We start from the raw sequence: 115,343 nt of genomic DNA on the forward strand, positions 1-115,343 counted from the left end.
GAGCGCCAAGTCCTTTGCTGAAATCAGCAGGCTGGAAGGCAAGTTGCAGCTTAAAGAAGAGTTGATGGCCCGAGTGAACCAGGTGCTTTCGTCCGGCAGGGTGTCCAACGTGTTTTTCACCGAGTTTGTGGTGCAATAAAGAAAGAGAAGGCTGAAGCAGATGGGCGATATCTTATCTCAAGATGAAGTTGACAGCTTGCTCCAAGGCATTTCATCGGGTGAAATCGAAACCGAGCCGGAAGAGGAGGTGAGCGAGGACGGGGTCGCGCTATACGACTTCGCCAACCAGGACCGGGTCATCCGGGGGCGCATGCCCACCCTGGAAGTGGTGAACAAGCGCCTGGCCCGCATGTTCTCCACCAGCCTCTCCGCCACCATGCGCGGCGCGGCCGACATCTCCGTGCGGGACACCAACATGATCAAGTTTTCGGAATTTCAGAGCTCCATTCCGGTTCCCGCAAACATCCATATGTTTAAAATGGAGCCTTTGCGCGGCCACGCCCTTTTGGTCGTGGACACGCCCCTGGTGTTCCAGCTTATCGAGTATTATTTCGGCGGCACCCCCGGCGGCGCCCTCAAAGTGGAAGGCCGGGATTTCACCCGGATAGAAAACCAGATCATCCGCAAGGTGGTCGGGATATACCTGAAGGATTTCGAGGAGGCCTGGGCGCCTATTTATCCCATAAAACCCGTTTACGTCCGGTCGGAAATGAACCCGCAGTTCGCCGTGATCGGGCTTCCCATCGACCTCATGATCATCGTTCGCTTTCAGGTGGAATTGGAAACCACGGAAGGCGGCATGACCCTGGCTATCCCGTATTCCATGCTGGAGCCCATTCGGGACAAGTTGTACTCCGGCTTCCAAAGCGACAACCTGGAAGCGGACGCCAGTTGGAAGAAGCGCGTGGAAAGCCAGGTGCAGGAGGTGTTGGTGGAGATATGCGTGGAACTGGGCACGGCCGTTATCACGGCGGAAAGGCTCATGAGCCTGAGAAAAGGCGACGTGATTTCTTTGGAGCAATTTGCGGACGCGCCGCTGACAGCCAAAATCCAGGGGGTGCCCAAGATTGCAGGCAAGGCGGGAGTTGTCAAAGGCGCCAAGGCCATCGCCGTGGAAGGCAGAATCACCATGGATTGATTTCCCATACGGGGATCTCAGTCTTGTTCATAAAATTTTTGAGCATTGAAGGGAAAAGGCATGGAAGAGGAAGCATTGCAACAGGAAATGAACGAGAATCTGCCCGCGGAAAACATGACGGATGGTTTGCCCGCAGCCGGGGACGCGGATGTTGACGGCGACGGCGACCTGGATTTTATCCTGGACATCCCCTTGGACATCACCGTGGAGTTGGGAAGAACCTCCATGCGCATCAAGGACCTTTTGCAGTTAGGGCAGGGCGCCGTGGTGGAGTTGACCAAACTGGCGGGCGAGCCCATGGAGATTTTCGTCAACGGGAAATTGTTCGCCCGAGGCGAAGTGGTCGTGGTCAACGAGAAGTTCGGCGTAAGGCTCACGGATATTGTCAGCCCCCAGGAACGCATCAAGAGTCTGAGGTAAGAGGCCTTTCCAATGAATGAGGCAAGCGTCCCGAATTTTTGGATGGCAGGGCTTCAAATGGTCGCCATGCTTTCCATTGTGCTGGCAGCCCTGTTCGGCGCGGTGTTTTTAAGCAAACGCCTGTCCGGCAAAATCAAGGGAAAGGACGGCGTTTCCATAGACGTCCTGTGCGCCAGGCAAATGGGCCCCAAGAAGCAGGTGGTTTTATTGGAGGTGTTGGGACGAAAGATTTTAGTCGGCGTAGGCGCTGATTCCATCACGCGGCTTGCCGAATTTCCCGAACAGGGCAAGGCCTTCTCCGGAGTCCTGGATGAGCGCATGGCAGGGAATGATTTTCCGGAAAGCCTTGACAGCCTGCCGGACGCCCCGGACGAAAACGCCGTGCATGGAGCCGCTATTGGCGAAGAGGAACGAGTATGAAAGCCGGAAATAAAAAATGGATGCTTATTTTACCGGCCCTTGTTTGTTTGTTTTTTCTGCCCGAAATAACCGAGGCGGCGACTATCGCCGTACCCTCCGTGCAAATAGGCGTGGAAGAGGCGACAGGCCCGGAACAGGTTTCCGTGCTGCTGCAGATTGTGGCGCTGCTGACCGTTTTGACCCTGGCGCCCGCCATCCTCATGCTCATGACTTCTTTCACGCGTTTGGCCGTGGTTTTTTCCTTTCTGCGCCACGCCCTGGGCACCCAGCAAATGCCGCCCAACCAGGTAATGGTGGGTTTGGCCCTGTTTTTGACCGTATTCATTATGATGCCGGTCTGGAAGGACATCAACACAAACGCCCTCCAACCCTATTTGAATGAGGAGATCGGCGACCAGGAAGCCATCGAAAAAGCCGTCACCCCCATGCGGGAGTTCATGTTCAGGCACACGCGGGAAAAGGATCTGGCGCTTTTCGTCAAGATTTCCGGAGAGGCCAAGCCCAACAGCCCCGAAGACGTTACCATTTGGACCCTCATCCCGGCCTTTGTGATCAGCGAGCTGACCACGGCCTTTATGATCGGCTTTATTATTTACGTCCCGTTTTTAATTATCGACATGGTGGTCGCCAGCGTCCTGCTGTCCATGGGTATGATGATGCTGCCGCCAGTCATGATTTCCCTGCCGTTCAAGCTCATGCTCTTCGTCCTGGTGGACGGGTGGAGCCTGATAGTGGGGTCTTTGGTCCAGAGTTTTGCAGGAGGGTAGACGATGACGCCGGAATTTGTAATCAGTTTTGGACATGAAGCAATCAAGGTCACCCTGCTGGTATCCCTGCCTTTGCTGCTCCTGGGCCTGGTGGTCGGCCTTGCCGTCAGCATCTTCCAGGCCACCACCCAGATTCAGGAAATCACCCTGACCTTTGTGCCCAAGATTGTGGTGGTTTTGCTGGGCGCCATCTTTTTCGGTCCATGGATGCTGGAGAAGCTCATGGTCTTCACCCATATGTGCATCAGCCAGATTCCTAACTTTGTAAGATAAAAGGGGACTGCAATGAACTTCCCCTTTCTGGATATGAACGAGATTGCGGTGTTCGCTTTAATACTCATCCGCGTCAGCGTCATATTGTTCATGTTTCCCGTGTTCGGGTCCAACCTCATTCCCTTGCCGGTCAAGGCGGGGCTGTCCCTTTTACTGACTTTGTATCTGACGCCCATCGTCCAGGTGAATCCCCAGTCTTTTCCGGGCACGGTTTTGGAAGGGGGGCTGATGATCCTGTGCGAGGCGGTTATGGGCCTGACCCTTTCCCTTATCGTCAGTTTTTTCTTCGCAGCGGTCCAGGTGGGCGGGCAGCTGGTGGGCTACCAGATGGGATTCGCCATCGCAAACGTATTCGATCCGGTGTCCGGCGGACAGATGTCCATTTTATCCAATTTCGCCTTTTGGGTGACTTTGGTCCTCTTTATTGTGCTTAACGGCCACCACATTTTTATCCGGGCCCTGGCCCATAGTTTTGAAATCGTACCGGTCGGGCATTTATATGCGGGCAGAAGCATCATGCCCTCCATGATCAAATTGTCCACGGACATGTTCACCCTGGCCTTGCAGATAGCCGGGCCGGCCATTGTGGCCCTTCTTCTGGTCAATGCGGCTTTCGGCATTGTGGCCAAGGTCGTCCCCCAAATCAACATTCTCATTGTGGCCTTTCCCATCAACGTTGGGATGGGGCTCTTCTTTTTCGGGGTTTCGCTTCAACTCATCCTGGCTTCCATGAAAGCCCATCTGGATGAGTGGGAGCGTGTGCTTCATTCCATCATGACCGTATTTGGAGCATAAATCATGGCGGATTCCCCAAACGAAGACAAAACAGAACAGCCAACCCCGAAAAAACGGGACGACGCACGGAAAAAAGGCCAGGTGGCCAAAAGCCGGGACCTGTCCTCGGTCGTGGTTCTTATGGCCGGTCTGGGCATCATGTATATGTTCGGCCCGTACATGCATTATCATATCACCAGCCTGATGGAGAATATTTTCACCACGGACGTGTCCGCCTGGGGCGTGGAGGAAATCAACACCCTGGGCAGAGAGATGGTCAGGGAATTTCTTTTGATTCTGGCCCCCATGCTCGCCGGCGTTTTTGTGGTGGGCTTCGCCTCCGCCGCAGTTCAGGTGGGGTTCTACTTCTCCTGGGAAGCTGCGGCGCCCAAGTTTTCCAAGATCAATCCCATTTCAGGCTTCGGCCGCATGTTTTCCAAGCAAGCCCTGGTGGAACTGGCCAAATCCCTGGCCAAGCTGTTCATCGTGGGCTTCATTTCCTATTTAACCATTGAAGCCGAAATGGACAACCTCATCCTCCTGGGCCAGGTTGATGCGGCCAACACCCTGGCTTACGTCTTAAAAATCATTCTCAAACTATTTATCAGGGTGGGCATCATCATGGTTTTTGTGGCTGTTCTGGATTTCGCCTTTCAGAAATGGCACCACGAGCAGCAGCTGAAAATGACCAAACAGGAGGTTAAAGACGAATACAAGCAAACCGACGGAGATCCCATGGTCAAGGCCAGGATCCGCCGCATACAAATGGAAGCCGCCCGCCGCCGTATGATGGAGGAAGTCCCCAAAGCGGACGTGGTGGTCACCAACCCCACACACCTCGCCCTGGCCATAAAATACAACGCTCTCACCATGGGCGCCCCCCTCATTGTAGCCAAAGGCGCCGGGCCCATCGCACAAAAGATTAAAGAAGTAGCCCGGGAAAATGACGTTCCTATCGTCGAAAACAAAGAATTGGCACGGGCCTTGTATAAAGTAGTAGACATCGGCGATGAAGTTCCCGTCGCCCTGTACGAGGCAGTGGCGGAAGTTCTGGCCTATGTATACGGGCTTAAACAAAATCGGGCTCGATCCTTTTCTTAAAACACGCTGCCTCCGAACCATGGAACCCGGCTTTAAATAGTCGAAAATTTGACGCTTTCCCCAATGATTTCAGGTTAAGGCAAGGATTATGGCAAGGATGCTAGTATGGCGAACATGGCAATGGGAAATTTAAAGCAAAGCATTTTTTCGAACTCCAGCGATGCGGTGGTCATGCTGGGAGTGATAGCCATTCTCATGGTTATGATCATTCCCCTGCCGTCCTTTATACTGGACTTTCTGCTGGCCACCAACATCACCTTGTCGATTATCGTCATACTTATGGCAATGTATACAATCAGGCCATTGGACTTTGACATTTTTCCCACCTTATTGCTTGTAACCACCTTATTCAGGCTTTCCTTAAACGTGGCCTCCACCCGCTTGATTCTGCTTCACGGCAACGAAGGCGCTCTGGCCGCCGGAAAGGTCATCAAGTCCTTCGGCAGTTTTGTGGTGGGCGGCAATTATGTGGTGGGGCTGGTCGTCTTCGCCATATTGGTTTTGATTAACTTTGTGGTTATCACCAAAGGCGCCGGGCGCATCGCCGAAGTGGCGGCCCGTTTTACTTTGGACGCCATGCCCGGCAAGCAGATGGCCATTGACGCTGATCTGAACGCAGGGCTGATTGATGAGAGCCAGGCGCGAAAAAGGCGCGATGAAATCTCCCGGGAGGCGGAATTCCACGGGGCCATGGACGGCGCCAGCAAGTTTGTTCGCGGAGACGCCATTGCCGGCATCATCATCACCGTCATCAATATCATAGGCGGATTTGTCATCGGCGTGCTGCAGCAGGGCATGCCCATGGTGGTCGCCGCTCAAAACTACACCTTGTTGACCGTGGGAGATGGTCTGGTTTCCCAGATTCCCGCCCTCATCATATCCACCGCCGCAGGCATTCTGGTCAGCCGCTCCGCCTCCGAGAACAGCATGGGCGCTGATTTCGCCAGGCAGCTTTCGGCCCAGCCAAGAGCCATTTTCCTCGGCGCTTTCGTCATTTTTATGTTCGGCCTCATCCCCGGACTCCCTCACATCCCCTTTATTGTTCTGGGGCTTACGGTGAGCGGCATAGCCTGGTACGTCAGAAAAACCGCCGGAGAAGCGGCTATCGAGCGCCAGGAAGAGGAGATGGCCGAAGAGGAGCTTCCGGTGGAAAAAGGGCCGGAGCCCGTGGAGCATCTGCTTTCTTTGGATCCCATGGAACTGGAGGTGGGATACGGAATCATTCCCTTGGTGGATCGCGAGCAAAACGGCGAACTCCTGGAGCGCATCCGCTCCATCCGCAGGCAGTTTGCAACCGAAATGGGCATGGTGGTGCCGCCCATTCATATTCGGGACAATTTGAATCTCAAGCCTGCTGAATATCGCATTTTAATCAAAGGCGTGGAGTCCGGCCGTTTTGAACTCATGACAAACCATTTGCTGGCCATGGACCCCGGCGGGGTGCTCCACAAAGTGGACGGCGTCACCACCCGGGAGCCCGCCTTTGACCTGCCCGCCATCTGGGTGCTCAAGGATAAGGAAGACGAAGCCAAGTTCGCAGGATATACCGTGGTGGATAACGCGGCCGTGGTGGCTACGCACTTGACCGAATTGATCCGACGCCACGCCGACGACCTGTTGGGCCGCCAGGAGGTTCAAGCTCTGTTGGACAACCTGGGCAAGACGCATCCCAAGGCCGTGGAAGAGCTCATCCCCAACCAGATGAGCGTGGGCGGCATCCAAAAGGTGCTGCAAAACCTGCTGCGTGAAAACGTCTCTATAAGGGATATGCTCACCATCGTGGAGACCCTGGCCGACTACGCGCCCATGTCCAAGGATCCGGACCTGCTGACCGAATACGTCCGGCAGCGTCTGGCCAGGGCCATCGTCATGCCGTATCTGGGCGAGGATAGAACCCTGTCCGTCATCACTCTGGATCCGGAAGTGGAAGATACGTTGAACAGGAATATCCAGCATACGGAGCACGGATCTTATCTGTCCGTGGATCCCAAGATTGCGGGGCAGATCATGACGGCCGTGAGTTCGGAAATGGAGCGCGGCATGGCCATGGGCCTCCAGCCCATTGTATTGTGTTCGCCTGTCTTAAGGCGGCATTTCAGGAGGATGGTGGAGCAGTTTGCGCCGTCCCTTATGGTCATGAGTCACAGCGAAGTTGTGAATAAGGTTCAGTTCAAATCTGTCGGGAAGGTTAGTTTGACACATGCGCGTTAAAAGGTATCAGGCAAATTCTATCAAGGACGCCATGGCCCTGGTCAAAAAGGATTTGGGAGCAGACGCTTTGATCGTGTCCACCAAAAAGATTCCTGTGCAGGAGGGAGAATGGGGGCCTGGGGTGCGTCAGCGCTTTGAAGTGACCGCCATTCCTTCCCAAAAGGGGGAGCTCCAACACGCGGAAGAGCCCGCCGCGGAAGAGCCTTTGGTGGATCTCAGGCCCAGGCGCCCCGGCAAGCCGCTGGAGACGGCGCAAGGCTCCGTGGAGATGAACCGGCTGCGGGAGTTGTTTTCCCTGTTGGGGCATCGTGAGGATGCGCTGGGCATGCTTTTAGCCGATCCTGCGGCGACCCAGGTGTATGTGGCTCTGGTCCGGGCCGGAATATCCACCGTCCATGCCAGGGACTGGGTGGATCAGGCAAAAGCGGCTGCGCCCGGCTGCGACCCGGCCCGGCTTTTTAAGGCGGTCATGAATCTGGTCCTCAAACGGTTTAATTTTTCCAGGCCTTGCGAAATAAAGGAAGGCCAGGCGGTTTGCGCCTTTGTGGGGCCCACGGGAGTGGGAAAGACCACCACAATCGCTAAGTTGGCAGCAGAATTGCACCTGACAAGAAAGAAGAACGTGGGCTTGCTGTCCATTGACAATTACCGCATTGGAGCCGTGGAGCAGCTTAAGACGTACGCCTCCATCCTTGGACTGCCCTGTCTCCAGGCTTTTAATCAAAAAGATCTGCAATACGCCCTGAAGCGGCTGGCGGACAAGGATGTGGTCCTCATAGATACTGCGGGCCAAAGCCAGTACGACACCCAGCGCATGCGGGAGATGGAGGCTCTTTTTGACGGAGAACGCAGAATTGACATCCACCTGGTTTTATCCGCCGTCACCTGCGAGTCGGAGATGGAAGAGACGGCCAAGCGTTTCGGCGGCCTGGATTTCAGTTCCTATGTGTTCACCAAGACTGATGAAACCAAAAAGCGCGGCGCCATTGTGAACCAGGTATTAAAAAGACCCATGCCGGTTTCCTTCATCAGTACAGGGCAAAGGGTTCCTGAAGACTTTTTCAGAGCCGACCGGGAAACCATGAAGAATCTGTTGTTCTCGGATTTACAAGGGTCATTTGAAGATTATTCGGCGGCAGGCGAGCCGAATGCCATGGGGTTATCAGTATGACGCAGTCCATTAACAGCGCAGGAGTTCAGAAGGGCCGGGTGGTGAAAATGCGCGGCCTGGACGAAAAAACACCGGATCAGGCCGACGGCCTGAGGCGCATGGTGAAGGACCAAATGAACGGTTTGCAGGAAGAAATCGTTGAGAAGCCCGGAGTCGCTGGACAGGGCTTTCCCAGGGTGGTGGCGGTCACAAGCGGCAAAGGGGGCGTGGGTAAAACCAATATTGTGGGCAACCTCGCCATCGCCCTTTCCCGGATGGGCAAGCGGGTTTTGATTCTGGACGGCGACCTGGGTTTGGCCAATATAGACATCATTTACGGCCTGCACCCGGAGTTCACCATAAAACATGTGCTGACCGGGGAGAAGGATCTTAAAGACGTCATTGTCAAAGGCCCGGAAGGCGTTTCCGTCATCCCGGCCAGTTCAGGCCTGGCGGATCTGGTGCATCTGACCCAGGGGGAAAAATTGAACCTGCTTTCCGAATTCGACGGGTTGGAAGAGGATTACGACATATTCCTCATCGACACCGGCGCGGGAATTTCCTCCAACATCGTTTATTTCAACGCCGCAGCCAGGGAAAGGATCGTCATCGCCACTCCCGAGCCCACATCCATCACCGATGCATATGCACTGATGAAGGTCATGTTCACCCGGCATGGAACCCGCACCTTTAAACTATTGGTGAACATGGTGAACAACGAGGCAGAGGCGGATTTGGTCTTCAAAAGCTTAAGCAACGCTTTGCTGCGGTTTTTACAGGATATTTCCCTGGAATACATGGGATGCATCAAACGGGACGACCATGTACCCAAATCGGTGAAAAAGCAGGCCCCGCTGCTGACCTTGTACCCTAAAAGCATGGCTGGCAAAGGCATTAACGAATTAGCGGAACGGTTTTTATCCAAGGGCGAAGACAGCTCAGCAGACGGAAACATCAAATTTTTCTTTAGACGGCTGGTAGCCCCAAAATAGGAAATAATGAATTTTATGCAAACCTGGATGACACCTCAAGGGCGTGCCATGAAAAATGCAGCACATGTACCGAGAGAAAAATCTAAAGAACGAGCCCGGCGTGATGAATTGATCACTAAATACGCCTATCTGGCTAAATTATGCGCTCATCGCCTGGCTATGCGGCTGCCCCCCAGCGTGAATGTGGACGACCTCATCAGCGCGGGCATCATGGGGCTGTTGGACGCCATCGATAAATATGACGAAGGCCGTGGAGTAAAATTCAGGACCTACGCCGAATTTCGTATTCGAGGCGCCATGCTGGATGAATTGCGCGCCATGGATTGGGTCCCTCGTTCCGTAAGAAAAAAGGTTCAGGAAATCGAACAGGCCGTTAACAGGGTGGAAAAAAGGGAAAGCCGGCCAGCGGACGCCGAGGAAATCGCCGAAGAACTTGGCGTGGACATGGATACATACCAGAATATGCTGTCCAAGGCGGGCGGCATTGAACTGGTCAGCCTGGACGAACCCCTTTGGAGCAACGACAACACCAAGGACGGCCGCAGGACCCATGTGGATCTTCTGGAGGATAACGCCAACCCCGACCGGGATCTGATGGACTCGGAATTCAAGAAAATCCTGGCCCAGTCCATATCCAGCCTGACTCCCAAGGAGCAGCAGATCCTGTCTCTGTACTATCAGGACGAGCTAACCCTCAAGGAAGTCGGCGAGGTGATGGGCCTGACCGAGTCCCGCATCTGCCAGATTCACACACAATGCATGATCAAGCTGAGAAGCAAGCTTAAAACGCAGGAAGCAAGGATTTAATAATCATGGATGATCAAGACGACGCCACTATGCCCGACACCGTGATTTTGGGCGGCAGCGCAAAAAGCAAGAAACCTGCCGAAGAACCCTGGGGAGGATCGGGGGACGACGCCCCGGGAGACGCCTGGGGCGGTGGAAACGAACTCGATTCCGGCGCGGGAACCGAGTGGGGCGGCGGAACCGGCGTTGAGCCGGACTTAGACAACTCGTGGGGCCATGAAGATGAAACGGACCAGGCGTTTGTTCCTGATCCCGCCATGTTTGAAGGCATGGGGGATGAGGAGGAAGCTCCTGAAAAATCCAGGTTCTCCTTTAAAAGGAAATGGATTATGATCCCGGCAGCCGCAGTTATCGTGCTGGCGGTAGGCGTGGTGAGTTTTTTCATGATCAGCGGCGCCCTGGATTCGACGGATGACAAGGCCCAGGCCACAGAAGAAAAAGCGCCTCAAGCCGCGCCGGCGCAGGCTCCGGCCCAGGCCCCGGTTGAGGCGCCAATCGCCTCGGGTCCCACCGTGGACAGGTACGGCGGAGTGCGCAACGTGCGGCTGGAATTGGAGCCTTTTGTCATCCCATATGAGGATGCTTCAAAAAAAACATATTTATTTCTAAGGGTTGCACTAGAAATTGACGAAAAAGAAACATACGCCCTGCTTGAGGCTAACAGGCCGCTCCTCAGGGGGGTCATATACGATACGGTCCTGGAGGAAATGGATCGCGTGGGAGACAAGGAAGCCTTTAGCGGATCCCTGCAAAATCTGTTGGCGGCCAAGTTGAAATCCGTGTTCTCGACAATGGGGATTCAAAAGGTGATTTTTTCCAATCAGTACTCGGTGTAATTTCCGGTATGCGCGCAATCCCTCATCCGGCAGGCACAAGGAGGCGAAATGGATATCAGATTTCGGCCAGAGCCCCCCGACGCCGTTAAAGGGGTGACGCCGGTTAAGGATCAGGGCGCTGATCGCGAAAAATGGAAGAAGAGGCGGGCTAACCCGGAAGAAAAGGACGACTCCCGCGACTCTCCGGAAAACGATGAGCGGACCGCTCCCAGAAAACCGGTCAAGGATAATGCCGGCGGCATTGTGGATGTTGTAATATAGGCGGAAAGATATTGGATCTTATGCTGCAAAACTTTCCTTTGGAATTTTGGATTATCAGCCAGGTGGTCATGGACGCGGCCCTGATCCTGGTGGTGTTTCTTGTTTGGAGGCGTTTTTCAAAAGGCCCTGAAGTCCCCAAAGAAGCCGCTCTCATGGCCGTCTCCCGGGTCCTGGAGCCTGTTTTGGAGGAATCGCGCAAGCTGGCCGAAGCATTTGACGGCCAACTTACCGAAAAACGAGCTATTATCAATAAGATCAACCACGATCTGGACGCCCGCATTATTAGTTTGAATCTCTTGCTAAAGCGCGCCGAAGCCCTGCAGGGCGAACAAAACCCTTCAAGGAAAGGCGGACAACAGGTTCAGTCCGACCATGTGGTGGATCTGCAGCAAAAGGTAGTCGCCCTGGACGCCAAAGGCCTGCCCCCCAATGAAATCGCCTCCCGGCTGCAAATGCCCCTTGGCGAGGTGGACATGGTCATCAGCCTCAAGCGTAAATTTGAAAAAATGAGCGGGGCCTAAAGCAATGGGGTCAAATCTACGTTTGACGTTTGAGACTTTAGGAAATGGATTCACCGGACGAATCGGGTGCGTTTCTGACGGGTTTGAAGTCCTCCCGCGTTTTTGTCCACAAAAAGCGCAAAGCCGGACTTCGTAAACCGACCTGCAAACGCCCTCATGGAATCGTAGGCTGGTTGAGCTTGCGAAATCTAAAAAATAAAAGGGTTATGCAACTATTAGAGACGTGGAAAACCGCAACCAATTTTTAACCGAGATTCGCCATGGCCATCCCCATTGACCCGGGCAATATCCGCCGCTTCGGCCCGGACCTCCTGCAATTGGCGGACCCCAAGGCGAAAATCGCCTTCAACCCCAAAGACGTCCTTTCCGCCAAAGTCTTAAAGAGTTTAAACCCCGGCCAGTTCCTGCTGTCCGTGCGAGGCAACCAGATAATCGCCCAATCCAACGCCGACCTCATCCCCGGAAAAGTCTATCTGATGGAAGTCAAAAGCGTGGACCCCATGCCTGTTCTGGCCCTGGCCAAAGAGGTTCAGGCCGAAAGCCAGGGCAGGGCGCTCGCCAAGCTGGTGGATGGATTGCGGCAATCTCCTTTCAAGGACTTGATGGGGCTGCTGGATTTGAAAGGGGAGGGCGCTGCGGCAAAGGCGCCCCCCTCCGCCAAAGAGGAGTTGCAGGCCCTGAGCAACCTTCTAAGCCGTCTGACCCTTGGGGGCGGCAAGCCGTTCACGGCGGATGCTGTCAGGAATTTTGTGCAGAATTCCGGCATGATGTGGGAAAGCAAGCTGGGCGCTCAGGCCGCCTCGGCCAATCCATTCCAGTCGCCCCAGGCTTTGTTGGATAACGATTTGAAAGCCCTGGTCATGCAGCTTTTATCCCGTCCTGAAATGCAAAACACGCCCCAGGCCGAAAGGCTGGCGGCCTTTATGGATAATCTGCAAGGCCTTCAGCTTGCCAATGTCACCGCCATGGAGGAGAACGGGCGTTTTTTCCTGTCCGTGCCCTTTTTGCAGGGCGGGGAGTATCGGTTTGTGCAGTTTATGGCTGACTTATCCAGGGAGTCCGGCGGTGAGGATGGAAATGGCAAAGATCGCCTGATAACCGCTTCCTTATGCCTGGATTTGTCCGCCTTGGGACCGATTCGGGCCGATGCAGCCCTGCTTGGCAGATTTTTGCGCGCCGGTTTCAGCGTTTCTTCTCAGGAAAACGCGGATTTTTTAATAGCCAGGGCTCATGAACTGGAAAGCAGGCTTGCCAGCCATGGATTTCAACTCATGGATCTGACCTTTCATGTGGAGGAACAGTCATTTTTAGAAAATATCTCCCTGGCCGACGAATTGTTTTCCGAACCTCCAAACGGGCTGGATTTTGTGATTTAAGGCGTTGACCATGAAAAAATCCCTAAAAAAGGCCGTTGCCCTGAAATATAACGCCCTCGCGGACAACGCTCCCCGCGTCACCGCCACGGGCAAAGGGATTATTGCCGAAAAAATCATCGACCTCGCCCGCAAGCACGGGGTGCCGGTTCAGGAAGACCCGGACCTTGTGGAGGTTTTGGCCCGTCTGGACCTGAACGAGGAAATTCCGGCCGAACTCTATGTGGTGGTGGCGGAGCTTCTTTCCTTCGTTTACAAAGCCAATCAGGCAAAAATGGACCGCTAGGCATTTTTTTCCTGGATTTGGCATGCACTTTTTACCTTTTTTACCCGGTTTTTCCTTCCTTTCAAAAAAGTATAATCTTTTAAATATAATAAAATCAGATGTTTAAATTCATGGCTTCCGATTTTTTCCACTTGGCGCCCGGGTTGCAATTTCACCGGTCAACCCGACTCAGGGCAAACCAAGGAGGAAGCATGAACATAGGAACCATATACGCAACCAAGGGCTTTTATAATGAGTACGAACGGTTTGAGGTTATTTCCAATAACCTGGCCAACGTCTCGACTCCTGGATTCAAGCGCGACATATTCGCCCTGGATAAAAACTCCAATCCCTACACCAAGACCGATATGTCCGAAGGGCCTGTGCAGCACACGGGAAATGAGTTGGACTTTTCCATCCAGGGCGAGGGTTTCTTTGAAATGCAGGGCGAGAACGGGCTTCGCTACACTCGCCAGGGGCGTTTTTTGCTGAACGCGGACAAAGAAATCGTCAATGCGGCCGGCGACAAGCTCCTGAGCGACCGGGGCGACCCCATAGTGGTGGACGGCGGCGACCTGTCCTTAGCTCCTGACGGAACCCTCATGGTGGACGGCAAGGAACTGGAAACCATCGCCGTGGTCAATTTTGAAAACCCCAAAATGCTCTCCAAAGAAGGCGCTGCTTATTACGTTTCGGAAGGCGGCGCAGGCGAGCGCCTGGAGCGTCCTGAAGGCACGATAGTGAACCAGGGCTACCTGGAGCAATCCAATGTGATTGTTCCCCAGGAAATGGTCAAGATGATGGAGTCGTTAAGAACCTACGAGACCTTTCAAAAATATATGAATACAGCCAGTGAAATGAATACCAAAGCCGTCAGCGAAGTAGGCACGCTGAGGTAAAAAGGGAGGCAATTGCCATGTTACGAGGATTATGGACAGCAGCAACCGGGATGGAGGCTCAACAGCTTAATATTGATGTTGTTTCCAATAACCTGGCCAACATCAACACCACCGCGTTCAAACGCAGCAGGCCTGACTTTCAGGATCTCATGTACCAGACCCTGCGGGTGGCCGGAGCAACCACCACGGGCGGTACGCAGCTTCCCACGGGCCTCCAGGTCGGCATGGGCTCCAAGCCCACGGGCGTGCAAAAGATTTTCGTCCAGGGCGACTACAGCCAGACCGGCAACGAACTGGACTGGGCCATTGAAGGGAACGGCTTTTTTAAGGTTTTGGCCAATAACGAAGAAGTTTACACCCGCGCCGGCGGATTCAAGATCGATTCCGAAGGTTACATCACCACGGCCGCCGGTGAAAGGCTGCAGCCGGAATTCGCGGTGCCTACGGATGCGGTTCTCATTTCCGTGGATTCCGGCGGCAAGCTCACGGCTTTCGGCCCGGCCAACGAGGAAGTGGCTACCTACGACATCACGCTTTACGACTTCGCCAACCCGGCTGGCCTCTATTCCATGGGCCGCAACCTTTACAAGACCACCGAGGCTTCCGGCGAGGAAGTGGAAGGAACGCCCGGCGACGAAGGCTTCGGGACCATCAGCCAGGGTTACCTGGAAATGTCCAACGTGAACGTGGTCGAAGAAATGGTGACCATGATCGTGGCCCAACGCGCCTATGAAGCCAACTCCAAGGCTATCCAGACGGCTGACAGCATGCTGCAGATAGCCAACAACGTGAAGAGGTAATAACCCATGAGACGCCTTTCCGCCCATAAACTCGCCGTTATGTTAATCAGCCTGGCCGTATTCTCAGCCTTGGCGGCCGGCGCTGCAATCGCCAAGGCGCCTGAAATTCGTGTGCCGTCCGAGGCCTGGGTGCAGGAAGACAGCGTCTTTTTGGGAGACGTGGCCGTGATTTCCGGGCTGGACTCTCTTTCCCACGAAATTAAGGAAGTCTACCTGGGAAGGGCGCCTGCTCCGGGCAAACGCCGCTCCCTCCGGGGCGCCATGATCCAGGCCAAGCTGGACCGGCTGGACCTGCCCGAGAACGCCGTGATCGAAATTCCCTCCAGGGTGAAGGTGCACCGTTCCTTCCAGGAAGTGGACGACCAGGATTTTGAAGACATGCTGATCGATTATCTTAACGACAAACTGCCCGTAGGCCATTTTGAAGTCAGCCGGTTTCAGGTGCGCGGCAACGGAGCCGTAGCCGAAGGAATGCTGGACGTGGTTTTGGAAGACAGCCGCAATGATGAGGACTACGGCCAGATCAGCCTGAAGGGAATCATCAGCGTGGATGGAAAAATGGAGCGCAGGGTAAGCATCGCCGCCTGGGTGGACTATGAAGCTCCGGTCGTCGTAGCGGCCCGCAAGTTGGACCGCATGGACGTGCTCACTGCCGGAGATGTGACCGTGGAAATGCGGAACCTTTCCCGCCTGCCCGACGGCGTCGTCACCGATCCCAAAGAGGTAAGAGGCATGCGGCTGCGTCAGGACATGGATGCCGGCGAGCACATGCTTTCCAGAATGCTTGAAAAGCCGCCCCTGGTTGAACGCGGCGAGGATGTGACCATCATGGCGGAAAACGGCGTTCTTTCCATCACGGCCATAGGCTTGGCCAAAGAGTCCGGCGGTCTGGGCGACGCCATAGAAGTGGAAAACAAGATGAGCGAAAAAATAATCACCTGCCGGGTCACTGGTCCGGCCCAGGTGGAAGTCACGTTTTAGGCGGGAGGATGTAACATGATCATGCGTTTAGGAATCATCATTTTGGCAATCGTTCTGGCGCTCTCCATGGGATGCGCCGCCCAAAGGCAGGATACTCTCGCCAGCCCTGCGCCCTCCGCGGCAACCGCTCCGCAGCACATGCTGGAGCAGCCGGCGACGGTCACCTATACCGCGCCTCGTCCGGCCGAAGGCTCCTTGTGGGTCGACCCGGGCGGAAGCCAGTTTTTTGGAGACAGGCGGGCAAGGCAGGTCGGCGACCTGGTGACTATCAGGATTACGGAAACCCCCACGGCCTCACTGACCGCCAAGACCACCACCACCCGCGATTCCAGCGTCAGCGCCGACGTGACGGACCTGGCAGGTTATATGACCTGGCTGGAAGCCGCCAATAAGAATTTGAAGGGCGACAGCCTGTTGAGCGCCGGTTACAAACCCAGCTTCACAGGGCAGGGAACCAACGACCGCAGCGGCAGCGTAACCGCTTATGTGTCCGGCCGCGTTGTGGGGGTCATGGCCAACGGCAACCTCCAGATTTCCGGCTCCCGGGCCATCAAGGTGAATAACGAAACTCAATACATGACCATTTCGGGCATCGTTCGCCCCGAAGATATCGATCCCAGCAACGTGGTCCAGTCCACCTACATCGCCGACGCCCGCATTGAGTACTACGGCAAAGGCGTGATTGCAGACAAACAAATTCCCGGATGGGGAACCCGCGTCCTGGATCATGTGTGGCCGTTCTAAGGAAGATTGGAGGCAAGGATATGTCTAAAGTCAGGAAAATAGCGCGTTTGGTTTTACTTGCCGCAGCAGCCTTTACCTTGGCGGCTTCCACCGCCCAGGCCGCCCGGATCAAGGAACTGGCCAGCATCAAGGGCGTCCGCACCAACCAGTTGATCGGCTACGGCCTCGTAGTTGGATTGAACGGCACCGGCGACAAGTCGGGCACGGAATTCACCCTCCAGGGCCTGGTCAATATGATGGAGCACATGGGCGTGCATGTAAGCAAGGATGACGTCAAGGTCAAGAACGTGGCGGCGGTCATGGTGACGGCTGACATTCCTCCCTTCGCCAGGATCGGCAGCCAGGTGGACGTGGTCATATCCTCCGTGGGCGACGCCAAAAGCCTGGTGGGCGGGACTTTGCTGCTCACCCCTCTCCGCGGCGTGGATCGCAACGTTTACGCTCTGGCCCAGGGCCCTCTTTCCGTGGGCGGCTACTCCGTAGGCGGCGCGGCCGGCGGCGGAGCGGTCAAAAATCATCCTACGGTGGGCCGGATAGTGGGCGGCGCCTCCATTGAAAGGGAGATCCCCATGCAGCTGCAGGGCAGAAACGAATTGACCCTGGCCTTGAACGACGCCGACTTCACCACCGCAATCAGAATGAGGGACGCCATCAATAACGGAATGGGCATGCCTGTCGCTTACGCAGCCGATTCCGGCACGGTGATTATAGACATCCCTCAGAATTACCGGAACAAAGTGGTCTCCATGGTGGCCATGGTGGAAAACCTGGACATCATGCCCGACGCCGTGGCCAAGGTGATCGTAAACGAGAAGACCGGAACCGTGGTGGTGGGCGAGAAAGTCCGCATTTCCACGGTGGCTGTGGCTCACGGCAACCTGAGCATTCAGATTACGGAAAGCGCCCAGGTTTCCCAGCCCGCTTCTTTCAGCCCCAATCCTCCGGCCGACGCTCAGACCGAACAGCTTGATCTGGAAGACGGCGCTGTTGCCGCCCCGGGCGGTCAGACCGTGGTCACCGCCGATTCCCAGGTGGTTGTGGCTGAAGAAAACAAGCAGCTCATGGTGGTTCCGGCGGGAGCGACCATAGGCGATCTGGTCCGGGCCCTTAACGCCATTGGCGTCACCCCCCGGGATCTCATCACCATCTTTCAAATGATTAAAGCCGCCGGCGCCCTGCAGGGCGAACTGGTGATCTTATAAGGAGTCCGGCCATGCAGATCAATTCCGCAACTTCCGCCATACTGACCCAGGAAATGAAAACCCAGGCCGAAGACGCCAAGCTGCGTAAGGCGTGCAGCGATTTCGAATCGCTGTTTATATACAATCTGTTGAAAAACGGACGCCAGTCCCTGCCCCAGGGCGGTTTGCTGGGCCATTCCAACGAAAGCAAAATCATGACCTCCATGCTGGATCAAACCCTGGCGGAAAAATGCTCCGAGGGCAACGGTCTGGGAATAGGGGAGATGTTGTATCGCCAGTTGAACGCCCCCCAGGCGGCGAAAGGCGGGAATCTGGAAGCTGTTCTTTAGGGATTTGTGATCCCATCCGATAAGAATATAAGATCGTGCAAAGATCTAAGGAGGGCCTGAGTATGGAAGATATCATCAGGGCGCTGGAAGACATATTGAAAAATGACATGGAACGCCACGACGAGCTGATCTGCTGCCTGGAATTGGAACGCCGGGCTTTGGTGGAAGCCAATGTGGATGTCATCATGAAAATGGCCTGCAGAAAGCAGGCGCTGGCCCAGGCCATCATGGAATCCATTCCCCATGTGGACGTGCTGTGGCAGAAAGTTTTTCCCGGCAAAAAGACCAAAGTATCCATCCGGCACATCGACAAAGTGGTCAGCGGCGGGGATCCCGGCATCTTCAGGACTATCAGGCAGTCCTTGGTGGAGTTGAACCATCTTAAAGACAAGGTGCGTGAGATGACCAGCGCCAACCGGGCCATCGCCGAAGATTGCCTGATGTTTGTCCGGGATCTTTTCTCCTCCATTATGGTGGGCGATTCCGCCGATCCTCCAACCTACGGCAGAAGAGGGGAGGTCTATAGAAGGGCCGACTCCAATCTGCTTATGCATCAGGAGGTGTAGCCATGCCGGGAATCAGGTCCGCATTGGATATTGCGGTCGGCGCCATGGCGACCCATCAGTACGGCATGGACGTCGTCAGCCATAACGTGGCAAACGTCAACACCGAAGGCTATACGCTCCAGACCGTCATCAATAAAAGCAAAGTGCCCCAGGCCTCGGGCGGGTTCATGTTCGGCCGCGGCGTGGAAACCTACGAAATCCGCCAGCTGGTGGATGAAACCGTGGAGAAAAGGCTTTTGGAGTACAGGTCCAGCCTGGCTTCCGCCGAGGAAATCGAAACCTTCGGCAAAGTATTGGACGGCCTGTTTAATGAAGTGGAAGGCAACGGCCTGGGAACCATGCTTTCGGACTTCTTCAATTCCTGGGAGGACCTTTCCCTGAACTCCGCGGGCACGGCGGAGCGCTCCGTCCTGTATGAACAGGCTTTGGGCCTGGCTCAATACATAGACGAACTGGACGCCGCTCTTATCGGCGAAGAGGAGAACCTGGGAATCAGCCTTCAATCCGGCGTGGAAGCGGTGAACACCCTGACCTCCCAGATTGCGGACCTGAACCAGCAGATTGTGGCGGCCTCCCAGAACACCAACCCCAACGACCTCCTGGACCAGCGCAACTATCTCATGTCGGAGCTGGCTCAGTACATTGACGTGCAGACCTTTGCCCAGGATGACGGATCCTTGACGGTTTTGGGGCCAAGGGGCGTCACTTTAGTGATTGGCTCCGACCAATTCGACATCAATTTGCACCAGGGAGACATTATCTACGGCAAGGGAACGGACAAAGAGCTCACCATCACGGATTATGTGGAAGAAGGCCGAATGGGCGGCTGGCTGGAAATGCGGGATACGGTCATATCCGAACTCAGGGCCAACTTGAACGAAGTCTCCAAAGAAATGATCTGGGCGGTAAACACCATACATTCCCAGGGCATAGGCCTGACAGGGCTGACCTCCACCACCGGATCGTACACGGCGGCGGCCACCAATCAGCCTGTAAACTCGGCGGCGGCCGATTTGTTTTTCGGGGACCGGATTACGGACGGCGCTTTTACTTTTTGGGTTTACGACGCTTCCGGGAACGTGGTCAATCCCGGTGGCACAAATATTGCTATTACAGCTAATACCACGACCATGGACGACATTGCCACGGCTCTGGGCGCCGTCGATCTTAACGTGACGGCCTCCTCCGTAGGCGGGCGGCTAAGCATTACGGCGGGTTCGGGGTATACTTTCGGCTTTACCGAGGACACATCCAATGTCCTGGCGGCTTTGGGCGTCAACACCTTCTTCACCGGAGAAGGCAGCGGCACCATGGGGATTCACGAAACCATAGCCGCCGACAGAAACATGATTGCAGCGGGAAAGGCCGATGCAGCCACGGGAGAAATTTCCTCCGGGAACAATGAAACCTCCCTGGCCATAGGCGAGCTGAAATACACCAACCTGTCCATTAAGGAATGGCAGTCCAACCGGATCGGGAGCGACACCTCCACCACGGTCAATGCGACCATAGAAGGGTACTACGCCTCCATGATCAGCGCGCTGGGCTCCAGCCTCAATTCGGCGGAGCGGAACAGGGAATTCGCCGAATCCATGGTTCAGAACCTGGAAACCGTGCGAGGCAGCATTTCCGGAGTGTCGCTGGATGAGGAAATGACCAAGCTCATTGAGTTGCAGCAATCCTATGCGGCGGCGGCCAAGCTTATCACGACCATGGACGAAATTTTCCAGACCCTTATGACTATTAAGAGCTAAGGGCGGAAACAGGGAGCAGTATTATGAGAGTCCCTAACAGCGTCATTTCAAGCAACGTCACTTTCGGCCTGGGCCGCCTGACTACGGCCATGGACCGGGCGAATCTGACCATAGCCAGCCAAAGGCAGATCCTGACCATGGCGGACGACCCGTCCGCTTTGCTTCAGGTCATGAACCTCCGGTCCGACATGAGCTATGTGGATCAGTTGAACCGGAACATCGAAATGGGCCGGACATGGCTGACCGCTTCGGAAAGCGCTCTGACAAACGTTGAAGACCTGATTACCGAAGTCAAACTGTTGACTGTTCAGATGGGGTCGGACAACGTGGGCGCTGACGAAAGGCAAGCCGCGGCCGAAGCGGTTCAGGGATTTTTGGAAACCGCCGTGACCTTGGGAAATTCCACGGTGGGCGACCGCTACATCTTTGCAGGGTCCCAAAACGATTCTCCGGCCTTTACCCTGGCCGGAACCGCGGTCACTTATGAAGGCGATTCCAACCCCTTCGCCGTGCGCATCAGCCGGGAATCTTCGGTAACGGTCGGAGGCGACGGCGGCGCCATATTCGGAGACCTTTTCACCACTCTGGCGGACTTGAAAACCGCCCTGGAAAACAATGACGGCGCAGCTATCCGGGATCAGATCACCAACCTGGATTCCGCCTATGATCGCATTGACGGAAACATTTCCAGAATCGGCGGACGCGGGGTCCGCCTGGACGCCCGGACAAGCATTTTGGCCGACGTGCAGTTGGCGGATACGGAGAGGCTCTCCAGCCTGGAGGACGTGGATTACGCCGAGGCGGCCATAGAGCTTGCAGCCGTGGAAACCGCATACCAGGCGGCGTTGTCGGCAGCCTCAAAAGTTTTGAATGTTTCCCTGGTTAATTACCTGTAATAAAAGCGCCATGCCACGGAGGGCTAAATGCTCGTTCTGACAAGGAAGTCCGGCCAAAGAATAAGTATTGGAGACGACATAGTTTTACATGTTCTCGAAATCAAGGGAACCCAGGTGCGCATAGGCGTCGACGCGCCAAGAGGCGTGGGCGTGCACCGATTCGAGGTGTACCAGCGCATACAGGCGGAAAATCAGTCCGCCGCCTCCATGGATCAGGATGTTCTGTCGGGTGCGGCGGGACTTTTTGAACAACTGAATCTCAAGAAAACCAAGTGAGCGGGAATATGGTCCAGCCTCAGGAATCTGCAATCACGGACGGACGGGATATGACGGTGAAAATTGAAACCACACGTTTTGGAACTTTGGAAGTCACGGAAGACAAGATTATATCCATGCCCTCCGGTATGATCGGATTCGGAGAGTATAAACGCTTTATAATCGTCCAGCACAATGCGGATTCTCCGTTCTTTTGGTATCAGGCCGTGGATGAACCCGGCCTGGCCTTTGTGCTCACCAACCCCAACTATTTCATGCCCGAGTACCAGGCGCCGCCTTCGGTGGTGAAAAGGGAAACCGGATGGGAAGGCGACCTTGCCGATAGCGAGGACCTGGAGCTTTACGTCACGGTCCGCATCCCCCCCGACGATCCGGAAAACATGACCGCAAACCTCATCGGGCCCATCGTGGTGAACAACAAAACCATGGAAGCGGTCCAGTTGGTCATTGCCAAAAGCAAATACAGCCACCGTCATAAAATTTTAAAAAAGGAATAGCCCACTACCTGTTTTTGGGCTCGAATAAAAGGCACTCCCGGCCGGTCTCACGTTTGACCTTCAGCCAGGGGCTTTGCCTGGACTTGAAGCCCATGGCGCGGCAGCCGTAGGGGAACGCCTTCTCCCAGGTAAGATAATGGTGCTTGCATTTGATGCAGGGGGAAGACTTTGTTTGCTGGTTTGTTTTCAAATCAACGCCTGCTTCCTTGAAGACAAAATATCTTTTACATGACTAAATACAGTAGAGGAACTCGCATCGGCAACCTAAATTGCACGAGTTGTTCCAAAAGGCGTGAACATGCGAAAAGATTCTTGACCAGCGCGAAAATGATCTATAGGCTTAATTTGACTCAAATAAAAGTTCATTATTTCTTTGGGAGAAACCAATGCATATGTCAACAATGGTCAAAATCATGACGAAAACCTGCTTCGTCGTTGCGCTCGCATTCATTTTGGCGGGCTGCAGTTGGTTTGACTGGTTGAAGCAAGACAACGCCGATCCCAGAATGGAGGACGCCCATAGAAAGCTGGACGCCATATCCACCAACACGGATATCGCGGAGCAGCAGCTCCATTCCGTGAACAAACGCCTGTCCGCCATTGAGCAGCGCCTGCTCAACATGGAAGGCCAGATGGGCAACATGTCCATCATGATGGAATCCATCTCCCTGGCGCCGTCGGAAATTCAGCAGCAGGCGGGCTATTCCCAGGACGCTGTAGACGATTACATGACCGCCCCCGAAATGCAGAAGCCTTCGGCCCCGGCTCCTGAGCCGCCTAAAACCGCGTCCTCCTCATTGATATCTCCCGAGGATCAATACGCCGGCGCTTATCTGCACTACCAAAACCGCGAACAGGATAAGGCGATCCAGGCCTTCAAGGCCTTTTTGACCGACAACCCCAACCATGATCTGGCGGACAACGCCCAATACTGGATCGGCGAGGCCTATTACGACCAGAAAATGTATCCCGAGGCCATTGACGCCTTTAAACAGGTCGTTAAAAAATATCCCGACCAAAACAAAGCGCCCGCCGCCTTGTTGAAAATCGGCTACTCCTATCTTGCCGTGGACAACCCGGAGCAGGCTTCCAAGTTCCTGCGCCAGGTGGTCACCGACTATCCTTTCTCCGACCTGGTGAACAAGGCGCAGGACAAATTGGCGGACCTGCAGCCCGCCAAGCCCGTTTCCGACGCTTTCCCCGGCAGCGGGTCCTGAGGAAACGGATCCAATGGATTTCCAGGCGCTCATGGGGCCAGATTGCGCCAAATCGCCGCAATGGGAATCCAAAGCCGTCCGTCCTTCGTCCCAATCCAATCCCCCCTTTTTTTCTTCTCCTTGACAAATATGCTAGTCAATGGCATGTTCAGTTTTCGTTAAATCATGGACGTTTTTAGCTTAACATGCTTAAATTTTTGTGAATACTTATTGAAAAATAGCTAGTATTGCTAGTTTGTTTGTGCAATATCCGCTATTTTCGGCCGCCGCCTCTTTCTTGACATTTAAATACCAAACAGTATATTCTTGGACGGAAGCAATAAGGCTTTGCAAATAACCAAACAGGATGAGAATTGATTCTCATGGCAACCCAGGAACTTACCAAGGCGGAAAGAACCCGCAGATTCATCATAGAAACCGCTGCGCCCATCTTCAATAAAAAGGGCTTCGCCGGCACGTCCCTCTCGGACGTCACCGAGGCCGCCGGGCTGACCAAAGGCAGCATCTACGGGAATTTCAAGAACAAAGATGAACTGGCCATGCAGGTTTTCGATTACAACGTGAACCTGGTGGAGCAGGCCTTCATCGATCAGATGGCGGGGGCTAAAACCAGCATTGAAAAGCTCATGGGCTATCCCCTGGCGTATCGCAAGTTGTTCAATACTTTCATGGATAACGGCGGCTGCCCCTTGATCAACACCCTGGTGGAAGCGGACGACACCCACGAAAAGCTCTTGAAAAAGGCCCTGGACATCATCGCGCACTGGAAAGAAACCATTGCGGGCATCGTGGAGAAGGGAATAGTTCGGGGGGAAATTCGCCGCGGCGTAAATCCCGAGCGCATCGCCGAGCTTTTGATCACCCTGTTTGAAGGGGGCGGCATTCTCTCCAAAGCAGCGGGCGACCGATCCTACTTCCTGACCTCCCTGGACCACGTGGAGAGCATCATTCAATCCCTGGACGTTAATTACATAGCCTGATTTTCCGGTCGTTCGGCCAAAGCACTTTATTGGCCGTTATTCCTTCCTATTTTCGATTGTTGTCATCAGGAGCGGTTTGTCATGAGTATCATGTTTGAAACCACGCGTATTGGAAGTCTGGAGCTTAATAACCGGTTTGTGCGGTCGGCCACCTGGGAGGGCATGGCGGAAAAAGACGGCGCCATGACGCCCAGGCTCAGCCAATGGAACGAAGACCTGGCCAAGGGAGGAGTGGGGCTCATCATTGCCAGCCACGCGTATGTCAGCCCCGAAGGCCAGGCCACGCCGCTTCAGACGGGCATATATAAGGACGAGCTGATTCCCGGTCTTAGGGAAATGGTTGACCGGGTGCATAGTCACGGCGGAATTATCGTGCAGCAGTTGGCCCATGGCGGACGTTACGCCCAGGAGTCCATGACCGGCCGTCCCGCGCTTATGGTTTCGGAATGGGACGGCATGGACAAGATGCCCGGCAAGGTCATGACCAAAGACGACATAGCCGGATTGGCGGAAAAATTCGGCCGGGCGGCGGCCAGGGCCAAAAAGGCGGGATTTGACGGCGTGCAGATTCACTCCGGGCACGGCTATTTGCTCAGCCAGTTTCTTTCCCCGGCCATGAACCAGCGTACGGATGAGTACGGCGGCCCCATTGAAAATCGATGCCGCATCCATCTGGAGATTTACAGGGCCATACGACAGGCTGTAGGATCCGACTATCCTGTATTGATTAAATTAAATTGCGCCGACTTTATAGAAGACGGGCTGGAATCCAAGGATTCCCTGGTCGTTGCCCAGGCCCTGGAAAAGGAAGGCCTGGACGCCTTGGAGCTGACCGGCGGCATCCTTTCCAGCCGCACATTGTCGCCCTCCCGGGCCAACATCAACTCCCAGGACAAGGAAGCCTATTTCAGGGAAGAGGCCTGGATGTTCAAGCAAAACTTAGGCATTCCCCTGATCCTGGTGGGCGGCATGCGTTCTTTTGACCTGGCCGAGCAACTGGTCAGCCAGGGAAGCGCCGACTATGTTTCCATGTCCCGGCCTTTTATCCGGGAGCCGGATCTTGTAAATCGCTGGAAGTCGGGAGACAGAGCGCCCGCCAAGTGTATTTCGGATAATTTATGCTTCAAACCCGGCCGCGCCGGAGAAGGCATCCGCTGCGTGACCGCCGAAAGGGAATAGCGGGAGGTTGGTATGATTTTCAGGTTGAAAATACTTATAATCCTGGGCGCCGCCGTCTGGCTGGTCCAAGGTTGCAGCTCCGCCAAACCTGTGTTATATCCCAACGCCCACTACAACCAGGTGGGCAAGGCTCGGGCCCAGGCGGACATTAACGAATGCATGCGTCTGGCCAGGGAGCACGGCGTGTCCAGCACGTCCAAAAGCAAAGAAGTGGCCCGGGAAACCGCCACGGGAACCGCCGTCGGTGCGGCCGTGGGCGGCGCCGTGGGCTCCATGAGCGGAGAATTCGGCCGAGGCGCCGCCATTGGCGCTTTGGGAGGCGGAGCGGGAAGTATGACAAGAAGCGTTTTTAGGTCCAACAATCCCGATCCGGCCTTTAAAAATTTTGTGGATCGCTGTTTGCGGGAAAAAGGGTACGAACCCGTGGGCTGGCAATAGCAGCCTCTTGCAGGATTTCGCGTGATTTGAAAGGAATGCGGCAATTTGATTATGGACAATGCCGGGCTCTTTGTGTAAATAGTTTTCCTGACCGAAAATGAAAGACAACGGAAATATGATCAGACGCAGCCCCCAGTATTCTCTTTTCAGCCTATGGACGGGCTAATAACTCACAAGGAGGACGCATGGCCCTCATCATCAAACTGACCCAAAAATCCACAAAGCACATGATCATTCACCTCGGCGGTTCTTTGGACACGGTCACCGCTTCCCAACTGGACAAAAAAGTGGATGAGGTTCTGTCCGGATCTCCCGCCCACCTCACCTTTGACATGGAAAACCTGGAATACATGAGCAGCGCCGGCGTGAGGGTTATTTTAAAAGCGTCCAAAGGGTTGGAAAAAAACAAGGGCAAAACCACCTTCGTCAATCTCCAGCCTCAAATTAAAAAGGTGTTTGAAATCATTCGCGCAATGCCGGACATGAGCATTTTTTCCAGCATCGCCGAATTGGACGACTATTTGGATTCCATGCAGAAACGCGTCCTTGGACATGAGGATTAGCCGAGGCTTACGCAGCTCCGGCCTTTAACCGAAAAGGATTATTAGGCGGGCGGGCCCGAAAAAAAGGCCTGGCCCATAGCCGTATTTTACACCCATCAATCAGGAGTAGTTTGAATGAACGTTCCAGCAAGGTTCCTGTGCAGCATCATTGCAGTTTCCCTTTTATTCCTTCCCGCCTGCACGAAGACCAAAGTAGCATCCACCTGGAAAAAAGAAAATCTGCAAAGAGGCCCCATTAAAAGCGTCTTGGTCGTTGGCATGTGCACCGACCCGGACACCCGGGAGCTTTTTGAAAGCGTGTTCGCCCTGGAGGTGCTCAAGCATAAAGTAGGGGCCATAACCGGATATGAGACTTTTCCCTCAAATACCTGCCCCACGCCGGAGGCTATCAAGGAAAAATGCAAATCCCTGAATGTGGACAGCGTTCTCCTGGTTCGGGCCATTTCTCAGGAAGAGGCGCCCGTGTATCAGCCGCCTCCCACCTTTGAAACCGCCCTGGAGCCCGTGCCTTTTGACGGCTACCTGACCAAGTCCTCCGCCATGGGAATCCAGACCGGGGCCTATAGACGGCAAATGCTGATCCGGCTGCAAACCAGGGTGTTCGACGTAGCCACGGAAAAGCAAATCTGGTCCGCCAAAACCAATACGATCAATCCGAAATCCACCTACGGACTGGTGGAGGAGCTCAGCGAGAAGATTATCTCAGCCCTCAAAAAGGACGGCCTCATCGCCAAATAAACGGCGTCAATCCCAAGGATAATTAAAATGCCCCTGAAGCCTGTTTTTTCTATGGTTTCAGGGGTATATTTTATCCTGCAGCAAGCCCCCCGGCGCCTGTTCTGTTTTTGGGCAGCCCCGGCACAGCAGTACCGTGCCGGAGTCGCGAAGCGAAGGAAGGGGCGACCCGAAATGCTTGTCAAAACGGAAAACATCTTGCAGCCGAAAGGTTTTTGTCGAGGCTGCCTTTTTGAGGGTTAGGGGAAAGATATCCCACCCTCCCAAACTGATAGAATTTCATTTCTCCTTGGCCGCACCTTTTGTCCTGTCGGACCCAAGCAAAAACAGCCTTGCCTGGGTCATCCTGAAAAGCGGATAGCCCTTGCCGGTATGACGGGCTGCAAGGGTGGATGAGGGTTTTGGGAAATCCATTTGTTGGGTTTCGCACACATGTTTTTGGCTTTAACCATTACTCCGGCTATAAATGGACAGCCTCCGAAGGGCGGATTTTGGAAGCTCTACCCAACCTACATCGCGACATGGTGAGATGTAGGTTGGGTAGAGCGCTGAAACAGAGCGTTGCATTGGTAAAATTACGGCTTGCCTGAACGCATAATTTGGCCTGAATCGCAGCAGCGAAACCCAACAAAGAGAGATTTCAGGGAGGATACTGATTTCAACAGCCTTCGCCAGCGGCTTTTTTCAGTCATGCAGAAAACGGTTCATGTGCCTGAAATCCTGCAGCCGCCGTCAGCATACTCAATCACGACCGATACAAAATATCCACGGAATTTCTTACGTATTGTTCGTCGGAAAGGCCTTCCACGGCCTCTTGGGGAAAGGAAACGATTTCCTTAAGATGCTCTGCAATGGCGTGAAAAAGCTCCAGCCGGGCCTGGGGATCCAGTTCGTCCCGGCGCATGAGGGCGGCAAGGGCGACGCCGGCGGTTTCCTGGGAGGCGCGCTGCCTGAGCCTGGCCGCGATATGAGGGTATTCCGCCAGGGAGTTGAACTTGTCCTCCATGATTTGATCCAGGTCCGGCTCCTTGAATTTGGGCATGCGGATGACCACGGTGTTGGCGGCGATATCCCCCAACCGCTGGGACTTGGGGGAGACCAGACAAAAAATGCCGCCCAGCATGTAATACAGAGGCAACATGTCCGCGAATCGCAATAGGTTTCGCATGATTATCTGATAGGGCGTAAGGTGGAAGCCGTTTTCGTCCATGACCCGCATTCCCAGAACGCGTTTGCCGATGGTCTGTCCTCTCCAGGCCCATTCCAGGACCATGGCGTAGGCAATGTTAATCACAAAAGACGCGATGGTGAACATGGCGAAGGTGAAGTCCACGCCCAAGGGCAGCAGCAGGGGGGTGAGCAGGTATAGGATGGATAAGACGACCTGAACGGCCATAGTGTCGATAAAAAGCGCCAGAAATCGGGTGACGGGCGAGGCCAGCAGCAAGGGGAAGACAATGCCTTCGGGCGTTCTGATGGTCAGGGATTGGGTTTGCAGGTCGCTCATGTGGATTGCACCCCGGCCAGGGAGGGCTGAGATTCTTCATTGGTCTTTTTGGCGCTTTTGCCCGACTTGAACAAAAAGAAGAAAAGCAAAACCATTTGCACGCTTCCAAAGGAGATTTTCAGCCAATAGGGCAGCACCGGCTCGTGGTATTGGGACAAATAGGACTCGATGATTCCCGCCCAAACCAGGATGATGGCCAGCCCGCCGGCAAGATGGATGATGTCCGGGCCGATGTTTTTCAGCCGCTGCTTTAAGCCATGGGGGTCGTTCCGGCCTATCAAGGCCTGGGCGATCACCAACCCCGCTTGTCCGGCCAGGAGGACGGACGGAATTTCCACGGACCCGTGGGGCAGGAGCCAGCCCAATAAAAATTGAGTCTCTCCCGCTGCAACATAGTCCGCGGCCACGGCCCCCAGGATGATGCCGTTGTAGAAAAGCAGGATGATGGTTCCTATGCCCCAGGTCAGGCCCAGGGCCAGCACCCGGAACGAAACAGATATATTGTTCACCATCAAATGGCTGGAGAACATGGCCTTGTGGCCCTGCATATGATCTTCTTCGGCCGCCTCCTCTTCTGCCACGCGTTCGTTAGGGCTTTGCATCAAATGGGAAAACGGCACGATGACCTCTTTGGCGTTCGGGTCCAGTAATATGGCGAAGCCGCCGAACGCGGACCCCACCGCTGTGACGATCAAGGCCGCCCAAAACGCGGCGATGTGCTTTCTGAAGGTCCTGGGAAAGGTATGAAAAAACCATTTAATGGGGGTGAACCTGCGGCCTTTTTGCCGGGTTTCGTAGATTTCGGCGTAGGCGCGCGCCACCAGGGCCTCCAGATAGGTTCTGACGCTTCGTTCGGACGAAAAGGTGGCGATGCGGGCCAGGTCCGCCGAGGCCCTTTGATACAAGGTATGGAAATCCCGCACTTCATCCATGGAAAAGCGCCGCTCCGGATTTCGTTCCAGCATGTCGAGATATTTTTCCAGGCGCGTCCATGCCGGCCGTTGCTCCTTGATGAATTTTTGCAGGTCAATAATCACAATCCAGGCCTTTCATATCAATTGGCGCTGTTTGATTTTAAGATATTGAGTAACCAGTTGGGCGCACATTTTTTCGTTATCCAGTTCGTAGTAGCTCACCCCTTTGGCGCCCAGCTCCTTTTGTAACTGCCGGGTGCGCTCCCAAAGCATGTGCCCGGCCATGCCTTTGAATACGTCGTCCACGGTCTGGGCTTTGGAGGACGAAAACAAGGGGTGGACGCCCGGCATTTTGGGGGTGTTCACCACCATCAGGTGGCGCTGGCTCACCACGTTCATCTGCTTCACAAAATCGTTGGACAAAATCGAGTCGTCCAGGTTGGTCAGGAATAATAGCAAAGCCCGCCGCCGCAAATTGGAGCCGATAAAGGTGAACAACTCCGCAAAATCCGGGGTGACGATCCGGGGCTCCAGGGTGTACAGGGCGTCCCGGCATGCGTCGAACTGGACCTTGCCGCTCCTGGCTCTTACAAAGGAGTCCACCTTGTCCGAATAGGTGATCAGGCCGAACATATCGCCCATACGCTGGGTGGCCAGCCCCATGACCAAAGAGGCGGCTACAAATCGCTCCATAATGGTCGATTCGGAAGGATCAGGCTCGTTTTCATCCAGCTTTGCGGCCTTGATGCGGCCGGGAGGCAAGAAATGGCTTAACGCCCGGGCCGACAGCCGCGAAGTATCCACCACCACGTACACCTCCTGGGTGCGTTCGATCTGATAGACCTTGGTGACAGGGCGGCCCCGTTTGGCCGTCGCTTTCCAATGGATATCCCCGTAAGGATCGCCGGGGACGTAATCCCTCAATTGATCGAAATCGCGGCCTTTGCCGATTTGCCTTTGGGTGTGCTGGCCCAGGCTGGTGCGCAGAAACAGGCTGGCCAGCCCGTCTTTTTCCTTTAACAGGTTGGGAAACACGCAAACCAGGGAGGAGGCGGAGCGTTTGGCCCGGGTCATCCAAAACCCCATGGGGGAAAGGGTTTCCAGATACACGGCGTCCAGTTTATGCCTGCCGGTCCGGTTGGACGCCGCCGCCCAGTTGACCAACGAGGACTTAACGCCTTTGTGAAGGTCCACTTCCAATAAAGGGTGTTTGGGAGTCACATGTTGGGGAAAGTCAATGCCCAAACGCAGATGCAGCCCCCGCTCCCTTTGGTCGGTAATGGTCAACGGAACCTGGATTTCCCTCCCGGCGGAAGCCCGCACCAGTTCGGGCAGGCTGACGTCCACGTCCGGCAGCACCTTGCGGGCGGATAGGGCGTCCACGCATGCGACGGCGGCGAACAGGCCCATGATCCCGAATGCAGGCATGGAGGCATGGGGCAGCAGTCCGGCGAGGATCGCACAAGGTATGATGGTGAGGCCGAACCATATGACTAATTTTTTAGAAGGAGCAATCATTCATTGTCCTGCGTAATCGGTTGTTTTCGCCTACCTGGGCACTGCCACATCCTGGAGAATGCGCTCTATCACCTCGTCCACGGTCAGGCCCTCCAGTTCAAATTCCGGCCTCAGCACCAGACGATGGGCCAGGACCGGAACCGCGGTGGCTTTGATGTCGTCGGGCGTCACAAAGTCCCGATCCTCCATGGCGGCGTTGGCCCTGGAAGCCAGCAAAAGCCCCTGGGTTCCCCGGGGGCTGGAGCCCACCAGCACGGCCTTATGGGACCGGGTTTTTCTGACAATATCCACGGCGTAGTTGATCAATTCCTCCTTGATCACAATATCGTTCAGGCATTTGGCAAGTTCCGTAAGATTTTCCGGCGAGGCGACCATGTTCACCGAGTCCTCGGACAGGGTTTTTTCCGGCGCGTGGTCTTCCACCATTCTTTTGGCCAGCATCAATTCCTCTTCCTTTAAAGGCGGCTCCATGATGATTTTAAGCATGAACCGGTCCTTTTGAGCCTCGGGAAGAGGGTAGGTGCCCTCGAATTCAATGGGGTTCTGGGTGGCGAACACCGTGAAATTCTTGTCCAGGGGATAGGTCTTGCGATCAATGCTTACTTCCCGCTCCTGCATGGCCTGAAGCAGGGCGGACTGGGTTTTGGCCGGCGCCCGGTTGATCTCGTCGGCCAGGCAAAAGGTGGTGAACACGGGGCCTTTCACCAATGAAAAGACGTTCTTGCTCATATTGAACATATGGGTGCCTGTGATGTCCGCGGGCATGAGGTCCGGGGTGAACTGGATTCGTGAAAAATCGCATCCCAGGACCTTTGCCAGGGTTCTTACCAGCAGGGTTTTTCCCAGGCCGGGGACTCCTTCGATAAGCGCATGCTGGCGGGTGAAAATGGCGATCAGGCACATTTTAACCACGTGCTCCTGGCCGATAATCACCTTGGCGACTTCCTCCCGGGCCTTGGCCAGCGTCTCCTGTAATGCGTGAATGTCTGCGTTCATGGGCTCCTCAATTGTTTGTTATCGTTCCCGGGCGAGAATATCCACAGCCCGGTTATATGCTTCCACAACTTCCTTTATATTGGCTTTGCCGGGGCTCAGCACGGCCAGTTGAACCTTTTCCTGAAGCTCCTTGGGAAGGTCCTTGTCGTTTTTCGCCGAATTCTCCCAAAGCAAAAAGCAATGCCTTAAAACCTCTTCGTTGGTTATGTTGCGCCTTAACAGGCTGGCCATGGCTTCGGCATAGCCCCGGGAACTGATATGCTCTCCGTTGGCTCCTTTGGAAGGCCCCTCGCTTTTACGGGGAACAAGCGGCGCCGCATTGTGCCACACGTATAACAGCGCCCAGATCAGCAGCGCCAGCCCGGCTCCGGCCAATCCGTATTTTCTGGCCAGGGTGGAGATTCCCTCCTGCTTGGCGATTCCCAGGTGCCATTCGTCAAACACCACCCGGTCATAAGATTTGAACAGCCACACCAAAAGCTCCGTGGATGGTTTTTCGGCCAGGGATTCGTTGCTTAAAAAATAGGAGTCGGTGCAAAAAACCAAGGAGCCCCGGCCGAAATCACGCTCCACCATAACCGGCTTGTCCTGGTAGGTGTAGATCACCTTCCACTTAGGGGAAATGTCCTCGAAAAACCAGGCGCTGTACCAGCTGACATTGGGAGGCAGGCCGGAGTCGGCGTATTCCAGGCTAAGGATCGCCTGGCTATCTCCAAAAACGAAATCCGGGTTTTGATTCATGGACAAGCCCCAGTTTTCCTGGCCTGAGGCAATGTCATGCAAATTCAAGTAATCCCGGATTTTCTCCACCCGCCGGCTGATCTCCTTGTTCCCGGCGTTTTCCATAGAGTCTTCCTCGAAGTCTTCTTCCGAGGCGTCTTTCACCGCAGCCTCTTCCTGGGAATTATCGTCGCCGGCGGCTTGTTCCATATTGGATGACTCGTCTTCTTCAGAGCTTTCAATAACCGTCTTTTCTTCCTTCGCCGGGGGAGCGGTCTCCTCATCAATGAACTCAGGGTCCAGAGGCTCAATTTCAAGATCTTTGCTGTCGGACAATGCCTTGTCTTCCTGTTGCGGATTTTGTGGAACCGGCCCGGCAGGCGCGTTTTCAGCCTCAGTTTTCTCCTCAACCCGCTCCTTGCTCTCCTTGCTCTCCTTGCTCTCCTTGGACTGCTCCAACTCCTCCTCGTCTTCAATGGGCGCCCACTTGCCGATAATGGAAAAAGTAACGACCACCCGGTCCCCCTTCATGGCCAGGGCGCCCAGTTTTTCGGCGATGCGTTTGCGGCCCATCAGCATCCCCTTGGAAGGAGCGCCGGAGACCAAAAACACCGCGGGCGGGTCTTCCTGCATTCGGTCAAAGGAGTAGTAGTTCCGCTCCACGTTCACGCTTTTCAAATTCACGAGGCTGTCGTGCAGGCCCCGCGTACCAAGGGGATCGCTGCGCAGGGAGGAATAGGGAGGATACAGGTTTCCCTTTTCGAAATTCAGGGCGAAAATATGCATGACGGCCGCCGCGGCCATCAGAAGCAGGGCAGGAACAATGATGATCGCCGCTTTAGAAATTCTTGGCAATGGTCATGATCCTTTCCTGGGAGCTTGCAAAATTTCCCACAATGTCCCGGTCCACGGGGTACAGGCCGTACCAGTGCTTTTCAAAAATCTTGACGGCTCCGCCGAACAACTCCAGCAATTCCTTTTTGTCCCTGGCTTTGCGATGGAGTTCGGTATTATATTCCCGGTTGGATTTATACTTGGCGATGGATATCATGTCCGCCTGGGCCAGTTGGGCCAGGGCCGCCAGATAATAAGCCCGCAGCGCTTCAAGATGCGCTCCTTGAGCCATCAGGTCTCTGGCCATGTCCAGCCACGCGTTGGTGGAAAGGCGGTCCGCCGTGATTTCCTCGTCCATGATATCCAGTTCGGGCAAAGGCTCCGCCTCTTCGGCATGGCTTTCCAGGGCTCTGTTTTTTTGCCGCAATGTTTTGACAAACCATAGGATCAGTCCAACCAAGGCTATAATCAACAAAACCCAGAGAACTATTTTTAATGCGTTCAGCCAGTCAATGTTCGAGTCGTATTGTTTTCTTTCTCTGGGCTTCGGGTCCATTTTCGGCAGCAAATTCTCTATCCATTTCCAAAAAGCTCTGACCCCATCCACGATGCTTTCCATGGCGATTTTCAGCTTTTCCAGGACCCATTTTGCGGCCTTGGCTAAAAAGCCCTGCTCTTGTTCCGGCTCCGGAGCTAACTCTTTGGGAAGCCGCCACGAGAAAACAGGCTGCTCCATGACGTCGTGGATGGATTTTTCCAGTTGGGGCTGGTCGATGGTTTGCCGGGGGGCGCCGGCTTCTTCCGCCATGGCCCGGCCGCCGCTGAACAGGCATAGGGCGCAAAGCGCCGCAACCGCCAAAGCGGTTTTGGCGTGCTTAAGCCTGCGCAGCCTGGCTTTGATGTCGTCGCCCGTGGAAAGAGAAGCGCCGTAATAGCACCGCAAGGCGTACATGGCTTTGATAAAAGGATCGAAGCAAATGTAGGTCAGCCCCAGGACGGCCGACATGTAGGCGGCGTTAAACACGGTAGAGTAGACGCATAGAATGTATTGAGATTCAACCCCTATGAGAATTTTGGCCATGGAAGGCAGAAAGATCAAAAAAAAGAAAAGATTCAGCCAGATGGTGAAGGAAAAAACGCTTAGGACGAATAGGGCCGCATGGTTTTGCCCCGGCCAGAGCATGGCCTGGGTCCAGGCTTGCCGCCAGGCGCTTTTCAACCCGATCGGCTTGTTAAAATCAATGCACAAGGCGTTTTGGAAAAACGCGATGGTCCAGCCTATGGGGAGAGCTATCATCGCGGCTATGGGCAGGGCGATGAAACCCATGGCGTGTATGAACGCCTGGCTGGGAAGCGCCCTTAAAATCTTTTTGAGTCCGGGCGGCTCCTGATCGTAGAGCCCGGCAAGGATGGATTGCACAAAAATCAGGTGGCAGGTTTTCATCCAGAGGAAAAGCACGGTCAAGGCAAAGGAATAAGGAACCAAATGCTGCTTTGCAAAAGGACTCGCCCCCATGTCGCTGATGAAAAAAAGCAGGGCTATGATAAACGGAACGGTCCCGATCAGATAGGGAAGGGCGAGGCTTAATCCTCCTTGCCGAAGCAATTGCACGGACTCTTCCACCAGATCCAAGGCCGGCTTTTCATCCGCCGTTTTTTTGCGTCCGCGCATCATTCCAGGTCTTCCTTTAGCGCCTTCCAAATGGTTCCGTCATGAAAATCCGATGGAATTTCCGCCATGACCTTTCCAAAATAATGGAAACTTCCCCAAATAATCAACAAGGCGATAAAAACCTGCAAGGCCGTCAGGCCGATGGATTTCGTCCGTTGATAAACGCGCTTGATTAACCCGGCGCCTTCTTTTTCGGACTGGTTTTGTTTAAGAATATTCTCCAGGCACCGGGAGCATATAACCCGCCCTTCGTGTTCAGTGATGCACTCCCTGCAGAAATACCTTTGGCACTCCGGGCAACGGGCCGCCGCCTCCCGGTCTTGGTGCAGCAGGCATCTTTCCTGGGAAATAGACGGCATCAGGAATCCTCGCCGGCCGCAACGGGCATATCGGTAGAAGGCTGTGAGTTTTCGCCGGTTTTTTCGGAATGGGAACCCTGCATATTAGCTAAAACCAAGCCGGTAACGCCTAAGAAAGAGCATCCAATGATGTGAAATATGGATAAGGCAAATAGTAATGAATTTTCCTTTGGAGACATTTCAGCCATGGTTTTAAGTATAAGCCAATGGTTGTTGCCTATGTCTGGATTTTGAATAATTACAGCCATAAAAGTTATATAGCCCGCTCCAAATGCGATGAGCGCAAAGCCGCCGGAGATCCAGGTTAAAGTTCTTAACCCTGAAGAGACGGCGCCGCCTCCCTGCCTGACCAGAGCCATGATGACCAAGGCCCCAATGGCCAAAAAGATCAGTCCTCCGCAAAACTCCATAAGTAGGCTGCTAAACAAAAACTCCAAGCCCGTCATACCGGCCGAAATTATAAAAAGGGCATACAACGGCTTATGGAACTGGCGGCGGGGCGGGGCGGTCTGTTGTGTAGGCGCCGGAGCGCCTTTGCCGGGCGTCTTATTTTGCGCTTTGCGGTCGGCTTCAAACAAGCCCCCGTGATCGATCGTAGGACGGCCCGATGCGTCGCCCAGAGTTTCGGGGGCAAAATTCCCTCCCTGGGCCTGCTCTATCAGAGGACGCAACTGCGCCAAAATCTTTTTGGCGCGCCGCCTGGAATTGACGCTTTTAAGCAATTCCACCCCGGAATCAGTCTGAATCCAAAACTTGCAGGAGCCCTTTGAAAAAATGGAACGAGCCAGGAGGAAGGAAAAAACCGCCAGCGGCACTATAAAGCCGGCTGTTTCAACTCCTCCGGAAACCGTCCACCAGCCAAAAAGAAGGACGAGGAGTGAATAAGAAGCCATCCAGGCGTAACCCGCAACTGTATTTTGAATAAAAATCGCCTGAATGTCCCTAAAAAAGAAACGCCTGTAAGACTCTTCATAGAACAGGGTGGTGTTGACGCAGAGCAGATGGTCATTGGCCATCCATAAATAGGAGGGGGCGAAAATGTTTCTTCCTCCCCCCGGCATCTTTTTAAACGGCTTGTTTATTTTCATTTGTTATCAATCCAGGTAAAGAGCGGGCTTTACTCGAAGACGTTGAACATTGCGTAAAATATAAAAATAGTCAGCGCAATCTGGCTGATAGCCATGAGAAAGGCGATAATGAACCTGACTCTGGTGTTTCCTGTGATCGAGCGCGGCGCATTCCAGAATTTGATGACAATAAACATGGTGATCAAGGCGAAAAAGCCCGAAAAAAAACTGGTTATATAGGAAACCACGGCGATCAACAGCGCCAGCTTGTCCCATCGCATGCGCTTAAGGTCCAGGGACTCGATGCTTCCTTTTTCCTTGCCTGTTTCAAGGCATTGGGGGCACATATGGGCGCCGTTGATATCCAGGTCGCACAAAGCGCAAATAAAGCGGCCGCAGCTGTCGCAAACCGTGGTTGCTTTTTTTCCCGGATGAAAAAAGCAGCCGGCCTGATCATCCACCAGAGCCTCGGAACGCTGGATTTCCTCTTTGGGAGCCGTCAGCGCCGGGAACACCTCCACCCGGAATTTTTTTTCACATAAGGGGCAGGGCTCAAACCCGCCGGTATTAAACGCGGCGGGCTTAAGCTGCGCCTGGCATGAAGGGCAGTTGACCATTCAATCTCTCCCTATCTGCTTTTGATGACGCGGGTGCTGCAGATGCGGTCGTGAAGGGTTCTTTTTTCAGAATCAAACCCGGCCATGATGTACCCGATCGCCAGGATCATACCGCTAAGCCATTCAGCGAAAACCCGCCCAAAGGCCCGCAAGTAAGACACTTTGCTTCCGTCTTCAACAATTACCTTGAGGCCGCAGGCCATTTTTCCCGGAGTGGCGGCGTATTTGCCATGGAAAAAGGTCAGGTATGCGGCATTGAAGCCAATGGAAATCAAATTGATTAAAAGACTGTATGCCATCACCATGGAAGGATCCTCCACATTGGACATGAGCATGCCCATGGGGATAAGAACCGCGTATTGCACAATACTAATGATGATCGTATCAATGATTTTAGCGCCGGCCCGAATCCAGAACCCGCCGTACTGATAATCTCCGCCTGTCCAGGAGCCTTCTTTGAGCTTCTGCAAAAACATCGGCTTGCAGTCTTCGCAAATGTGGGAATCGCCGTGCCTGATCACTTCATCCTCGGGAAACACGCGCCGGCATTCCGAGCACCGGACCTGCCCCTCGGGAAGCACCTCTACTTCATCCTGAGACGCCGCGGCCTGGGGCGCGGTGAGGACGCCGTACTCCTGCCAGTTTTCCATGCCTGCGCGCCAGACCAATGTATCCGAACGAATGACGCCCGTTTTCACCAATTCACGGAACTCCTCGTCGCCAATGGGGCCGGTCTGCGTTTTATCCTGATAGTAGTACCAGTCCATGTTCTCTCCTGAAATCAAGTTGTAAGCGGGTTGGATGGATTGCCGCGCAAATCAATGCGCGGGGATTCTATACCATGAAGTACTCTCTTTGTCACGCCGGACCTTGGTACAAGTGGCATTTTATGGTATTCGCCCCTTGGACGGCCGCGGGCGGATCTTTCTTCCCGCAAATATCCATGACATGAGGGCAGCGGGTGTGAAAGCGGCAGCCTTTGGGCGGATTGGCAGGGGAGGGCGGATCTCCTTGCAAAACAATGCGTTGTTTTTTTTTCTTGCCCGGCCTGGGGGCTGCGGAAACCAGGGCCTGGGTGTAGGGATGGAGGGGGTTGGATACAACGTCTTTGGTGGGGCCGATCTCCACGATCACGCCAAGGTACATCACGGCCGTTCTGTGGGAAATATGCCTGACCACTGCAAGATCATGCGATATAAATAAGTATGACAAGCCGAATTTTTTCCGCAGGTCCATGAGCAGATGGATGACCTGGGCTTGCACCGAAACGTCCAGGGCGCTCACCGCCTCGTCGCAGACAATGAATTCGGGCTTCATGGAGATGGCCCGGGCCACGCTGATGCGCTGGCGCTGTCCGCCGGAGAACTCGTGGGGATACCGGTAAATGGCGTCCGGGTCCATGCGCACTTCCTGCATGAGGAGGCGGGCGGCCTCCTCCCGGGATGAGCCGTTAAGGAGTTTGTGCTCCACAAGCCCTTCGGTGAGGATGTCCATGACCGTCATGCGCGGATTCAAGGAGGCGAACGGGTCCTGGAAGATCATTTGCATGCGTTTCCGCCAGGACTTGTCCCGTTTGGAGATCTGCAGGGGCTCCCCGTTAAAATGAATGGCGCCTTCCTTGTATTTTTCCAGGCCGATGAGCGTTCTGCCCAACGTGGTTTTGCCGCACCCGGATTCCCCCACAAGGCCCAGGGTTTCGCCTTTATCCACATGAAAGGACACCCCGTCAACAGCCTTTACGTATCCGGCTGTGCGGTTGAGTATCCCCTTATGGATAGGAAACCAGGTTTTGAGCTCCTCCACCTTTAAAAGGGGAGTATGAGGGCTTTTTTCGGGCATTATTTCATCCATTTTTCCGCAAAAAAGCACGCGGCCTTTTTATTCGGGGCCAGGGTGCGCAACTCCGGCGACTCCTTTTTACATGGTTCTTCCGCATGAGGGCACCGGTCGTGAAAACGGCACCCGGGCGGATAATTCAGCGGCGAGGGCACTTGCCCTTTTATTGTGGATAACTCCTCCTGGTCTTCATCCAAAACCGGCACGGACCGCATGAGAGCCCGGGTGTACGGATGCAGGGGATTTTCGAATAAATCCCGGATTTCCGCCTCTTCCACAATCCGTCCTGCGTACATGACCAATACCCGGTCGCACATTTCCCAAATGACGCCCAGATCGTGGGAAATCAGCATTACCGAGGTTTTTTCGTCCCGCATCTGGCGCATGAGGTCGAAAATCTGGGCCGCGATGGTCACGTCCAGAGCTGTGGTGGGCTCGTCCGCAATGATCAGGGAGGGGCCGTTAATCATGGCCATGGCGATCATCACCCGTTGCTGCATGCCCCCGGAAAGCTGAAAGGGATAGGCCTTCAGCATTCTGTCCGGTTCGGGAATTCCCACCTTGGACAGCCAGTCCCGGCCTTTATTCAAAGCCTCCTGCTTAGGCATGGGGTAGTGCAGCATCACGGCTTCGGCCAGTTGGTCTCCGATTCGATGCAGCGGCGACAAACAGGCGCCCGGCTCCTGAAAGATCATGCTGATTTCCTTGCCGCGAATCCTGCGCAAGGATTCATGGGGCATGGCGATCAGGTCCTGGCCCTGGAACACGGCCTTGCCCGCACTGATTCGTCCGGGAGGGGAGGGGATCAGGGATAACAGGCTCATGGCGGTGACCGACTTGCCGCAGCCCGATTCGCCCACAACTCCCAACACCTCGTTCGGCCTGACCGAAAAGGACACGCGGTCCACGGCCCGCAGCGTCCCTTCGTCCGTGACGAATTCCACGCAAAGGCCGTTTATGTCCAATAAGGCATCCGTCATCGCAACCTGCTGAATTGTTTGGGATCAAACGCGTTTCTCACGCCTTCTCCAATAAATACGCCCAGCAGCATGACTACAAAAAGCGCCGCCGACGGATACAAAATCAGCCACCACGCCCATCGGTAGGTCTGAGCCTGAGCCAGCAGTTCGCCCCAGCTCGGCGTGGGGGGAGGCAGGCCGAAGCCCAGGTAGTCCAGGGCGGCCAGGGAGCCGATGGCGCCCACAAGGAAAAAGGGAAAAAAGGTGATGATGGGCACCAGGCCATTGGGCAGGATATGGCGGACCATGATTTTATAATCCGGCACGCCCATGCAACTGGCGGATTCCACAAAGGCCTGCCGCCTCAGCCGTAAAAACTCGGCCCGCATATAATAGGAAATGCCGATCCAGTTGAATATGGCGTAACAAACCAGCAGCAGGAGAAAGCTCCTGCCGTACACTGACCCTAACAGTATCATCACGTACAAAAACGGAATGGCGCTCCAGATTTCGGTAATGCGCTGGCCGGTAATGTCCACCAGACCGCCGTAATATCCCTGGATGGCGCCGGCCGCCGTTCCCAGGCCCATGCTGACGATAACCAGGATCAGGCCGAAGCTGAGGGATGTGCGCAGTCCGTATAAAATCCGCGCCAGCACGTCCCGGCCTGCTCCGTCTATCCCCATGAGGTGGCTTTTGACCGGCGGGTAGGGGAACCGCACTTCGTCCTTGGCGAATCCGGCCCGCAAGCGCATGCCCTCGTGTTCAAAGAAGAACGGCTCGGCGTATCCCGCGAACATGCCCTCCACTTTTTCGGTAATGCGTTTTTGCAAGTCCTGGGGCAGGGAGTCCCAAAAATGGCGGTCTCCGCCGTCTATTTCCAGGGATTTTACAAAAGACAGGTTTTTGGATAGGGCGGCGCTTCCCAAATCGTCCCGGAACGTCAGCCTGACCAGCCGGGGCGGCGCGGCTTTCGCCTTAAAGGCGGGAATGGAGATTTCCACCCCGTTGCCTTTGGCGTCCTTGACCCTGGCCTGATACCGGGGCGAATCTTCGCCCCCAAACCGGCTTTTAACCGCCTGGGCGGCGTCATTCGGCAGGCTGATCAAATCCGGAAGATAAGCGCGCCTTAAACTACGGTCCTCTTTGCCTAAAAAGCTCCCAACTTGATTGCTGCGGATAATCTCCAACTTGGGATTTACGTCCACCGCGCCCACTCTGGGCGTTTGCGTGATGGAAACCATGACGTGATCCGAGGTCATAATGCTTTGGGGATCCGCGCTTTTATAAGGGCCGTTTGGGACAGGAGGGAATATCATGAAGTTGGAGGAATCCTCCTTGAAGGAAGGCGTTTGGGCGATTTTTTTGTAGTCCGGCCTGGTTTTAAGGCCTCCGGGAATGAAGGTCTTTTCCGGGTAGTAGAAAAACACGGGAAAGTGGGATTTGCCTTCGTAACGCACGTACAAGGGCTTGTCATTGCACAACAATTCGGAGCCCAGGCTCAGGACGTACAGCCCGATCAAAATCCACAACGACCACCATGCAAGGCGCATTTTCCGAAACCGGGCGAGCCTCTTGCGGGTGATGGGGGATATGAAATTCCGGGCTTTTATCATGATTGAAAATTAATCCTGGGATCGATGAGTACGTAACAGAGATCGGAAAGAATGTTGCCCAACAGCCCCAAAATGGAGGTGATGGAAAGAATCCCCATGAACACGGGATAATCCCGGCCCACAATGGCTTCCAGGCTTAAGCGGCCCATGCCGGGAATCTCGAAAATCTGTTCGATGATGACCGAACCGGCGAACATAACCGTCAAGATGCCGCCGAAGCCGGTTGCGATGGGAATGAGCGAGTTCCTGAACGCATGGCCCCAGATGGCCCGGCCCGTGCTTCCGCCTTTGGCCAGGACCGTGCGTACGTAATCCCTGCCCACCTGCTCCATGAGGGAGTTTTTCATGAGCAGGGTCAACACCGCGAAATTGCCCACCACATAGCAAAGCACGGGCAAAAACATATGCATGAACAGGTCCTTGGCTTTTTCCAGGCCGGTCATTTGCGCAAAACCCAGGGAATGGAACCCGGCGATGGGAAAGATGTCCCACATGCCCGTGGTCGTGCCGCAAAACAGCATTTTAAGCACCATGCCCAAGGCCAGAGGCGGGATGGCGTAGCCAATAAACACGATGACGCTGGAAATCAGGTCGAACGGCCTGCCGTGGCGCAGGGCCTTCATGATGCCCAAAGGAATACAAACCACGTAGGAAAGCACAAAGCTGACAATGCCGAAGATGAGGGAAACGGGAAAGCGCTCCTTGATCAACTGCCAGGCGGTTTTGTTGGGAAAGGCGTAGGACTCCATGGTAAAGCCGATGCGGTCATGCACCAGCCAGGTCCAGTAGCGTTCATAAAAGGGCTTGTCGAACCCGTAATGCTTTTCCAGCGCCAGACGCTGCTCGGCCGATATGCTGCCGGCCAGCCCGCCGCCCTGGCCCACTTCCCCCGAGCCCATGCCCTTCATGGCCATCAACGCCTGCTCCACCGGCCCTCCGGGCACAAATTGCACCAGCAAAAAGACCAGCATGGTGATGGCGATGAACGTGGGAACCACCAGCAAAAGGCGGCGAATAAAATAATCGGTACGTTCCATGTATTATTAGCAGCGTCAGTTTTTCGGCTTGTCCATGACCGGATCTACAAAAACTTCGTCAAAGACCACGGACAGCGGCTTGGGAGGCAGCGGGAGCTTTTGCTCCATGGCGTCCTTCAAGTCGGCCGCGGAATAGGGATCCAGCCACCAATAGGATTCGGCTGTGGAATCGTCTCCGTATTTGGACAGAACCGTGTCCGGGGTTCCGAATTTATTCCAGTACAGCAAACGGGTGTAATCAATGTTCCACAATAGCACGTACGGGCATTGCTCGTATACAAGCTGGTCGATCCGCCGGCAGATTTCGTGGCGCTCCTCCACACTGAATATGGATTTTTGCTTTTCGATCAACTCGTCCACCTTGGTGTTTTTAAACCCGGTGATGTTGTTGCCGCTGGCGCGATCCGCCTCGCTGGAAGCCCACATGCCCTCCGGGTCCTTGAAAAGCGTGGCGCCCCAGGCCGCCCAGGTGATTTCGTAGTTGAAATCGTCCATATCCTTCATCCAGGCGGCCCAGTCCTTTTTGTCGATGACCATTTGGATGCCCACGTCCTTAAGGTCCTGCTCATAAATGGCCAGAAATCTTTCCGCCGTGGAATCCCGGGTCAGGAACTTGACCACCAGGGGCTTGCCGTTTTTCTCCAGAAATCCGGTTTTGGGGTTCACCTTCCAGCCGGAGTCAGCAAGGAGCTTGCGGGCTTTGTCCTTGTTGAAGTCGTAAGGCTGGTTGGGGCAGGGATTTTCCGGCGAGTACAGGTCCTCGAAATACGATTTGTGCAAAAAATACTGATTGTACATGAGGGTGGAGTTCATCTTCTCCCGGTCGATCAGATGGGCCATGGCCTTGCGCACGTTGACGTCGTCAAACGGAGGCCTGCGCATGTTCATGGCGAATCCCTGAAATCCGATGGGCCGGTAGTTCTGGATTTTTTGCTTTATAATCCAATTGTTGATGAATTGTTCGCCTTCGGTTTCCTTCACCCAGGTGCGGGCCGTGTTTACGCCGATTATGTCAATGAGCCCTTTTTTAAAGGCTTCAAAAGCGTTTTCGCTTTCTGCGTAAAAACGCAGCCGGATCGTATCGAAATTGTTCACGCCCTGCACGCTCACGGCGCCGTTATTCCACCAGTCGCGGCGGCGCTTGAGGGTCAGGGAAACGTTTTCCGTAAGCTCTCCGATTTCATAAGGACCTGAAACCACAGGCAGTTCAAAGTTGATCTTGTTGAAGTCCAGGTTTTCATAGGCGTGCTTGGGCAGAATGCTAAAACCGCTGACGGCAAGGAGGTTTTTCCAGTGCACTTCCTTGGCCGTAAAGCGGATGGCGTGGTCGTCTAAAACTTCCGGGGATTCAAACCGGGACAGGGAAACCTTGTGCACCCCGGTTTTATTGGCCGGATCCATAATGGCGTCAAAGGTCCATTTGACATCCTGGGCCGTGACAGGCTTGCCGTCGCTCCATTTGGCCCGTTTGTCGATCCAAAAGGTAAAGGTTTTTTTATCGTCCGAAATAGCCCATTTGGACGCCAAATGAGGCTCATACTCCAAGTTGCGGCTGCTCATGGAAAGCAGGCTTTCGTACAGCCCGGAAAAAACATGAGAGGCGATGGAACTGTTTTCCAGGTAATAATTCAGGCTTTTGGGCGAAGGCCCGATGTAAACGCACACCTCGCCGCCTTGCTCTGCGTAAGGGCTGGCCACCGGATCGGGAAGCTCCTTCCAATCCGGCTTGGGAAAGGTTTGATCGCAAAAAGCGGTTGAGGCGAGAAAGAACAGAGCCAGCAGCACCCGGAAACACGTTTTCATGCAGCCTCCGATATTTTTTGATTTTTGATTATTAAATTCCTTGCATGACTTCGATCATGGAAAAGACGCGGCCTTTTTCGCCAGCGGCGACTTTCTTGCTAAGGTAAACCACGGCGTCGGCCGTGCCTCCGCGATAAATGTCCCGGCCGTTTACATTATGGGTGAAGGAGAATTTCACGGTCTTGTCCGGCGAAACCAGCGTGTAGGTATGCCACCCGTGGCCGCCCAGATATTCCTCAGGCACTCCCAGGTCGTTTTTCTGCTGCTCGGGATCGCGGATTTGGACGATTTCATCCGTCTCAAAAGGCACGCCCATTTTATTGAAATAACTCACCATGGCCTTGGCCGTGCCGCTGGTGTCCGCCTTGCCCTGCTGATGGCTTTCCACCAGGGTCAGGGTGTAGCCTTCGAACAGGCCGGGGAAGGTTTTGGCCGCGTACTCCATCATGGCCTGGAATCCCACAATCTGCTTGGCCATATTGGGCGCGATGACAGCCGCGATGCCGGAATTTTCCACGGTTTGGATCAGAGCGGGCCTGTCGCCTCCAGTGGTGCCCATAACAAAGGGAATCCCGACTTTGCAGTAAAGCTCCGCGTTGGGATTTACGGCCGAAGGATGGCTGTAATCCACGATAATATAAGAGCCGTACTTCTCCAGGGCGGCTTTTAAGGCGTTTTCATGATCCTCGGGCAAAGCCAGGTTGACGGAGATTCCTTCCACTTCCACGGCCTTATCCGGGATCCCCGGGCCGGTGAGGGACGCATCCAGCAGTTGAAAACGATCGTCCCGGGCGATGCTGCTGGAAATAATCTTGCCCATGTTTCCGGGCAAGCCGTTGACCATGACATTTATTTTACTCATAATATTAACTCCAAAGGTTTCTGGTTGCCCCCTTCATACCAAAACCCGGCGGTCCGGGCAACCAGAGAGATAGAACATTCAATCTTTTTAAATCTCCGCTGGGTTCCCGACAACTACACGCAGGAATAACGGTTTCAGACGTCCGTTGCGATTTTACGCGCAGCGCCATTTTAAAGTTTTGATCAAACTTTTCAAAAGTTTGCCGCCGGAGGCATTTTTTTTTATTCTTTTTGTTTGTTTTTGGGCAACTCAAGGCTTTTTATGAGATGTTGCAGGTTTGGGGCTTGGGGAAACAGGCTAACGCGCTCTTTCAGGTTTTGCAATGCCAACGGGATGTTTTCTTCAAAGCCGGGCTTTTTCATGTTTTGGGAAAGGTGGGCGAAGGCGCCGAGCATTTGCATGTTCCGATGCAGGGCGCAGTATTGATACCGCTGTATAAAGGCCTGGCGATCCACGCTTCTGTATTGGGACAATTCCTTCAGGTACAGGTCGATCAGGCGGTCCTGCACGGATTGGGGCAGGGCGGCGTAAGGATCGATGAGCAAAGACGCCAGGTCGTATTGAGCCGGGCCGATTCTGCCTCCCTGGAAATCGATGAACCAGCATTGCCCGTTTTGGATCATGATGTTTCTGGACTGGAAGTCCCGGTGCAAAAATCCCGGCTGAGCGCCCTGGACGGTTTTCTTGGCAAGCAACTGAAGTTCATGGAGATAATCCTCAAATTGCGCCTGATGCTTTAAGTATCCGTTCACAAAGGCCTCAAAAAAATACCGGCTTTCCTTCTCCAGAATCAGGCCTTCGTCATAATACTCGGTCTGACAGGTCCAGGCCGGGTCGAAACCTTCATAAGCCCGGACGCTCATCCTGGCCAGATTTTTAACGGCCTGCTCGTACAAGGGCAGAGCCTTTTCAATTCCCTGCAATCCGACAGCCTCTTCCAGGCTCATGTCTCCCAGATCCTCGGCAAAGACAAGTCCTGCGAATCGGTCGTAGGCCAAAATTTCCGGGACCGGAGCGCCTGACTCATACAGATGCCTTCCGATGGCGTTGTAAGCGTCGGCCTCGTTCCAATCATGGTCTTCCGCCAAACCGTGATCCACGGCCACAATACTTTCGTTATTCAGGGTCAAGCGGCGCCATTGACGGGCGGAGCCGCCGCCGGCCAATCCCTCCACGTGCAGATCCCTGGCGTAAACGACGCCCTGGGACTTGGCAAAGACCTGCAGCGCACCCGTTTCCAGGGCGGCCCGGGAGAGCCCTTCAAAGGACCCCATGTCATGCCACCAGAGGTGCTCGGGCATCCACACGCCTATGCGCAGGCCAGCAGCCATCATTTCCTCGTAGGCCATGATGGAGGATTGAAACTCGCCTTTTTTGAGAAAGTCGAAAACAATCGGATCCACGACCTGAATTCCGGTGAAGGCCCAATAATCCGGCCCGGTTTCGCTTAAAAAACCGACTATTCTGTCTCCGGCGATGAGAACGTTATTGAACTGGGGATAATCATGAACCACCAGGGTGGCGGCGTTGACGGCGGCCCGTTCGTGCACATGGCATAACTCCTCCAGGTCCAGGTCGGTCAGAATGTCGCCGTTAACCACCAGGAATGGCGCGTCGCAGAAAACGTGCTCCAGGTTTTTGATGGCGCCGCCCGTGCCAAGGATTTCAGGTTCGTGATAACAGGTTACGGGGATGGAAAAGTTTTGGGACGCGATGAAATCCTGGATCCGACCCCCCAAATGATGGGTGTTGACGGCGATTTCCGTACATCCCGCCGCTTCCAGGCTGCGGATCATACGCAGTAGGGCGGGCGTTCCGGCGATGGGAATCAACGGTTTGGGCGTTTTTTCCGTGAGAGGCCTAAGCCTTTCGCCAAAGCCTGCGGCCAGGATCAGGGCTTTCATTACAGGACCTCGTTAGGGAAGAAATGAAAGATAGCGATTCAGCTTCCGGTTGTATTCCTCGATCTTTTCCACGTCCTCCTTGTCCTTGATTCCCTGGGCCGTGAAGAAGGAATAGGCGTTCTCAAAGGTGATCTTCGAGATGGCCTCCATGCAGGAAAGCTCGCCTTTTTTGTATTGGCTGAATCCCATGGCCGAAAACTTTTTCATCCTGTCCTTTTTGTCCAGGGCCTTGGCAGGCTGCAGGGACATGACCTTTAGCACCAGCAGGTAGGACTCGAAAAAGTTTTTCAGGAAGGAAGCGTAGATCCCCAGGATTTTCTTGCCTTCCTCGGTGACCGTATAGGTTTCCGGCAAAGTGGGGTGGGGGATGACGTAATGCTGGTCAATGGCGATTTTCAGGATTTTGCGGAGCTGCTGATCCAGAGGCGTGTCCAGGTCGTAATGGAATTCGTTTTTGAACAGGGTTTGCAGTTCTTCGTAAGGCTCCACAATCTGGGAAAGGTTGAAGGTCTCATCCTCGTCCGCAAGCACGCACAAGGAGGCCAGGGCGGCCGGGACAAAGAAGCTGATGCAGTTGTTTTTGTAATATTCAAGGTTTATGCGGCGTTTGTCCACAACTTTGTAGCGGGTTTCCTGCGGTTCGGAATCTTTTTCCCGTTCTTCTTCCTCGTTATTGTCCTTGTCGTCGTCTTCTTCAATGACTTTGATGAACTTGTCGTTTACAAAGGATTCCAAAGCGGATTTCACCGCGTATTTAGGATCCTCCAACGTGGATGACAATTCAGCGTCCTGGTTTCTCAAGAAAGAGATTAATAAGCCGACCCGTTCAAACAGTTCCGCTTCCGTAAAGCCGTCTGGAAAATCGGTTAGCACGGCCGCGGCGACCAGGGATTGGGGCGTGACCACGGTCTGGCGGTTGATTGCCATGATGATGCGGTGGCCCAGGTTCCTGCAGACCACGCCTTGTTCGGCGTTGTCCATTTTTTCAAAGGGTTTGTCGAACTGGGAAAGCACCGCTTGAATATGAATGGGCTCGTCAAAACGCACGAAAATGCTGCCGTAGCGCCGTTTCAGGACCTTTCTGGCCTTGACGAGCCCGCTCAGGCTTTCGGCTTTTTTCTGGCCGCCTTCCACTTCGTGGAGATATTCGCCTTCTTCGATCACCCGGTCGTAGCCGATATAAATCGGCATAAAATACAAGTTCTTGCATGCTCCGTTGCGGTATGCGGCAAGAAGAATGGAAAGCAGCCCGAACTTGGGCAGCACCAGTTTGCCCGTGCGGCTGCGCCCGCCTTCCAGGAAGAACTCGATGTTAAAGCCTTCTTCCAAAAGCCGGTGGATGTATTCCGCAAACACCCGGGAGTACAAGGCTGCGCCCTTGAATGTGCGCCGGATGAAGAAGGCGCCGCAATTCCTGAAGATCGTTCCCATGGGGAAAAAGGACAAGTTCTTACCGGCTGCGATCAAAGGGCAGGGCAGGTTGTTGACGAAAAGCAGATACGACAGAATCAGGTAATCGATATGGCTCTTGTGGCAGGGCACAAGCACTACCGGGCCTTTTTGGCTGGCCTTTCTGAACTTCCTGAGGCTTTCATTGTCCAGGTCCACGCCGTCGAACATGTTGTCCGTAAGCCAGCGCACGCATATCCGCAGGAAATTGATGTAGTTGGTATTATATTTAGCTGCAATTTCAGTCAGATACTTATCCACTTCCTTGTGGAAGTCTTGAACCTGCTTGCCTTGGGAGATGGCGCGGTCCTGGAGGTAACGCCTGAACTCCTCGTTGCGAAGCACGGTTTCCTTTAATTCCAACGGGGTTTTGAGAACCGGACCCAGGACCGAGCGCCTGTGCTGGTTAATTCTTTCAATGATCTTCTGGCGCAGAGCGTAGGACAGGTACTCGATGGTCCTGTTTTTATGTTTGGGCTTTTCTATGAATTTTTTCAGGTTGATGGGTTCGGACATTTCCACCAGCAGTTTGTCCGGGGTGCGGAACAAGGTGGATATCCGCTTGATGCGGCCGGGCTTTTCTTCCGTGCCGAATCCTGCGCCAAGCACGCCGTGTTTGGTTTTTTGAGGCTTGGTGCCGTATAAAAACAGATGGGGCGCAATATAAATAGGCCTCTCCAGGTCCATTTGCATGCGGAGAAGATAGGTCAGCGGATCGGGGCCTTGTTTGACATAACGCTTATAGAAACCTTTTTCGCTCACCATGCTGACCAAGGCGCTTTTGCCGGCGCATAACTGGCGGCGAAAATAGTGGCTTTTATAGGGATTATGGACGGCCCGGAAACGGAGCATGTGGTCTATATGGCCCAGGATAATGCGGAAAATGCGGAGGATGGGCTGTCCCAGGACAAAGCGCCTGTCAAAGGCGATTTCGGGAAAAGGCGCTTTCAGGTCGGAATATCGGTTGTGAAAGTACAAGGTCTCAAACAGGCTGCGGTATTTGGTGGCGAAGACCACGATGCCGTCCTTTTGCATTTGCCGGAGGGATTCCAGGTCGTCTTCATTGACCGTAATCCCGGTATAAAAGAGCCGGAGCATGAGCCGGGTCAGCCAGCCCCGTTTTTCGGGCAGATGGCACCAAAAATGGTCGTATGTGCCTTGGAGAAATCTATCCATCCAGCGTCTGAAAAAAGCCATAATTTTATTCAAAATCCGCATATGATGACCTCCGCGCGGGCAGACCGTGTCTGGTTTAGGAAAGGGCGAACGTAGCAAAGCCGTAGACCAAGGGCAACCTATTTTTCGTCTTTCATACCACTAAACCATAATACATTGACACTCGTTTTCAATTCATGTAATGATAAATAATCAATTATTTTGGATTACGCCAACCAAAGATCGGCTGATTGAAGTACACAACATCTTGCGGAGATTGGAAATTTGTCGAATACACCCGGTTCCTCGGCCCAGTTGGTCTGGGGCGTCACCCTGGCGCTCATGGGTATTGCGGTCTTTATCAGGGTGCCTCAGGTTGTGCCTGAACTGGTAAAAAAAATGAATATGGCTTCCGGCGAAGCCTTTATTAGTTTTTGCATGTACTTGGTTGGGGTCATCCTGCTGGGCGGCGGCGTAAAGAAGATTTACGCCCATTATTATCCCGGCGATGATAACGACTCCAACGGAGACCAACCCTAAGCCCATGGCCGTAACGATGCCATTAAACCTCAAACTGAACATACTCACCCTTTACAGACCTGATTGCAGGGTCGGATTACCGGAAGAGCTATGGCTGTCGTAGAAATCACCAAGAAGCCAACCAACGGACAAGAGGTCACCGCGCTGAAAGCCGCTCCCGAAGTCGGGGGCAAGCTCCAGGAAGTGACCAACAAAATCCACTCGGCTAAAAATCTGGACGAAATCCTCATTGACCTGAAAAATGACATCACCAGCATTTTCGAGGTGGACCGGGTCACCATATACGTGGTGGACGGGGTGCGCAGGGAACTGGTGTCCAGGTACAAGTCGGGGACCGATATCGGTGAAATCCGTGTACCCATTGCAAACATGAGCATCGCAGGGTACGCGGCCAGCAAGCAGAAGGTGGTCAATGTCAAGGACGTATATGACGAAGCCGAACTAAAATCCATTGATCCGGCTTTGCGTTTTGACTCGCGTTGGGACAAAAAGACCAAGTTCACGACCAAACAGGTTCTGGCCGTCCCCATCACGTTCAAATCCTTTTTGCTGGGCGCCATACAGCTTATCAATCGCAAGGACGGAAATCCCTTCAGCGTTCACGACGAGCAGGACGCGGCCTCCCTGGCCAAGACCCTGGGCATCGCCCTTTATAACCAACGGCGCATGGTCAAGGCGCGGCCCACCAAATTCGACTATTTGCTGAACAACAGCATCATCACCTCCAAGGAGTTGGAAAAGGCCATCGCACAGGCCAGATCCAACAAAGAGCCTGTGGAGGCCCTTTTGATCAGGGAATATAAAGTCCCCAAAAAGGACGTGGGCACCTCCCTTTCCAAGTTTTATAAGGTTCCCTACGAGGAGTTCACCGACACCGCCCCCATTCCGGGCGATCTTTTACGAGGCCTTAAAGTCCCGTTTATGAAAAACAACATCTGGGTGCCTTTAAGGGAGGACGACGGCCAGATTATCATCGCCATCGACAATCCTACGGACATCCAGCGCATAGACATTGTAAAAGGCCTGTTTCCTGGCCGGGATCTCGTCTTCCATGTGGCGTCCAGGGAAGATATCCTGGCTTATATCAAGCTCTTCACCACGGAAGAAAAAGAGCTTGGCTCCATCGACTCCATCCTGGAGCAGCTCCAGGCTGAAGAAGAAGAGATGGAAGAAGAAATGCAGGGTGTGGGCGAGGAGGACAGCGCGGTCGTCCAGCTCGTTAATAAGATCATCCTGGATTCCTACGCCAGAAACGCGTCGGATATTCATATCGAGCCGTACCCCGGCAAGCAGAATACCAAGGTCCGCATCCGGGTGGACGGCGCCTGTACGGTGTATCAGACCATTCCGTACCAATACCGGAACGCCGTGGTCTCCCGCATCAAAATTATGTCCGACCTGGACATTGCAGAACGCCGTAAACCCCAGGACGGTAAGATCAAATTCAAAAAGTACGGCGGCAAGGACATCGAACTCCGCGTCGCCACCATCCCGACCCAGGGCGGCATGGAAGACGTGGTCATGCGTATCCTGGCAGCCGGCGAGCCTATCCCGCTGCCCAAACTGGGGCTTTTGGAATGGAACTACAAAAACTTCGTGGACTGCGTCATTCAGCCCTACGGCATCATCTTTGTCTGTGGCCCCACAGGTTCGGGTAAAACGACCACGCTCCACTCGGCCCTGGGCTACATCAACAAGACGGAAACCAAAATCTGGACGGCGGAAGACCCCGTCGAAATCACCCAGGCCGGACTCCGGCAGGTTCAGGTGCAGGCCAAAATCGGCTTTGACTTCGCCGCGGCCATGCGCGCCTTTCTCCGCGCCGACCCGGACGTGATTATGGTCGGCGAAATGCGCGACAAGGAAACCACCAGCATCGGCATCGAGGCGTCCCTCACCGGTCACTTGGTTTTCTCCACACTCCATACCAACTCGGCGCCTGAATCCATCACCCGTCTTCTGGACATGGGCATGGACCCCTTTAACTTCGCCGACGCCATTTTGTGCATCCTGGCCCAACGCCTCGGCAGAACCCTGTGCAAAGACTGCAAGGAAGAGTACACCCCCTCGGAAGATGAATGGAACGAACTGGTCAGGGAATACGGCGACGGGGACACGGAGTATTTCTACACGAAAAATCCGGATCTCAAGTACAGCGACGAAATCAAAATCAACAAGGTCAAGGGGTGCGACCGCTGCCACAACACCGGATACCGCGGCCGTATGGGTCTCCATGAACTCCTTCTGGGCACGGACGAAATGAAAAAGCTCATCCAAATGCAGGCCAAAATGGAAGACCTGCGCGCACAGGCTATCAGCGATGGCATGACCACCCTGAAGCAGGACGGCATCATGAAGATCCTGGGCGGCAACCTGGATCTCATCCAGGTCCGCAAGGTATGCATCAAGTAGCCGCTTTTTTTTGATATATGTTTTTTCAACGGGCCTCCCAATTTCATGGGCGGCCCGTTTTTATATCCAGGGTTTTTGCCTTATTTGGCTTAAACAACTTTTTTTTGGGGGATGTTATGCCGCCTCAAACCGTTATAGTGCAGGAAGAAGGCCCTTTGGCCGTTGTTTCGTTCAACCGGCCCGACCATAAAAACGCCATGACCCTGGACGTACTCCGGGAGATGTACGAACTGGCCCGGAGTTTTGAGGTCCGGACGGACATCAACGCGATCATCGTCACCGGAGGGGATCATTTTTTTTCTGCAGGCATGGATTTATCCGATCCCGGCCTCATGGCCGTCTTTGATGCGCCCCTTTCCCAAAAACGGAAGCTCATGGAATACGGCCCCCGCATGTGTCAGGCCTGGGAGGATCTGGACCAGATCACCATCGCGGCCATGGAGGGATTTTGCGTGGGGGGCGGGGTGTCGCTCGCCAGTTCCCTGGATTTCCGGGTTATGGCCAAGTCCTCCTACATCCGGGTTCCCGAAATCGGCTTGGCCATGAACATGAGTTGGGCCACCATACCGCGTCTGGTTCACCTTGTAGGACCCGCCCGCACCAAGGAAATCGTGCTGTTCGGCGAGCGGATTAATTCCTTGAACGCCTATGAATGGGGATTCGCCCAGCGGCTTTGCGCCGACGGAGAGTCCATGCAGCACGCCCGGATTCTGGCGGACAAGGCTCTCGCCCTGCCGCCGGCGCCTTCGGCCATGACAAAGCAGACCGTCAATGCGGTGGCTCGCGCCCTGGACCGGTCCATCTCTCACATGGACGCGGACCAATTCGTCCTGACCATGATGTCCAAGGATTTTGAAGAGGCCATGCAGGCCTTCATGGAAAAACGCAAGCCGGAGTTTAAGGGGGAGTGAACTCTGTATACGCGCCAGTTTGTTTTTCCAGGCAAATCGTTTGACGCACTATTCTTTTGATTCCGGAGCGGGATTGATCGCTGCATCCCGGGGTGGACCTAAGACCTGGCTTCACTCAATGGGAATCATCACCCGGCTCATATCCCACGAATAAACAACCAAGATGGGTTTGCCGATTACGTCGCTTTCGTCCACAAGACCGAAATGGCGGCTGTCCCGGCTGTGACTGCGATTGTCGCCCAGGACAAAGAACTTTCCGTAAGGGATGTTCAGGGGGCCGAAGTTTTCCTTTTTCAGGCCTTTTTTGTCGGTGGGCATGGGCTCGGTATAGCTTCCGAATCCGTCCGGCTCTTTTTTCCCGTCAATAACAAGGTTCCTGAACCGGATTTCCAGTTTTTCCCCCGGCAGTCCAATAACCCGCTTGACCATAACCCGGCCGGGCTTTTTGGGGTTGTTGAACACCATGCAGTCCCACCTTTGGGGCGGGTACTTTTCAAAAGCATGCTCGTCCACCAGGATGACGTCCCCGCTTTCCAGGGTGGGGGACATGGAATTAGAGGGGATTTTATAGAGATTTAAGGATGCTGCAAGAGATATGACAGGAAGGAGCAAGACAGTGCAAACCGCCAGAAAACCCAGGCTGTATATAGTGTAGTAAATCCAGTGGTTATATTTTTTGGGGTAATACTCGAATCGTTTTCGAGCCCCAAGCCAGGCGTCAACCATCTGGTAGACGTAAAAGGCAGTGACCAGAGCCAAACCCCAGATCACGCCGCTCAATCCGTGCAGAACCCCGAAGCCGTAAAGCCCCGCCAGTCCAAAAGAAAAGCAGACAACCAGCAAGGCGCCGAACAACAATTCCCCGTTGTACATCTGCCCTAATCCGGGGATGTGCGCGGAAAGCAGTACGGCGTGAAAAGCGTTTCGAGGCTTGAGTTCTTTCATGTCCAGGCTCTGGGTTGATGGGGATGTTGCTCAAACAATCCAACAGGCTGCGGCAATCGATATAGTTTACTGCCTGGCTTTTTGAATCGCCGCTGCAAGGGCGCGGGACGCCTGCTCGATGTCCGGCTGGGAGCAAATGGCCGAAACCACAGCCAGGCCGTCGGCGCCCGCCCTGATTACGTCTGCGGCGTTGGACAGGTTGACGGAACCTATGGCGATCAGGGGCGTCTTGGTTATTCTGCGAATTTCGGCCAATCCCTCCAGGCCGATGGCCGGTGCGGCGTCGGGCTTGGTCTGGGTGGCGAAAATCGGCCCTACGCCCAGATAGTCGGCGTCCAAAAAGGCTGCTTCCTTCACCTGATCCATGTTTTCCACGGATAATCCGACAATGGCCTCCGGCCCCATAATGCGCCGGGCGTCCTTATAAGGCATGTCCGTCTGGCCGATGTGAAGGCCGGCGGCGCCCACCGCCAGAGCGATGTCCGCCCGGTCGTTGATGATGAGCGGCACTCCCTTGGCGTCCAGAAGGCTTTTGGCCGCCCTGGCCAATTCCACAAAGGTTCTGGAGTCGCATTCCTTTTCGCGAAGCTGCACAATCGTCGCCCCGCCGGCCGCGGCTTTTTCCATGACTTCCATCAGATCCCGACCCAGAGACAAGGGCCGGTCCGTCACTAAATACAAACTGTAATCAATATTCTTTTTCATAACCAGCCATATATCAATTTGACAAATAAAACTCAAAAGGTTTAAAAGGACATATTTATTCGGCGGTCTCCCGGCGATTAAATTTTATGTCTGTCGTCTCCTGTGTTTCCACAGGGGTTTTCCGAGAATATAACATATAACGAGTTGAAACGCTTACAAAGTCTTGACAAAGATTGACATTAGTGTATAACATTCCCGATGGCCGTGCAATTGTTCCGGTAACGCTAAAGTGGAAAAGGATTAATGGCTGCAAAATCAAGTAAATACACTGTATGCCTTCTTCCCCAGGATGGGTCGGCCCCCAAGCAGTTTACGCTTTCCAAATGGATGGTTTGGGTTTTTGTCGTGCTGATAACAGGCCTTATCGGCGCAGGCGCATATCTGGGCATGGACAACTACAAGCTCAGACTTGCCCAAGACAACTCCCTGGAACTTAAAAATACCATTGCCGCACAGGATAGGGAAATCGAACGGTTGAGAGTTCAGTTCGCCCAATCCGCCGAACGCATCAATAAATTCAACGAAACTTTGCTCAGTTTGCATGAGTTTGAAAAAAAAATCCGGCTGCTGGCCAATCTGGAAGACGCAGAAGACTCCAGTTCCTTCCTGGCTATCGGCGGCTCTTTTCCGGATGAACTGGATCCCTCTCTGCTGGAAGATGCAGAGCCTTCCAATGTGATCCGGGAAATGAACGCTCAGGTGAAGGATTTAAATTCCATCTCCGCGGCTACGGAGCACAGCCTGGGCGCTCTTATCGGGTATTTGGAAGACAAAAAAGACGTGCTCGCCTGTACGCCTTCCATTATGCCGCTTAAGGTCAAGAAAGACCAGCACTGGTACTTCTCTTCCCGCTTCGGCTATCGCACTTCGCCTTTCACGGGCCTTAAGGAATTCCACAAGGGCCTGGACCTTTGCGCATCCACGGGAACACCCATTATGTCCACCGCCAACGGCAAAGTCACTTTTAGCGGCAAGAAGAGCGGCTTTGGCAACGTGATTGTAATCGATCACGGCCACGGCATCTCCACCCGCTACGCCCATCTCAACAAGTTCAATGTAAAAAATGGCGACAAGGTGCAACGGGGCGAGATTGTGGGAGAAGTCGGCAATACGGGACGCAGCACTGGCCCCCACCTCCATTACGAGGTGCACCTGAACGGCGTACCCATGAATCCCCAAAGGTACATCCTCAACTAAATTTTTTCCCAATGGATCAAAATTGAAATGGCTTGAACAGGGAGAAGTCTATTCACTGAAATAGAACAGGCGTCTGCATAGCATTTCCTGCAGACGTCCGTTTTTAGGGGAGCGGAGGCGCTCGGGAGCGCCTCCGGGGGGGGATGCTGCTTGTTACATCATCAGTTGGGTTTTGAGCTTTTCCGCTATTTCCCGCCCAAGCTCTTCGGCCTTTTTCCAGGTTTCGGCCTGATCCTCCACCTTGCGGAATTTTTCAGGCGTTACGGTCAAGTCGTCGCCGTGAATCATGGGCAGGGCGCTCATCATGCAGGTTTCGCCATAGCCGCACACCATGCATTCCGGGTTTCCCACAATGTTCAACTTGCCCAAGACGGTCATGCCTTCCATTTCCAAAGCCCGGGCGATCTGTTCGCAGGCCTCGCTCATGCCGGGAACTCCCCGGCCGATGCCGGTTCCCACGGCCACGGCGAGCCTTCCCCGGTTAAACCCGTTTTGATGCCTGAACGAAAACAGGCGCTCCAAAAAGGCCTTGGCGAATCCATCCACGGCGCCGTAAGGAGAGTATCCGCCCACAACCACGGCGCCGGCCTTTTTCACTTTTTCCGCCAATGCGGGGAAATCGTCCTTCACTTTGCAAATATTGTCGTCTTTACAGCCCAGGCAGGCGACGCAAGGCTTGACATTCATCCTGCTCAGTTTAACAAACTCATACTCCAGCCCGCTGCTTTCCAAAACAGCCTTGATCAAACGGTCGGTATTGCTGTTTTTTATGGGGCTGCCGGAAACGCCCATGATTTGGGGATTCATGCTTTTTCTCCTTTCCCAAAAAGGTTCTTGTTACGGTGGGAGTATAAGAGAAACAGGGGAGGGGGGCGGTAGCAGAGGCTACACAGAATGCATTTTTAGCAATTAATAATTATTTTCTATTAATGATTGGTCAGGCGGATTCCAACAAAGGCAGAATGATCCGTTTGTCTTCGTGGATGATCTTCCCCCCGCTTTTCAGGGCTTTCATGGCCCGGGTGATGCTCACCCGGTGTGCGCCCGTCAAAAAGCTCAGGTCTTCGTGGGTCAGGGGAAACTGGATGACTATCCCTCGGGCGCTCTTGGCGCCGTGCTCCTGGGCCACGTTGGCCAATACCCGATACAACCGGTCTTCAATATTGGAGACGGCCAGGCTTCCCACCCGGCTGGTCAGCCGGGAAATCCGTTCGCTCAGGTTTTTGATGATCTGCAGGCCTACATGCGGGTGATCCAAAACCAGTTGTTCAAACTGGTCCCGGGTGAATCCGCAGGTGAAGGTGTCTTCCAGGCAATAGGCGCTTACGGGGTATTCCCCCTCTTCGGAGAACATGTTTTCGCCCACGAAGTCGCCGGCTTTCCGGATGTCCAGAGTCAGCTCAGTCCCGTCCTCCAGCACCTTGGTCAGCTTAACCCTGCCGCCTTTGATCAGGAACATTTCGTCCGTTGGGTCTCCCTGGAGAAAAAGGGCGTCGCCTTTTTCCAGCTTTTTCCGCATGGCGTTGACGGCCAGGGCCTTGACGTCCTTGGGGTTTAAATTTTGGAAAACCCAGAGATGCCCAATGCAAACAGGCGAAAGCTCAATGGAATCGCCGGCCATTTCGCGGCAAATACAACTCATGCGTTTTGTCCTTTCAAAATAGTTCATTCCTGTAGGCGACCATACTATAATCGCGCCAGGATGGATGTAGCAAATGCTACATTATTATAATTAACGAAAATTTGGAGCATTTTTCAATCTCGCCTTTGCCTCACTAAATTTTTGCAGGCCTGAAATCTGATGGGATTGCATGGATATTGCATACTGTTATTGGGGATGTCCGGATGTTCGGATGATAAATATTTATTTCTTTATCAAATGGTTATTGTTTGTGTTTCTTGTGTTGATACTCCGGGAACGTCTGGAGTTTTGTTCGATATATAGGAGCTTGGGTAATGAAAAGAATCCTGCTGGTTGAAGACAGCACCCTTTTTGGATCATCTGTGAAAGAAAGAATCGAGTCCAAATTCGATTGCGCCGTTTTTTGGACCAAGTCCTTGAAAGACACGGAGGCTCTTTTTGCTGAGCAAGAAGGGGATTTTGCCATCGGGATTATAGATTTTGTTTTACCCGACGCTCAAAACGGTGAAATCATTGATATGGTCATGGCTCATGGCGTTCCGGTCATCGTGTTTTCCGCTTTGTTTAACGATGAAGCCAGAAAGTTTATCTGGTCCCGCAAAGTGGTGGATTACCTCCTGAAAAAGCGCCCGGAAAGCGTCGATTATGTTTTAGCGCTGATCAAACATGTCATGGAGGCGGAAAACGTCAAAATTTTGATCGTGGAGGATTCCCGCTTATATCGGCGCTCCGTAAGGGAATTGCTTGAAGTTCGGAAATACCATGTTCTAAGCGCGGCAACAGGCAGTGAGGCGCTTGAAATTATTAGAAAAAACCCTGATATAAAAATGGTTATAACCGATTATTACATGAAGGAAATGGACGGCGTTGAGTTGACCAGTCAAATTCGGCAAACACACACCAGGGACGAGATGGCCATTATTGGGATTTCCAGCGATGAAGACGGCGTTGTTTCAGCTCAGTTCATAAAAAGCGGCGCTTCGGATTTTTTGAACAAACCATTTCTGGCGGAGGAGTTTTATTGCCGCGTAACTCAGAACCTGGATTTGCTGGATTATATTCAGGAAGTCAAAGATCTTTCCTCCAGGGATTTTCTCACCGGATTGTATAACAGACGATATTTTTTCGACCTGGGTAAAAAAATTCATGCTTCCGCATTGCGGGAAAAGACCAAAATCGCCGTCGCCACGGTTGATATAGATTATTTTAAGCGGGTTAACGACACCCACGGTCATGACGCGGGAGACGTGGTCATCCAGTCCGTCTCAAGTATTCTTGTAAATGCCTGCCGCGAAACAGACATTGTGTCCCGGTTCGGCGGCGAGGAGTTCTGCATTCTGGCCCCCAATATCACTCCGGCGGACAGCCTTAAGTTGTTTGAACGAGTCCGCCAAACTATTCAAGACTCCGTGATTCAGGTGCAAGGCGCGGACATAAGGGTTACTGCAAGCATAGGCGTGTGCAGCACCTTGCTCAAGACGCTTGACGAAATGATTGTCCGTTCGGATCAAATGTTGTATCGGGCCAAAAACCAAGGCCGTAATAAGGTTCAAATCACATGAGGTCAAGGAGCAAATCATATGACGCCGCCCTGGCGCTCCGCTGCGTCCTTGGGAACATTTTCTTGACAGGACCAAAGCCCCGCCCGTAAGTTAATTATCAGGAACACCCAAACATACGCCTTGTCCGGACTCCGCCTCCATTTAGCAAGAGCGCCCGCCGCTTCCTGCATTCCTTGCCGTGTTCCTCAGGCGCAACATGCCGTAAAATAAAGTTTTCGCCTTAATGGGCATATTTCCCCCAAAGCCGCTTTGGCGGCCATAGACGTGTGTTTACTTGTGTTCACCCCAACAAGAGGAGGACCGGCATGAGCGTTTACAAAATCATAGAACTGGTTGGCAGCAGCCCCACTTCCTGGGAGGACGCGGCCAAACTCGCCGTGGAAACCGCATCTCAATCCCTCAAAGATCTTCGGGTGGCTGAAGTAAAAGAGCTTGACTTGAAAATTGAAAATGGCAAAGTAACGGCTTATAGAGCCAAGGTTAGCGTTTCGTTCAAATACGAGAAATGACGCTCAGCACAGTAAACAGCGGGGCGTTTTAGCAGCCCGGTACCAAAAAAAACAGCCGGGGCCGGCGGCCTTGCCCGCCCCGGCTCGCCATGACGAAACCGGAGTCGTCCGGAAGTCCTTTTACAAGGAGGGGGAAATGGACAAAGTGGATAGGTCCCAGTGGTTTTACGGGATTTTGTACGGAGTCTTTTACGATCCATTGGAAGGCGGACGCAGAAGCATGATATCCGCCCTGATTCCCGAAGGATGCACGGTTCTGGACGTCTGCTGCGGCACAGGCCGGCTGGCCTTGGAGCTGGCGCCGAAATGCGAAAAAATAACCGGCGTGGATATGTCCGCCCGGATGCTTCGTTTCGGGGAATTTCTGAAAAAAGGAAGCAAAGCCTCTAACGTGGAGTTTGTCCACGGCGATGCCACCCGCCTGGAAGACTCGGTGGAGCATACGTACGATTACGCCGTTATCTCCCTGGCTCTGCACGAAATGCCCATGCAGGACAGGCTGGCGACAATCCGGTCCATGACTCGGGTCGCCAAACGGCTGATCATTTCCGACCATTCCGTTCCCCAGCCCAGGACCATCCCAGGATATCTGACTACCCTGGCCGAACTTTGCTTTGGCGGCAGAAGCAATTTCGCCCTATACAACGAGTTTAACGCGTCAGGCGGCATTGTGGGCGCCCTGGAGCAATGCGGTCTCGCCCCGGAAAAACGGATCCTGGACGCCAAGAAAATCCGGGAGGTGGTAACGGCCGCGGGATGTTCGGGGTAAGGCGTTCGGGGGCAAAAATATCTCATGAAAATCCAATACGTTGTAAATTATTGGGTAGCCTGGGCAGAGCAGTACCCTGCCCGGGTGCGTGAGCACATGCAGTTCTGAGAACACCTTTCTCAGCGGCGTGTGCGTATAAATCGGGCTGCAAAATCTTCATTGGACAATAACTATCCCGTGTATAAAATCCCTGCGATGGCGCCGGTCATGAGGGTGGCCAGGGTGCCGGCGATGATGGACTTGAACCCCAGGCCCACGATTTCCGTTCTGCGCTCGGGAACCATCATGCCCAGGCCGCCTATCATGATGCCCAAAGATCCCAAATTGGCGAAGCCGCACATGGCGTAGGTCATGATCAACACGGAGCGGGGCGACAATTGCTCCGCCGGAGTTCCGGCTAAAGCCAAGTAGGACAGGAACTCGTTCAGGACCGTTTTAATCCCCATGAGGCTGCCTGCGGTCATGCATTCGGACCAGGGAATGCCTATGAGCCAGACGATGGGCGCCATGATCAGTCCAAGAATTCTTTGCAGGGTGAGGGCCTCGCCTCCGATGTTTGGGACCCATCCAAGGCAGATGTTCACCAGTTCCACCATGGCCACGCAGACCACCAGCATGGCGATGACATTCAGGTAGAGCTTCATGCCTTCGGTTCCGCCGTTGGTGATGGCTTCCATGGAACTGGACGCGGGATTGGGGATGCTCATTTGGCCTTCCGTGGCGCTGTCGCTGGGAATTATTATCCGGGAAATGGCAATGGCCGCCGGCGCGCTGATGATGGAGGCCACCAGGAGATGCCCCAAAGCGCCGGGCAACACCGGCTTTAAGAAGCTGGCGTACAAAACCAGGACTGTGCCGGCCACGGTTGCCATGCCGCCCGTCATGAGTGCGAACAGTTCGCCCCGGGAGACGTCTCTCAGATAGGGCTTGACGAACAGAGGCGCTTCGATCATGCCCACGAACACGTTGGCGGCCAGCCCCAGACCTTCGGCGCCGCCCACGCCCAAAGACCGGCGCAGGAGCCAGGCGAAGCCCCGGACGATGAGAGGCAGAATTCTCCAATAAAACAGCAGGGAGGAAAGGGCGCTCATGACCAGGATGAGCCAAAGCCCCCGAAGGCCGAAAATATAGGATGCACCTTGATCCGTCACCTCAAAGGGAAAGGACTCGCCGCCGCCCAGGTATCCGAACACAAAGGTCGTGCCCGCCCTGGCAGCCGTTTCCAATGCTCCGACCACTTTGTTCAAAGCCAGAAAAACGCCTTGCGCGCCCGGCATTTTCAAAAAGAACAGGGCCAATATAAGCTGGAGGACAATGGCCGATAGGACGGTCCTCAGTTGGATGTTTTTCCGGTTTTCGGAAAATGCGAGGGCGATAAGGGGCATGGCGGCCAAACCAAGGGCGCAGTGCAGAATGTCGAGCATGAAGGAGTCCTTTCAGAAATAACCCTGCAATCAAGAAATGATCAGGATGCCAGTATGAGACGCAGGTCCATGACATTGGTCATGGTGGGACCGGTAATGACCAATTCCCCCGTTTTTTTAAAAAAGTTGTACGAGTCGTTGTTGACCAAATAGGCGTAAGGGTCCAAGCCCATGGCTTCCGCACGGGAGCAAGTGCCGCCGTCGCAATAGGCGCCGGCCGCGTCCGTGGGGCCGTCCGTGCCGTCGGTTCCCGCGGAGAACAATAGGGCGCCTTCCACGCCTTGCATGGCGATGGCCCCGGCCAGGGCGAATTCCATGTTGCGTCCGCCTTTGCCTTTTCCCTTGATGGTCACGGTGGTTTCGCCGCCGGACAGGACGCAGGCGGGGCGTTGCAGGGGATTGCCCGTGGCTAAAATTTCCTTGGCGATTCCTGCGTGCACCTTGGCCACGTCCTGGGCTTCTCCGTCAATCAGGGAGGAAAGAATCAGGGTATTGTACCCCAGGCTTTGGGCTTTATCCCGCGCTTGAAACAAAGACTGGCGCGAAGACCCTACGATCAGGGTATGGGCGTTATTGAATACCGGATCTCCCGGCTTGGGCGTTTCGGGCAGATCTCCGGCAGCTCCCCGTTCAAGATGCCCCATGACCTCCGCCGGAAAGTTCAGGCACATTTGGTGGCGGTCGATAATCTCCAGGCACCGTTGGAAGGTGTCTGGATCGGGCGTGGTGGGGCCCGAGGCGATGATGTCCAAATCGTCTCCGATCACATCGGACAGCACCAAAGAGATCATGGTTGCAGGATGGGCGATTCGGACCAATTGCCCGCCTTTGACCCCGGAAAGGTGCTTTCGTATGGCGTTCATCTCCTGGATGGGAGCGCCGCACGCCAGCAGGGCCGAGGTGGCTTCCTGTTTTTGAGCCAGCGTCAGGCCTTTGGCCGGCAAAGGCAGCAGGGCCGAGCCTCCGCCCGAAATCACGCAAAAAACCAGGTCCCTTTCCGTAAGGCCTTCCAGCAGGCCTATGATCGCCCGGGCGCCCTGCATTCCGTTGGCGTCAGGCACAGGATGCCCGCCTTCGACGGTTTTGACGAAGTCCAGGGGCATGACATGCCCGTATTTTGTGACGATCAGGCCTTCCGTGATATGGGGCAGGGTTTTTTCCAGGGCCCGGGCCATGGGGCAGGCGGCCTTGCCCGCTCCAACAACAAACACCCTGTCATAGCCGGCCAGGGTGATTTTTCGTTCTCCAACCGACAAAACGCCGCTTTGACTGAGCTGCAGGGCTTTGAGCACGGCCTGCTCCGGGTCGGCCGCCGCCAGGCCCGCCCGGAAGATTTCCATAGCGTGTTCCCGTAAGATTTGCGTCATGGTTTTGTCCTCCGTCCAGCGCACAAAAAAGCGCTCAATCAGGATTGATCGGGAGGGCTGACCCTTTCTTTGAGAAGACAACAGGCCACCTGATACAATGGATCGCCGTCCGGACCGTATTCCACGTTTCCGGGCTGGATGAGCTTGTTCATCACGCAGCCTTCAGGGATGTTCAGGTCGAAAAATCGATCCTCATGCAATCCGGAAACCGCTTCTAGCCTGTCATCCTCAAACATGAGCGAGTGGATGGGGTAGTCCTCGCACAAAGGGCACCGGTACACCCTGCCGTTGGGAAAAATAAAATAGTTCTCCGCCACCTTGCCCGCACACTCGAATTTCTCGCCCGGCTCCAGAAACACCTTGGGATAAGTGGTCTCTATTCCCAGCTTGGCCGCTTTTTCGGCCGCGGCGGGTACCACGCTGTCCCACTGGGAGCGGGTGAGTTGGTTCAGGTTGGAGGCGTTTGACGCCGCGTTTCCCCGCAACCCGATAACCTGGATAAAAAAGCGTTGTACCCCCCATTTTGCCAGAAGTTCGGGCATCTGGTCCAGAAATTTCAGGTTTCCCGTGCTGACCGTGTATATCAGACTGATGCCAAATCCATTTTTAACAGCTTTTTGCAGGTTTTCTGTGCATATTTTAAAGGAGCCTTTTCCTCGTATGGGGTCGTTCACCTCCGGAGACGGACCGTCCAGGCTGAACGAAAACACGTCCACTTGGCCGGGGCTGGTCTTGTCCAGAATATCGTGGAAGCAATATCCGTTTGTATCCACTGTTATGGATTTGTATCCAGTGCTGCGGGCGTGGCGGATGGCTTGGTCAAGATCCGGGTGCATGGTGGGCTCCCCGCCCAAAAAGATCACGTTGGAATCCGCCCCCTGGCCGGAAAATGCATCCAGCCACTTGCAAATGGTTTTAATATCAAGGGTCTGCCTGCCGTGCTGCTCGGGGTTGATATAGCAATGTTTGCAGGAAAGATTGCATTGGGTTAAAATGTGAAAAAATACATTTTTTGCATGGGCTTGAAAAGCCACAGTTTGTTTCATGCCGCACCTGTATATATGGGTAAATACTAACAATCATTACAATGCATTATGTCTTCCCATACCATAAGCCGGAAAAAGGATAAAGGGAAGACCGATTTTGTGAGTAAAAGCCGACCCTTTTCTTGACATTGAGGTCCGTATTTACTATTTGTCAGGGGAATATTGGGAAAGGAATAAGGAAAAGGTTCATGGCGACATCCATAGGCGATTTGGTTTTGGTTCATTACGAAGGGAACCCCGCCTTTTATGCTAGAATAGAAGACATTGAGGCGGACCACAAACCCGGGTGGTACCATGTGCATATGATGGCGTTAATGACGCCGTCCCACGAATTTTCATGGATTCTGCGCGAGGAATACATCAACGGAGACGTCTTCACCATGGGCGGCAACAAGATGCGCCTGGAAAAGGTGGGGCCGCCCCGGGGGCTTATTCCTCAAGGCACTGGGGCTGAATCCTCCATGGAAGATTCGTCTACGGACGGTAAAAAATCGGGCGAAAAGAAAGGCGGCCAGGCAAAGGTCGTCTCCTTAATGGACCGAAAAAAATAAAATAGGCTTGCTTTCGCAGGTAGTACGTGTTATCCGTCTGCCTTCATTTGAAGACGGCTGAAACTAGAATTTTGCCGGCGAATGGCTTTCCTTAACGTGCCGGAACGTTTAAGAACATAACTACAAGGAGGACTTTTAATGAAAACGTTAGTTGGCGGAGCAGTCGCGGCTGTACTGGGTCTGTTGGGCATGGCCATCTGGTCGGAACAGTTTTTTGGCATCCTGGCCGGTGTGGTGCCCGTAACCCTGTTTCTGGGCGGCGCCTTAGCTATTTACCTGGGCTTTGACGAACTGAAAGATAAATGGCAGGGAGAAGAGGACTTTGATTTCGGCGACGGCGCCAGCGACGTGGATCGCTACAAAAAAGAAATTGAGGACCTGAAAAAAGAGATCAACTCCCTCAAAGGCTCCAAATAAAATAGCATAGCAAGTTTTTCGGCTCCCCTTATTAATTATGAGCCGATTGCAAATAGGCATCCAAAAAGCCCTGAATCCACAACCTCGGATCAGGGCTTTTTTTTGGGGGGCCGCTCTTGTGGGGGCTTTCCCCTCAATAAACAAGAGTTTCCTAATTGTATTTAGTATATTAACCAAGATAAAATTATTGCCGTAAAGAGAATCTTGGTATATCATATCACGCATCATTCAATGGGTTCCCAAGATGTGTGTGAAAGATTGGCCGGTTTGAGGGGGGAGGCGTCTTCCATATTCAGAAACATTGGCGCCCATAACCTGTTCAGGATAGTTTTAAGTGTAACCAAAAGATTTCTTTAGATTTTTTTGTCCTGCCTTTTTGCTTCTTCTCTAACGCATCTCGGCATTTATCGGCCTTGGAAAAAATTAACGCTTTGTTGTTTTTGGAAAGCCCCGGCTTGACCGGCTTGGCCGTTGCCATGGTGAACTCAATGAACGCCCCTAAAAAGATAGCCCTTGTTGTTTTGGATAAAGACGGATCCCTTGCAGAGGAGGCCAGAAAATACCTGCCCGAGTCTTCGTTTCGGATTCAAGGCTTTACGGACCCGGAAGAGGCGCTGGCTTTCATAAAAAAAGGCGAGCCAGGCATCTGCCTGGTGCGGACCGCTCTCAATAACACGAGTTCCAGCGCTTTTTGCAAATTATTGAGGGCGGACTATTCCAAAGAAAAGCTGCCTGCCATCCTGGTTGCAGACCCCCACGAAACATTTAAAATCAAGGTGGGCTACGAAGCGGGGTTCTCGGACGTTGAGACTTTTCCCATCAATTGGCAGGTCATGCAGAATCGTTTGCGTTACGCCCTGGACACCAACCAGCTTTTGGCAAAGCTGAGGGACAGCGAAGAAAAAATTTATCACGCTCAAAAGGCCGCCCAAATGGGAACCTGGGAATACGTTCCTGAGAGCAAAACCTTTATTTTATCCAAAAACTCCCATCAGGTGTTTGGTATACGCTACGGCGACGAAAGGGTGTCCCGGGACCATTTTCTGGACGTGTTTCATCCTGAGGATCGCGAAGAATTCTCCAATCTGCTCAATCAGGCGGTCACCCGCCATTTTCCTTTCAGCCTGGTGCACCGGATTATGCGCTTTGATAAAAGCGTCCGTTTTATTCAACAGCAGATTTCCATTGTCCGGAACAGCACCACCGGGGTCAAAACCATCCTTGGCACGGCCCTGGACGTCACGGACCAGAGGTTGAACGAGTTCTTTGAGATGGATAAGAACAGCGTCCTGACCATGATCATCAAAAACCTGCCTATTATGGACGTGCTGAACGAAGTTATCAGAGTGGTGGAACGGCAAAGGCCTCAGGCTTCCACCATGATCAGTCTGGCCAAGGACGGCAAACTGGTTTCCACGGTGTACTCACGGCTTCCCGCCGGCTTCATCAAGGCCGTGGGCAGGCAGAGAATCTGCCCGGAGTCCGGGTTGGCCGCCGCCGCATATTTGGGGGAGACCATCCTGGTTAACGACGCAAGCTCCAATCCGCTTTGGGATAATTACCGGAGTTTGGCGCAAGAGCACGGATTGCATGCCTGTTATGCGGCCCCCATATTGTCCGGCAAAGGGCAGTTGCTTGGCGTCATTTCCCTCTATTACAAGGAGTCCGTGGACCCAGCGGAAGAGGACCTGGCTTTGCTTAAGGCGGTCACTGATTTGGCGTCCGTGGCCATTGAAAAAGTGCAACTGACCGAAACCCTGGTTTATCAGGCCCGCCATGACGACCTGACCGGGTTGGCCAATCGCGGCGCTTTGCGGGAATGGCTGGAAAAAAGCCTGAATGCCGCCAAACGCTACGAAGAAATGCTGGCCCTCTTGTATATTGATTTGGATCGATTCAAGCAGGTCAACGACTCCCTGGGGCATGTGGTGGGAGATCAATTATTGAAGGAGGTGGTCAGCCGTTTGCTTCGGATAGTCCGGGATTCGGACATCCTGGCCCGCATGGGAGGGGATGAGTTCGTCCTGGCCGCCAGCCGCCTGGACTCCAAGGAGGACGCCATCGGCATGGGGCGGCGCATCCTGCAGATATTCCGGGAGCCCTACCGGATTCAAGACCACGAGTTGTATCTTGACGCCAGTATTGGAATCAGTTTTTTTCCGGAAGACGCCCAGGACGCGGGCAAACTCATCCGCCATGCCGACACGGCCATGTATTATGCAAAAATTCGGGGCGGCAATCGTCTGGCGGAGTTCGAGCCCCAAATGAAAATGGCTGTCCTGGAGCGCTTAGAGATTGAAAATGACCTGAGAAAGGCCATTGAAAACAAAGAGTTTGAACTTTTCTACCAACCCCAGTACGAACTGGCGACCAAGAGGCTGATCGGGTTTGAGGCTTTAATTCGGTGGAATCACCCGGAGTTGGGCCGCATTCCTCCGTTAAAATTCATTCCCCTGGCCGAGGAAACCGGCTTGATCATCCCCATAGGCGAATGGGTGGTTCATGAGGCCTGCGCTCAGAACGCCAGGTGGGCCAAGGCCGGGTACGGGCCTTTCAAGGTGTCCGTCAATGTTTCGTCCGTGCAGTTTGCGGACGAGGGATTTCTGGACATTCTTATCAGCGCACTCAACAAAAGCGGCATGGATTCCCACCACCTGGAAATCGAATTGACGGAAAGCCTATTGGTAAAGGACGTCAAATTCATCGCCAACATGTTGAGCGGCGTCAAGTCCCTGGGCGCCACAACCGCCATTGACGATTTTGGCACAGGCTACTCCTCCATGAGCTATCTTCACGACCTGCCCGTAGATTGCCTGAAAATAGATCGATCCTTTGTGATTAACACGGGGGACGACACCTTCGCCTCGGAGCGTAAAAGAAACCTCTTGAGCAAAATCGTGGAAATGTCTCACGAGTTGGGGCTTACGGTTATCGCGGAAGGATTTGATAACAAGCAGCAGTTCGATTATCTGGTTAAGATCGGGTGCGACGTGGGCCAGGGCTTTTATTTAGGCGTTCCAATGTCAGCCCCTGAGATCGAGTTTTATTGCAGCATGTACTATTAAAGGAGGGGATCTGCGCCTCTCCAGGAATGTTTCGAGGAAAGGCGCAGAATAAAATAGGCTTATTGAATAACCTGGTTGGCGGCTTCAATGAGCGTATAGGGTATTTCCTGGTCCAGGTTTTGGGCGATGCGGGCGTTCAAAATCAGCTTGCCCTCCTTGTTTTGGGCAATGGCTATGGAATCCGGGCTGGCGCCTCCAAGGATCTTCAGAGCCGTTTCCGCCGCCCACAGGCCTTGTTCTTCAGACACCTTGGCGAAGTCCAGAAGAGCGTACGGGGCCATGAAGTCGTAGGATGTTCCCGTAGGGATTTTGGTGTTGGCTTCCACAAAGGCGATAAGTTCCTCAGACTGGTCTGCGTACAATCCGCCGTCAGAGTCAACGAGCAGAATATCCACTTTGTTTTGCAGTTCGGCAAATCCAGTTTTCCAGTCTTCGGCGTTTTTGGAAAAATATTTTTCAAGTCTCAAGCCAAAGGCTTTGGAAATGTTTTCCGCTTCCTTGGTGGATGTGAGTGTTTCAGGCCCGATAAAACCCAGCCTGTCCCCCTTGGCGAAAGGCTTGAGTTGCTCCAGCAATTGGGGAACCGGGGTGACTTCCACCATGCCGGTGACGTTTTTGCACGGAAAGCCGTACACCGAGGCATCCCAGTTGACGCCGCAGAAAACCACCGGAGTCGCCGTGTTTTTCAAGTAGGGCACGACCAGATACTTGGCGGCGTTGTCGTCGGACGTGATAACCACGTCCGGCTTAAAGGAGTCAATCAGAGCCTTGGCTTTTAATGAAACGCTTTTTTTGTATTCCTCCCCTGATTGGCGTTTGGTGTCCATCCTAAAGATTTTCACCTCAATTCCTTTGCCTTCCAGAGCGGTTTTGGCTCCCCTGACAATGCCGTCGCTCCATTCATATCCTTCATGATAGGAGTCCACCAAAAGGATCTTTTTCCCGGCAAAATCCGCCGCCGGGGATGAGCCCGCTAAAATGAGGGCCAGAGTCATAACCGCGGCCAGGTATACGCCGAATTTTTTCATACTTTCCTCCACTGCATTTGCTGTGACAAGTCTTGCTATACATTTCACCAAAGTCCCTGATCATGAAAAACGACCGGGGATTCCGGTTTTCCGGCTGAAATTCTTTGACGAATATTGTTCGCCCGGCTGTGGATCAATCCGTGCGCCGGGCCAATAAAGCGAAACGCTCCCCACGCCCGGCTCGCCCAAAAAACGGGGCATTAGGGCATGGGAAGCGTTTTTTGCATTACACCTTGAACTTGCCAGCCATCTCAGTGAGCATGCTCCCCAAGCTGTTCAGGGCGATGGTGGATTCCTCCAATTGCTTGGCGCTGTCCACGTTTTGCTCACTGGCCAGCTTGATGCTTTCCAGCGCTTGAGACAACTGCTCCATTCCAGCCAGTTGCTGTTGGGCCGACGCCGCTATCAGGCGGGATGCTTTGGCGGATTCCGAAGTGCTTGACGACAGCTTGCTGATGGCTTCTTCCGCCTCGGAAGACAGCTGGCTGCCTTCGTCCACGGCTTTGGAGCCCCTTTCCGTGGCCATGACGGCCGCGCTGGTGGCGTTCTGGATTTCCTGCAGAATGTTTCGGACCTGTTCTGTGGCTTGTTTGGATTGGTCGGCCAATGATTTGACTTCCTGCGCGACCACGGCGAAGCCCTTGCCGAACTCACCGGCCTTAGCCGCCTCGATGGATGCGTTGACGGACAAGAGGTTGGACTGGTTGGCCAGTTCGTTCACCGCATCAATAATTTCGGCGATGTTCTGGGTTTGTTCGCTCAGCTTGACAATGCTTTCTGCAATGTACTGCATTTCGTCCTTGATCCGGACCATGCCGTCCAGGTTGTAGGCGGTGGCCGAAAGCCCGCTCTGGGAGACCTTTTCCGTATCTTCTGCGGATTGAGCCACGCTTTCCGCCTTTTCGCTGGAAACCCGCATGGTTTCCTTCACTTCCTCCCCGGTGGTGCTGATTTCACTGACCGAGCTTCCCATCTCCGTGGCGCTGGAGGCGAACTGGGAGGCGGTGGTGGAAATCTGAGCCGTGAGGGTCGCCAGGGAATGGGCGGATTCCATGATTTCCCGAATCATGGCTTGCTGCTTGTCCATGAATTTGTTGAACCAGGATGCCAAGTCCCCCACTTCGTCCTGACTGGAGACGTCCAGCCTTCTCGTCAAATCCCCTTCGCCCTGGGCCACGTCCTGCAAGCCTTTGCTGACCGTATCAATGGGCTTGATGATGAAGACCTGCACCAGAATCAAGATGGAAAAGCCGATTGCCAGCAAGAGCAGAAATCCTATGCCGGCCACCCAGACGCTGACCTCATTGGCGCCGGCGTAAATCTCGCTGGCTTTGGCGCTCAGGCCCGTCGCCAGGTCGGTTCCTTCAACCTGGCATATGGCTGTTATATAATCTTGGCCGGAGGAATTGTCCATGTCGGCGCCCAGGACATGCTCATAAACTCCGCGCTCCTGGCCGGCATATTTCGTTCCCAGGTCGGATTTGGCGATGTCTACGACGAAATCCATCTCCAGCTTACTGGAATGGGATTGATGGCTGACTATCAAGCCTTTGCTCTCCATCAAAAACGCTCTTCCGCTCTCCCCGAACTTCATCTTGCTCATGAAATTTTCCCGGAAATAGGCAAGATTCAATTGGGCGAACATGTATCCCTTCCGCCCCTTTTGCTCCACGGGAACCGTGAGCATGAGAGCCGCCGAGTTGGTAAGGCTGCTCTTGAAAACCGGGGAAAATCTTCCTTCAATTATATCGTTTGTGGACAATATGCCCTGGCATAAATCCTTAATTTGTCCGGCTTTCTTTGCGTCGGAAGCTGTTATGGGCGTTCCCTGGGCGTCCGTGAGGATCACAATGTCGTAAAAAGCGTGCTTGGTTGTAATCCTCTCCAGATTCGCCTGGGCCTGTTTTCTGAATGCCGTAGCGATGAAAGTGTCCGGCAGGGCTTCCCTGAATACTTTTTCCGTAGCCCAAGACTCAACGTCAAACATAGCCCGTTGAACCCATGCGGCCAGGTTCATCGACGAAGACTCCGCCTGCAGCAGCATTTGCGCTTTGGCTTGTGTTTTTAAAACGCTTTTAACTTTGACGTAGGTGACGGCGCCGAAAGCGGTCAGGAGAATCGTGAGGATGATTAGCGCAGGCGCTAAAAACTTCGTGCGAAGGCCAAACTTCATGGGAACGCCCCCCTTTACACGGGATCGTGTGCGATAAATATGTTGTAAAAAAGGCATTACTTCGAAACGCATCACCGGTGAACTGGCTGCTGTGACGCGACAACATATTTTGGGCGTCCTGACATGCAAACACAAATTTGAACCAGTAATTACTTCGAAAGAGAATATCTGCTTTTGGCTACAAAGGCAGACTCTGGGTATTAAAAAACACAATTAAGTTGTATATGTCAATACTTTTCCAAAACTCTGATACCATTTCGTATAATGTTGTTTAGAATTTTAATTTTATTATAAATATCATCTTCTATATATATATTGATAAGATTGCAGCCGCATGACATCCAACGGCATTAAACGATCAAAGCCTATATAAGCGTGCGCTGAAACATTTCTTGTTATCATATTGAAATGTTTGTTAAACAGTCGGTTTTCCCGGAAACGGATTTGCTTTGATATACGATCGTTTAATTGAGAACGAGCCGTTCATCCAATTTCAAATTATTTCTAAAAGAATGCGTATTTTTTTATTATTTACCGGGCGCTGAAAGGATTTTTTAGGGGCCTATGACTACAGCGCCTCCCCAAAACTGTGACACGGTCCGAGTATGCAGCCGTTCTATCCTGGAATAATTTCTAAAAAAATTTGGCCGCCTGGACCGTTCTGTCCTTTGATTTTCCGGCTGATTACCTGAAAGGGGGACAGTAAAAATTGGAATTATGCTTGCATCCTTTTTGTAAGAAGTCTATTCCCTATGGGTCGGATTCTTGGAAATCCGGCAGGCGCCGCCAAGGAGACAGACATACTAGAAGGAAATCAGGAAGGTCCTTAGCCATGGAAAACATTTCCCGGGACAAGTGGTATATCACAACGCAAACCTTTCCGGAGTTGCTGCATCGCAACGTCACCCAGTTTGGAGAACGCAGGGCTCAATGGTGGAAAACCGAAACCGGCACCCATCAAACCCTGACGTATTTTCAGTTGGGCCGCATCATAGAAGAAGCAAGCTGCGGGCTCATGGAGATCGGGGTGGAAAAAGGCGACAGGGTCGCCCTCATGGCTCATACCTGTCCCGAGTGGATGCAGGCGGATTACTCCATCCTGTGCGCAGGGGCCATGACCGTCTGCGTGTATCCCACGTTATCCAAAGACGAACTGACATTTATTGTAAGGGATTCCGCCGCCAAGGTCCTGTACGTTCAGGACGGCCTCAACCTGGCCAAAGCCCTGGAAGCCTGGGCGGATATGCCTACCCTGGAAAAGGTGATTGTGCTGCAAGGGGAGGTGGGCGGAGAAGATCCCCGGATCCTGGATTTCAACGCCCTTTGTTCTTTAGGCTCGAATTTGAGGGCCAAGGAGCCAAAGGCCTTTTCCAACCGCTGGAAGTCCGTGGCCCTGGACGACCCCATGACCATCGTGTACACCTCCGGCACCACCGGCAAGCCAAAAGGCGCCGTGCACACGCACGCCAGCATCAACGCGGCCTGCCGCCGGGACATGGAGCCCATCGGGTTCATGAAGCCGGACGACGTCATGCTGTCCTTTCTGCCCCTTTCCCATACCTACGAAAGGGAGTGCGGCCACGGCGTCGCCATGCACGGCGCCATCACTTTGGCTTATTCTTCTCCCAAGACCATGGTGGAAGACCTTCAGGTCTTCAAGCCCACCATGTTCATGTCCGTGCCTCGCATTTACGAACGCATTTTCATGGCTTTGTCCGCCGCCGCCTCCGAATCTTTCCTGAAAAAAGCCATTTTCAACTACGCTCTGAAAGTTGGAAAAAAGGTAGTGGAAACCCGGGCCGACGACAACGGGTTTGTGGATATGTCCGAAGAGGCCGACCTGTGCTCCGGCATAGGCCCTCTGCTGCGCATGCAATACCAGTTGGTGGATAAAATCCTGTTTTCCAAGGTGCGGGAGAAGCTGGGGGGACGCTTCCGCTTCGCCTTTTCCGCGGCAGGCGCCTTGCCGGCCGATCTCTGCAAGGTGTTCATGGCCATGGGCATCCGCATTTACGAAGGATACGGCGCCACGGAAACCTGCAACACGGTCAACCTGAACCGCCCCAACAAGGTCCTCCCCGGCAGCGTGGGCTGCCTGGCGCCGGGCGTGGAAGGCCGCATCGCACCGGATGGGGAATGGCTGGTCAAGGGCCCCAATAACATGCTGGAATATTGGAATAATCCCGAAGCCACCAAGGCAGCTTTCACCGAGGACGGATTCTACCATACTGGAGACATTGTGGAGGAGCAGGCGGACGGGTATCTTAAAATCGTGGACCGGAAAAAGGGCCTTATGGTCCTGGATACCGGCAAAAACGTGCCTTCCGCCAAAATCGAAAGCTGCTTTTCCTTGTCCCGATACATCGACACCGTGGTTCCCGTGGGCGACAATCGCAAATACGTGGCAGCCATCGTCATTCCCGATTTTGACGCGTTCATCGAGTATTTCGACGCCAACGGCATTGAATACGACAAGGACGCCCTGGCGTTCGCCGACCTGGGCGCCGCCCCGGTTTGCGTAAAAGTCGGCGAGGATTTCATCAGAAACGCCAAGCTCAAGGAAATGGTCGACGAGGAAATCAAGCTGGCTAATTTTCAGCTTGAGGAATACGAGACCATCAAAAAATACACCATCGCCAAACGCAGACTGACCGAGCAAACCGGCGAAGTCACCCCCACGCTGAAAATCAAACGAAACGTGGTTATGAAAAATTTTGAAAAGGAAATTAAAGACTTATACAAATAGCCTTCGCGCGAAGCGCTATTTGAAAGTTTTTTGCGGAGCTTTTTTTCAAAAAAAGCGACCCGCCGGAGGCAGAATTTTTTGTTTTGCAGTTCGCGGTTAATCAGTTTGGTTTTGATGGTTTTTGATGGCGTCAGTGGCCAATTTGTCGGCGATTTCGTTGTACGGATTGTCGGCATGGCCTTTGACCCAATAGCATTTGATATCCTTGAATTTACTGATTTCGTTTTGGATTTTTCCGATTAGCTCCACATTGGCCTTGGCTTTCCATCCTTGAAAAAGCACGCCGAAGGAATATTTGCTGTCCGTAAAGATGCGCACCGGCAATTCTCGTTTTTTGATATTTTGAAGGGCGACCAGGATGGCGCTCAGCTCCGCCACATTATTGGTGGTTTCTCCTATGTATTGGCTGATTTCCTTGGCATGCCCTTTGTACTTGAGCAGCACGCCCAGGCCGGCCGGGCCGGGGTTGTGCGAGGACGCGCCGTCCGTGTACGCGATGATCGCGTTTTCGGGCAGATCGGGTTTTTCTTCGGCCACGTATTTGGGAATTTTTTTGGAAGCCGAAGCCTTGGGGGCGGTTTTAGGCTTATTTTTCAAGGTTTCCACGGGCGCCAGGTTATCCACCCTGGCGGTGTATTCCTGTTCCTGGTCCAGCTTGTACTTGATTTTCACCTTGCCGTTATTGACGATAAAATTCCCTTTGCCGTCCGACTCGGCCCATACCTTGCTGTTTTTAAAGGCCATTCTGACCCATTTGCCATCTGTTTCCGCCATGGATTTCCTTTTGCTTTTTAGTAAAGATGATATTTGGAAGCGGTCGCCTTAAAGGCGTCCAGTTCGTCTTGCCAGGCTTCTTCCAATTCAAAGGGGGATTCCCCGTTTTCCAAGGCTTTTCGGATGTCTTTATCGCCCAGGATCAGGTCCATGGGCAGACGTTCGTACTCGTATTCATAGGGCGGCTGTTTCCATTTAAAATCATCCGGGTACAATTTGATCAAAGCGGAAATCAATCGCAAGGAGGTCAAATAGGGCTGGAACGTCCTTCTGTCCGTCACGTGGATTTGAAATCCCCGGCAAAGCTCTCCGGCCCATTTATTGAAAAGAGGTTCAAAAGCCATGGACCGCAGGATCGCCCCGGGAACTCCTTCGGGACGCAACTCCTCCAGGACCTCCCGCGGGTCCACATAAGGCGCTCCGAAAGCCTCGAACGGCCGGGTGGTTCCCCGGCCTTCGGAGGCGTTGGTTCCCTCAAGAATAACCTGGCCGGGATAGACCACGGCGGAGTCCACAATGGGCAGGTTAGGGGAGGGCGGAATCCAGGTGAGAGTGGTTTCCTCGTAATACATGGACCGCCTCCAGCCTGTCATGGGAACGACTTGCAGGTCGCATCCTATGCCGAATTCGTCATTAAACAGCCTTGCCAGTTCGGCCATGGTCAGGCCGTGGCGCATGGGTATGGGATATCTTCCTACAAAAGAAGTGCAGTTATCCTGGAGGATATTTCCCTCAACCGCCTCGCCGCCTATGGGGTTGGGTCTGTCCAGTACGAAAATTGTTTTATTAGTTTTTTTAGCAACTTCCATGCAATAACTCATACTATACATGAAGGTGTAAACCCGGGTTCCCACGTCCTGGATGTCAATGAGCAGAATGTCGATGCCGTCGAACATCTCCTCTGTGGGAATGCGGGTTTCGCTGTACAGACTGTATATGGGGACGCCCAGGTCGGGATCTTTCATATGATCCGATTCGATCATATTATCCTGTTTGGCTGCGTGAAAACCGTGCTGAGGGGAGAACAGGGCGGTCAGTTGCCCGGGAAACCGCCTGTCTATAACGATATGAGACCCGGTTAGCTCCCGATCCACGGACGCCGGGTTAAGCAGCAGCCCCAGGCGTTTGCCCTGGATCCAATCAGGCGGAGATTCCAGCAAATTGTCCAAGCCGGTGTTGACGAGCATGTTGGATAGATTCCTTTTTACAGAATGCGGCGTGGGTTGGGTAGAGCTTGCGAAGCCCAACGATTAGCGTTTCGGTCTTTGTTCCTTGGAGCAGACTCCAAGGGGCGATCATCGTAATTTCTGTTGGGTTCGAAGTCCAACAGCATTATTGCCGGCTTGAAACGCCATAGCCGGACTTCTTAACCCAACCTGCGGCTCGACATGGGGCGGCGCAGGTTGGGTAGAGCTTGCGAAACCCAACAAATTCTGGGCTTTAATGACCATAAAAGCATTTCAGCGCCCAAGACGTCCGTCATCCTCGCAAGGGGCGTTCGGGTTTCAGGACGGCCCGCAAGCGGGGACCCAGCGTCATTTTTCATGACGCCATATGCGCCCAAATAAGCGCCGATTGATCATTTTGCCACAATACCATGGCGTTGAAAGGCGATCAAGGCTTAGGGCCTAATGATTTGCAAGGGGTGGATTTCAAAAGGCGGACGCCGGTGTGTTCACAGCGTCCGCCATTGCATAGGGTGATTTGGGGGGACTTCAAGACGCGTGGGGGCGCGCCGTGGAAGATGGTTTCAAGCCACGGAAATCACGGAAGTCTCAGAACTAATACATTACGTTTTTTCCGTGCCTTCCGTGGTTGCATTAAGCGCTTTGCAGCCTGACATCCTTGCGGGTTTTGGCGTAATCCCTGCCCACCAGCCAAATCAGCAGGGAGGGGCTTATGCGGCCGATGGCCCACAAAACCTTGGCAAAGCCCGTCACCACAATAAACGCTTTTTTCTTTTCAACGCCGTTGCAAATGCGGCGGGCGCATTCCTCGGCGCTGATGGAAAAATTCATGGGCAGGTTTTTTAACAGGTTTTGGCGGTCAATGTTGACCACCTTGCTGGTTTCAAAAATCGAGGTTTGGATGAATCCCGGGCACACCACGCTTACGTCGATGCCCAGGGAGGAGGCCTCCACGCGCAGGCCGTTGGTCAGGCCCACCACCCCGTATTTGCTGGTTACGTACGATACGGTGCATGGAAAAGGCGTCAGCCCCTCAATGGACGCAATGTTCACGATGTGTCCGAACCCCTGTTTCAGCATGGCTTTGTACGCATGCACGGTTCCGTGAATGACGCCGAACAGATTCACTTCCAGAACTTTGCGCCAATCCTCCACCTCGCAATCCTGAACTTCTCCGCCCACGGCGATGCCCGCATTGTTGAATATGTAATCCAGGCGGCCTTTTTCCGAGATGGCCCTGTCTATCATGGCTTTGAATGCCTGGTCGTCCGTCACGTCAAGGGGCAGGGTTCTCACGTCGAATCCCTGGCTGTTAAGCCCTGCCGCGGCCTTTTCCAATAGATCTTCCTGGATGTCCGACATAATCACCCTGGCGCCCCTCCTGCATAATTCCTGACTCAAGGCGAAGCCGATGCCCGAGGCCGCTCCGGTGATGACGGCGACTTTATCCGTAAAAGTTCCCATGGGTTGCCTCCAATATGCTTAAGTGGAAATGGTCAGAGATTTCACGATGGGGCGACGCACGCCCGGCAGCAGGTTGAACAAGGCGACCAGGGCGTGGGTGGATCCGCCCATTTTCCAATGCAGCTTTTTCTTGTGCGCCGCTTTCCACACTGTCTTTGCCACGTCAATGGGCGCCAGTTTGATTCCCATCTTGTTAATGGAATGCACCTTCTGGTCGGTTTCCAACAAAGGCGTGTTCACGTAGGGCGCAAGTACGTCGCACACGGAAATTCCGTATGGCTCCAACTCAATATCCAGAGCTTCGGTCAGGGCCAGCACAGCCCTTTTGGTTGCGGAGTACACGGATAGATCCGGAATGCCGTACACGGCCGAGGTGGAGGCCATGTTCACCACCCTGGATCCGGGGGTGTTCTTCAATAAATATAGCGAGCTATGGGTGCATGCAATCACTCCTTTCAGGTTGACGTCCACAATAGCCAGGGAGTGGGCCAGGTCCACTTTTTCAAACCGGCCGAACTTGAGAATCCCCGCATTGTTAAACAGGACGTCCATTTTTCCGCCCGTCCTTTCGGCAAAAGAGTTGATCGCTTCCTGGACGCTTTCCGGGTCGGTCACATCCATGGAATGGGTATGGCACTGGTCCCGGCCGATTACTTTTTCCAGGTTTTCAAGGCCTTGCCCGTTAAGATCCACGGCGCCAACGAACCAGCCGTTCTTCGCAAAAAACAGAGCTGTCTCCCGGCCGATGCCCGAAGCGGCGCCAGTGATGAGGATATTTTTAGTCATGGAGATAGTCCTTTCCTGACTGGCGAGTGGTATTTATTTGTTAAAATGGGATTATGACCGGAAGGAGAGGGCATTCGGAACATTGTCATTGTATATTGGCGTAGGGGTGTAAAAAGCCCCTCCCTCCGGTCACACTGGCAAAAATGTTACATATTTTCAAACCCTTTCCAAAAGGTGGATGCACATGGCGGCTTCCTCCACCCCGATGTTGCCGCCGCCGTTTTCAGCCAGCCCGATGCGGGCGCCTTCCACCTGGCGCTTTCCGGCTTCTCCCCGAAGCTGGGTTCCGATTTCAAAAATCTGGGCCAGGCCCGAAGCGCCAATGGGATGGCCGCGGCATTCCAAGCCGCCGCTGGTGTTCACGGGCTGTTTGCCTCCCAGCTTGGTGGCGCCGGTTTCCGACCACGGGCCGCCTTCGCCTACGGAGCAAAAACCCATGGCTTCCAACTGGTGCAGTTCTCCGTATGCCGTGGCGTCGTGCAACTCGGCCAGGCTCACGTCCTGGGGGCTTATCCCGGCGATATTGTAGGCTTTGTTCACTAGCCTTTCGCCGATATCCTCTCCGTCCATATCCCGTTCGCTGCCCTGGCCATGGACTGAAGCAATAATTTTGACCGGTCTGGCTTCGGTCAGCTTCTTTAGGAATGCCTCGGAGCAGACAATGGCCGCCGCAGCCCCGTCGCCAACGGGCGCGCACATGGCGCGGGTCAAGGGATAGGTCACGGGCGCGTCGTTCAGCACCTGTTCGGGCGTCATGGTCATCTGGTATTGGGCCAGAGGGTTCAGGCTGCCGTGCCAATGGTTTTTGGAGGCGATCAAAGCCAATTGATCCTGGGTGGAGCCGTATTTGCTCATGTGCCACCTGGCGAAGGTGGCGTAGGCGTCCATGAATATGCTGCGGCCCGCGCCCATGGGGTTGTCTTCCTCGGGGATGTCCAGTTGAAAGGACTGGCTTAACGAGGTCAGCTTGCTGATGTGCTCTTCAAATCCGGCCACGTCCATGCAGGCGGCGTAGGCGCCCAGGGATTTGGCTTTATCCGGGCTGGTGATTTTTTCCGAGCCCACGGCCAGGGCTGCGTCGTACATGCCCGCCTTGATTCCGGTGTATGCCAGGTGCAGGGCCGTGGAGGCTCCTGCGCAGGCGTTTTCCACGTTGGTCACGGGAATTTTGTCAATGCCCATAGACCTGAGCGCCACCTGTCCTTTAATGGAGTGCTGGTCGTCGAACATGCCCCAGAAAGTATTGGAGAAAAATGCGGCCTGAAGGTCCTTCTTGTCCAGCGACGCGTCCTGGAGAGCCAGGTTGACCGCCTCGTGGGCCATGTCCCGGACGCCCCTGTCCGCATATTTGCCGAACCGAAGCATGCCCAGGCCGATGATGTATACGTTTGACATGGGAAGTTTTTCCTTTATTGGCGGGGTTAATCCCTCCGCGGATAATTTTCGATAATCTTGTGTCCGGCAGCGATGGCCAGAACGTCATTGGAGCCGTCCTCGATCATCATGGCCCTGGCGTCGCGGAAGAGTTTTTCCACGATGTATTCCTTGGTCAGTCCGGTTGCTCCAAAAATCTGGATCGCCTCGCTGCAGACTTCAAAGGCCCACTGAGTGCCGTGCACCTTGCATATCAAAGAGTACTCCTCGGCCGGAGTGGATGTGTTTTGGTTGAACACGTGGGCGGCGCGGGTCATTTGGCGCATCATTTCCACCTTGCTGAACATGTTGAACAGCTTTTTCTGCACGTCCTGATGCTCGATCAGGGCTTTGCCGCACTGCACCCGGGTTTTGGCGTAGTTAAGCGCCTCTTCAAAGGCGGCGCGGCCAATGCCCACGCTCAGGACGCCCATGAGCACGGTGGTGAAGGACAGGGTGATTTCCAGCATGGCTTCATAGGCGTCAGGCCCCACAATGCAATACTTGGCGGGCACGCGCACGTTGTCGAAATACAGTTCGCTCTGAGGGTCGTCCCTTTGTCCCAGCTTCTCCAGAGGAGCGCCCCGGGACACCCCGGGCAGATGCAGGGGAACAATCACAATGCCGCCGCCTGCATGGCCCATTTTGGAATCGATTTGGCAGAACAGGGCTGCGTGGGTGGCGTAAGGCGCGCCGGAAACCCAGGCGGCCTTCTGTCCGTTGATCACGTAAAAATCGCCGTCCGGCGCGGCCGTGCAGTCAGCCGGGATTGCGGGATCGGAAAAGCTGGGATAGAAGGGCAGGAGCGTGTCCGAGCCGTGCATGGGTTCGGTGATGGCCCAGCATCCGCAGATTTTTCCGTCCTTGCAGTCGCAGAAGGGCAGGATGATTTCCTCGATGATGTCCTCCTCGGGAACCATGGAGGCCAGAAACGAGGGAAAAGCCGCCACGGCCAGGTCCACGGTGAGGCCCACACTGCCCCAGGCCAGTTCCTCGATGACCAGGGCTTGTTGAAAGGGGGACAGGCCCATGCCGCCGTAGGAGTCCGGGACGAGAATGGTATGAAAATCCAGTTCATAGGCCTTTTTCTTGAAATCCCATAACGGGGAGTTGGGGCCGACGGACTCTTCCGCGGTCATGCGGTCCATTTCCCAGGCCGTGGGGCGCATAACGTCCCGGGCGAATTCGTGGGCGGCTTCCTTAAGCATGCGGTCTTCTTTGGAGAGATTTAAATCAAGGTCAAGGTAACTCATTGGTTTCCTCCTAATTTAAAGGCGGGTTATTTTTTGTAGCGGGCGGCGACGGCGTCAGCGTGCTTGACGATGATTTCCGGCACCTCTTCGTAAAGAATGGTATCCAGTGCGTCCATGGATTCCTCCGAATATTCCACGTTCATGTACTCGGGCGGCGCCCACCAGTCGTTTTTGGACTTGTACATGGGGTTTCCCGGCCCGGGGAAGCAGGTGAACATGGTGGGCACGGTGTGGAGCATGTCCTGTTTTTCCTCTTCGTAAGTGATCTTGCGATGCATTTCCTCGCGGCTGTAGTAGACCATGTCCCGCGGAGGGCCCAGCGCCAGGGCCAGCTTGACGTTGCAGTCCGGCAGATAGTTGAAGGCCTGCAGGCCAAAGGCGGCGGACCCCATGATCCGGTTGTCCACCCTGTATTGCCAGGCGCTGGCGCAAGCCCAGTCGGCGGCGATGGCGAAATCCAGGATTTTCCAGTTGCAGCTTGGGCCTCCCAACTGGCCGCCTCCGCCCAGATCCTTGGCGTAATTGTTGAAATCCTTGCACGTGGGCTGGCCGCAGGCGCCGCAGTTCCAACCCAGGTTGGAGCGGTCCACCTTGGCGCCGATGCCTATGATCACCGGAGACTCCCCCTTTTCGTAGCAGGACTTGATGGTTTCATAATCCCACTGCACGTAACGAACGGCCTTGGCGATGGGCTCCAGCACCTCGATGATCGGCAGGAGGTCGTCTCCCCAGATGATTTCCGTTTCGATTTTCGTCTTGCCGGTGATGGTGGGCGCCTTGTGGACGGCCAGGCAAATATTTTTGGCGATTTCCACCACATGGTCCACGAGATATTCCTTACCTGTCAGATGTCCCATTAGTCCTCCTCCGTTTCCTTGGCGGGTTTGGGTATCCACTTGCGATAGTCGAAACCGCGCAAAAGCCGGGCTGTCATGAAAATCTTGCGGGTGTTGTCCAGGGCCTTGTCCATGTTGATAAGGTGGTAATCCACGTTCACGTCCACATAGGGGTTTTTGGATTTTGCGGCCACGGGAACGCCCACCACAATGCCCGAGTTGGGGCAGTAGCCCAGTTTCTGGCCGGCCATGCCCATGCTGGCGAAGGGCCTTGCGTCCACCATCAGGGTGTGGGCTGTCCACAATGCGCTGCCTACGGCGAATCCCAGGTCGTCCACGCGAGCCGTGCACAAGGGGCCTTTGATGATGGTTTCGGACCGGCGGTCGGTGATGTCCACCAAACCGTAGCGGTGCTCCACCTTTTCGTAAAAATAGCTGCAGTCCAGGCCGCCGCCGCACATGCCGCAGCCCCCGTCCAGGGGCGTTTCGTGGCAACGGGTGTTGCCGATCAGAATAATCACGTCCGAATCCCGAACCATCACCGCTTCGTATAAAAAGGGCTCTTTCCAGGCCGGGTTGGTATGGGCGATTTCTTCAATCTTGCGGGCTAGTTCCTCCAGGTTGTCCTGGCCGTATATCAGCTCCGCTTCGATCTGGGCCACGCCGCCGGCAAAGGGGGCGGTCAGGGCGGAGTTGACCATGAGCCTGGCCGCTTCCAGGGCGCCTTTTTTCCGGCGGACGTCCTGGGCCGAATAGGGCGTCCATTCGCTGATGCGCTCGCGTCCTTGAAAATCAAGGTCTTCTACATAGCGTTTCATGGGTCTTCCTTTCGTTATTCCTTGAGCCCACACAGGGCTTGCCGTTTAGTTGGTCAGGGCGAACACGTTGGCCGCGTCGGCGGAAAAATCGTCCCGAAGCAGGCGGTCCAGGTTTTTTTCCGACGCCGTCTTGGGAATTTCGTCCACCACCTGCAGGTACGAAGGAACCGCGTTGCCCTCCAGGTTTTCCCGGCAATGCTTGAACAAACCGGCAGGGTCGATGGCGCCGCCGTCGGAGGCGACCACAGCCGCCACCAGATCGCTTTCGCCGGGAGCGCCGGAAGCCGCCGGGATGCCGTACACGCATACGTCGTCCACGTCCGGGTGCAGGGCCAGGGCGGCCTCCACAAATCCGGGCTGGATGAAGTCGCCCGAACGCCTGAGCCCGCCGCCTTTCCGGTAGTCAAAGAAAAGCCAGCCGTTTTCGTCCTTGTGGCCCATGTCCCCGGAACGCAGCCACCCGCCGCGGGTTTTCTTTTCCGAGGCGTCTTTTTTGCCCAGGTAGTTGACCTCGGTTTTCTGGCCGGGAGTGCGGGCCACGATTTCTCCCACCTCGCCGGGTTCGCATTCCGAGTCGTCCTCCCGGACGATGAGCATTTCCATCATGCCTTCCAAAGGCTTGCCGAACGAACCTATGGGGCCTACTCCGGGCGGTTTGTGGGCGAATCCGCCTTCCACCGCGCCGTACCATTCATGAATCAGCACGCCGAACCGGTTTTCGAAGCTCTCCCAGATGGCGTGAGGCGTTCCAGCGCTCAGGACCAGCCGCACCGGATTGTCCGCGTCATTCTCCTTTACCGGTTCGCTGTAAATGCCCATCATCATGCCTCCCAGCAGGGAGAAGGTGGTGCAGCCGTGTTTACGGCAGATGTCCCATATGCGGCTTTTGGTGAACTTGCAGCTAATGACCGCCGGAATCCCCAAATACAGCGCAGGAATGAGCGTGACCGCCTGGGCGTTGCCGTGGGTCAGGGAAAGGCCGGTGTACAGCTTGTCATCGGGCTTGTACTGGAACACCAATTGGGCCAGCATGCTGTACGGCGCAATCCGGGCATGCTTGAGCACCACCCCTTTGGGGTCGCCGGTCGTGCCGGAGGTGTAGATGATTTCCATGATGGCGTTGGGATCCGTGCAACGGTTTTCCGGCTCGCCGGCCTCAGGACCCTCCAGGATGGCGGAAAGATCCGTCCATTGGGACTTGACGATTTCCGGCATGCCTTCCTTCCGCACCACGCCCGCCACCTGGATGTCCGGCAGTCCGGCCAAGGCCCTGGAAGCGTTCTCCGTGAATTCGCTGGAAAAAATCACGCCCTTTGTTTTGGAGTCCTTGAGCACGTACTGCAGCCGATTCCCCTTATTCCTGGGGTCGATGGGCAGCAGCACCGCCCCTATGGCTGTGGTTGCGTACAGGGCGTACACAAACTCCGGATGATTGCGCATTATCAGCGCCAGCACGTCGCCCTGGACGAATCCCATGTCCTGCAACTGCTTGGCAAGTTTGCGGCCTTTTGAAACGATTTCACCATAAGTTATTGTTTCATCTGGAAAATTTCCGTTTTCAAAGGTCAGGATCTCAAGGTCAGGGGTATCTTCCGCCTTGGCATCCATCTCAAAAGAGAAGATGCCCGGCGCCTTGGCTGTGGTCATATCCGTTCTCCTAATTTTTACTGATTAAAATTGGCGCGGGCGGTCCGAATCCGGGAGGATCAGTCTATAGCCAGCCCGTGCTTCTCGCAGTACACCGGGTAAAGCTCATAAACAGGTTTGAGAAAGGGCAATATTTTCAAAACTTTGGGGATTGGGCCTTTGGATTTGATCTTGCGGGTGGCCAAAGCCACGGGCAGCTTGATCTTTTTCAGCCAAAATGCATGCACCGTGTCGCCGGAAAGCTCCATGGTGATGACCGCGTCCCGGTTGGCCTTGTCGCCCGTAATCACCTCGTCGTGGGATACGTACAGATATCCGTTAGGCTCCTTGATGACGAATTTGTAGTCGATTTCATATTCCTTGAGCTTGGGACCGAAGTCCGTTTCGTTAATGGCATGGGTCCAGACATCGTTGAGAATGGTGTACATGTGGTTGGCATCCTTGAATACGCTCATTACTTCCTCCTGTCGGGTTTTCGGATGTTTGCGGATTTTTAGGCGCAGATCCTGCGTTCAAATCCGGTCGCTCCCCCCGGATAAAATCCGGCCGGGTCGGTTTGTGAAAATGACTTGTGATTGGGCTTTTTTGGCGAAGTCTCCGTCTTGGACTGAATGCTTCGAAGCGGTTAGGACGGTCCCCCTATCGTCGCTCTATGTAGGAGCAAATCCCGTGCCATAATTTTCTGAATTTTAACTAACTGAAAATATTGTAAATTAAAAACCGACGCCTTCCGTTGTGTCCTAATGCGGACAAATAAATGTCCAAATAAGGACAAAATGGGCTTGACCCCAAAATCTTTTTCCCTTAAATTCTTTCTCCATAATCCCACGCATTATTCATCCCCCCCCGCGAAAGGAATTCCCTATGACTTCACTATATAATAACTCCGGCCTGGCGGCGGAATCCGCCTCCCGATTGGAGCGCGCCTTGGCGGAGCAGGCTTTGGGCTCCGGCGATTACGAGGGCGCCTGGGACAACATGATTCAAGTCTTGGAACTGCTTGGCGCCCAGCCGCCCAGCCAGGATTTCGACGTGATGTTTGTGGATACCAGCCTGGAGTTGGCAAAGATTTCCTTTGTGCTGGGCAAGGGGTTTTCGGAGCTCATCGGCCACTTGAACAAAGCGCTGGAAGCGGCCGACCGGTTGGGAAACCAACGCGCCCGGGCCATGATCAACCTGCACCTGGGCAGGCTGTATTACTTCGGCGAGCAGCGTCACCTGGCCATGGAGGTTTTCGCCAAGGGCAAGGCCGAAGCCGAGGCCTTGGGCGACGAAGACATCATGGCCAACGCCTCCGAGCTGATCGGCCTGTATTTTTTCATCCAGGGGCTTATCCCCGAGGCCATGGGATATTTTGAAGAGGCGGCCCGGGGCTTTGAATTCGCCGATCAAGGGCACTCCGGCCCCATGTGGCTGAGCTATTGCGCGGCCTTTCTCGGCCAGTACCACCGGGCCATCGGCACGCTGGATTTTTACCGCAGGCTGGCTATCGACCGGAAGGACCACTCCCTGGCCACCACGCTGAGGGCGGTTTTGGGCATCTTTCTTGTTCGGCTCAAGAAACATCGGGAGGCGGCCTACCATCTTTCCGGCGCGCTCCAGGAAAGCATTCAATCTCAAAACAGCCTGGCCGGGTATTTCTCCTCGGGCGGCCTGGCCTTTCATCATATGATGGAGGGCAGGCTGGACGAATCGCGCAAATGGATGACCAAAACCATGGAGGTGGGCGACAAGGCGGGCCTGATTCATCAATACGCCTCTCCTTTTGTTTTGGAGATCCTTTTTACCTTTCACACCGGCGGCATAGCCCCCATTCCGGGCTTTAATTTCGAAAGCGAATGCCAAAGGATATTGAACGAGCCCAATATCCATCTTCAAGGCGTGGCCCTGCGGCTGCGCGCCATGGAAGCCATGGGAAAAAATTTGGAGTCCATGCGGGAGATCGAGGCGGACCTCGTGCAAAGCGAACGGCTGCTGGAACGATCCGGCGACCCGGTGCAACTGGGCAAGACCCATATCGCCATGGCTCGATTGAAGCTCACCCAGGGGGACCCGGCTTCGGCAAGGCGCTACGCCCAAAGAGCCTGGAAAGGCTTCTCCGGGTACGGAGACGTGTTTTACCCGGATGATTTACTCGGGCTGCTTTCGGAAACATCGGGCCTGGCGCCCCAGGATTTTGTCCGGGAGGATCTTTTGGAGATGTTCGGCGCCATGATTCAGGATCTGGTTCCCAGCGATAACCTGGACGAGCTTCTCCAGCGCACCATCAGCGCCACCAACCGGTTTTTCGGGGCGGAGAGAGGCGGCATATTCTGGTTTAAAGCCGGGGCGTCGGGAAAAAGCCCGGAGCTCCGCGCTGCATGCAACCTGTTTAAATCGGACGTGGATTCCATGGCCTTTCGCTCCAGCCTTTCCCTGGTGTTTAAAACCTACAGGGAGAACCAGCCCCAGGTGGTGCGCAATCCTGACGGCGCTTCGCTTCACAGCCAGGTTCGGGCCATGATCGGCGTGCCTTTTGAAGTGGAGGGCGAGGTCAAGGGCGTGCTGTACCACGACAACTCCTACGTCAACGATTGCTTTGACCGTTTTGTCCCGGCCCAGTTGGCCCGCATGGCCGGATCCCTTTCCCGGTACATAGGCCACGTGCTTCAGTTCAGCCGGAAAATGGAGGAAAAAACCAGCGGGTGGCTTTCCCGCATGGGGCGCTTGGATGAGAAGGAAATCATCGCCAAGGACAAGGCCATGCTCACCGTGTTGGATCAGGCGGATCGCATCGCCGGAACCGACAGCACGGTTTTGATCCTGGGAGAGACGGGCGTGGGCAAGGAGCTGTTGGCCCGGAGAATCCACGGCGGAAGCGTGCGAAGCGAACACCCCCTTGTGGTGGTGGACCCAACGACCATTCCCGAAAGCCTGGTGGAAAGCGAATTGTTCGGGCACGAAAAAGGCGCTTTCACCGGCGCGGACCGGCAAAAGGCCGGACGCATCGAACTGGCCCATAACGGGACCCTTTTTATTGACGAAGTGGGGGAGATTCCCTTGTCCATCCAGGTGAAACTGCTCCGCGCCCTGCAGGAGAAGACCATCACCCGGGTGGGCGGCGCCAAGACCATATCCTGCAACTTCCGCCTCATCGCAGCCACCAACCGCAGCCTGGCGGACGAAGTGGCCCAGGGCCGGTTTCGGGAAGACCTGTATTACCGGTTGAACGTCATCCCCATTCTATTGCCGCCCCTCAGGGAGAGAGGCAGGGACGTCCTGGAGCTTGCGCGGCATATGCTGGCCAGGTTCGCGGGCAAGTATAACCGCCACGATCTGGAGTTGAGCAAGGAAAACGTGGCCAGCTTGTTGGCCTATTCCTGGCCGGGCAACGTCAGGGAAATGGAAAATATGATGGAAAGGGCGGTGCTTTTGGCGGTGGACGATCAACTGGCCCTGAACCTTCCTGCAAGCCTGAGTAGCAGGGCGGCCTCCAATCCCTTTGAAGGAAATCCCAGCCTGGAGGAGGTGCAGCGCCGGTACATTGCGTACATTCTGGAGAAAACCAACGGAAAAATTTCAGGGCAGGGGGGAGCGGCTGAAATATTGGGCATGAAGCGAACCAGCCTTTATAACAGAATGAAAAAACTCGGCATGAGATGATTGATCGCCCGCGTTCAAGATTATCTATGTTGGCGCCGCGGCGCGCTTTTTCTTTGTTGATCACGCACTTTTCATCTGCTATGGACTCTGCTCCCTTTACTTTTTCGGCCCGCCATGATGTGTATGGTGAAAAATACGGTGTAATTTGGAGGAAAACATGAAACCCACCGCCCCAGAATATTTCAATATCATCCCCCCCTATGTTCCGGGAAAACCCATGGAGGAGCTGGAGAGGGAATGTGGAATCACGGATTCCATTAAGCTGGCGTCCAACGAAAATCCCCACGGGCCTTCCCCCAAAGCCGTGGAGGCGGTGAAGCATGCATTGACGAACCTGCACAGATACCCGGACGGCGCAGCTCCGGAGCTTATGGAGAGCATCGCTTCCAAGATGGGCTGCAAGACCAGTCAAATCGTATTGGGCAACGGCTCCGATGAAGTCATCGATATGCTGGCCAAGGTGTATTTGAACGCCGGCGACGAGGCCCTCATGACCGAGCCTTCGTTCATGATGTATTCCATTTCCGCGCTGGCCCAGGGCGCCAAGGCCGTGAAAATACCCCTGACCCAGGATTACAGGCATGATTTCGACGCTCTGGCAAAAGCCGTTACGGACAAGACAAAGATCATTTTTCTCAACTCCCCTCAGAATCCCAGCGGCACGGTGATTACAAAAGTGGAGTTCGAGCCTTTTCTGGAAAAAGTGGACCCGTCTATCCTGATTGTCATGGACGAAGCCTATATCGAGTTCAACCGGGATCCCGAAGCGGTTACCGGCCTGGATTATTTGAACGGCGGCCACACCGTGGTCACCCTGCGAACCTTTTCCAAACTGTACGGCCTGGCCGGCCTGCGCATCGGGTTCGGGGTTATGCCGGAGCACGCGTCCCAGATGTTGAATCGGATTCGTCCTCCCTTTAACATTAACATTCCGGCGCAGGTTGCGGCCCTGGCGGCGCTAAACGATGCGGAATTTGTTGAAAAAACGCTGGAAACCGTGCACAATGGCCTGGATTTTTTGTTCGACGCGTTAAAGGCGTTGGATGTTGTCTGCTATCCCACGCAGACCAATTTTTTTATGATCGACCTGAAGCAGGACGCCAAGGCCGTCTACGAAGCCTTGTTGCATAAGGGCGTCATCATCCGGCCTTTAGGATCTTACGGCTTTGATAATCACATTCGCGTGACCGTGGGGCTTCCCCAGGAAAACGAACGCTTTGTAAAAGCCTTGAAAGACGTAATGACCGGCTCTTAAACAATGAAACCGCCAGGGGGGCGAGATGAAAAAAATATTAGTCACTATTGACGGGCCTGCGGGTGCGGGAAAAACCACTGTAAGCAGGGCGGTTGCGCTGGAATTGGGCTATACCTTCGTGGACACGGGCGCCTTATACAGGGGCCTGGCCGTGGTCGTCAATCAAAAGGGCGTGGACCCCAACGACGACGCAGCCCTGGCCGCCGTGTGCAAGGATTTGGAACTTTCCCTGATTCCCGAAGAGGATAAAACCCGGGTTATCGCCAATGGAGAGGATATTACAGACAAACTTCGCACCCCCGAGATTTCAATGACAGCCTCGGCCGTGTCCGCTCGACCCTTGGTCAGGGAATGGCTTTTGGGCATTCAGAGGGATTTTGGAGAAAAAGGCGGGGCCGTATTTGAAGGCCGCGACATGGGAACCGTGGTCTTTCCCAACGCCGAAGCCAAGTTCTTTTTGCACGCCGATCCCAATATTCGCGCCCGCCGACGCCATCGGGAACTCCTGGAAAAAGGCATGGCCGTGACCGAAGATGACGTGGCCAAAGACATGGAGAAAAGGGACAAGGACGACTCCAGCAGGGCCGTAGCCCCCTTAAAGCCAGCGGAAGACGCGATTTTAGTGGACAGTTCTCAATTAAATATTGAGGAGGCGGTCTGGGTCATCCTGGATTGGATCAAAAAGAAATTGAAGTAAAATTAAATAGTTGGGTATTTTTAAGGCGAAGGGGCGGATTTTTGGGCTGCGTTAAACAAGCGTTAAGAGTTGAAAAAGCCTAAAAATAGCGTTGTTTTTTGTCTTTTCATCTGTTATGCATCCAACTTCGACGCCTCATTCTGCGTCCGGTTGTGGAACGAGGCAAATTTACCGTAACAGGGGGTAAGGATCTTTAATGGACGAACAACAAAACCAAGTAACTGAAGAACAACAAAACAACGTCACCGAGCAAGAGGAGCAAACCGCTTCCGAAACCCGGAATCCCGAAACCGACGCCATGGAAAACGACGAGATGGACGACGACGACATGGACATGGACGAGATGATGGAGGACGAAGAGAACTTCATGGCGCTTTATGAAGAGAGCTTCAAGCGCTTTGAGGAAGGCGAGGTCGTAACTGGCAAAATTATCCAGATCGACAAGGATTATGTGCTGGTGGACATCGGATACAAATCCGAGGGATTGATACCGATCCGTGAGTTCGTAGAACCGGACGGCACAGTGGCCGCCGAAATCGGGGACGAAGTGGAAGTCATGGTGGAACGCCTGGACAGTGAAGACGAAGGCGTCATGGTTTCCAAAGAAAAAGCCTCCAAGATCAAAGTTTGGGAAGAGATCAAGGTCGCTTACGAAGAAGAAGGCATCGTGGAAGGAACCATCACCCATCGGGTCAAGGGCGGTTTTTCCGTGGATATCGGAGTGCCCGCCTTCCTGCCCGGATCTCAGGTGGACCTGAGGCCGGTCCGGGACCTGGATTCCATGGTCGGCAAGGTTTTCACTTTCAAAGTGTTGAAATACAATAGAAAGCGGAGCAACATCGTTCTTTCCCGCCGGGTCATCCTGGAAAAGGAACGAGAAGAACAACGCTCCAGCACCCTGCAGAACATCCACGAAGGCAAAGTCGTGGAAGGCGTTGTCAAGAACATCACCGAATACGGCGTATTCGTGGATCTCGGGGGCATCGACGGTCTGCTTCACATCACGGACATCTCCTGGGGCCGCGTCAAGCATCCCTCCGAACTGTTCGGCGTAGGCCAGACCATCACCGTCAAGGTGCTGGACCTGGACCTGGAACGCGAAAGAGTCTCCCTGGGCATGAAACAGCTCAAGGAAGATCCTTGGACGACCGCTTCCGACCGTTACCCGGTGGGCGAACGCGTAAGCGGCAAGGTTGTCAGCCTGACCGATTACGGCGCCTTTGTGGAACTGGAAGAGGGCATCGAAGGCCTCATCCATGTTTCCGAAATGTCCTGGACCCGCAAGATTCGCCATCCTTCAAAGGTGGTTTCCGTGGGCGATGAACTGGAAGCCGTGGTGCTGGACATCAAACCCAGCAACCGCAGGGTTTCCCTGGGCATGAAACAGGTCGCCCCCAATCCGTGGGACGTTATCGGCGAAAAATACCCCATCGGCACCACCATCGAGGGCCGCATCAAGAACATCACCGACTTCGGTATGTTCATCGGCATCGACGAAGGCATCGACGGTCTGGTTCATATCTCCGACATCTCCTGGACCAAGCGCATCAACCATCCTGGCGACGTGTACAAGAAAGGCGACGAAGTCCGCGCCATCGTTCTGCACATCGACCGCGAGAACGAAAGATTCTCCCTGGGCATCAAACAGCTTGAGCCCGATCCGTGGGAAACCATTTCCGAACGCTACCAGGTGGGAACCAAGGTCAACGGCCTCATCACCAGCGTAACCGACTTCGGCATCTTTGTGGAACTGGAAGAAGGCATCGAAGGCCTTGTCCATGTTTCCGAGGTCGCCAAAGAAAAGGTCAAGACTCCCGTGGGACAGTTCAACGTGGGCGACACCGTGGAAACGGTTGTGGTCAACATCAATCCCAAGGAAAGGCGCATCGGCCTGTCCATCAAACGTCTGGAAGAAGACGAGCAGGAAGGCTACTTCAACGAGTATATGGCGAGCAACAAACCAGCTGCTTCCGCACTGGGCGAAGCCTTCCAGAGAGCCGCCAAGATTCAGGCGCAAAACGAAGACAACGGGGACGAAGAATAATACCTCTTCAAAACCTGTTAGATTTATAAAAAGCCGCCGGGGAGAAATTTCCGGCGGCTTTTTTTGTTCCTCGTTCCCACGCTCCGTGTTGGAATGCATATAAAAGTTATTAAATCAAATAAATAACATTCATTCCCTAAAGTAATAAATGAAATTTTTTGCGGACCAAACACTCCCTGCGATTCCAGCCCAGCCGCAGCAGGCGACGCCAGGGGCGTCAATCCAAATAAACGCAGCCGGGAAAGCATAATGAAATTGGGGACGATGGGCGAACGGGCGGTCACGCCCGAGTTTCTTATCAGGTCTTACTCAAAAAGGCTCACATCCCCGGCGCCTTCGCGCAACACCTCGGGCTCATCGTCAATGAGGGAAACCACGGAGGACGCCCGGCCCGACACGGGGCCGCCGTCAATCACCAGGTCGATTTGGTTTTTATAATAATCGTGGAGCAGAGAAGGGTCGTCAAACTCATTGCCGTTCAGGTCAGCGGCGCTGGTGCTGATGATGGGATTGCCGAGCTCCTTGATGATCTCCATGCAGATGGCGTGCTCCGGCACCCGGATGCCGGCGGTCTTTCTTTTGGTGATCATGATTTTAGGCACCAATTTGGAGGCTTCCAATATAAAGGTATAGGGCCCGGGCAAAAGCCTTTTCATGGTTTTGTAGGCGTAGTTGCTGACCTTGGCGTAGTCGCTGATATTTTGCAGATCGGAGCAGATAAAAGACAACGGTTGAGTTGACTCCATTTGCTTTAAGCGATACACTTTTTGAATCGCTTTCTTATTCATGATGTCGCACCCGATGCCGTATATGGTGTCTGTAGGATAAGCAATAATGCCGCCTCTTTTTAACACCTCCACCACCTGGGCGATTTTCCTGAATTCCGGGTTGATTGGATTGATTGGCAGTAGCATGGCGACCTCGCAAGAAATGGGTGAAACGTCATAAACTGAGGACGAACGGTATATCTAGTATCAACGGCCCTCTTTGTCAAGCCATAAACATAACGACGGCAGGCATGGACATTTCTGACAGGGGCGTCTATTATTGCAGAAGGTAAATGAGGACGTTTTAGGGATGAAAGGGAGGAAGAACGCGGACCCGTACGCCGCCCGGTCATCACAAACCGTTATAATAATCCATTATTTCAATTGGTTTAAGAAAGTTCTTGTTTTGCATAAAATCAGGCATTGAATTTGCCTGCATCATCTGTTATCAGTGCCCAACCCCGACGCGGGGCGCATATTTTCGCCCCCAACCCTTTTTATCGGTATGGAGGAATTTGATGACAAAAATACCACCCGAAGACGCCTACTCTTTTGAGGACGTCCTTATCATCCCGGCATATTCCGAGGTGGTGCCCAAGGACGTCGATGTGAAAACCCGCCTGACCCGAAACGTAAGCATGAACATCCCCATCGTGAGTGCGGCCATGGATACGGTCACCGAAGCCCAGACCTGCATCACCCTGGCTCGGGAAGGCGGAATCGGCTTTATCCATAGGAATATGTCCATTGACGACCAGGTTCTGGAAGTGGACAAGGTTAAAAAGTCGGAAAGCGGGATGATCGTAGATCCCGTGACCATTCGCCCGGACCAGAAGGTCAGCGAGGTTTTGGACCTCATGAGTCAATACCGGATTTCCGGCGTGCCCGTCACCCAGGGCGATCAACTGGTCGGCATCGTGACCAACCGCGATCTGCGTTTTGAGATTGACCTGGATAAAAAGGTCTCCTCGGTCATGACCAAGTCCAACCTGGTGACCGTGCGGGAAGGCATCACCCTGGAAGAATCCAAGGCCATGCTGCACAAGCATCGCATTGAAAAACTTCTTGTGGTGGACTCCTCCGGCAAACTGGTAGGCCTCATAACCATCAAAGACATTGAAAAGATAAAGAAATACCCCAACGCCTGCAAGGACTCCATCGGCCGCTTGCGCTGCGGCGCCGCCGTGGGCATCGGCCCGGACATGATGGAGCGGGCTCAGGCCTTATGGGGCGCCGGAGCAGACATCATCCTGATCGACGCCTCCCATGGCCATACCTCCAGCATCATCAACGCCATCAAAGAGCTTAAATCCAACATCAAGGACCTGGAACTGGTGGCCGGCAATGTGGTTACCGGCAAGGGCGCCGAAGACCTGATTGAAGCCGGCGTGGACGCCGTCAAGGTGGGGGTAGGCCCCGGATCCATCTGCACCACCCGCATCGTGGCCGGCGTCGGCGTGCCCCAGGTGACGGCCATCATGAATTGCCGCTCTGCGTGCAACAAGCATAAAATACCCTTGATTGCGGACGGCGGCATCAAGTATTCCGGCGACGTGACCAAGGCCATTGGCGCCGGCGCCCACAGCGTGATGATAGGGGGGCTTTTTGCAGGAACCGAAGAAAGCCCGGGGGAAACCATCATATTCCAGGGACGGAGCTACAAGGTGTACCGGGGCATGGGCTCCCTGGAAGCCATGAAGCAGGGCAGCAAGGACCGCTACCATCAGGAGCATACCAAGGAAGAAGAAAAAATGGTTCCTGAGGGAATTGTGGGCAGGGTGCCTTACCGGGGCTCCCTGGGCGCCAACATCTATCAGATGGTGGGCGGCCTCAAGTCGGGTATGGGCTACGCCGGCTGCAGAACCATTGAGGAACTGCGCGAAAAAGCCCGCTTTACCAAAATTACGGTGGCAGGCCTTAAGGAAAGCCACGTCCATGACGTGATCATCACCAAAGAAGCGCCTAACTACCGTCAGGATCATTCCTGATCCCTTCCGTTCTCCCCTGGGGAGATCGCGGTTTGTCATCAATCCTTTTCTAACATACAAGCCGGGCGGGACGGCCTTTCCGCCCCGCCCGGCTTCAAGAGAGAGCCATGTCTGACTTTGTCCATTTGCACGTACACACCCAGTATAGCCTTTTGGACGGGGCCATCCGTCTGGACGCCCTGGTCAACCAATGCAAGGAATTCGGCATGGACGCCTGCGCCATTACCGACCATGGCACCATGTTCGGAATTCTGGAGTTTTATGAAAAGGCCAAATCCAAAGACATCAAACCGATCATAGGCTGCGAATGCTACGTGGCCCGTAAATCCATGGAGGACAAAACCCCCATGGACAAAGACAACCGCCACTTGGTGCTGTTGGCCGAAAATAACCAAGGATACGAAAACCTCTGCAGGCTGGCCACCCTGGCCCAGCGCAAGGGATTTTATTATAAGCCGCGCATAGACAAAAAAGCCCTTGAGGAGCATTCCAAAGGGCTCATCTGCCTTTCCGCCTGCCTTCACGGCGAAATTCCCATGTTCATCTCCGAAGGTCAGATGAAACTGGCCGAGGAAGCCGCCCTGTACTATAAAAATCTTTTCGGGCCGGATCATTTTTATCTGGAAATTCAGAACAACGGCCTGCCCGAACAGGAGGAAATGAATCAAAAACTGGCGGAACTGGCCGAAAAGCTGGATATCCCCCTGGTGGGAACCAACGACTGCCATTATCTCAGGGCCAAGGACGCCAAGGCCCACGAAGTCCTATTATGCATCCAAACCAATAAAACGATTCACGATACTAATCGCTTTAAATTCCGTACGGATCAGCTGTATTTAAAATCTCCCCAGGAAATGATCGAGTATTTCAAGGGATTTCCCGGCGCAACGGATAATACCGTAAAGATCGCCGAAATGTGCAATGTGGAGTTTGACCTCAGCACTTTTCACTTCCCCCAGTTTCCGGCGGAGGACGGCAAAACCGAAGCCGAAATTCTGACCCAAATGACCTGGGACGGATTTCACAAACGCATGGCCGCCATCAAGGCCGTAAACCCGGACGTTGACGAGGAAAAATACCTGGAGCGCCTGAAGTACGAATTGGGCGTCATTCAGGACATGGGCTTCCCAGGATACTTTCTCATCGTCTCCGACTTTATCCAATGGAGCAAGCGAAACGGCATTCCCGTGGGACCAGGCCGCGGCTCCGCCGCAGGCAGCCTTGTGGCCTATGCCTTGGAAATCACGGACCTGGATCCCCTGGAGCATAAACTGATTTTTGAAAGGTTCCTGAATCCGGGCCGTAAGAGCATGCCTGATATCGACGTGGACTTTTGCATCCTGGGCCGGGAGCGCACCTTTAACTATGTGGTGGAAAAATACGGCGGCGGCGATTATGTCAGCCAGATTACCACCTTTGGAAGCATGAAAGCCCGGGCTGTCGTCCGGGACGTGGGCCGGGCCATGGCCATTCCTTTGGGAGAGGTGGACGTCATTGCCAAACTCATTCCCGAAGATCCCAAGATGAATTTGAAGAAGGCGCTTGACCAGGAACCCAAGTTGCTGGAACTCATGAAGGAAAAGCCCGAGATCGCCGAGCTTATTGAAGTGGCTCAGGTTTTGGAAGGCCTCTCCCGCCACGCCTCCACCCACGCCGCAGGCGTGGTTATCGCCGACAAGCCTTTGGTGGAATACCTGCCCTTGTATGAAGGTAAAAAGGGCGAAGTTGTGACCCAGTTCGACATGAAGCGGGTGGAAAAAATCGGGCTGGTCAAGTTTGACTTTCTGGGGCTGCGAAACCTTACGGTCATAGACAACGCCATCAAGCTCATCGAGGGGCAGGGCAAAACTCCCCCGGACCTCATGCATTTGGACGTGACTGACAAGGCCACGTACAATCTTTTATCCCGAGGCGACACAACCGGCGTGTTCCAGCTTGAAAGCAGCGGCATGAAAGACCTGCTTGCACGGCTTAAGCCCGAATGCTTTGAAGACGTGGTGGCCGTGGTGGCCCTGTATCGTCCCGGCCCCTTGAATTCGGGCATGGTGGACGATTTCGTCAAGCGCAAGCACGGCGATATCCCCGTCACCTACGCCCTTCCCGAGTTGGAGCCCATCCTCAAGGACACCTACGGCGTTATTGTCTACCAGGAGCAGGTCATGCAGATAGCGGCCGCCCTGGCCAGTTACAGCATGTCCGAGGCCGACGATCTCCGCAAAGCCATGGGTAAAAAAATCGCCGAAAAAATGGCTCAGCAGCGCATCCGCTTCATGGAGGGCTGCAAGGAAAACAACGTCGACCTGAAAAAGGCCGAAGCCCTGTTCAACCTCATGGAAAAATTCGGCGAATACGGTTTTAACAAGTCCCATAGCGCAGCCTACGCTCTGGTTTCCTTTCAGACCGCCTATCTCAAGACTCATTTCCAGGTCGAGTTCATGGCCTCCCTGATGACCAGTGAAATGGACAACACGGACAACGTCCTCAAGTTCATGTCCGAGTGCCGGGATCACGACATAGAGGTTCTTCCTCCCGACGTGAACACAAGCAGCGTCAGCTTCACCGTCTTGGAGGGAAAAATCGTCTACGGCATGGCCGCCATCAAAGGCGTGGGCCAAGGCGCCGTGGAAGCCATTGTTGAGGAACGCAAGACCAACGGGCCGTTTGAAAACATCTTCGACCTGTGCGAAAGGGTGGACCTGCGCCGGGTCAATAAAAGAGTGCTGGAAAGCCTGATTAAGGCCGGAGCTTTTGACAGCACGGGCGCCAAACGCTCCCAGTTAATGGCTGTCCTGGAAAGCGCCATTGATCACGGCCAGCGCATATCCAAAGAAAAAAATGATCCCCAAATGGGCCTTTTCGGCGCTATAGAAATGCCCACGATCACGCCTGCCTTGCCAGACATTGAGGATTGGGATGATCAGCTCAAATTAAGCTACGAAAAAGAAGCCCTGGGCTTCTTTCTCACGGGCCATCCTTTGGGCAAATACGAAGATTTATTAAATAAATTCGCTAACGCCGACACCCTGACTCTGTCGGAAATACCCGATAAATCAGCCGTAAGGGTAGGGGGGATGATTTTGTCCACCAAAAATCTGGTGACCAAAAAGGGCGATCCCATGGCCTTTATCACCCTGGAGGATATGAAGGGCTCCGTAGAGGTGGTGGTCTTCCCCGAATGCTACAAGGCCTCGTCCCATTTATTGGTGGTGGAAAACGCCCTCCTGGTGGAAGGCCAACTCCAAAAGGAGGAGAAAGGCACAAAAATCCTGGCCGATAAAATCGTGCCCATTGAAGACGCAGATTCCGAATGGACGGCCAGCGTGCACATCCGAGCCAATATGGACGGCATGGAAAACGACGTGTTGGAGCAAATCAAGGAAATTTGCGGCAAACATCCGGGCGCGTCCAAAGCCTTTTTGCATTTGGTGGATCCAACCAAGTTTGAAGCGGTGATAGAACTTCCTGAAACAAACAATGTGGCGGCCGGCAAAGATCTGGCCAAGGACCTTCGCAAATTATTGGGGCCTCGCGCTTACGATACGGCTTGTCAGCCCGCCAGGCTGGCTAATAACGGTAATGGAAACGGCCGAAAAAAATGGCAGAAAAGCGCATAATGAATCAGATCGTACAGTCTTGCCGCTTTCAGGCAGCGGGAAGGCAAGGATAGATAAATTTCTAATTTTGTTGGGCTTCGCATGGTTTCCCCTACCTGCGTTGCGAATGTAGAGTCCAGTTTTGGGGCGGTTGTTTCTGGTTTTTCAGCTATAAGAGATGGTTGCCCGCCAAAGGAATGCATATAGTCCGATAAGCCTCGGGCGGCCCAGGCAGGGCAGTTTGCTGCCTGGGTGCGAAGCACAGAAGGCTAGAGGAAATGGTCAAGGCAAACAATATTGTTCATGAACCGGCAATGTTGAAATCGTTAAACCTCATGAAAATCCTTCCGCCCGCCTAACAGAATTGATCTCGATTATCTTTCCTGGCCGCACCTTTTGCGCTGGCGCGCCCAGGAAGTAAGTTTCCTGGGCCACCCTGCGGCGTTGTCGTTATATTGTAAAATAACCTGCTTATTTTGTTGGCTTTCGCAAGCTCTACCAAACCTGCGCCGCTTCATGCCGACCCGTAGATATTATGGGTGGTTTTGCAGTGGTGACACCAATAACAACTTTTGGGAAGAAATAGAGCAAAAAGATTGTTGCAAGTTCACGGCATTCTGCAGGTTCATCCAACATCAATTCAAGATGCGTTTCCGTCCTAATGAAAAACTCACTCTCGGCCGGTCCGCCGCCGCACGGCGGCGCCGGTCAGGAGTATGGTTGCGAATGGAATAACGGGCAATAACTTGTAATAATTTTCAAGCCCCGCCAGCATGGGCATCCAGACGCCCAACAATCCGCCGATCAAGCCTCCCAGAGCATCCGCCAGAAACACGATCAGCAGCACTTCCTTAAAACGAATTCCCATCAAGGGAAACAACAGCCCGCTTCCCAATATGGCCGCCGTTAAAGCCAGAGCGATAGCAAGGCCTTGCCATTGGGGCGCAAAAAGCAAAAGCCCGATTGAGCCTGCAATACCTATAAGGGCGATCCATCGCCAGTGCTTTAATCCAAAGCTGGAAAACCCCCATAGGGCCAAAAACACGGCCGCTCCGACGAAAAACGCGGACAACGGATTGAAGAGCCGGGGGATCAGCCAGAAAATCAACGCATTTTCCAGGCAAACGGCATTAGTCCCGATGGCTATTCCAGCAAGCAGCAGGAGGACCAGTTTGCCGGGCGGCAAATCAACGGATTGGGAGCGAAGTGAAAAAAACATGAGCGCGGCCGCCCCTGAAACCGTCAGGAGGAAAATGCAGACCAGGCTTTTTTTCAACATGTTGGGTTCAAAGAACAGCTCTGACAGACCCATCATCCATGGGGACGAATCATGCAATGCCGGGGTTTTGGGGAATGCATCGTAGTAGGTCGGTTGCACGGGGAGGGCGGTGAGTGTTGGGACCTCTGATGGAATAGGAGGCGCCTGGCGACCAGGCACGGTGGCCAATAAAATAAAACCATGAACGCCAAAAGGATTTTTCTCTCCAAACGAACTCCAGCCCCGAACGTCCAATCCCGCCTCTAACAATCCGTTTGCGCAACTGAAAAACAACTTGTTCCCCCGGTCCACCGATTTGATGATGGCAAGCGCCCCATTGGGCTTAAGGCGCTTCTTCATGGATTGAAACGCCTCTACGGTGTGGACGAACCGGCCCGGCTCGATGGCCGCCTTACGGGTTGCAGCGAAAGACTCGGTGTGCGGCAGGATGATCAGGTCATACATTTTTTCAGAGTTTTCCAAGTAATGCCTGCCGTCTCCGGCGATGCATTCCACCCGGGGATCCGTATAGACTCCGCCGTTGGCCCATGCCAGATCGCCCTGGAACAGAGGAAATACCTCGGGGATGATATCCACGGCGGCTACGGACTTTGCGTCAAAGGCCAGGGCCTGATACACTTGCCTGCCTCCGCCAGCCCCCAGCACGCAAATATCGCTGCCCGGCTCAACCGTTTGAAAGGCGATATCGTCCATGGTTCCGGAAAACTTTCCAACAGGCAGGCCGCCCCAGATGAAGCATCCATCGTAAAAACCCAGGACGCGGCTGAAATTCTTAAATTTGGTTTCCGTGAGTTCTATATGGCAGTACTTGCCCCAGGATTGATGGATCAATCGGCTTTTCGTATCCTCCGGCAGGGGGGCGCCGTTCAGAAAATCCTTGTTTTTCAGGGTCTCCCCGATCCGGTGCAAACCGTCCGGCAAAATGCTTTTCATATATGCGGGTTCAAAATGACCGGCTGCAAACCAGACCGCCCCAAAGCATACAATAAAGATGAGTATCATCCGGTTTTGGAGTTTGGGAAAGTTTAAAACCATCCAGGAGACAAGCCCGGCCGCTAAAGCAATGCAAACCGTAGGCAGCCACCCCAGGCGGGGGATGGTAAAGGCGCCTACGGCCAGGGCGCACGCCAGCCCCCACACGAAAATGAGGTAAAAGTACTTTTTTATTCTAGGGGATGCCAGGACGGCTTCATAGCCGGAATACTCCGCCACACCCCAAAGTACGAACAAAGGGCTTGTGGCCAGGGTCATGTACCCCAGTTGCTTCCACAAGTCCTCGAACCTGATTTGATATTGGATGCTCTCCAAAAGAGGACAGGGGCCATGGGCCACTATCCAGCCCAAAACAGGAAAACAGACGGCGAGAATGACCAGCGACTGAGCGCCGCGTAAAACCCCATTGATCTTGCCCTGGTAACGGATTTTGGCCAATAAGGCGCCCAATGGCATGCCAGCGCACACATACAGCATGAAAAACGAGGTGCTGTTCAAAGCAAAGGCCAGAATGCGAAACAGACAGACGGAAAGCAGCGAGTACCCGAACGCCATAAACAGCAGGGAGATGCAAAGCCTCCATTCAAAATCGGCGGCCCGGGAGGCGGTTGTATGGTTTTCCTCGGGAAACATCTTGGGAACCCATTCCTTTGGAGATTCGATTTTTTATCCTGTGAACAGAAAGCCAGCGGGTGGGCCAGGTTGTCATGTCATCAGGAGCATTTTGAGAAGCCGCATGAATGGCAAACCAGGCATCCTGACTCGTGGGCCAGGGATTCGCCGCAATCCGGGCATTGGCCCACGGCCTTTTCCGTTTCTTCTCCTGCGCCTGTACAGTGGGAAAGCACCTGGCCTATGGCGTCCGGGCACGAGAGCACCATCTTGCCGTTCTGCCAGGCGGGGGACGGACACCGGATTCCCTTGATTTGCTTGATGATTTCTTCGGGCTTCACTCCGGATCTGAGCGCCAGGGAAATCAGCCTGCCCGCCGCTTCCGTCTGAGACGAAGCGCAGCCGCCGGTCTTGCCCATCTGGGCGAAAACCTCGGCCATGCCCTGGTCGTCCGAGTTCACTGTAACATACAGCCTGCCGCAGCCGGTCTGGATGCGTTCGGTTACGCCGTGGGTGCGGATGGGACGCGCTCTTGGCGCCAGTTCTCCGGTCAGGCGCGGTCCTTCGCTTCGGGAGGCCACGGACAGAACCTGGTGGTCCCGGGACCCGTCGCGGTAGATGGTCACGCCCTTGCATCCGGTTTCCCTGGCAAGTTTAAAAACCTTTTCCACGTCCTCGCGGGTGGCGGTATGGGGAAAATTGACCGTTTTGGAAACCGCGTTGTCCGTATACTTCTGAAAGGCGGCCTGTATCCTCACATGCCAATCCGGCGAGATGTCGTGGGAGGTCTTGAACAGCCTGCGCACTTCCTTGGGGATGTTGGTCATCTCCTGGATAGAACCTTCCAGGGCGATGTTCTTGGCCAGGTCTTCGGTGAAAAATCCCTGTTCCTTGGCCATCTCCTCAAACAGAGGATGAAATTCATGCAGCTTTTCTCCGTCCAGAACCCGCCGGGTGTAGGCCACTGCAAATATGGGCTCGATGCCGGACGACGCATTGGCGATAATGCTGATGGAGCCCGTGGGCGCCAAAGTGGTGGTGGTTGCGTTGCGCATGTAAGGCGTTTCCGGCCTGTCGTATATGCTGCCGGCGTACGCGGGAAAGTTGCCCCTGGCTTCGCCCAGTTGGGCCGAAGCCTTTTTGGACTCCTCGGATATCAAGGACATGATATCGTGAGCCAATGCAACGGCTTCTTCGGAGTCGTAGGGAACGCCCAGTTTTATGAGAAGGTCGGCGAATCCCATCACGCCCAGCCCCACCTTTCTGGTGGCCAGGGTTTGTTCTTTGATCTCTTTGAGCGGGTACTTGTTGATTTCCACCACGTTGTCCAAAAAGTGGACGGCTGTGCGGATGACAGCCTTCAGCCTGTTTTTATCCAGGGTTCCGCCTTCCGCCATTTTTCCCAAATTGATGGAGCCCAGATTGCACGACTCATAAGGCAGCAAGGGCTGCTCCCCGCAGGGGTTGGTGGCTTCTATCTCGCCCAAGGCCGGGGTGGGGTTGGCTTCGTTGATCCTGTCCAAAAAGATGATCCCCGGCTCCCCGCTTTGCCAAGCCGAATTGACGATCATGTCAAAAATTTTGGGGGCGTTCAGGGTTTTGACGGAATTCCTGGTGCGCGGATTGACCAGTTCATAATCCCCGCCCTTTTCCAGGGCTTCCATAAACTCCTGGGTCAACCCCACGGAAATGTTGAAGTTCTGCAAGAAGCCCGGATCGTCCTTGCAGGCGATAAACTCTTCGATGTCCGGGTGGTCCACCCGCAGGATGGCCATGTTGGCGCCTCGGCGCGTCCCCCCTTGTTTGACGGTTTCCGTGGCTGCGTCAAACACCGCCATAAAGGATATGGGCCCGGAAGACACTCCGGCTGTGGAAAGCACTTTGTCATTGGCCGGCCTGACCCTTGAAAAGGAAAAGCCCGTGCCGCCGCCGCTTTTGTGGATCATGGCCGTATGCTTGAGGGAGTCGAATATGCTCTCAATGGAATCCTCCACAGGGAGCACAAAACAGGCGGATAACTGCCCCAGGCGGCGGCCGGCGTTCATGAGGGTAGGGGAGTTGGGTATAAACCATCCCTTGCTCATCAGGTCGTAAAATTGGGCGGCCAGGGCCTTGATGTCAGCGGTTCCGTCAAAGTCTTTGTCGGCCCGAGCCACGGAGTCAGCCACTCGTTGCAGCATTTTTTCAGGAGACTCTATTACCCTGCCGTTTTTATCTTTTTTAAGGTACCGTTTTTTCAGGACAACCAGGGCGCTGGAAGAAAAGGAAAGACTCATGAGAAACCCTTTGTGTAGGCTTAAGATGCTATTCGACTTCTCCGGCCAGGTCATGGGCGTTGGCCGTCAGGAAGTCGCAAAAATACTGGCAAAGAGGAGAGGCTGTGCGTTGACGGTGCCGGACCAGATAAAACGAACGTCTGAAATCCAGGTCTGAAATCTCTATGGATTTCAAGGCGCCGCAACGCAGGTCGCCCAATACGGCGCGGGTGCTGAAAATGGAAACGCCCAGGCCGGCCTTGATGGCTTCCCGGACGGCTTCGGTGCTTCCCAGTTGACCTGAAATATTCAGGCTGTCCAAGCCCATGCCTGCTTCCGCCAGCACTTTTTCAAAAAATTTTCGGGTGCCCGAACCTTGTTCGCGGATGATAAAGGGCTCGTTGGCAATGCTTTTGATGCTTACGGCTTCCTTTTCCGCCAGGGGGTGGCTGGCCGGAACGATCAGGGTAAGGTGATCGTCCATTAACTTGTCCTGGGTGAGCTGCTTATTGGGGGAAAGAGCCCCCACAACCCCCATTTCCACCGCTCCTGCAATCACGTCCTCCGAGACAGAGCGGGTGTCCCCGATTTTCAGGGAAATGGAAACATCCGGATAATATTTGGAAAACGCGCCTATTACCTTGGGCAGTACATAGCAGCCGGGGATGTTGCTTCCGGCAATGGTCAGGGACCCGGTGGGCTTGCCTAAAAACGAGGACATGGCGCTTTGGGCTTCGTCGCGTAAAGCCAGTAATCGGGTGGCAAAGGAGTAAAGCAGTTCTCCGCCTTTTGTGGGAGAGGCTTTTCTGCCGAGGCGGTCTATGAGCCGGCAGTTTAAATGATCTTCAAGGTCCTTGATATGGCTGCTTACAGTGGGCTGGGAAAGGTTCACTGCCTGGGCGGCTTTGGAAAAGGAGCCCATCTCCACCACCTTGGTGAAAATGTGGAGTTGCCATAGGTCCATGTTCATATTATCCTTTTTGCTCTTTATTATCCTTGGTGGGAATGTATAGGCCCATGTCCTTCATTTTTTTATCGATTCGCCTTTCCACCAATTCGGGAACCATGCCATGGATATTGCCGCCGAAACGGGCCGCCTCTTTAATAATGGAGCTGCTGGTGAATATCCAGCGCAGACCGGTCATGAGGAAAACGGTCTGGACTTCGCGATTAAGGCGGCGATTCATGAGCGCCAACTGAAACTCATATTCAAAGTCAGAAACGGCCCGCATGCCCCGGAGAATGGCATGAGCCTGTTTTTGTTCCGCATAGTCCACCAGCAAACCGCTGAACGTGTCGATTTCCGTGTTGGGGATTTCCTTGGTCACCTCTTCAAGCATGCTGATGCGTTCTTCCACGGAAAATAGAGATTGCTTGTTGGGGTTGATCAGAATGGCCACAATAATGCGGTCAAACAGTTTAAGTCCCCGTTTTAAAATGTCCAGGTGTCCATTGGTAACCGGGTCAAAAGATCCGGCATAGATAGCGGTTCTTTCCATACACTCCCGACCTTCGTTTAAAAATTCCGGACTTCAGCAACAGCCGCGAACTTTGATCGAAACAACTTCAGGTGCAGTTCCAAAAGTCAGGGTGGAAAGGCCGCAATAAAGTGTATTTCCAGACTCCCTGGTGAAATCCAACAGGGATCCGAAAGAAGACTTTATAAAGCCGTAAAATGCTGACAACAAGCATCCGGCGCCATCCACAGCCCAACTACAGCAATATTTACAAACTCATAACATGAAGCGGAAAAACGACACAAGGGTTTTCCCATATTTGCGTTGGTCGGTAAGCTCAAAAGCGTTGGTCTTTTCCACGACTTCCTGATTGGCCGCGCTTTCAAACACCACAACAGCCTCCGGGTTCAACGCGTCCGATTCCGCCAAAACTTGCAGGACGTCTTCCACGGCATTCAGGGCGTATGGCGGATCCGCGAATATCAGATCGAATTTCAGCCCGGTTCTTTTTAGGCACTGGAGGTTTTTCATGGCGTCCCAGCGAACGCTTTGGGAGTTTTTTTCCAGATCCATGTGCTTCAGGTTTTCGTTGATCAGGCTTAACGCCTTTGGATTGCCCTCCACAAACAAACAATGGGCGGCGCCTCGGGATAAGGCCTCCATGCCCATGGCGCCTGTGCCGGCAAACAAGTCCGCAACATTAGCCTCAACCACGGTCTGATACAGGATGCTGAAAACAGCCTCCCGCACCCTGTCCGAAGTGGGCCGGATTCCCGGAATATTGACCGGCTTCAGTTTTCTGCCCTTACGGCTTCCTGCAATGATGCGCATATTACCTGATTTTTTTTAAAATCTTTTTAATGGCGGATTTATCCATGCCTATGGCTGCGGCCGTGGCGTCCAGGTCGTTGCCGTGCTTCACCATTTGACGCTGGATATAGGCGATTTCAAAGGCCTTTTGAGCGTCTTTGTACGAGTCTACTTCAAACACGTCCAAGCCGCAGTCCCGGATGGCGTCCGGGGCGCAGTCCTTATAAGCGGGCGGTATATGCCGGATGTCCACATGGGACGCCTTGGTGGAAATCACCAGCCTTTCCACCAGGTTGCGCAACTCCCGTACGTTGCCGGGCCAGGGGTAGCGCATGAGCGCTTCCAAAGCGTTTTGAGAAATGGTTTTGGGCTCGTCCTGGTTGTCTGTCGCCGCGAATTCCTTGAAAAACTCCTCGCACAGGCTGGGAATGTCCTGAACTCTCTCCTTCAAGGGAGGCATGGCGATGGGAACCACATTCAGGCGATAATACAAATCCTCCCTGAAAGCGCCTTTGATGATTTCCTCTTCCAGGTTTTTATTGGTAGAAGCGATTACGCGAACGTCCACGGTAATGGTCCGTCCTCCTCCCACACGCTGGAACTTCTGGTTTTCCAGAACCCGCAGAATGCTGGATTGGGTTTCCATGTCCATGTCGCCCACTTCGTCGAAAAACAGGGTTCCCTGGTTGGCCAGTTCAAACCGGCCGCGTTTGCGCTGTTTGGCCCCGGGAAAAGCGCCTTTCTCGTGGCCGAACAATTCGCTTTCCATAAACTTTTTTGAGATGGAAGCGCAGTTGACCGTGACCATGGGGTGGTCGGACCTGGCGGACAGATGATGGATGGTGCGGGCGACCATTTCCTTGCCGGTCCCGTTTTCCCCCGAAATCAATACCCAGGAGTCCGTGGGCGCCACGGTGTTGATCTGGTTTCTCACCTCCATGATGGCCGGACTGAATCCGGTGATGGAATGCTTTTCCAGGGCCTTTTTTCGCAGATAAAGGTTTTCTTCCTCCAACCGCCTGAAATTGAGGGCGTTATTGATGGTGACCACCACTTTTTCGATGGAAAGGGGCTTTTCAATAAAATCGTAGGCCCCCAGTTTGGTGGCCTGGACCGCCGTTTCGATGGTTCCGTGGCCTGTTATCATAACCACGGGCACCGAAGGATGCTCTTTGCGCACCTGCTTCAGGGTTTCCAGCCCGTCCATGCCGGGCATCCAGATGTCCAAGAGCATGAGGTCCGGCGAGATTTTGGAAAGCTGCTTAATGGCCTCGTAACCGTTCAGGGCGGTGACAACCTCAAACCCTTCGTCGGTTAAAATGCCGCCCAAAGAGTCCAGGATGGAAGGCTCGTCGTCTACTATTAAAATGCTTGGAAACATGCTTGTTTTTCTCCTTGGCTATTCCACGGGGAATTCCACGATAAACCGGGCGCCTTTGGGATGGTTGTTTGCCACGCGAATGGCTCCCCCATGATCCGTCACAATGGTGTTTACAATGGACAGGCCCAAGCCTGTGCCCGCTTTTTTAGTGGAAAAATACGGCTCGAACAAGCGGACTTTTTCCTCCGCAGTGATGCCCTTGCCCGTATCCGCTACTTCCACTCTGACGGTTTTTGCTCCGGGATTGTACTTCACCGAGACGTGAATGGCGCCCGGGCCCTCAATGGCGGCGATGGCGTTGTCCACCAGATTGATCAACGCCCGTTTGATCTGCCGGTGGTCCAGCATGAGCCTGGGCGTGTTTTCATCCGCGGTCAGCTCAAACCTGATTTCTCCCGGGCTTTCCAGGTAGGGAACCATGGCTTCGGCCACCAGCGCCGGCAGATCGCACGGCGTGGGAACCGGGGAAGGAAATCTTGCGTACGCAGAAAACTCGTTCACAAGATTCCGTATGACGTCCACCTGTTCGATAATGGTGTCCGTGCATTTGCCGAACACCGGGTCGTCCACCTGATCCTGAAACTTCCGGGCAAGCCTCTGGGCCGACAATTTAATGGGCGTAAGGGGGTTCTTGACCTCATGGGCCACTCTCCGGGCGACCTCCCGCCACGCAGCAAGCCTTTGGGCCCGTTCCAGTTCGGTCAGGTCGTCAAAAACCACTACCATGCCCATGTCCTGGTTCTGGTCGTCCACCAAAGCGGAAACATGGACTAAAAAACTCCTGGATCGTTCGTTTACGATCAATTTGACGGGAATTTCCAGGTAGTTCTCGCCGGACATTTCGAGCTTTTCAAGAGCTTCCTCCACCACCAGGGTGTACTCGCCTGAAAGCATGTCCTTGTACGAGCGCCCGAGGATATCCTCGCCTTGAATCCCCAGCATTTTTTCCGCGGATGTGTTGATGGTGGCGAATCGCCCGCTGTCATCCAAAGAGATGACGCCTGCGGACACGTTTCGCAGCACAACCTCCATATACACGCGGCGATTTTCTATCTCCGTGTTCTGCTCCGCCAGCCTGAGAGCCGTGTACTCCAACTGCTCCCGGCTCATGCGCAGGTCCCGGGTCATCTTGTTGAACGCATCGACCAGGCTGCCCATTTCGTCGTCGGCGATTTTAAGGAGGGTGAATTCCAGATCTCCGCCTGCAACCCTCCGGGTGCCTTCCGCCAGATGGGCGATGGGCACGGTCAGGGTTTTGGCCAGATGAAATCCGAACCAAATAGCGCAGAAAAGCACCAGCATGGCCACAATGGACAAGGTGATGTACAAATGGGACTCAAAGGGGTCCTTTAAAATCTGGGTTTGGCGGTAGGAATCCACGCCGTCTTTGATGGAGGCCAGGTTTTCGGACAGTTTGGGGGGCAGGAGGGTGGAAATCGCCACAAAACCGGCCGCCTTCTTGCGGGTTTCCGAAAACGGGATGGGCCCAATGGTTCTAACCAGTTCGCCATGGGGAAGCATCACATTGAAGGTATAGAACTTTTTTTCTTCCGAATCCCCTTCCTTCTGCAAGTCGGCCAGCTTTAAAGCAGGCAACTCGCCGTGGGCCTTAAACACGTCCGAAGACATCGCAGTCAATGCGGCGTCCGGTCCGTAAACCTCCACCGCGTCCAGGTTGAATTCCCGTTGGGTGATGACCACATAATGATTGAGGGCCTTGTTTCGGTCCGGGTCCATGTAGTTTTTCGCCTTTATCTGGTAGGCGACCCGCTGGACGAAAAATTCGTGGTTGGACTCCACTTGCTCGTACAATTCCCGGCCCACTTCCAAAGAGCTCTCCAAAGAATTGAGAACAGGGACGTTAAACCACGACGTGATGCTGTGGCTGATGAACAGCAGCGAAAAGAAAAACAAAACCGCCGTGGGCACGATGGACAGGGTGATGAACGATAAAGCCAGCTTGGTTCTGAGCTGAGAGCCCAGGACCCTGCTCCGCCGTTCGTAAAGCAGCTTGACCACGTTGCGAACGACCAGGAAAAACAGGATGATAACCAGCAGGAGGTTGATGTTGATGATGATGAACATCAGGACCGTGCTGGAAACCGGTATGGACTTGCCGAACTGTATGCCCCGGGTCTGGGCGTAGGTGAGAGCCGCTATAAAAAATATGATGAGGACCGCCAGCACCCATTCCCGGCGGCGTTTTTTTCTTTCCGCATCGGAAATGTTTCGAAAACCTTTGGCGTTTTTCAGCTTTAGCGGCATGGCGACAGGCTCTGGCTACGGGTCCAACGGCCCTTTTAAGACCGAAGTTTAATACATAAAATCAATCGTATACCACTTGGTCTCAAAGTCCCAGGCGGACACGAAAAAGAGCACATAATGAAGATACAAAGGCAACGTGACCTTGTCCAGTTCAGCTTTAGCCTGCACTTGATATTTGTGGCCTTTTTCCAACTTGTCCAGGGCTACGATTTTCAAGCTGTCTACCTCGGACATGGCCTTTTTGGCTTCGGAAAAATCCCGGGTCACCAAAGGAGGGCCTTCCTTTTCCGAGCGGACTACGGTGAACTCTTTTTTCAGGCTGTCATACGTGATGGAGTGGGTGATGGTGAGATCTGCGATTTCCTTGTCCATCCAGAAGCTTCTATGGCGGGATAAGGAAGCGAATATGGAAAACGTGGTGGGAATGCCGGTTAGGATAGCCTCTTCAATATCTTTGGTGAAACATCCTTCCAAGGTCAGATATATCAATAAGTCGTCCCGGGTGTTGGTCACCACAAAGTCCGTGATCCTCGCTTCTTCGGCCAGGGCTGGCGCAGGCCATGCGCAGGTCAGGCACACAAAGGCGACAAGGGCGCATATGATCGTCTTGATGTTATGGGAAATCTTGAATGTCAAAATATAAAACCAGCCTTTATTCCATACGAAGATTTCATCTGGCTGGATCGGGGTCCAGGATAAGAAGCCAGCCGATGTTAAAGATATACGGGGTAAGGTTATATCAATAATCCTCTATACATGAAGGCCCAATCCATGGCAAGGCCTTTTCACCCCTTATACATAGTCGGGCCTGGTTGGGTAATGGCGGCGCATATACCGTTCCTTTATTGAGGTAATAGTTGTCACGCAACTAAAAATGCTCCAAAATGCTTGACACAGCCATGCCCTCCATGTAACAAGGTTTCTTTTGGCATTCCCGCCAAAAGAAAGGGGCGAGTGCGCCCCAAATATTAGATCCTTGCTCTTTTAGATTATAAAAGGGCTATATCCGAGAGGAGGAACGATGAGAAGGTACGAAACTATTTTCATTTCGGATCCTGATCTTCCGGAAGACAGCAGAGCAGCGTTGTTCGAGAAGATGCAGGGTTTGATTGCGGAAAACGACGGCTACATAGCCTTTTTTGACGAATGGGGCGCCCGAAAGCTCGCCTACGAAGTCAAAAAGAAGAAAAGAGGCTATTACGTCCTCATGGATTTCTGCGCTGAAGGAAGCCTGATCGCGGAAATGGAGCGCATCATGCGCATCGACGATCGGATTCTCAAGTTCCTCACCATCCAGACGGAAGAGGAAGTGGACCTGGATGCCGTGAAGGAACAAGTGGCCAAGGCCAAGGCTGAAAAGGAAGCCGCTCAGAAAGCCGCCGCCGAAAAGGCTGAAGCCGCCAGGCTGGAAGCCGAAAAGGCCGCTGAAGAAGAAGCCGCCAAGGCTGCGGAAGCTCCGGTTGAAGAAGCCAAAGCCGAAGAAGCTCCGGCTGAAGCCCCCGCCGAGGAGCCCGCCGAAGAACCGAAATCCGATGAGGAGGATGCATAATGGCTTTTAGAAGAAAAAGAAGGTTTTTCCATCGCCGCAAGGTTTGCCGTTTTTGTGCTGATAAGACCCTGGAGATTAATTACAAGGATCCCAGGACCCTGAAATATTTCACTACGGAACGGGGCAAAATCGTGCCCAGGCGCATCTCCGGAACCTGCGCCAAGCATCAGCGCGCTCTGACCACGGCCATCAAAAGGGCCAGGGCCATTGCTCTGATGCCTTTTGTGGGCAACACCCCGGACGCTTAAGGCTGGCCTGAGAGGAACAGGATGACGGCAATCCCCGGAGTAAAAGCATCCGGCAGGGATTTTGCCATGGGCATTCTGACCACTGGCGTCTTTCTTGTCGCGGCTATCTTGCTGGGCAGGTTCTCAACCGCTTTGGAACTGATCCTGCCTGCGCCCATGGTTTATTACAGGGCGGTTTACGGAAGATTCAGCGCGGTCATGATTTTGGCCGGCGCCGCCGCTTTCGTCGCCTTGTTCGGCGCCGATTACGTAGCCGGCGAAGAAGTCGTCACCTATGCCAGCATCCTGTCCCTCGGCATCATTATCCAGGAATGCCTGGAAAAAGGTCTAAGCCTTGAAAAGACGACGGTTTACAGCCTTGTAGGCTTTATACTGATTTGGGGAGCCGCCCTGACATTGGTTCAAGGCGACTCCCTCCAGTACGAAGCCCAAGGGCAGGAGGAGTTTCAGAGATTCGAGGAATTGGTTGCTTCCATCCAGGGCCCCGAATTCCTGAAACAGATACAATCGGAACTGAGTCAGGAACAGCGCCAATCGTTAATAAGAGCGATTAAGCGGGTTTACCTGGGCGCGGTTCTGGCCTCAGTCATGCTCATCGCCTGGCTGAATATCTGGTTTGCAAGGTTGATTTACTTGCGAATGGGATGGCCCTATCCCGACTATGTTCCATTCAGGGAATGGAAAGCTCCGGATCACTTGGTTTGGGTCGCTATCGCCTGCATGGGCGGACTCATTTTCTTCCAAGGGACGGCCATTAACGACATGGCCCTGATCGTGGGCATTTTGGTCATGGCCGTCTACATGCTCAACGGGCTGGCCATCGTCTTGTTTCAAATGAACAAGTTCCGTATTCCCGGACCTCAGCAGATTCTCATCATCTGCGTGGTCTATGTCATTGCATGGCCCATCGCCATGCTCATGCTGGCGGGTCTGGGATTATTCGACCTGTGGGCTGATTACAGAAAGCTCCAGAAAAAAGGTTTTGCGGAGGACGACAATGAAGGTGATATTAACTGAAAACATTGATTCCTTGGGTCTCATCGGCTCCGAAGTGGCGGTGGCTGACGGATACGCCAGGAATTTCCTGCTTCCCAAGAAAAAGGCTGTGCTCGCTACGGAAGCCAACCGTAAGGTGGTGGAACTCAAGCGTGTCAAATGGGAAGCCAAAATAGCCAAGGAAAAAGCCCTGGCCGAAGAAATGGCCAAACGCATTGAGGGCGTCAAGGTTACCCTCAAGGCCAAGGTCAGTGAAGAAGACAGGCTTTACGGCTCCATTAAAGTCAAGGACATCCAGGATGCTCTGGCGGAAAAAGGCGTTGAAGTGGAAAAGAACATGATTCTGCTCGCCGAGTCCATCAAGACCCTGGGAACCTTTGAAGTGCCCGTTCGCGTGTTCGCCGGCATCAAACCGGAAATCATCGTGGAAGTGGTTCCCGAAGACTAAAAGCCCTGCCTTTAGTCCTTTTTTGACTGGATTGCATCATATCAGCGGTGCGCCCGGACTCTTGTCTGGACGCACCGCTGTTTGTTTCCAAGGCCGCTCCCTGCTCCATGGCGTTATTGGCGGAAAACAGATTGTCCAATGGATTGTTTTTTGGTACCATCGCTCAATCCGCTTCGGACTTAAAAATCAAAGCGCCGCAACTTGTGTTTATTTAAATCCTATATGATAACTGTAAGTTATTAAGGATAGGCTCGCTCGAAATATAAATTTGCCTTTAGGAGACCGCCGTTGGCAGCCAAAAACAAGGACCAATCCCTGACCAAACTCCCCCCTCATAATATTGAGGCGGAGGAATCCATACTCAGCGCCATTTTGCTGGATAACCAGGCCTTGCTTGAGGTTCAGGAAATACTTAGCCCCGGCGACTTCTACCGGGACGCCCACGCTAAAATTTACTCAGCCATGCTCAAGCTGTTCAGCCAGAGCGAGCCCGTGGATCTGGTGACCATCGCCAACAAGCTCCAGGAGCAGAAGGAGATGGAAGCCGTGGGCGGGGCCGCCTTTCTCTCCAGGCTGGTGAATTCCGTGCCCATGGCCGCCAACTCGGTGTATTACGCCAATATCGTGCGGGATAAATCCTTGCTGCGCAGGCTCATATCCAGCGCGTCGGATATCGCCACCAAGGCTTATGAGGACAAAGGCAACGTGCGCGAAGTTGTGGATTTCGCCGAAAGCTCCATTTTCGCCGTGGCCGAGGAAAAAGGCGGCACGTCCATGAGCCAGTTGGGCGGCCTGATCAATTCGGCCCTGGAATCCATCGCCAAAAGAGCGGAGAACCGAGCCCTGATCACCGGCGTGGACACGGGATTTTCTCGCTTGAACACCTTTACGGCCGGGTTTCAGCCCTCGGACCTTATTATCCTGGCGGCGCGCCCCGGCATGGGCAAGACGGCCTTCGCCCTGAACATCGCCCGCAACGCCGCGGTGATCGGCGGAGCTCCGACCCTGGTGTTCTCTTTGGAAATGTCGTCCGACCAGCTTTGCCGGCGTCTTTTATGCGCCGAAGCCCGCGTCAACTCCGCCAACCTGCGTTCCGGCTTTTTCGCCCAAGACGACCATTCCAAGCTGGTTTCGGCGGCCCATCAATTGTACGAAGCCCCGATTTTCATTGACGATTCCCCGGTTTTGACAGCCATGGACGTGCGTGCCAAAGCAAGGCGTTTGAAAAAGGACAAAGGCCTTGGATTCGTGGTTATTGACTACGTGCAGCTCATGAAAGGCCCGCCCGAGGCGGAACGCCGCGACCTGGAAATTTCCGAAATTTCCCGATCCCTCAAGGCCCTTGCCAAGGAACTGGACATCCCGGTTCTGGCCCTGTCCCAGCTTAACCGCAAGGTGGAGGAGCGGAGCGACAAACGCCCGCAGATCGCCGACCTTCGCGAGTCAGGCGCCCTGGAGCAGGACGCGGACATGATTATGTTCATCTACCGCGAAGCGGCGTACAGCCAGGAGGAGGGCGGCTCCAACAGCGGAGAGGCGGAGATCAAAATCGCCAAGCAGCGCAGCGGCCCAACCGGCAAGTTCACCCTGTATTTTAACGCCGATTACACCCGGTTCGACAACCTGAGCGCCGACACAGGCGCCCCGGCTCAGAACGGCCAATAAGGTCCCTGGCGCCGCCTGACTT

104 protein-coding genes (1 of these 104 cut by a window edge) are annotated in these 115,343 nt (G+C 54.0%); 56 read left to right on the forward strand and 48 right to left on the reverse strand.

Features of this window, described 5'->3' with window-relative positions:
* The 28 genes from BUE18_RS06275 to fliW form a co-directional block, all read left to right on the forward strand.
* Positions 1–139: the final stretch of a flagellar basal body-associated FliL family protein gene (locus BUE18_RS06275; protein WP_073474027.1), read on the forward strand. 362 nt of this gene lie to the left of the window's left edge; only the last 139 of its 501 coding nucleotides appear in the window; its start codon lies beyond the left edge, outside the window; its stop codon occupies positions 137–139.
* A 21-nt stretch (positions 140–160) separates the two neighbouring features.
* Positions 161–1,138 (forward strand): flagellar motor switch protein FliM, encoded by a 978-nt coding sequence (gene fliM, locus BUE18_RS06280; RefSeq protein WP_073474029.1) that lies wholly within the window; start codon positions 161–163, stop codon positions 1,136–1,138.
* 60 nt (positions 1,139–1,198) lie between these two features.
* Positions 1,199–1,558 (forward strand): flagellar motor switch protein FliN, encoded by a 360-nt coding sequence (fliN, locus tag BUE18_RS06285; protein WP_083610818.1) that lies wholly within the window; start codon positions 1,199–1,201, stop codon positions 1,556–1,558.
* 12 nt (positions 1,559–1,570) lie between these two features.
* On the forward strand, positions 1,571–1,978 hold the full coding sequence (locus BUE18_RS06290) for a FliO/MopB family protein (protein WP_073474031.1): 408 nt from the start codon (positions 1,571–1,573) through the stop codon (positions 1,976–1,978).
* Positions 1,975–2,745, forward strand: a complete 771-nt coding sequence (gene fliP, locus BUE18_RS06295) for a flagellar type III secretion system pore protein FliP (protein ID WP_073474033.1) — start codon at positions 1,975–1,977, stop codon at positions 2,743–2,745. Before BUE18_RS06290 ends, fliP begins: the two co-directional genes overlap by 4 nt.
* Positions 2,746–2,748: 3 nt before the next feature.
* Complete coding sequence (gene fliQ, locus BUE18_RS06300) at positions 2,749–3,018, forward strand: flagellar biosynthesis protein FliQ (protein WP_073474035.1); 270 nt, start codon at positions 2,749–2,751, stop codon at positions 3,016–3,018.
* A gap of 12 nt (positions 3,019–3,030) precedes the next feature.
* Entirely contained in the window at positions 3,031–3,813 is a 783-nt protein-coding gene (gene fliR / locus BUE18_RS06305) for a flagellar biosynthetic protein FliR (RefSeq protein WP_073474037.1), read from the forward strand.
* A gap of 3 nt (positions 3,814–3,816) precedes the next feature.
* On the forward strand, positions 3,817–4,893 hold the full coding sequence (flhB, locus tag BUE18_RS06310) for a flagellar biosynthesis protein FlhB (protein WP_073474039.1): 1,077 nt from the start codon (positions 3,817–3,819) through the stop codon (positions 4,891–4,893).
* A 105-nt stretch (positions 4,894–4,998) separates the two neighbouring features.
* Positions 4,999–7,104 carry a flagellar biosynthesis protein FlhA gene (gene flhA, locus BUE18_RS06315; protein ID WP_073474041.1) on the forward strand — a complete coding sequence of 702 codons (2,106 nt, stop codon included), beginning with the start codon at positions 4,999–5,001 and terminating at the stop codon, positions 7,102–7,104.
* Positions 7,094–8,275, forward strand: a complete 1,182-nt coding sequence (flhF, locus tag BUE18_RS06320; RefSeq protein WP_073474044.1) for a flagellar biosynthesis GTPase FlhF — start codon at positions 7,094–7,096, stop codon at positions 8,273–8,275. Before flhA ends, flhF begins: the two co-directional genes overlap by 11 nt.
* Positions 8,272–9,246, forward strand: a complete 975-nt coding sequence (locus BUE18_RS06325; protein WP_083610819.1) for a MinD/ParA family protein — start codon at positions 8,272–8,274, stop codon at positions 9,244–9,246. Before flhF ends, BUE18_RS06325 begins: the two co-directional genes overlap by 4 nt.
* Positions 9,247–9,294: 48 nt before the next feature.
* A complete protein-coding gene (locus tag BUE18_RS06330; protein WP_073474262.1) occupies positions 9,295–10,053 on the forward strand; it encodes a FliA/WhiG family RNA polymerase sigma factor in 759 nt (252 codons plus the stop codon).
* A 5-nt stretch (positions 10,054–10,058) separates the two neighbouring features.
* Positions 10,059–10,889 carry a flagellar basal body-associated FliL family protein gene (locus BUE18_RS06335; RefSeq protein ID WP_073474046.1) on the forward strand — a complete coding sequence of 277 codons (831 nt, stop codon included), beginning with the start codon at positions 10,059–10,061 and terminating at the stop codon, positions 10,887–10,889.
* A 48-nt stretch (positions 10,890–10,937) separates the two neighbouring features.
* The gene (locus tag BUE18_RS06340) at positions 10,938–11,150 is read left to right on the forward strand and encodes a hypothetical protein (RefSeq protein ID WP_073474048.1); all 213 of its coding nucleotides are present in this window, start codon (positions 10,938–10,940) and stop codon (positions 11,148–11,150) included.
* A gap of 11 nt (positions 11,151–11,161) precedes the next feature.
* A complete protein-coding gene (locus BUE18_RS06345) occupies positions 11,162–11,671 on the forward strand; it encodes a hypothetical protein (RefSeq protein WP_073474050.1) in 510 nt (169 codons plus the stop codon).
* A 260-nt stretch (positions 11,672–11,931) separates the two neighbouring features.
* Entirely contained in the window at positions 11,932–13,047 is a 1,116-nt protein-coding gene (fliK, locus tag BUE18_RS06350) for a flagellar hook-length control protein FliK (protein ID WP_073474053.1), read from the forward strand.
* Between the two features lie 10 nt (positions 13,048–13,057).
* On the forward strand, positions 13,058–13,330 hold the full coding sequence (locus tag BUE18_RS06355; protein WP_073474055.1) for an EscU/YscU/HrcU family type III secretion system export apparatus switch protein: 273 nt from the start codon (positions 13,058–13,060) through the stop codon (positions 13,328–13,330).
* Between the two features lie 191 nt (positions 13,331–13,521).
* Positions 13,522–14,208 carry a flagellar hook-basal body protein gene (locus BUE18_RS06360; protein ID WP_073474057.1) on the forward strand — a complete coding sequence of 229 codons (687 nt, stop codon included), beginning with the start codon at positions 13,522–13,524 and terminating at the stop codon, positions 14,206–14,208.
* A 17-nt stretch (positions 14,209–14,225) separates the two neighbouring features.
* A complete protein-coding gene (gene flgG / locus BUE18_RS06365) occupies positions 14,226–15,008 on the forward strand; it encodes a flagellar basal-body rod protein FlgG (RefSeq protein WP_073474060.1) in 783 nt (260 codons plus the stop codon).
* Positions 15,009–15,014: 6 nt separating this feature from the next.
* Positions 15,015–15,989 carry a flagellar basal body P-ring formation chaperone FlgA gene (gene flgA, locus BUE18_RS06370; RefSeq protein ID WP_073474062.1) on the forward strand — a complete coding sequence of 325 codons (975 nt, stop codon included), beginning with the start codon at positions 15,015–15,017 and terminating at the stop codon, positions 15,987–15,989.
* A gap of 15 nt (positions 15,990–16,004) precedes the next feature.
* Positions 16,005–16,733, forward strand: coding sequence for a flagellar basal body L-ring protein FlgH (locus BUE18_RS06375; RefSeq protein WP_073474064.1), 729 nt, complete (start codon positions 16,005–16,007; stop codon positions 16,731–16,733).
* A 20-nt stretch (positions 16,734–16,753) separates the two neighbouring features.
* Complete coding sequence (locus BUE18_RS06380) at positions 16,754–17,935, forward strand: flagellar basal body P-ring protein FlgI (RefSeq protein WP_073474067.1); 1,182 nt, start codon at positions 16,754–16,756, stop codon at positions 17,933–17,935.
* 11 nt (positions 17,936–17,946) lie between these two features.
* Complete coding sequence (locus BUE18_RS06385) at positions 17,947–18,264, forward strand: rod-binding protein (RefSeq protein WP_073474069.1); 318 nt, start codon at positions 17,947–17,949, stop codon at positions 18,262–18,264.
* A 62-nt stretch (positions 18,265–18,326) separates the two neighbouring features.
* Positions 18,327–18,830, forward strand: a complete 504-nt coding sequence (gene flgN / locus BUE18_RS06390) for a flagellar export chaperone FlgN (RefSeq protein ID WP_073474071.1) — start codon at positions 18,327–18,329, stop codon at positions 18,828–18,830.
* Positions 18,831–18,832: 2 nt separating this feature from the next.
* Entirely contained in the window at positions 18,833–20,584 is a 1,752-nt protein-coding gene (gene flgK, locus BUE18_RS06395) for a flagellar hook-associated protein FlgK (RefSeq protein ID WP_073474073.1), read from the forward strand.
* Between the two features lie 23 nt (positions 20,585–20,607).
* The gene (flgL, locus tag BUE18_RS06400; protein WP_073474076.1) at positions 20,608–21,480 is read left to right on the forward strand and encodes a flagellar hook-associated protein FlgL; all 873 of its coding nucleotides are present in this window, start codon (positions 20,608–20,610) and stop codon (positions 21,478–21,480) included.
* Positions 21,481–21,507: 27 nt separating this feature from the next.
* On the forward strand, positions 21,508–21,756 hold the full coding sequence (gene csrA / locus BUE18_RS06405) for a carbon storage regulator CsrA (RefSeq protein ID WP_012610126.1): 249 nt from the start codon (positions 21,508–21,510) through the stop codon (positions 21,754–21,756).
* Between the two features lie 50 nt (positions 21,757–21,806).
* Positions 21,807–22,253, forward strand: a complete 447-nt coding sequence (gene fliW, locus BUE18_RS06410) for a flagellar assembly protein FliW (protein ID WP_170868286.1) — start codon at positions 21,807–21,809, stop codon at positions 22,251–22,253.
* 4 nt (positions 22,254–22,257) lie between these two features.
* Here the strand turns inward: fliW and BUE18_RS06415 are convergent, their stop codons facing one another.
* Positions 22,258–22,443, reverse strand: a complete 186-nt coding sequence (locus tag BUE18_RS06415; protein WP_073474078.1) for a uracil-DNA glycosylase — start codon at positions 22,441–22,443, stop codon at positions 22,258–22,260.
* A 196-nt stretch (positions 22,444–22,639) separates the two neighbouring features.
* On the opposite strand from BUE18_RS06415, the gene ybgF reads away from it, so the two are divergent.
* The 6 genes from ybgF (at position 22,640) to BUE18_RS06445 (ending at position 27,368) form a co-directional block, all read left to right on the forward strand.
* Complete coding sequence (gene ybgF, locus BUE18_RS06420) at positions 22,640–23,470, forward strand: tol-pal system protein YbgF (protein ID WP_073474080.1); 831 nt, start codon at positions 22,640–22,642, stop codon at positions 23,468–23,470.
* A gap of 362 nt (positions 23,471–23,832) precedes the next feature.
* Positions 23,833–24,450, forward strand: coding sequence for a TetR/AcrR family transcriptional regulator (locus BUE18_RS06425; RefSeq protein WP_073474266.1), 618 nt, complete (start codon positions 23,833–23,835; stop codon positions 24,448–24,450).
* 81 nt (positions 24,451–24,531) lie between these two features.
* The gene (locus tag BUE18_RS06430) at positions 24,532–25,629 is read left to right on the forward strand and encodes an NADH:flavin oxidoreductase (protein WP_073474082.1); all 1,098 of its coding nucleotides are present in this window, start codon (positions 24,532–24,534) and stop codon (positions 25,627–25,629) included.
* Positions 25,630–25,641: 12 nt separating this feature from the next.
* Positions 25,642–26,067: a hypothetical protein gene (locus tag BUE18_RS06435; protein WP_073474084.1), complete on the forward strand. Its 426-nt coding sequence runs from the start codon at positions 25,642–25,644 to the stop codon at positions 26,065–26,067.
* A 185-nt stretch (positions 26,068–26,252) separates the two neighbouring features.
* Positions 26,253–26,630: an STAS domain-containing protein gene (locus BUE18_RS06440; RefSeq protein ID WP_073474086.1), complete on the forward strand. Its 378-nt coding sequence runs from the start codon at positions 26,253–26,255 to the stop codon at positions 26,628–26,630.
* Positions 26,631–26,744: 114 nt separating this feature from the next.
* Positions 26,745–27,368, forward strand: a complete 624-nt coding sequence (locus BUE18_RS06445; protein ID WP_073474088.1) for a hypothetical protein — start codon at positions 26,745–26,747, stop codon at positions 27,366–27,368.
* 742 nt (positions 27,369–28,110) lie between these two features.
* On the opposite strand, the gene BUE18_RS06455 is transcribed toward BUE18_RS06445, so the two are convergent.
* From BUE18_RS06455 to BUE18_RS06540, 18 genes are all read right to left on the reverse strand, one after another.
* Complete coding sequence (locus tag BUE18_RS06455) at positions 28,111–28,872, reverse strand: RDD family protein (RefSeq protein ID WP_073474093.1); 762 nt, start codon at positions 28,870–28,872, stop codon at positions 28,111–28,113.
* Positions 28,869–29,909 (reverse strand): stage II sporulation protein M, encoded by a 1,041-nt coding sequence (locus BUE18_RS06460; protein WP_073474096.1) that lies wholly within the window; start codon positions 29,907–29,909, stop codon positions 28,869–28,871. Before BUE18_RS06460 ends, BUE18_RS06455 begins: the two co-directional genes overlap by 4 nt.
* Positions 29,910–29,921: 12 nt before the next feature.
* Positions 29,922–31,304: a DUF58 domain-containing protein gene (locus BUE18_RS06465; protein ID WP_073474098.1), complete on the reverse strand. Its 1,383-nt coding sequence runs from the start codon at positions 31,302–31,304 to the stop codon at positions 29,922–29,924.
* Between the two features lie 30 nt (positions 31,305–31,334).
* Positions 31,335–32,300 (reverse strand): AAA family ATPase, encoded by a 966-nt coding sequence (locus BUE18_RS06470; protein ID WP_073474100.1) that lies wholly within the window; start codon positions 32,298–32,300, stop codon positions 31,335–31,337.
* Positions 32,301–32,318: 18 nt separating this feature from the next.
* Entirely contained in the window at positions 32,319–33,875 is a 1,557-nt protein-coding gene (locus BUE18_RS06475) for a DUF4350 domain-containing protein (protein ID WP_073474102.1), read from the reverse strand.
* Positions 33,859–35,529, reverse strand: a complete 1,671-nt coding sequence (locus tag BUE18_RS06480; protein WP_073474104.1) for a hypothetical protein — start codon at positions 35,527–35,529, stop codon at positions 33,859–33,861. Before BUE18_RS06480 ends, BUE18_RS06475 begins: the two co-directional genes overlap by 17 nt.
* A complete protein-coding gene (locus BUE18_RS06485) occupies positions 35,526–35,885 on the reverse strand; it encodes an Rcat domain-containing protein (protein ID WP_073474106.1) in 360 nt (119 codons plus the stop codon). The genes BUE18_RS06480 and BUE18_RS06485 overlap by 4 nt, the downstream gene beginning before the upstream one ends.
* Positions 35,885–36,973 carry a hypothetical protein gene (locus BUE18_RS06490; protein ID WP_073474108.1) on the reverse strand — a complete coding sequence of 363 codons (1,089 nt, stop codon included), beginning with the start codon at positions 36,971–36,973 and terminating at the stop codon, positions 35,885–35,887. Before BUE18_RS06490 ends, BUE18_RS06485 begins: the two co-directional genes overlap by 1 nt.
* 29 nt (positions 36,974–37,002) lie before the next feature.
* Complete coding sequence (locus BUE18_RS06495; RefSeq protein WP_073474110.1) at positions 37,003–37,569, reverse strand: B-box zinc finger protein; 567 nt, start codon at positions 37,567–37,569, stop codon at positions 37,003–37,005.
* A gap of 11 nt (positions 37,570–37,580) precedes the next feature.
* Complete coding sequence (locus tag BUE18_RS06500) at positions 37,581–38,336, reverse strand: RDD family protein (protein ID WP_073474112.1); 756 nt, start codon at positions 38,334–38,336, stop codon at positions 37,581–37,583.
* Between the two features lie 91 nt (positions 38,337–38,427).
* Positions 38,428–39,408 (reverse strand): ABC transporter ATP-binding protein, encoded by a 981-nt coding sequence (locus BUE18_RS06505; protein ID WP_073474114.1) that lies wholly within the window; start codon positions 39,406–39,408, stop codon positions 38,428–38,430.
* Positions 39,408–40,385 (reverse strand): ABC transporter ATP-binding protein, encoded by a 978-nt coding sequence (locus tag BUE18_RS06510; protein ID WP_073474116.1) that lies wholly within the window; start codon positions 40,383–40,385, stop codon positions 39,408–39,410. The genes BUE18_RS06505 and BUE18_RS06510 overlap by 1 nt, the downstream gene beginning before the upstream one ends.
* Complete coding sequence (locus tag BUE18_RS28245) at positions 40,382–41,980, reverse strand: ABC transporter permease subunit (protein WP_211482784.1); 1,599 nt, start codon at positions 41,978–41,980, stop codon at positions 40,382–40,384. Before BUE18_RS28245 ends, BUE18_RS06510 begins: the two co-directional genes overlap by 4 nt.
* Positions 41,977–43,017: an ABC transporter permease subunit gene (locus BUE18_RS06520; protein WP_073474118.1), complete on the reverse strand. Its 1,041-nt coding sequence runs from the start codon at positions 43,015–43,017 to the stop codon at positions 41,977–41,979. The genes BUE18_RS28245 and BUE18_RS06520 overlap by 4 nt, the downstream gene beginning before the upstream one ends.
* Positions 43,018–43,032: 15 nt before the next feature.
* Positions 43,033–44,820, reverse strand: coding sequence for an extracellular solute-binding protein (locus BUE18_RS06525; protein WP_073474120.1), 1,788 nt, complete (start codon positions 44,818–44,820; stop codon positions 43,033–43,035).
* Between the two features lie 31 nt (positions 44,821–44,851).
* On the reverse strand, positions 44,852–45,682 hold the full coding sequence (gene dapB, locus BUE18_RS06530) for a dihydrodipicolinate reductase (RefSeq protein WP_073474123.1): 831 nt from the start codon (positions 45,680–45,682) through the stop codon (positions 44,852–44,854).
* A 221-nt stretch (positions 45,683–45,903) separates the two neighbouring features.
* Positions 45,904–47,586: a sugar phosphate nucleotidyltransferase gene (locus tag BUE18_RS06535; protein WP_073474125.1), complete on the reverse strand. Its 1,683-nt coding sequence runs from the start codon at positions 47,584–47,586 to the stop codon at positions 45,904–45,906.
* Positions 47,587–47,598: 12 nt separating this feature from the next.
* A complete protein-coding gene (locus BUE18_RS06540; RefSeq protein WP_073474128.1) occupies positions 47,599–50,253 on the reverse strand; it encodes a 1-acyl-sn-glycerol-3-phosphate acyltransferase in 2,655 nt (884 codons plus the stop codon).
* A gap of 222 nt (positions 50,254–50,475) precedes the next feature.
* Between BUE18_RS06540 and BUE18_RS06545 the strand changes: the two genes are divergently transcribed.
* The 3 genes from BUE18_RS06545 to BUE18_RS06555 all read left to right on the forward strand — a co-directional run bounded on the left by BUE18_RS06545 (position 50,476) and on the right by BUE18_RS06555 (position 54,053).
* A complete protein-coding gene (locus tag BUE18_RS06545; RefSeq protein WP_139264633.1) occupies positions 50,476–50,730 on the forward strand; it encodes a hypothetical protein in 255 nt (84 codons plus the stop codon).
* 90 nt (positions 50,731–50,820) lie between these two features.
* Positions 50,821–53,142, forward strand: a complete 2,322-nt coding sequence (locus tag BUE18_RS06550) for a GspE/PulE family protein (RefSeq protein WP_073474132.1) — start codon at positions 50,821–50,823, stop codon at positions 53,140–53,142.
* Positions 53,143–53,258: 116 nt separating this feature from the next.
* Entirely contained in the window at positions 53,259–54,053 is a 795-nt protein-coding gene (locus tag BUE18_RS06555; RefSeq protein WP_073474270.1) for an enoyl-CoA hydratase/isomerase family protein, read from the forward strand.
* A gap of 111 nt (positions 54,054–54,164) precedes the next feature.
* On the opposite strand, the gene lepB is transcribed toward BUE18_RS06555, so the two are convergent.
* Positions 54,165–54,998 carry a signal peptidase I gene (lepB, locus tag BUE18_RS06560; RefSeq protein WP_073474134.1) on the reverse strand — a complete coding sequence of 278 codons (834 nt, stop codon included), beginning with the start codon at positions 54,996–54,998 and terminating at the stop codon, positions 54,165–54,167.
* 66 nt (positions 54,999–55,064) lie between these two features.
* Entirely contained in the window at positions 55,065–55,703 is a 639-nt protein-coding gene (gene thiE / locus BUE18_RS06565) for a thiamine phosphate synthase (RefSeq protein WP_073474272.1), read from the reverse strand.
* A 243-nt stretch (positions 55,704–55,946) separates the two neighbouring features.
* On the opposite strand from thiE, the gene BUE18_RS06570 reads away from it, so the two are divergent.
* Complete coding sequence (locus BUE18_RS06570) at positions 55,947–56,900, forward strand: M23 family metallopeptidase (protein ID WP_073474136.1); 954 nt, start codon at positions 55,947–55,949, stop codon at positions 56,898–56,900.
* 153 nt (positions 56,901–57,053) lie between these two features.
* Here the strand turns inward: BUE18_RS06570 and BUE18_RS06575 are convergent, their stop codons facing one another.
* Together BUE18_RS06575 and BUE18_RS06580 are read right to left on the reverse strand one after the other, a co-directional pair.
* Positions 57,054–57,707 carry a flavodoxin family protein gene (locus BUE18_RS06575; RefSeq protein ID WP_073474138.1) on the reverse strand — a complete coding sequence of 218 codons (654 nt, stop codon included), beginning with the start codon at positions 57,705–57,707 and terminating at the stop codon, positions 57,054–57,056.
* Between the two features lie 130 nt (positions 57,708–57,837).
* Entirely contained in the window at positions 57,838–58,542 is a 705-nt protein-coding gene (locus tag BUE18_RS06580; RefSeq protein WP_073474140.1) for a Crp/Fnr family transcriptional regulator, read from the reverse strand.
* A gap of 314 nt (positions 58,543–58,856) precedes the next feature.
* On the opposite strand from BUE18_RS06580, the gene BUE18_RS06585 reads away from it, so the two are divergent.
* The 3 genes from BUE18_RS06585 (at position 58,857) to BUE18_RS06595 (ending at position 61,382) form a co-directional block, all read left to right on the forward strand.
* A complete protein-coding gene (locus tag BUE18_RS06585) occupies positions 58,857–60,104 on the forward strand; it encodes a 2-C-methyl-D-erythritol 2,4-cyclodiphosphate synthase (RefSeq protein ID WP_073474142.1) in 1,248 nt (415 codons plus the stop codon).
* Positions 60,105–60,409: 305 nt separating this feature from the next.
* Positions 60,410–60,613: a dodecin family protein gene (locus BUE18_RS06590; RefSeq protein ID WP_073474144.1), complete on the forward strand. Its 204-nt coding sequence runs from the start codon at positions 60,410–60,412 to the stop codon at positions 60,611–60,613.
* A 136-nt stretch (positions 60,614–60,749) separates the two neighbouring features.
* Positions 60,750–61,382 carry a class I SAM-dependent methyltransferase gene (locus BUE18_RS06595; RefSeq protein ID WP_073474148.1) on the forward strand — a complete coding sequence of 211 codons (633 nt, stop codon included), beginning with the start codon at positions 60,750–60,752 and terminating at the stop codon, positions 61,380–61,382.
* A 170-nt stretch (positions 61,383–61,552) separates the two neighbouring features.
* Here BUE18_RS06595 and BUE18_RS06600 read toward each other — a convergent pair whose 3' ends face one another.
* From BUE18_RS06600 to BUE18_RS06610, 3 genes are read right to left on the reverse strand one after another with little or no spacing between them, the layout of a single operon-like run.
* Positions 61,553–62,806, reverse strand: coding sequence for a NupC/NupG family nucleoside CNT transporter (locus tag BUE18_RS06600; protein ID WP_073474150.1), 1,254 nt, complete (start codon positions 62,804–62,806; stop codon positions 61,553–61,555).
* 41 nt (positions 62,807–62,847) lie between these two features.
* A complete protein-coding gene (locus BUE18_RS06605; protein WP_073474153.1) occupies positions 62,848–64,173 on the reverse strand; it encodes a glycerate kinase type-2 family protein in 1,326 nt (441 codons plus the stop codon).
* A 38-nt stretch (positions 64,174–64,211) separates the two neighbouring features.
* Positions 64,212–65,219 (reverse strand): radical SAM protein, encoded by a 1,008-nt coding sequence (locus BUE18_RS06610; protein ID WP_073474157.1) that lies wholly within the window; start codon positions 65,217–65,219, stop codon positions 64,212–64,214.
* Between the two features lie 188 nt (positions 65,220–65,407).
* Here BUE18_RS06610 and BUE18_RS06615 point away from each other — a divergent pair, with 188 nt between their 5' ends.
* Together BUE18_RS06615 and BUE18_RS06620 are read left to right on the forward strand one after the other, a co-directional pair.
* The gene (locus BUE18_RS06615) at positions 65,408–65,770 is read left to right on the forward strand and encodes a hypothetical protein (RefSeq protein WP_073474160.1); all 363 of its coding nucleotides are present in this window, start codon (positions 65,408–65,410) and stop codon (positions 65,768–65,770) included.
* 138 nt (positions 65,771–65,908) lie between these two features.
* Positions 65,909–66,187 (forward strand): hypothetical protein, encoded by a 279-nt coding sequence (locus tag BUE18_RS06620; RefSeq protein ID WP_012610084.1) that lies wholly within the window; start codon positions 65,909–65,911, stop codon positions 66,185–66,187.
* Between the two features lie 319 nt (positions 66,188–66,506).
* Here the strand turns inward: BUE18_RS06620 and BUE18_RS27865 are convergent, their stop codons facing one another.
* Complete coding sequence (locus BUE18_RS27865; RefSeq protein WP_170868287.1) at positions 66,507–66,665, reverse strand: hypothetical protein; 159 nt, start codon at positions 66,663–66,665, stop codon at positions 66,507–66,509.
* A 10-nt stretch (positions 66,666–66,675) separates the two neighbouring features.
* Here BUE18_RS27865 and BUE18_RS06625 point away from each other — a divergent pair, with 10 nt between their 5' ends.
* The gene (locus BUE18_RS06625; RefSeq protein ID WP_170868288.1) at positions 66,676–69,252 is read left to right on the forward strand and encodes an EAL domain-containing protein; all 2,577 of its coding nucleotides are present in this window, start codon (positions 66,676–66,678) and stop codon (positions 69,250–69,252) included.
* 59 nt (positions 69,253–69,311) lie between these two features.
* Here the strand turns inward: BUE18_RS06625 and BUE18_RS06630 are convergent, their stop codons facing one another.
* Both BUE18_RS06630 and BUE18_RS06635 read right to left on the reverse strand, forming a co-directional pair.
* Complete coding sequence (locus tag BUE18_RS06630; RefSeq protein WP_073474165.1) at positions 69,312–70,280, reverse strand: ABC transporter substrate-binding protein; 969 nt, start codon at positions 70,278–70,280, stop codon at positions 69,312–69,314.
* 226 nt (positions 70,281–70,506) lie between these two features.
* Entirely contained in the window at positions 70,507–72,453 is a 1,947-nt protein-coding gene (locus BUE18_RS06635) for a methyl-accepting chemotaxis protein (protein ID WP_073474167.1), read from the reverse strand.
* Positions 72,454–73,285: 832 nt separating this feature from the next.
* On the opposite strand from BUE18_RS06635, the gene BUE18_RS06640 reads away from it, so the two are divergent.
* Positions 73,286–75,199: an AMP-dependent synthetase/ligase gene (locus tag BUE18_RS06640; protein ID WP_073474169.1), complete on the forward strand. Its 1,914-nt coding sequence runs from the start codon at positions 73,286–73,288 to the stop codon at positions 75,197–75,199.
* A gap of 96 nt (positions 75,200–75,295) precedes the next feature.
* On the opposite strand, the gene BUE18_RS27255 is transcribed toward BUE18_RS06640, so the two are convergent.
* The 10 genes from BUE18_RS27255 to BUE18_RS06690 all read right to left on the reverse strand — a co-directional run bounded on the left by BUE18_RS27255 (position 75,296) and on the right by BUE18_RS06690 (position 85,832).
* Entirely contained in the window at positions 75,296–75,973 is a 678-nt protein-coding gene (locus tag BUE18_RS27255; RefSeq protein ID WP_083610823.1) for a ribonuclease HI, read from the reverse strand.
* A gap of 17 nt (positions 75,974–75,990) precedes the next feature.
* Entirely contained in the window at positions 75,991–77,160 is a 1,170-nt protein-coding gene (locus tag BUE18_RS06650; RefSeq protein WP_073474172.1) for an exo-beta-N-acetylmuramidase NamZ family protein, read from the reverse strand.
* Between the two features lie 633 nt (positions 77,161–77,793).
* Positions 77,794–78,624 (reverse strand): SDR family NAD(P)-dependent oxidoreductase, encoded by an 831-nt coding sequence (locus BUE18_RS06655; protein WP_073474174.1) that lies wholly within the window; start codon positions 78,622–78,624, stop codon positions 77,794–77,796.
* An 18-nt stretch (positions 78,625–78,642) separates the two neighbouring features.
* Positions 78,643–79,410: an SDR family oxidoreductase gene (locus BUE18_RS06660; RefSeq protein WP_073474176.1), complete on the reverse strand. Its 768-nt coding sequence runs from the start codon at positions 79,408–79,410 to the stop codon at positions 78,643–78,645.
* A gap of 156 nt (positions 79,411–79,566) precedes the next feature.
* On the reverse strand, positions 79,567–80,805 hold the full coding sequence (locus BUE18_RS06665; RefSeq protein WP_073474178.1) for a thiolase family protein: 1,239 nt from the start codon (positions 80,803–80,805) through the stop codon (positions 79,567–79,569).
* Between the two features lie 26 nt (positions 80,806–80,831).
* The gene (locus tag BUE18_RS06670; protein WP_073474180.1) at positions 80,832–82,076 is read right to left on the reverse strand and encodes an acyl-CoA dehydrogenase family protein; all 1,245 of its coding nucleotides are present in this window, start codon (positions 82,074–82,076) and stop codon (positions 80,832–80,834) included.
* Between the two features lie 26 nt (positions 82,077–82,102).
* A complete protein-coding gene (locus tag BUE18_RS06675; RefSeq protein ID WP_073474182.1) occupies positions 82,103–82,933 on the reverse strand; it encodes a DUF2148 domain-containing protein in 831 nt (276 codons plus the stop codon).
* On the reverse strand, positions 82,933–83,730 hold the full coding sequence (locus BUE18_RS06680) for a DUF2148 domain-containing protein (RefSeq protein WP_073474184.1): 798 nt from the start codon (positions 83,728–83,730) through the stop codon (positions 82,933–82,935). Before BUE18_RS06680 ends, BUE18_RS06675 begins: the two co-directional genes overlap by 1 nt.
* Positions 83,731–83,775: 45 nt before the next feature.
* Positions 83,776–85,377, reverse strand: a complete 1,602-nt coding sequence (locus tag BUE18_RS06685) for an AMP-binding protein (protein ID WP_073474186.1) — start codon at positions 85,375–85,377, stop codon at positions 83,776–83,778.
* Positions 85,378–85,436: 59 nt separating this feature from the next.
* On the reverse strand, positions 85,437–85,832 hold the full coding sequence (locus BUE18_RS06690) for a hypothetical protein (protein WP_073474188.1): 396 nt from the start codon (positions 85,830–85,832) through the stop codon (positions 85,437–85,439).
* A 409-nt stretch (positions 85,833–86,241) separates the two neighbouring features.
* On the opposite strand from BUE18_RS06690, the gene BUE18_RS06695 reads away from it, so the two are divergent.
* The 4 genes from BUE18_RS06695 (at position 86,242) to BUE18_RS06710 (ending at position 93,015) form a co-directional block, all read left to right on the forward strand.
* Positions 86,242–89,019, forward strand: a complete 2,778-nt coding sequence (locus BUE18_RS06695) for a sigma-54 interaction domain-containing protein (protein ID WP_073474190.1) — start codon at positions 86,242–86,244, stop codon at positions 89,017–89,019.
* A gap of 157 nt (positions 89,020–89,176) precedes the next feature.
* Positions 89,177–90,274 (forward strand): histidinol-phosphate transaminase, encoded by a 1,098-nt coding sequence (hisC, locus tag BUE18_RS06700; RefSeq protein WP_073474192.1) that lies wholly within the window; start codon positions 89,177–89,179, stop codon positions 90,272–90,274.
* Between the two features lie 25 nt (positions 90,275–90,299).
* Complete coding sequence (gene cmk / locus BUE18_RS06705; protein WP_073474194.1) at positions 90,300–90,971, forward strand: (d)CMP kinase; 672 nt, start codon at positions 90,300–90,302, stop codon at positions 90,969–90,971.
* A 196-nt stretch (positions 90,972–91,167) separates the two neighbouring features.
* Positions 91,168–93,015, forward strand: a complete 1,848-nt coding sequence (locus BUE18_RS06710) for a 30S ribosomal protein S1 (RefSeq protein WP_073474196.1) — start codon at positions 91,168–91,170, stop codon at positions 93,013–93,015.
* Positions 93,016–93,320: 305 nt separating this feature from the next.
* Here BUE18_RS06710 and BUE18_RS06715 read toward each other — a convergent pair whose 3' ends face one another.
* On the reverse strand, positions 93,321–93,929 hold the full coding sequence (locus BUE18_RS06715) for an L-threonylcarbamoyladenylate synthase (RefSeq protein WP_073474198.1): 609 nt from the start codon (positions 93,927–93,929) through the stop codon (positions 93,321–93,323).
* A 371-nt stretch (positions 93,930–94,300) separates the two neighbouring features.
* Here BUE18_RS06715 and guaB point away from each other — a divergent pair, with 371 nt between their 5' ends.
* The gene (guaB, locus tag BUE18_RS06720; protein WP_073474200.1) at positions 94,301–95,770 is read left to right on the forward strand and encodes an IMP dehydrogenase; all 1,470 of its coding nucleotides are present in this window, start codon (positions 94,301–94,303) and stop codon (positions 95,768–95,770) included.
* A 107-nt stretch (positions 95,771–95,877) separates the two neighbouring features.
* Positions 95,878–99,384, forward strand: a complete 3,507-nt coding sequence (gene dnaE, locus BUE18_RS06725) for a DNA polymerase III subunit alpha (RefSeq protein ID WP_073474202.1) — start codon at positions 95,878–95,880, stop codon at positions 99,382–99,384.
* Between the two features lie 649 nt (positions 99,385–100,033).
* Here the strand turns inward: dnaE and BUE18_RS06730 are convergent.
* From BUE18_RS06730 to BUE18_RS06765, 8 genes are all read right to left on the reverse strand, one after another.
* A complete protein-coding gene (locus BUE18_RS06730; RefSeq protein ID WP_073474204.1) occupies positions 100,034–102,268 on the reverse strand; it encodes a spermine/spermidine synthase domain-containing protein in 2,235 nt (744 codons plus the stop codon).
* 80 nt (positions 102,269–102,348) lie between these two features.
* The gene (locus BUE18_RS06735; RefSeq protein WP_073474206.1) at positions 102,349–104,523 is read right to left on the reverse strand and encodes a vitamin B12-dependent ribonucleotide reductase; all 2,175 of its coding nucleotides are present in this window, start codon (positions 104,521–104,523) and stop codon (positions 102,349–102,351) included.
* Between the two features lie 28 nt (positions 104,524–104,551).
* Complete coding sequence (locus tag BUE18_RS06740) at positions 104,552–105,466, reverse strand: selenium metabolism-associated LysR family transcriptional regulator (protein WP_073474276.1); 915 nt, start codon at positions 105,464–105,466, stop codon at positions 104,552–104,554.
* A 7-nt stretch (positions 105,467–105,473) separates the two neighbouring features.
* Positions 105,474–106,001, reverse strand: a complete 528-nt coding sequence (gene coaD, locus BUE18_RS06745; protein ID WP_073474208.1) for a pantetheine-phosphate adenylyltransferase — start codon at positions 105,999–106,001, stop codon at positions 105,474–105,476.
* A 234-nt stretch (positions 106,002–106,235) separates the two neighbouring features.
* Positions 106,236–106,790 (reverse strand): 16S rRNA (guanine(966)-N(2))-methyltransferase RsmD, encoded by a 555-nt coding sequence (rsmD, locus tag BUE18_RS06750; protein ID WP_073474210.1) that lies wholly within the window; start codon positions 106,788–106,790, stop codon positions 106,236–106,238.
* A 1-nt stretch (position 106,791) separates the two neighbouring features.
* The gene (locus BUE18_RS06755; protein WP_073474212.1) at positions 106,792–108,150 is read right to left on the reverse strand and encodes a sigma-54-dependent transcriptional regulator; all 1,359 of its coding nucleotides are present in this window, start codon (positions 108,148–108,150) and stop codon (positions 106,792–106,794) included.
* Positions 108,151–108,168: 18 nt separating this feature from the next.
* Positions 108,169–110,415, reverse strand: coding sequence for a sensor histidine kinase (locus BUE18_RS06760; protein ID WP_073474214.1), 2,247 nt, complete (start codon positions 110,413–110,415; stop codon positions 108,169–108,171).
* A gap of 48 nt (positions 110,416–110,463) precedes the next feature.
* Positions 110,464–111,051, reverse strand: a complete 588-nt coding sequence (locus BUE18_RS06765; RefSeq protein ID WP_073474216.1) for a DUF4390 domain-containing protein — start codon at positions 111,049–111,051, stop codon at positions 110,464–110,466.
* Positions 111,052–111,436: 385 nt separating this feature from the next.
* On the opposite strand from BUE18_RS06765, the gene rpsF reads away from it, so the two are divergent.
* From rpsF to dnaB, 5 genes are all read left to right on the forward strand, one after another.
* Positions 111,437–111,964: a 30S ribosomal protein S6 gene (rpsF, locus tag BUE18_RS06770; RefSeq protein WP_073474218.1), complete on the forward strand. Its 528-nt coding sequence runs from the start codon at positions 111,437–111,439 to the stop codon at positions 111,962–111,964.
* Positions 111,964–112,212, forward strand: a complete 249-nt coding sequence (gene rpsR / locus BUE18_RS06775) for a 30S ribosomal protein S18 (protein ID WP_012610061.1) — start codon at positions 111,964–111,966, stop codon at positions 112,210–112,212. The genes rpsF and rpsR overlap by 1 nt, the downstream gene beginning before the upstream one ends.
* A 21-nt stretch (positions 112,213–112,233) precedes the next feature.
* Entirely contained in the window at positions 112,234–113,229 is a 996-nt protein-coding gene (locus BUE18_RS06780; RefSeq protein WP_073474220.1) for a DUF2232 domain-containing protein, read from the forward strand.
* On the forward strand, positions 113,210–113,656 hold the full coding sequence (gene rplI / locus BUE18_RS06785; protein WP_073474222.1) for a 50S ribosomal protein L9: 447 nt from the start codon (positions 113,210–113,212) through the stop codon (positions 113,654–113,656). Before BUE18_RS06780 ends, rplI begins: the two co-directional genes overlap by 20 nt.
* Positions 113,657–113,944: 288 nt before the next feature.
* A complete protein-coding gene (gene dnaB / locus BUE18_RS06790; protein WP_073474224.1) occupies positions 113,945–115,321 on the forward strand; it encodes a replicative DNA helicase in 1,377 nt (458 codons plus the stop codon).
* The last annotated feature ends 22 nt before the right edge of the window (positions 115,322–115,343 follow it).

Source organism: Desulfatibacillum alkenivorans DSM 16219 (assembly GCF_900142135.1).
GTDB classification, from domain to species: Bacteria; Desulfobacterota; Desulfobacteria; order Desulfobacterales; family Desulfatibacillaceae; genus Desulfatibacillum; species Desulfatibacillum alkenivorans.

What these genes read in the sequence shown, in the direction of transcription:
- fliR (WP_073474037.1), top strand. Translation starts at nt 3,031, where the DNA reads ATGAACTTCCCCTTTCTGGATATGAACGAGATTGCGGTGTTCGCTTTA.
- BUE18_RS06640 (WP_073474169.1), top strand. Translation starts at nt 73,286, where the DNA reads ATGGAAAACATTTCCCGGGACAAGTGGTATATCACAACGCAAACCTTT.
- BUE18_RS06600 (WP_073474150.1), bottom strand. Translation starts at nt 62,806, where the DNA reads ATGCTCGACATTCTGCACTGCGCCCTTGGTTTGGCCGCCATGCCCCTT.
- BUE18_RS06675 (WP_073474182.1), bottom strand. Translation starts at nt 82,933, where the DNA reads ATGGGACATCTGACAGGTAAGGAATATCTCGTGGACCATGTGGTGGAA.
- cmk (WP_073474194.1), top strand. Translation starts at nt 90,300, where the DNA reads ATGAAAAAAATATTAGTCACTATTGACGGGCCTGCGGGTGCGGGAAAA.
- BUE18_RS06360 (WP_073474057.1), top strand. Translation starts at nt 13,522, where the DNA reads ATGAACATAGGAACCATATACGCAACCAAGGGCTTTTATAATGAGTAC.
- flgL (WP_073474076.1), top strand. Translation starts at nt 20,608, where the DNA reads ATGAGAGTCCCTAACAGCGTCATTTCAAGCAACGTCACTTTCGGCCTG.
- BUE18_RS06660 (WP_073474176.1), bottom strand. Translation starts at nt 79,410, where the DNA reads ATGACTAAAAATATCCTCATCACTGGCGCCGCTTCGGGCATCGGCCGG.
- BUE18_RS06655 (WP_073474174.1), bottom strand. Translation starts at nt 78,624, where the DNA reads ATGGGAACTTTTACGGATAAAGTCGCCGTCATCACCGGAGCGGCCTCG.
- BUE18_RS06555 (WP_073474270.1), top strand. Translation starts at nt 53,259, where the DNA reads ATGCCGCCTCAAACCGTTATAGTGCAGGAAGAAGGCCCTTTGGCCGTT.
- BUE18_RS06630 (WP_073474165.1), bottom strand. Translation starts at nt 70,280, where the DNA reads ATGAAAAAATTCGGCGTATACCTGGCCGCGGTTATGACTCTGGCCCTC.
- coaD (WP_073474208.1), bottom strand. Translation starts at nt 106,001, where the DNA reads ATGGAAAGAACCGCTATCTATGCCGGATCTTTTGACCCGGTTACCAAT.
- BUE18_RS06615 (WP_073474160.1), top strand. Translation starts at nt 65,408, where the DNA reads ATGGCGACATCCATAGGCGATTTGGTTTTGGTTCATTACGAAGGGAAC.
- fliQ (WP_073474035.1), top strand. Translation starts at nt 2,749, where the DNA reads ATGACGCCGGAATTTGTAATCAGTTTTGGACATGAAGCAATCAAGGTC.
- thiE (WP_073474272.1), bottom strand. Translation starts at nt 55,703, where the DNA reads ATGAAAAAGAATATTGATTACAGTTTGTATTTAGTGACGGACCGGCCC.
- rpsF (WP_073474218.1), top strand. Translation starts at nt 111,437, where the DNA reads ATGAGAAGGTACGAAACTATTTTCATTTCGGATCCTGATCTTCCGGAA.
- BUE18_RS06760 (WP_073474214.1), bottom strand. Translation starts at nt 110,415, where the DNA reads ATGCCGCTAAAGCTGAAAAACGCCAAAGGTTTTCGAAACATTTCCGAT.
- BUE18_RS06620 (WP_012610084.1), top strand. Translation starts at nt 65,909, where the DNA reads ATGAAAACGTTAGTTGGCGGAGCAGTCGCGGCTGTACTGGGTCTGTTG.
- BUE18_RS06735 (WP_073474206.1), bottom strand. Translation starts at nt 104,523, where the DNA reads ATGAGTCTTTCCTTTTCTTCCAGCGCCCTGGTTGTCCTGAAAAAACGG.
- flgG (WP_073474060.1), top strand. Translation starts at nt 14,226, where the DNA reads ATGTTACGAGGATTATGGACAGCAGCAACCGGGATGGAGGCTCAACAG.
- BUE18_RS06330 (WP_073474262.1), top strand. Translation starts at nt 9,295, where the DNA reads ATGAAAAATGCAGCACATGTACCGAGAGAAAAATCTAAAGAACGAGCC.
- BUE18_RS06335 (WP_073474046.1), top strand. Translation starts at nt 10,059, where the DNA reads ATGGATGATCAAGACGACGCCACTATGCCCGACACCGTGATTTTGGGC.
- BUE18_RS06375 (WP_073474064.1), top strand. Translation starts at nt 16,005, where the DNA reads ATGATCATGCGTTTAGGAATCATCATTTTGGCAATCGTTCTGGCGCTC.
- fliM (WP_073474029.1), top strand. Translation starts at nt 161, where the DNA reads ATGGGCGATATCTTATCTCAAGATGAAGTTGACAGCTTGCTCCAAGGC.
- BUE18_RS06605 (WP_073474153.1), bottom strand. Translation starts at nt 64,173, where the DNA reads ATGACGCAAATCTTACGGGAACACGCTATGGAAATCTTCCGGGCGGGC.
- BUE18_RS06730 (WP_073474204.1), bottom strand. Translation starts at nt 102,268, where the DNA reads ATGTTTCCCGAGGAAAACCATACAACCGCCTCCCGGGCCGCCGATTTT.
- BUE18_RS06570 (WP_073474136.1), top strand. Translation starts at nt 55,947, where the DNA reads ATGGCTGCAAAATCAAGTAAATACACTGTATGCCTTCTTCCCCAGGAT.
- BUE18_RS06470 (WP_073474100.1), bottom strand. Translation starts at nt 32,300, where the DNA reads ATGAACGCAGACATTCACGCATTACAGGAGACGCTGGCCAAGGCCCGG.
- BUE18_RS06495 (WP_073474110.1), bottom strand. Translation starts at nt 37,569, where the DNA reads ATGGTCAACTGCCCTTCATGCCAGGCGCAGCTTAAGCCCGCCGCGTTT.
- BUE18_RS06590 (WP_073474144.1), top strand. Translation starts at nt 60,410, where the DNA reads ATGAGCGTTTACAAAATCATAGAACTGGTTGGCAGCAGCCCCACTTCC.
- ybgF (WP_073474080.1), top strand. Translation starts at nt 22,640, where the DNA reads ATGCATATGTCAACAATGGTCAAAATCATGACGAAAACCTGCTTCGTC.
- BUE18_RS27255 (WP_083610823.1), bottom strand. Translation starts at nt 75,973, where the DNA reads ATGGCGGAAACAGATGGCAAATGGGTCAGAATGGCCTTTAAAAACAGC.
- BUE18_RS06535 (WP_073474125.1), bottom strand. Translation starts at nt 47,586, where the DNA reads ATGAAAGCCCTGATCCTGGCCGCAGGCTTTGGCGAAAGGCTTAGGCCT.
- BUE18_RS06625 (WP_170868288.1), top strand. Translation starts at nt 66,676, where the DNA reads ATGAACGCCCCTAAAAAGATAGCCCTTGTTGTTTTGGATAAAGACGGA.
- BUE18_RS06695 (WP_073474190.1), top strand. Translation starts at nt 86,242, where the DNA reads ATGACTTCACTATATAATAACTCCGGCCTGGCGGCGGAATCCGCCTCC.
- csrA (WP_012610126.1), top strand. Translation starts at nt 21,508, where the DNA reads ATGCTCGTTCTGACAAGGAAGTCCGGCCAAAGAATAAGTATTGGAGAC.
- BUE18_RS06575 (WP_073474138.1), bottom strand. Translation starts at nt 57,707, where the DNA reads ATGAATCCCCAAATCATGGGCGTTTCCGGCAGCCCCATAAAAAACAGC.
- flhA (WP_073474041.1), top strand. Translation starts at nt 4,999, where the DNA reads ATGGCGAACATGGCAATGGGAAATTTAAAGCAAAGCATTTTTTCGAAC.
- flhB (WP_073474039.1), top strand. Translation starts at nt 3,817, where the DNA reads ATGGCGGATTCCCCAAACGAAGACAAAACAGAACAGCCAACCCCGAAA.
- flgK (WP_073474073.1), top strand. Translation starts at nt 18,833, where the DNA reads ATGCCGGGAATCAGGTCCGCATTGGATATTGCGGTCGGCGCCATGGCG.
- BUE18_RS06425 (WP_073474266.1), top strand. Translation starts at nt 23,833, where the DNA reads ATGGCAACCCAGGAACTTACCAAGGCGGAAAGAACCCGCAGATTCATC.
- hisC (WP_073474192.1), top strand. Translation starts at nt 89,177, where the DNA reads ATGAAACCCACCGCCCCAGAATATTTCAATATCATCCCCCCCTATGTT.
- fliN (WP_083610818.1), top strand. Translation starts at nt 1,199, where the DNA reads ATGGAAGAGGAAGCATTGCAACAGGAAATGAACGAGAATCTGCCCGCG.
- BUE18_RS06505 (WP_073474114.1), bottom strand. Translation starts at nt 39,408, where the DNA reads ATGCCCGAAAAAAGCCCTCATACTCCCCTTTTAAAGGTGGAGGAGCTC.
- BUE18_RS06435 (WP_073474084.1), top strand. Translation starts at nt 25,642, where the DNA reads ATGATTTTCAGGTTGAAAATACTTATAATCCTGGGCGCCGCCGTCTGG.
- rsmD (WP_073474210.1), bottom strand. Translation starts at nt 106,790, where the DNA reads ATGCGCATCATTGCAGGAAGCCGTAAGGGCAGAAAACTGAAGCCGGTC.
- BUE18_RS06680 (WP_073474184.1), bottom strand. Translation starts at nt 83,730, where the DNA reads ATGAAACGCTATGTAGAAGACCTTGATTTTCAAGGACGCGAGCGCATC.
- flhF (WP_073474044.1), top strand. Translation starts at nt 7,094, where the DNA reads ATGCGCGTTAAAAGGTATCAGGCAAATTCTATCAAGGACGCCATGGCC.
- BUE18_RS06465 (WP_073474098.1), bottom strand. Translation starts at nt 31,304, where the DNA reads ATGATTGCTCCTTCTAAAAAATTAGTCATATGGTTCGGCCTCACCATC.
- fliW (WP_170868286.1), top strand. Translation starts at nt 21,807, where the DNA reads ATGACGGTGAAAATTGAAACCACACGTTTTGGAACTTTGGAAGTCACG.
- BUE18_RS06490 (WP_073474108.1), bottom strand. Translation starts at nt 36,973, where the DNA reads ATGAAAATAAACAAGCCGTTTAAAAAGATGCCGGGGGGAGGAAGAAAC.
- BUE18_RS28245 (WP_211482784.1), bottom strand. Translation starts at nt 41,980, where the DNA reads ATGATAAAAGCCCGGAATTTCATATCCCCCATCACCCGCAAGAGGCTC.
- BUE18_RS06290 (WP_073474031.1), top strand. Translation starts at nt 1,571, where the DNA reads ATGAATGAGGCAAGCGTCCCGAATTTTTGGATGGCAGGGCTTCAAATG.
- BUE18_RS06690 (WP_073474188.1), bottom strand. Translation starts at nt 85,832, where the DNA reads ATGAGCGTATTCAAGGATGCCAACCACATGTACACCATTCTCAACGAT.
- guaB (WP_073474200.1), top strand. Translation starts at nt 94,301, where the DNA reads ATGACAAAAATACCACCCGAAGACGCCTACTCTTTTGAGGACGTCCTT.
- BUE18_RS06525 (WP_073474120.1), bottom strand. Translation starts at nt 44,820, where the DNA reads ATGAAAACGTGTTTCCGGGTGCTGCTGGCTCTGTTCTTTCTCGCCTCA.
- BUE18_RS06325 (WP_083610819.1), top strand. Translation starts at nt 8,272, where the DNA reads ATGACGCAGTCCATTAACAGCGCAGGAGTTCAGAAGGGCCGGGTGGTG.
- BUE18_RS06520 (WP_073474118.1), bottom strand. Translation starts at nt 43,017, where the DNA reads ATGGAACGTACCGATTATTTTATTCGCCGCCTTTTGCTGGTGGTTCCC.
- BUE18_RS06340 (WP_073474048.1), top strand. Translation starts at nt 10,938, where the DNA reads ATGGATATCAGATTTCGGCCAGAGCCCCCCGACGCCGTTAAAGGGGTG.
- BUE18_RS27865 (WP_170868287.1), bottom strand. Translation starts at nt 66,665, where the DNA reads ATGGCAACGGCCAAGCCGGTCAAGCCGGGGCTTTCCAAAAACAACAAA.
- BUE18_RS06500 (WP_073474112.1), bottom strand. Translation starts at nt 38,336, where the DNA reads ATGGACTGGTACTACTATCAGGATAAAACGCAGACCGGCCCCATTGGC.
- BUE18_RS06385 (WP_073474069.1), top strand. Translation starts at nt 17,947, where the DNA reads ATGCAGATCAATTCCGCAACTTCCGCCATACTGACCCAGGAAATGAAA.
- BUE18_RS06650 (WP_073474172.1), bottom strand. Translation starts at nt 77,160, where the DNA reads ATGCTCGTCAACACCGGCTTGGACAATTTGCTGGAATCTCCGCCTGAT.
- BUE18_RS06430 (WP_073474082.1), top strand. Translation starts at nt 24,532, where the DNA reads ATGAGTATCATGTTTGAAACCACGCGTATTGGAAGTCTGGAGCTTAAT.
- BUE18_RS06710 (WP_073474196.1), top strand. Translation starts at nt 91,168, where the DNA reads ATGGACGAACAACAAAACCAAGTAACTGAAGAACAACAAAACAACGTC.
- BUE18_RS06585 (WP_073474142.1), top strand. Translation starts at nt 58,857, where the DNA reads ATGAAAAGAATCCTGCTGGTTGAAGACAGCACCCTTTTTGGATCATCT.
- BUE18_RS06715 (WP_073474198.1), bottom strand. Translation starts at nt 93,929, where the DNA reads ATGCTACTGCCAATCAATCCAATCAACCCGGAATTCAGGAAAATCGCC.
- fliK (WP_073474053.1), top strand. Translation starts at nt 11,932, where the DNA reads ATGGCCATCCCCATTGACCCGGGCAATATCCGCCGCTTCGGCCCGGAC.
- rplI (WP_073474222.1), top strand. Translation starts at nt 113,210, where the DNA reads ATGAAGGTGATATTAACTGAAAACATTGATTCCTTGGGTCTCATCGGC.
- BUE18_RS06685 (WP_073474186.1), bottom strand. Translation starts at nt 85,377, where the DNA reads ATGACCACAGCCAAGGCGCCGGGCATCTTCTCTTTTGAGATGGATGCC.
- BUE18_RS06455 (WP_073474093.1), bottom strand. Translation starts at nt 28,872, where the DNA reads ATGAGCGACCTGCAAACCCAATCCCTGACCATCAGAACGCCCGAAGGC.
- BUE18_RS06635 (WP_073474167.1), bottom strand. Translation starts at nt 72,453, where the DNA reads ATGAAGTTTGGCCTTCGCACGAAGTTTTTAGCGCCTGCGCTAATCATC.
- BUE18_RS06780 (WP_073474220.1), top strand. Translation starts at nt 112,234, where the DNA reads ATGACGGCAATCCCCGGAGTAAAAGCATCCGGCAGGGATTTTGCCATG.
- BUE18_RS06380 (WP_073474067.1), top strand. Translation starts at nt 16,754, where the DNA reads ATGTCTAAAGTCAGGAAAATAGCGCGTTTGGTTTTACTTGCCGCAGCA.
- flgA (WP_073474062.1), top strand. Translation starts at nt 15,015, where the DNA reads ATGAGACGCCTTTCCGCCCATAAACTCGCCGTTATGTTAATCAGCCTG.
- BUE18_RS06550 (WP_073474132.1), top strand. Translation starts at nt 50,821, where the DNA reads ATGGCTGTCGTAGAAATCACCAAGAAGCCAACCAACGGACAAGAGGTC.
- BUE18_RS06595 (WP_073474148.1), top strand. Translation starts at nt 60,750, where the DNA reads ATGGACAAAGTGGATAGGTCCCAGTGGTTTTACGGGATTTTGTACGGA.
- BUE18_RS06740 (WP_073474276.1), bottom strand. Translation starts at nt 105,466, where the DNA reads ATGGACCTATGGCAACTCCACATTTTCACCAAGGTGGTGGAGATGGGC.
- BUE18_RS06440 (WP_073474086.1), top strand. Translation starts at nt 26,253, where the DNA reads ATGGCCCTCATCATCAAACTGACCCAAAAATCCACAAAGCACATGATC.
- BUE18_RS06665 (WP_073474178.1), bottom strand. Translation starts at nt 80,805, where the DNA reads ATGTCAAACGTATACATCATCGGCCTGGGCATGCTTCGGTTCGGCAAA.
- BUE18_RS06480 (WP_073474104.1), bottom strand. Translation starts at nt 35,529, where the DNA reads ATGATGCGCGGACGCAAAAAAACGGCGGATGAAAAGCCGGCCTTGGAT.
- BUE18_RS06510 (WP_073474116.1), bottom strand. Translation starts at nt 40,385, where the DNA reads ATGACGGATGCCTTATTGGACATAAACGGCCTTTGCGTGGAATTCGTC.
- rpsR (WP_012610061.1), top strand. Translation starts at nt 111,964, where the DNA reads ATGGCTTTTAGAAGAAAAAGAAGGTTTTTCCATCGCCGCAAGGTTTGC.
- BUE18_RS06580 (WP_073474140.1), bottom strand. Translation starts at nt 58,542, where the DNA reads ATGAGTTGTATTTGCCGCGAAATGGCCGGCGATTCCATTGAGCTTTCG.
- flgN (WP_073474071.1), top strand. Translation starts at nt 18,327, where the DNA reads ATGGAAGATATCATCAGGGCGCTGGAAGACATATTGAAAAATGACATG.
- dapB (WP_073474123.1), bottom strand. Translation starts at nt 45,682, where the DNA reads ATGAGTAAAATAAATGTCATGGTCAACGGCTTGCCCGGAAACATGGGC.
- BUE18_RS06755 (WP_073474212.1), bottom strand. Translation starts at nt 108,150, where the DNA reads ATGTTTCCAAGCATTTTAATAGTAGACGACGAGCCTTCCATCCTGGAC.
- BUE18_RS06670 (WP_073474180.1), bottom strand. Translation starts at nt 82,076, where the DNA reads ATGAGTTACCTTGACCTTGATTTAAATCTCTCCAAAGAAGACCGCATG.
- BUE18_RS06610 (WP_073474157.1), bottom strand. Translation starts at nt 65,219, where the DNA reads ATGAAACAAACTGTGGCTTTTCAAGCCCATGCAAAAAATGTATTTTTT.
- fliP (WP_073474033.1), top strand. Translation starts at nt 1,975, where the DNA reads ATGAAAGCCGGAAATAAAAAATGGATGCTTATTTTACCGGCCCTTGTT.
- dnaE (WP_073474202.1), top strand. Translation starts at nt 95,878, where the DNA reads ATGTCTGACTTTGTCCATTTGCACGTACACACCCAGTATAGCCTTTTG.
- BUE18_RS06355 (WP_073474055.1), top strand. Translation starts at nt 13,058, where the DNA reads ATGAAAAAATCCCTAAAAAAGGCCGTTGCCCTGAAATATAACGCCCTC.
- BUE18_RS06485 (WP_073474106.1), bottom strand. Translation starts at nt 35,885, where the DNA reads ATGCCGTCTATTTCCCAGGAAAGATGCCTGCTGCACCAAGACCGGGAG.
- lepB (WP_073474134.1), bottom strand. Translation starts at nt 54,998, where the DNA reads ATGAAAGAACTCAAGCCTCGAAACGCTTTTCACGCCGTACTGCTTTCC.
- BUE18_RS06540 (WP_073474128.1), bottom strand. Translation starts at nt 50,253, where the DNA reads ATGCGGATTTTGAATAAAATTATGGCTTTTTTCAGACGCTGGATGGAT.
- BUE18_RS06445 (WP_073474088.1), top strand. Translation starts at nt 26,745, where the DNA reads ATGAACGTTCCAGCAAGGTTCCTGTGCAGCATCATTGCAGTTTCCCTT.